Source organism: Brevibacillus sp. 7WMA2 (assembly GCF_010748895.1).
GTDB lineage: Bacteria > Bacillota > Bacilli > Brevibacillales > Brevibacillaceae > Brevibacillus_B > Brevibacillus_B halotolerans.
On sequence record NZ_CP048799.1, the window covers coordinates 3,512,844 to 3,628,186 of the forward strand.

Annotated in this window: 103 protein-coding genes (2 of these 103 cut by a window edge); 20 read left to right on the plus strand and 83 right to left on the minus strand. The window is 42.2% G+C overall.

The features are described 5' to 3' along the window. The 47 genes from atpA to speE form a co-directional block, all read right to left on the minus strand. Positions 1-627, minus strand: partial view of a F0F1 ATP synthase subunit alpha gene (gene atpA, locus GOP56_RS14740; protein ID WP_003334249.1) — the beginning only. It extends 885 nt beyond the left edge of the window; 627 of the gene's 1,512 nt are visible here — the first part of the coding sequence; it begins with the start codon at positions 625-627; its stop codon lies off the left edge, out of view. A 29-nt stretch (positions 628-656) separates the two neighbouring features. Next, complete coding sequence (locus GOP56_RS14745) at positions 657-1,184, minus strand: F0F1 ATP synthase subunit delta (protein ID WP_003334248.1); 528 nt, start codon at positions 1,182-1,184, stop codon at positions 657-659. Further along, positions 1,181-1,684: a F0F1 ATP synthase subunit B gene (gene atpF, locus GOP56_RS14750; RefSeq protein WP_003334247.1), complete on the minus strand. Its 504-nt coding sequence runs from the start codon at positions 1,682-1,684 to the stop codon at positions 1,181-1,183. Before atpF ends, GOP56_RS14745 begins: the two co-directional genes overlap by 4 nt. Before the next feature lie 117 nt (positions 1,685-1,801). Continuing rightward, positions 1,802-2,023, minus strand: coding sequence for a F0F1 ATP synthase subunit C (gene atpE / locus GOP56_RS14755; protein ID WP_003334246.1), 222 nt, complete (start codon positions 2,021-2,023; stop codon positions 1,802-1,804). 36 nt (positions 2,024-2,059) lie between these two features. Continuing rightward, positions 2,060-2,902, minus strand: a complete 843-nt coding sequence (gene atpB / locus GOP56_RS14760; protein WP_003334245.1) for a F0F1 ATP synthase subunit A — start codon at positions 2,900-2,902, stop codon at positions 2,060-2,062. Between the two features lie 88 nt (positions 2,903-2,990). Further along, entirely contained in the window at positions 2,991-3,353 is a 363-nt protein-coding gene (locus tag GOP56_RS14765) for an ATP synthase subunit I (protein WP_022586153.1), read from the minus strand. Positions 3,354-3,364: 11 nt separating this feature from the next. Continuing rightward, entirely contained in the window at positions 3,365-3,577 is a 213-nt protein-coding gene (locus GOP56_RS14770) for an AtpZ/AtpI family protein (RefSeq protein WP_022586152.1), read from the minus strand. A 120-nt stretch (positions 3,578-3,697) separates the two neighbouring features. Further along, complete coding sequence (locus tag GOP56_RS14775; RefSeq protein ID WP_163246860.1) at positions 3,698-4,888, minus strand: acetyl-CoA C-acetyltransferase; 1,191 nt, start codon at positions 4,886-4,888, stop codon at positions 3,698-3,700. Positions 4,889-5,174: 286 nt separating this feature from the next. Continuing rightward, positions 5,175-7,907, minus strand: a complete 2,733-nt coding sequence (locus GOP56_RS14780; protein ID WP_163245937.1) for a phosphodiester glycosidase family protein — start codon at positions 7,905-7,907, stop codon at positions 5,175-5,177. Between the two features lie 162 nt (positions 7,908-8,069). Then, complete coding sequence (gene wecB, locus GOP56_RS14785) at positions 8,070-9,236, minus strand: non-hydrolyzing UDP-N-acetylglucosamine 2-epimerase (RefSeq protein WP_022586149.1); 1,167 nt, start codon at positions 9,234-9,236, stop codon at positions 8,070-8,072. 14 nt (positions 9,237-9,250) lie between these two features. Further along, a complete protein-coding gene (upp, locus tag GOP56_RS14790; RefSeq protein ID WP_003334238.1) occupies positions 9,251-9,880 on the minus strand; it encodes a uracil phosphoribosyltransferase in 630 nt (209 codons plus the stop codon). A gap of 287 nt (positions 9,881-10,167) precedes the next feature. Further along, the gene (gene glyA, locus GOP56_RS14795; RefSeq protein WP_371807970.1) at positions 10,168-11,421 is read right to left on the minus strand and encodes a serine hydroxymethyltransferase; all 1,254 of its coding nucleotides are present in this window, start codon (positions 11,419-11,421) and stop codon (positions 10,168-10,170) included. Between the two features lie 69 nt (positions 11,422-11,490). Then, positions 11,491-12,057, minus strand: coding sequence for a TIGR01440 family protein (locus GOP56_RS14800; RefSeq protein ID WP_163245938.1), 567 nt, complete (start codon positions 12,055-12,057; stop codon positions 11,491-11,493). Position 12,058: 1 nt separating this feature from the next. After that, the gene (rpiB, locus tag GOP56_RS14805) at positions 12,059-12,514 is read right to left on the minus strand and encodes a ribose 5-phosphate isomerase B (protein ID WP_003334235.1); all 456 of its coding nucleotides are present in this window, start codon (positions 12,512-12,514) and stop codon (positions 12,059-12,061) included. A 183-nt stretch (positions 12,515-12,697) separates the two neighbouring features. Next, positions 12,698-13,177 (minus strand): low molecular weight protein arginine phosphatase, encoded by a 480-nt coding sequence (locus tag GOP56_RS14810; RefSeq protein ID WP_003334234.1) that lies wholly within the window; start codon positions 13,175-13,177, stop codon positions 12,698-12,700. 29 nt (positions 13,178-13,206) lie between these two features. Then, positions 13,207-13,767: a manganese efflux pump MntP gene (locus tag GOP56_RS14815; protein WP_003334233.1), complete on the minus strand. Its 561-nt coding sequence runs from the start codon at positions 13,765-13,767 to the stop codon at positions 13,207-13,209. Between the two features lie 82 nt (positions 13,768-13,849). Then, the gene (locus GOP56_RS14820; protein WP_068792172.1) at positions 13,850-14,929 is read right to left on the minus strand and encodes an L-threonylcarbamoyladenylate synthase; all 1,080 of its coding nucleotides are present in this window, start codon (positions 14,927-14,929) and stop codon (positions 13,850-13,852) included. A gap of 185 nt (positions 14,930-15,114) precedes the next feature. Then, complete coding sequence (spoIIR, locus tag GOP56_RS14825) at positions 15,115-15,882, minus strand: stage II sporulation protein R (RefSeq protein ID WP_163245939.1); 768 nt, start codon at positions 15,880-15,882, stop codon at positions 15,115-15,117. Between the two features lie 86 nt (positions 15,883-15,968). Further along, positions 15,969-16,868, minus strand: coding sequence for a peptide chain release factor N(5)-glutamine methyltransferase (gene prmC, locus GOP56_RS14830; protein ID WP_163245940.1), 900 nt, complete (start codon positions 16,866-16,868; stop codon positions 15,969-15,971). Then, positions 16,855-17,928 carry a peptide chain release factor 1 gene (gene prfA, locus GOP56_RS14835; RefSeq protein WP_003334228.1) on the minus strand — a complete coding sequence of 358 codons (1,074 nt, stop codon included), beginning with the start codon at positions 17,926-17,928 and terminating at the stop codon, positions 16,855-16,857. The genes prmC and prfA overlap by 14 nt, the downstream gene beginning before the upstream one ends. Positions 17,929-18,104: 176 nt before the next feature. Next, positions 18,105-18,551 (minus strand): ATP-binding cassette domain-containing protein, encoded by a 447-nt coding sequence (locus tag GOP56_RS14840; RefSeq protein ID WP_003342288.1) that lies wholly within the window; start codon positions 18,549-18,551, stop codon positions 18,105-18,107. Positions 18,552-18,638: 87 nt separating this feature from the next. Then, complete coding sequence (locus GOP56_RS14845; protein WP_163246862.1) at positions 18,639-19,247, minus strand: thymidine kinase; 609 nt, start codon at positions 19,245-19,247, stop codon at positions 18,639-18,641. Positions 19,248-19,463: 216 nt separating this feature from the next. Further along, on the minus strand, positions 19,464-19,664 hold the full coding sequence (gene rpmE, locus GOP56_RS14850; RefSeq protein WP_003334225.1) for a 50S ribosomal protein L31: 201 nt from the start codon (positions 19,662-19,664) through the stop codon (positions 19,464-19,466). A gap of 128 nt (positions 19,665-19,792) precedes the next feature. Next, positions 19,793-21,052 (minus strand): radical SAM family protein, encoded by a 1,260-nt coding sequence (locus GOP56_RS14855; protein WP_163245941.1) that lies wholly within the window; start codon positions 21,050-21,052, stop codon positions 19,793-19,795. Between the two features lie 71 nt (positions 21,053-21,123). Beyond that, positions 21,124-22,032 carry a M23 family metallopeptidase gene (locus GOP56_RS14860; RefSeq protein WP_003334222.1) on the minus strand — a complete coding sequence of 303 codons (909 nt, stop codon included), beginning with the start codon at positions 22,030-22,032 and terminating at the stop codon, positions 21,124-21,126. A gap of 66 nt (positions 22,033-22,098) precedes the next feature. Further along, on the minus strand, positions 22,099-23,391 hold the full coding sequence (rho, locus tag GOP56_RS14865) for a transcription termination factor Rho (RefSeq protein ID WP_163245942.1): 1,293 nt from the start codon (positions 23,389-23,391) through the stop codon (positions 22,099-22,101). 54 nt (positions 23,392-23,445) lie between these two features. Next, complete coding sequence (gene glpX, locus GOP56_RS14870; RefSeq protein ID WP_163245943.1) at positions 23,446-24,408, minus strand: class II fructose-bisphosphatase; 963 nt, start codon at positions 24,406-24,408, stop codon at positions 23,446-23,448. Between the two features lie 14 nt (positions 24,409-24,422). Next, positions 24,423-25,694, minus strand: coding sequence for a UDP-N-acetylglucosamine 1-carboxyvinyltransferase (locus GOP56_RS14875; RefSeq protein ID WP_163245944.1), 1,272 nt, complete (start codon positions 25,692-25,694; stop codon positions 24,423-24,425). A 202-nt stretch (positions 25,695-25,896) separates the two neighbouring features. Continuing rightward, positions 25,897-26,541, minus strand: a complete 645-nt coding sequence (gene fsa / locus GOP56_RS14880; protein ID WP_003334218.1) for a fructose-6-phosphate aldolase — start codon at positions 26,539-26,541, stop codon at positions 25,897-25,899. A 15-nt stretch (positions 26,542-26,556) separates the two neighbouring features. Continuing rightward, entirely contained in the window at positions 26,557-27,411 is an 855-nt protein-coding gene (gene fba / locus GOP56_RS14885) for a class II fructose-1,6-bisphosphate aldolase (protein WP_003334217.1), read from the minus strand. Between the two features lie 98 nt (positions 27,412-27,509). Continuing rightward, positions 27,510-27,875 (minus strand): response regulator, encoded by a 366-nt coding sequence (locus GOP56_RS14890; protein ID WP_003334216.1) that lies wholly within the window; start codon positions 27,873-27,875, stop codon positions 27,510-27,512. Positions 27,876-28,148: 273 nt separating this feature from the next. Beyond that, a complete protein-coding gene (locus GOP56_RS14895) occupies positions 28,149-29,753 on the minus strand; it encodes a CTP synthase (protein WP_022586140.1) in 1,605 nt (534 codons plus the stop codon). Between the two features lie 235 nt (positions 29,754-29,988). After that, positions 29,989-30,543 (minus strand): DNA-directed RNA polymerase subunit delta, encoded by a 555-nt coding sequence (rpoE, locus tag GOP56_RS14900; RefSeq protein WP_003334213.1) that lies wholly within the window; start codon positions 30,541-30,543, stop codon positions 29,989-29,991. Between the two features lie 305 nt (positions 30,544-30,848). After that, positions 30,849-34,094 (minus strand): fused isobutyryl-CoA mutase/GTPase IcmF, encoded by a 3,246-nt coding sequence (gene icmF / locus GOP56_RS14905; RefSeq protein ID WP_163245945.1) that lies wholly within the window; start codon positions 34,092-34,094, stop codon positions 30,849-30,851. Between the two features lie 32 nt (positions 34,095-34,126). After that, positions 34,127-34,759, minus strand: a complete 633-nt coding sequence (locus tag GOP56_RS14910) for a TetR/AcrR family transcriptional regulator (protein ID WP_003334210.1) — start codon at positions 34,757-34,759, stop codon at positions 34,127-34,129. Positions 34,760-34,891: 132 nt separating this feature from the next. Then, positions 34,892-35,833 carry a methylmalonyl Co-A mutase-associated GTPase MeaB gene (gene meaB, locus GOP56_RS14915; RefSeq protein WP_163245946.1) on the minus strand — a complete coding sequence of 314 codons (942 nt, stop codon included), beginning with the start codon at positions 35,831-35,833 and terminating at the stop codon, positions 34,892-34,894. Between the two features lie 12 nt (positions 35,834-35,845). Beyond that, positions 35,846-36,988: an acyl-CoA dehydrogenase gene (locus GOP56_RS14920; protein WP_003334208.1), complete on the minus strand. Its 1,143-nt coding sequence runs from the start codon at positions 36,986-36,988 to the stop codon at positions 35,846-35,848. Positions 36,989-37,017: 29 nt separating this feature from the next. After that, positions 37,018-38,160, minus strand: a complete 1,143-nt coding sequence (locus tag GOP56_RS14925) for an acyl-CoA dehydrogenase (protein ID WP_163245947.1) — start codon at positions 38,158-38,160, stop codon at positions 37,018-37,020. 68 nt (positions 38,161-38,228) lie between these two features. After that, complete coding sequence (locus GOP56_RS14930) at positions 38,229-39,080, minus strand: 3-hydroxybutyryl-CoA dehydrogenase (RefSeq protein ID WP_003334206.1); 852 nt, start codon at positions 39,078-39,080, stop codon at positions 38,229-38,231. 80 nt (positions 39,081-39,160) lie between these two features. Beyond that, positions 39,161-40,348 carry an acetyl-CoA C-acetyltransferase gene (locus tag GOP56_RS14935; protein ID WP_096886457.1) on the minus strand — a complete coding sequence of 396 codons (1,188 nt, stop codon included), beginning with the start codon at positions 40,346-40,348 and terminating at the stop codon, positions 39,161-39,163. 160 nt (positions 40,349-40,508) lie between these two features. After that, complete coding sequence (locus tag GOP56_RS14940) at positions 40,509-42,593, minus strand: (Fe-S)-binding protein (RefSeq protein ID WP_081476715.1); 2,085 nt, start codon at positions 42,591-42,593, stop codon at positions 40,509-40,511. A gap of 342 nt (positions 42,594-42,935) precedes the next feature. Then, positions 42,936-44,300, minus strand: coding sequence for a lysine 2,3-aminomutase (ablA, locus tag GOP56_RS14945; RefSeq protein ID WP_163245948.1), 1,365 nt, complete (start codon positions 44,298-44,300; stop codon positions 42,936-42,938). Between the two features lie 241 nt (positions 44,301-44,541). After that, a complete protein-coding gene (locus GOP56_RS14950) occupies positions 44,542-45,975 on the minus strand; it encodes a sigma-54 interaction domain-containing protein (RefSeq protein WP_163246863.1) in 1,434 nt (477 codons plus the stop codon). A 112-nt stretch (positions 45,976-46,087) separates the two neighbouring features. Then, the gene (locus tag GOP56_RS14955; RefSeq protein ID WP_121473090.1) at positions 46,088-46,477 is read right to left on the minus strand and encodes a hypothetical protein; all 390 of its coding nucleotides are present in this window, start codon (positions 46,475-46,477) and stop codon (positions 46,088-46,090) included. 15 nt (positions 46,478-46,492) lie between these two features. Next, a complete protein-coding gene (locus GOP56_RS14960; RefSeq protein WP_003334199.1) occupies positions 46,493-46,909 on the minus strand; it encodes a YwiB family protein in 417 nt (138 codons plus the stop codon). 197 nt (positions 46,910-47,106) lie between these two features. Continuing rightward, complete coding sequence (gene speB / locus GOP56_RS14965; protein ID WP_003342250.1) at positions 47,107-47,976, minus strand: agmatinase; 870 nt, start codon at positions 47,974-47,976, stop codon at positions 47,107-47,109. An 11-nt stretch (positions 47,977-47,987) separates the two neighbouring features. After that, positions 47,988-48,821, minus strand: coding sequence for a polyamine aminopropyltransferase (speE, locus tag GOP56_RS14970; protein WP_003342247.1), 834 nt, complete (start codon positions 48,819-48,821; stop codon positions 47,988-47,990). 331 nt (positions 48,822-49,152) lie between these two features. On the opposite strand from speE, the gene GOP56_RS14975 reads away from it, so the two are divergent. Then, positions 49,153-51,195 (plus strand): transglycosylase domain-containing protein, encoded by a 2,043-nt coding sequence (locus tag GOP56_RS14975; protein WP_163245949.1) that lies wholly within the window; start codon positions 49,153-49,155, stop codon positions 51,193-51,195. 149 nt (positions 51,196-51,344) lie between these two features. Here GOP56_RS14975 and GOP56_RS14980 read toward each other — a convergent pair whose 3' ends face one another. The 6 genes from GOP56_RS14980 to GOP56_RS15005 all read right to left on the minus strand — a co-directional run bounded on the left by GOP56_RS14980 (position 51,345) and on the right by GOP56_RS15005 (position 56,634). Next, positions 51,345-51,620, minus strand: coding sequence for a hypothetical protein (locus tag GOP56_RS14980; protein ID WP_003334194.1), 276 nt, complete (start codon positions 51,618-51,620; stop codon positions 51,345-51,347). 205 nt (positions 51,621-51,825) lie between these two features. Further along, on the minus strand, positions 51,826-52,341 hold the full coding sequence (locus GOP56_RS14985; RefSeq protein ID WP_096886452.1) for a YwhD family protein: 516 nt from the start codon (positions 52,339-52,341) through the stop codon (positions 51,826-51,828). Between the two features lie 180 nt (positions 52,342-52,521). Beyond that, positions 52,522-53,031: a YwgA family protein gene (locus tag GOP56_RS14990; RefSeq protein WP_022586129.1), complete on the minus strand. Its 510-nt coding sequence runs from the start codon at positions 53,029-53,031 to the stop codon at positions 52,522-52,524. Beyond that, on the minus strand, positions 53,024-54,322 hold the full coding sequence (locus tag GOP56_RS14995; protein ID WP_096886451.1) for an HD domain-containing protein: 1,299 nt from the start codon (positions 54,320-54,322) through the stop codon (positions 53,024-53,026). Before GOP56_RS14995 ends, GOP56_RS14990 begins: the two co-directional genes overlap by 8 nt. A gap of 52 nt (positions 54,323-54,374) precedes the next feature. Then, positions 54,375-55,313, minus strand: coding sequence for an RluA family pseudouridine synthase (locus GOP56_RS15000; protein WP_163245950.1), 939 nt, complete (start codon positions 55,311-55,313; stop codon positions 54,375-54,377). Positions 55,314-55,521: 208 nt separating this feature from the next. Next, positions 55,522-56,634 (minus strand): aminopeptidase, encoded by a 1,113-nt coding sequence (locus GOP56_RS15005; protein WP_022586127.1) that lies wholly within the window; start codon positions 56,632-56,634, stop codon positions 55,522-55,524. Between the two features lie 205 nt (positions 56,635-56,839). Between GOP56_RS15005 and GOP56_RS15010 the strand changes: the two genes are divergently transcribed. Both GOP56_RS15010 and GOP56_RS15015 read left to right on the plus strand, forming a co-directional pair. Beyond that, on the plus strand, positions 56,840-57,322 hold the full coding sequence (locus GOP56_RS15010; protein ID WP_163245951.1) for a TspO/MBR family protein: 483 nt from the start codon (positions 56,840-56,842) through the stop codon (positions 57,320-57,322). 400 nt (positions 57,323-57,722) lie between these two features. Further along, positions 57,723-58,973, plus strand: a complete 1,251-nt coding sequence (locus tag GOP56_RS15015) for an MDR family MFS transporter (RefSeq protein WP_163245952.1) — start codon at positions 57,723-57,725, stop codon at positions 58,971-58,973. 97 nt (positions 58,974-59,070) lie between these two features. Here GOP56_RS15015 and GOP56_RS15020 read toward each other — a convergent pair whose 3' ends face one another. Both GOP56_RS15020 and GOP56_RS15025 read right to left on the minus strand, forming a co-directional pair. After that, positions 59,071-62,004, minus strand: coding sequence for a DUF4855 domain-containing protein (locus GOP56_RS15020; protein WP_163245953.1), 2,934 nt, complete (start codon positions 62,002-62,004; stop codon positions 59,071-59,073). Positions 62,005-62,069: 65 nt separating this feature from the next. Then, complete coding sequence (locus tag GOP56_RS15025; protein ID WP_096886446.1) at positions 62,070-63,245, minus strand: THUMP domain-containing class I SAM-dependent RNA methyltransferase; 1,176 nt, start codon at positions 63,243-63,245, stop codon at positions 62,070-62,072. Positions 63,246-63,470: 225 nt separating this feature from the next. On the opposite strand from GOP56_RS15025, the gene mutM reads away from it, so the two are divergent. Further along, a complete protein-coding gene (gene mutM / locus GOP56_RS15030; protein WP_163245954.1) occupies positions 63,471-64,280 on the plus strand; it encodes a bifunctional DNA-formamidopyrimidine glycosylase/DNA-(apurinic or apyrimidinic site) lyase in 810 nt (269 codons plus the stop codon). A 62-nt stretch (positions 64,281-64,342) separates the two neighbouring features. On the opposite strand, the gene GOP56_RS15035 is transcribed toward mutM, so the two are convergent. Next, positions 64,343-65,347 carry an ABC transporter substrate-binding protein gene (locus tag GOP56_RS15035; protein WP_163245955.1) on the minus strand — a complete coding sequence of 335 codons (1,005 nt, stop codon included), beginning with the start codon at positions 65,345-65,347 and terminating at the stop codon, positions 64,343-64,345. A gap of 185 nt (positions 65,348-65,532) precedes the next feature. Here GOP56_RS15035 and GOP56_RS15040 point away from each other — a divergent pair, with 185 nt between their 5' ends. The 7 genes from GOP56_RS15040 to GOP56_RS15070 all read left to right on the plus strand — a co-directional run bounded on the left by GOP56_RS15040 (position 65,533) and on the right by GOP56_RS15070 (position 72,521). Further along, positions 65,533-66,543, plus strand: coding sequence for a FecCD family ABC transporter permease (locus tag GOP56_RS15040; protein WP_163245956.1), 1,011 nt, complete (start codon positions 65,533-65,535; stop codon positions 66,541-66,543). Beyond that, complete coding sequence (locus GOP56_RS15045; protein ID WP_101669317.1) at positions 66,543-67,580, plus strand: FecCD family ABC transporter permease; 1,038 nt, start codon at positions 66,543-66,545, stop codon at positions 67,578-67,580. The genes GOP56_RS15040 and GOP56_RS15045 overlap by 1 nt, the downstream gene beginning before the upstream one ends. Before the next feature lie 14 nt (positions 67,581-67,594). Continuing rightward, positions 67,595-68,434 (plus strand): ABC transporter ATP-binding protein, encoded by an 840-nt coding sequence (locus GOP56_RS15050; protein WP_003342215.1) that lies wholly within the window; start codon positions 67,595-67,597, stop codon positions 68,432-68,434. Positions 68,435-68,823: 389 nt separating this feature from the next. Then, on the plus strand, positions 68,824-69,798 hold the full coding sequence (locus tag GOP56_RS15055; RefSeq protein ID WP_003334177.1) for an ABC transporter ATP-binding protein: 975 nt from the start codon (positions 68,824-68,826) through the stop codon (positions 69,796-69,798). Beyond that, a complete protein-coding gene (locus GOP56_RS15060; RefSeq protein ID WP_003342211.1) occupies positions 69,795-70,643 on the plus strand; it encodes an ABC transporter permease in 849 nt (282 codons plus the stop codon). The genes GOP56_RS15055 and GOP56_RS15060 overlap by 4 nt, the downstream gene beginning before the upstream one ends. 10 nt (positions 70,644-70,653) lie before the next feature. Then, positions 70,654-71,442 (plus strand): ABC transporter permease, encoded by a 789-nt coding sequence (locus tag GOP56_RS15065; protein ID WP_371807996.1) that lies wholly within the window; start codon positions 70,654-70,656, stop codon positions 71,440-71,442. A gap of 29 nt (positions 71,443-71,471) precedes the next feature. Further along, complete coding sequence (locus GOP56_RS15070; protein WP_163245957.1) at positions 71,472-72,521, plus strand: ABC transporter substrate-binding protein; 1,050 nt, start codon at positions 71,472-71,474, stop codon at positions 72,519-72,521. A 117-nt stretch (positions 72,522-72,638) separates the two neighbouring features. On the opposite strand, the gene GOP56_RS15075 is transcribed toward GOP56_RS15070, so the two are convergent. The 4 genes from GOP56_RS15075 to cls all read right to left on the minus strand — a co-directional run bounded on the left by GOP56_RS15075 (position 72,639) and on the right by cls (position 77,177). Then, complete coding sequence (locus tag GOP56_RS15075) at positions 72,639-73,451, minus strand: class I SAM-dependent methyltransferase (RefSeq protein ID WP_163245958.1); 813 nt, start codon at positions 73,449-73,451, stop codon at positions 72,639-72,641. A gap of 108 nt (positions 73,452-73,559) precedes the next feature. Continuing rightward, on the minus strand, positions 73,560-73,832 hold the full coding sequence (locus GOP56_RS15080; RefSeq protein ID WP_003342206.1) for a hypothetical protein: 273 nt from the start codon (positions 73,830-73,832) through the stop codon (positions 73,560-73,562). 179 nt (positions 73,833-74,011) lie between these two features. Continuing rightward, positions 74,012-75,388: an aspartate kinase gene (locus GOP56_RS15085; protein WP_003334170.1), complete on the minus strand. Its 1,377-nt coding sequence runs from the start codon at positions 75,386-75,388 to the stop codon at positions 74,012-74,014. A gap of 277 nt (positions 75,389-75,665) precedes the next feature. Further along, positions 75,666-77,177 (minus strand): cardiolipin synthase, encoded by a 1,512-nt coding sequence (gene cls, locus GOP56_RS15090; protein ID WP_163245959.1) that lies wholly within the window; start codon positions 77,175-77,177, stop codon positions 75,666-75,668. A gap of 80 nt (positions 77,178-77,257) precedes the next feature. Between cls and GOP56_RS15095 the strand changes: the two genes are divergently transcribed. Together GOP56_RS15095 and GOP56_RS15100 are read left to right on the plus strand one after the other, a co-directional pair. Then, on the plus strand, positions 77,258-77,491 hold the full coding sequence (locus tag GOP56_RS15095; RefSeq protein ID WP_163245960.1) for a hypothetical protein: 234 nt from the start codon (positions 77,258-77,260) through the stop codon (positions 77,489-77,491). A gap of 104 nt (positions 77,492-77,595) precedes the next feature. Continuing rightward, on the plus strand, positions 77,596-79,050 hold the full coding sequence (locus GOP56_RS15100; RefSeq protein WP_163245961.1) for a catalase: 1,455 nt from the start codon (positions 77,596-77,598) through the stop codon (positions 79,048-79,050). Positions 79,051-79,107: 57 nt separating this feature from the next. Here GOP56_RS15100 and GOP56_RS15105 read toward each other — a convergent pair whose 3' ends face one another. From GOP56_RS15105 to GOP56_RS15120, 4 genes are read right to left on the minus strand one after another with little or no spacing between them, the layout of a single operon-like run. Then, positions 79,108-79,728, minus strand: a complete 621-nt coding sequence (locus GOP56_RS15105; RefSeq protein WP_163246864.1) for a sterol desaturase family protein — start codon at positions 79,726-79,728, stop codon at positions 79,108-79,110. Between the two features lie 50 nt (positions 79,729-79,778). Further along, complete coding sequence (locus GOP56_RS15110; RefSeq protein ID WP_163245962.1) at positions 79,779-80,801, minus strand: DUF2804 domain-containing protein; 1,023 nt, start codon at positions 80,799-80,801, stop codon at positions 79,779-79,781. 22 nt (positions 80,802-80,823) lie between these two features. Beyond that, on the minus strand, positions 80,824-82,845 hold the full coding sequence (locus tag GOP56_RS15115) for an ABC transporter ATP-binding protein (protein WP_163245963.1): 2,022 nt from the start codon (positions 82,843-82,845) through the stop codon (positions 80,824-80,826). 5 nt (positions 82,846-82,850) lie between these two features. Further along, a complete protein-coding gene (locus tag GOP56_RS15120; RefSeq protein ID WP_163245964.1) occupies positions 82,851-84,602 on the minus strand; it encodes an ABC transporter ATP-binding protein in 1,752 nt (583 codons plus the stop codon). A 429-nt stretch (positions 84,603-85,031) separates the two neighbouring features. Here GOP56_RS15120 and GOP56_RS15125 point away from each other — a divergent pair, with 429 nt between their 5' ends. Continuing rightward, the gene (locus GOP56_RS15125; protein ID WP_163245965.1) at positions 85,032-86,399 is read left to right on the plus strand and encodes an aldehyde dehydrogenase; all 1,368 of its coding nucleotides are present in this window, start codon (positions 85,032-85,034) and stop codon (positions 86,397-86,399) included. A 53-nt stretch (positions 86,400-86,452) separates the two neighbouring features. On the opposite strand, the gene GOP56_RS15130 is transcribed toward GOP56_RS15125, so the two are convergent. The 9 genes from GOP56_RS15130 to GOP56_RS15170 form a co-directional block, all read right to left on the minus strand. Then, complete coding sequence (locus GOP56_RS15130) at positions 86,453-86,812, minus strand: PqqD family protein (protein WP_003334160.1); 360 nt, start codon at positions 86,810-86,812, stop codon at positions 86,453-86,455. Between the two features lie 65 nt (positions 86,813-86,877). Further along, entirely contained in the window at positions 86,878-88,770 is a 1,893-nt protein-coding gene (locus GOP56_RS15135; protein ID WP_163245966.1) for an OPT family oligopeptide transporter, read from the minus strand. A 300-nt stretch (positions 88,771-89,070) separates the two neighbouring features. Continuing rightward, entirely contained in the window at positions 89,071-90,102 is a 1,032-nt protein-coding gene (gene moaA, locus GOP56_RS15140) for a GTP 3',8-cyclase MoaA (RefSeq protein WP_163245967.1), read from the minus strand. Between the two features lie 18 nt (positions 90,103-90,120). Next, positions 90,121-91,383 (minus strand): molybdopterin molybdotransferase MoeA, encoded by a 1,263-nt coding sequence (gene glp / locus GOP56_RS15145; RefSeq protein ID WP_163245968.1) that lies wholly within the window; start codon positions 91,381-91,383, stop codon positions 90,121-90,123. A gap of 70 nt (positions 91,384-91,453) precedes the next feature. Next, positions 91,454-92,275, minus strand: coding sequence for a formate dehydrogenase accessory sulfurtransferase FdhD (gene fdhD, locus GOP56_RS15150; protein WP_174250678.1), 822 nt, complete (start codon positions 92,273-92,275; stop codon positions 91,454-91,456). A 163-nt stretch (positions 92,276-92,438) separates the two neighbouring features. Then, complete coding sequence (locus GOP56_RS15155) at positions 92,439-92,804, minus strand: Na-translocating system protein MpsC family protein (RefSeq protein WP_003334154.1); 366 nt, start codon at positions 92,802-92,804, stop codon at positions 92,439-92,441. Between the two features lie 129 nt (positions 92,805-92,933). Beyond that, the gene (locus GOP56_RS15160) at positions 92,934-93,611 is read right to left on the minus strand and encodes a uracil-DNA glycosylase (RefSeq protein WP_003334153.1); all 678 of its coding nucleotides are present in this window, start codon (positions 93,609-93,611) and stop codon (positions 92,934-92,936) included. Positions 93,612-93,800: 189 nt separating this feature from the next. Continuing rightward, on the minus strand, positions 93,801-95,054 hold the full coding sequence (locus tag GOP56_RS15165) for a cation:dicarboxylate symporter family transporter (RefSeq protein WP_003334152.1): 1,254 nt from the start codon (positions 95,052-95,054) through the stop codon (positions 93,801-93,803). A gap of 457 nt (positions 95,055-95,511) precedes the next feature. After that, positions 95,512-96,840, minus strand: coding sequence for an exosporium glycoprotein BclB-related protein (locus tag GOP56_RS15170; protein ID WP_163245969.1), 1,329 nt, complete (start codon positions 96,838-96,840; stop codon positions 95,512-95,514). Between the two features lie 631 nt (positions 96,841-97,471). Between GOP56_RS15170 and GOP56_RS15175 the strand changes: the two genes are divergently transcribed. The 4 genes from GOP56_RS15175 to GOP56_RS15190 all read left to right on the plus strand — a co-directional run bounded on the left by GOP56_RS15175 (position 97,472) and on the right by GOP56_RS15190 (position 101,493). Next, entirely contained in the window at positions 97,472-98,425 is a 954-nt protein-coding gene (locus tag GOP56_RS15175) for an Ig-like domain-containing protein (RefSeq protein ID WP_163245970.1), read from the plus strand. A 239-nt stretch (positions 98,426-98,664) separates the two neighbouring features. After that, complete coding sequence (locus GOP56_RS15180; protein ID WP_003334149.1) at positions 98,665-99,273, plus strand: acetate uptake transporter; 609 nt, start codon at positions 98,665-98,667, stop codon at positions 99,271-99,273. Between the two features lie 523 nt (positions 99,274-99,796). Further along, positions 99,797-100,711, plus strand: coding sequence for an ABC transporter ATP-binding protein (locus GOP56_RS15185; protein ID WP_003342793.1), 915 nt, complete (start codon positions 99,797-99,799; stop codon positions 100,709-100,711). Between the two features lie 2 nt (positions 100,712-100,713). Further along, on the plus strand, positions 100,714-101,493 hold the full coding sequence (locus tag GOP56_RS15190) for a DUF2705 family protein (RefSeq protein WP_096886415.1): 780 nt from the start codon (positions 100,714-100,716) through the stop codon (positions 101,491-101,493). Between the two features lie 89 nt (positions 101,494-101,582). Here the strand turns inward: GOP56_RS15190 and GOP56_RS15195 are convergent, their stop codons facing one another. Further along, a complete protein-coding gene (locus tag GOP56_RS15195) occupies positions 101,583-103,253 on the minus strand; it encodes a glutamine--tRNA ligase/YqeY domain fusion protein (protein ID WP_101669330.1) in 1,671 nt (556 codons plus the stop codon). 176 nt (positions 103,254-103,429) lie between these two features. Continuing rightward, on the minus strand, positions 103,430-104,230 hold the full coding sequence (locus GOP56_RS15200; protein ID WP_163245971.1) for a TatD family hydrolase: 801 nt from the start codon (positions 104,228-104,230) through the stop codon (positions 103,430-103,432). 238 nt (positions 104,231-104,468) lie between these two features. Between GOP56_RS15200 and GOP56_RS15205 the strand changes: the two genes are divergently transcribed. Then, positions 104,469-105,899 (plus strand): alanine/glycine:cation symporter family protein, encoded by a 1,431-nt coding sequence (locus GOP56_RS15205; RefSeq protein ID WP_101669332.1) that lies wholly within the window; start codon positions 104,469-104,471, stop codon positions 105,897-105,899. Positions 105,900-105,985: 86 nt separating this feature from the next. On the opposite strand, the gene rihC is transcribed toward GOP56_RS15205, so the two are convergent. From rihC to GOP56_RS15215, 3 genes are all read right to left on the minus strand, one after another. Next, positions 105,986-106,912: a ribonucleoside hydrolase RihC gene (rihC, locus tag GOP56_RS15210; protein WP_163245972.1), complete on the minus strand. Its 927-nt coding sequence runs from the start codon at positions 106,910-106,912 to the stop codon at positions 105,986-105,988. Positions 106,913-107,246: 334 nt separating this feature from the next. After that, a complete protein-coding gene (locus GOP56_RS23600; protein ID WP_003334141.1) occupies positions 107,247-107,603 on the minus strand; it encodes an FMN-binding protein in 357 nt (118 codons plus the stop codon). Positions 107,604-107,636: 33 nt separating this feature from the next. Then, positions 107,637-109,103: a flavocytochrome c gene (locus GOP56_RS15215; protein ID WP_216842788.1), complete on the minus strand. Its 1,467-nt coding sequence runs from the start codon at positions 109,101-109,103 to the stop codon at positions 107,637-107,639. 478 nt (positions 109,104-109,581) lie between these two features. Between GOP56_RS15215 and GOP56_RS15220 the strand changes: the two genes are divergently transcribed. Then, positions 109,582-110,910, plus strand: a complete 1,329-nt coding sequence (locus tag GOP56_RS15220; RefSeq protein ID WP_096886408.1) for an FAD-dependent oxidoreductase — start codon at positions 109,582-109,584, stop codon at positions 110,908-110,910. Positions 110,911-111,017: 107 nt separating this feature from the next. Here the strand turns inward: GOP56_RS15220 and GOP56_RS15225 are convergent, their stop codons facing one another. The 5 genes from GOP56_RS15225 to GOP56_RS15245 all read right to left on the minus strand — a co-directional run. Continuing rightward, complete coding sequence (locus tag GOP56_RS15225; RefSeq protein WP_003342807.1) at positions 111,018-111,968, minus strand: aminopeptidase; 951 nt, start codon at positions 111,966-111,968, stop codon at positions 111,018-111,020. Positions 111,969-112,140: 172 nt separating this feature from the next. Next, complete coding sequence (locus GOP56_RS15230; RefSeq protein ID WP_163245973.1) at positions 112,141-112,680, minus strand: flavin reductase family protein; 540 nt, start codon at positions 112,678-112,680, stop codon at positions 112,141-112,143. Positions 112,681-112,828: 148 nt separating this feature from the next. Beyond that, a complete protein-coding gene (locus tag GOP56_RS15235; RefSeq protein ID WP_003342813.1) occupies positions 112,829-114,253 on the minus strand; it encodes an amino acid permease in 1,425 nt (474 codons plus the stop codon). Positions 114,254-114,525: 272 nt separating this feature from the next. Further along, the gene (locus GOP56_RS15240; RefSeq protein ID WP_163245974.1) at positions 114,526-115,269 is read right to left on the minus strand and encodes a glycerophosphodiester phosphodiesterase; all 744 of its coding nucleotides are present in this window, start codon (positions 115,267-115,269) and stop codon (positions 114,526-114,528) included. Positions 115,270-115,282: 13 nt separating this feature from the next. Next, positions 115,283-115,343, minus strand: partial view of an ABC transporter substrate-binding protein gene (locus tag GOP56_RS15245; RefSeq protein ID WP_163245975.1) — the final stretch only. The gene runs 1,256 nt beyond the window's last position; the window shows 61 of its 1,317 coding nt (coding positions 1,257-1,317); the start codon falls outside the window, past its right edge — the gene reads right to left on this strand; the stop codon is at positions 115,283-115,285.

The window sequence follows — 115,343 nt, forward strand, 5'->3', positions numbered from 1 at the left end:
TACGCCAGCAACTGTTGATTGCTTTTGACCAATGGCAACGTAGATACAAATCATGCCGTTACCCTTTTGATTGATGATGGTATCCAAAGCAACAGATGTTTTACCTGTTTGACGGTCACCGATGATCAACTCACGCTGACCACGACCGATCGGTACCATGGAGTCAATAGCTTTAATACCTGTTTGCAATGGCTCATGAACGGATTTACGTGCCATTACACCAGGAGCATTGTTTTCGATAGGACGGAATTCCGTAGTCGCAATTGGACCCAATCCGTCAATCGGTTGACCAAGTGGGTTAACTACGCGACCTAATAGCGCTTCCCCTACTGGTACTTCCATTACACGGCCAGTACGTTTAACCGTGTCACCTTCTTTAATGTCACGGAAAGCTCCAAGGATAATTACCCCTACGTTATCGCTTTCCAAGTTGAGTACCATACCCATAACGCCGTTTTGGAACTCAAGAAGCTCACCGGCCATTGCTTTTTCCAAACCATGTACGCGCGCAATACCGTCACCAACAGTGATAACCGTACCTACGTCAGCGATTTCGATCTCAGCTTTATAATTAGCGATGCGCTCTTTGATGAGCGAGCTAATTTCTTCAGGTCTGATTGCACTCACTTACGATTCACCCCATTCAACCCAGCGTCTTATATTTGATGCGCAAAATGCTCTAATTTCGTTTTCAAGCTACCGTCATATAAACGATCGCCAATCTTCACAACGACTCCACCAATAATAGTAGGGTCTATTACGCTTTCGAAGCGTAGCTTTTTATTCAGCATTTGACCAAACTGAATAGCAAGCTCTTCTAATTCTTCCTGGCTCAGTGGTTTAGCTGTAGTAACAACGGCATCCGCAAAGCCACGTTTATCGTTGGCCATTTCTACGTATGCTCTGGTTATTTCTGCGAATTCACTTTCACGTTTGTTGTCTACTAACGCAAAAAGAAAGTTGATTACTTCCTGCGAAGCTTTTCCTTTGAAAAGCTCCTCCAGCAACTCTTTCTTAGAAGCAACGGCAATACGAGGATGCGTAAATAATTTATGGAAGTCAGGTACCTGTTTTAATGCTTCAGCAAGGTCTTTTAACTCACCTTCAATTTGATCAATGAGTCCACGCTCTTCTGCAATCTCAAACAGAGCACGCGCGTAACGTTTTGCTAATGCTCCACTCATAAGCGATCCCCTACTTGTTTCAGGAACTGATCAATCGTGGATTTTTGTGTAGCTTCGTCCAATTCTTTTTCAATAATTTTAGAAGCCAACATAACAGATAGACTTGCCATTTGCGTACGTAGTTCTTCTTTAGCTTTCTCTGTCTCGCGAGCAATTTCTGCACTTGCTTCCGCTTTCAGACGAGCCGCCGTTTCTTCTGCCTCTTTCTTAATACGCGCTTCTTCTTCTTGTGCTTGACGAGTTGCACGCTCAATTAGAGCTTTTGTTTCTTGACGAGCTTCTTCTAACAAGCGGCGCTGTTCAGCTAGTAGTCCTTCCGCTTCTTTACGGTTACGTTCTGCTGCTTCAATTTCTGATGCAACGTATTGACGACGTTTTTCCATGATTTGTGTTATAGGGCCAACTGCAAATTTCCTAACAACTAAAAGAAGTATCAGGAATGCGAGTACTTGAAAGAGCATCGTGCCCCCTTCAAGGGTTACCGCTCCAAACTCTAGCATGCTATTCACTCCTTCCTGGTTCAGAAGAGTATTTTAAGTAAAGATAAAAAATCAATGATCTTTTACTGTTGCATAAACAAGGCGAAGGCCTAGCCTGCTAGCCTTCGCCCCGTAAAATTACATTTGGGAGTAAAGAATGAAACCAACCGCAACCGCGATGATAGGCACCGCTTCAACAAGACCTACCCCTAGAAGCATAAGACCCATCAAGCTACCACGAGCTTCTGGTTGACGTGCAACACCTTCAATTGTGCGAGAGATAACTAGTGAGTTACCGATTGCTCCACCTAATGCAGCTAAACCAAAGATAATACCGATTGCTAAAGCCAAAGTATTCATTAAAATAATCCTCCTCAAGTTTCTGTTGATTAAAAATTAGTGACCATCATTCGTTTTCTGCGAAATATATATGATTGTAAGGGTCGTGAAGATATAAGCTTGAACTGCCCCTACGAAGACGGAATAACCAAGCCACGCTAATAATGGGATACTACCAATAAAGACACCGGTGCTCATTAAGAAGGCAATCAAAACTTCCCCGGCAAAAATGTTACCAAATAAACGGAGTGGAAGTGTTAATGGCTTAATAACCAGTTCTTCAAGGATATGGAGTGGGTTAAGAAAATGCTTTAGGTACGTACCTAGCCCATGACGTCGAATATCCACGTATTGAGAGTAAAGAAGGATAGTAAGCGCCAGCGAGAAGGTCACACTTGCAGCAGCCGTTGGAGACTTCCACCATGCGATGTGTATGCCATGGCCACCTGGTTCAAGTGCATGTTCCACTTTTTCGATTTTCTTAGCCTGAGCCTCAGGAGTCCCAGAAATCGTCAACATCTCAACAACTTGTTCGTTAACTACCTTATTTTGAGCAGGGTCGTTGTGATGCAGCGTAACTACGTTAAGACCTAGCCCTAACCAGTTCCCTAGAATAATATAGAGAAAAACTGTTACAGCAAGTGTAATAAACCTTGCAGCCGTTTTTGCATCCATAACCGATCTTGCCAAGTTATTGATGAAATCGACAATCCACTCTAGAAGGTTTTGTCTTCCACCTGGAACACCTGTCGTTAATTGACGAGATAAAACAACCAGTAGGACAAAAACCAAAATAGCTGTCAACGTAATCATAAGCATGGTCGGAATATCGAATACGAGTCCACCGAGCTTAAATTTTAATGACCAATGATCCAAAATTTGTTCACCCCTTTCCCTCAAAAAATACTTCCTTAGTCAACCTTTTAAGAGCTTACTCTTTATTCTACCTCTTAACTTGTTGAAAAACAGTTAACAAATATTGAACTAATCATCTATTTTTAAGATTGTAATACACAAAAATAATCGAAAACACTTGAAATACTAGCAGTCCAATAATAACTCCCATAATTTGAAACAATTCTGGAAATCTTAGGGCTATAAAAACTGCTATAATTGTAACTGCAAACCTCTGCACCATTCCTATTCCCTTGGTTTTTCCTATATTACCAGTAATTTTCCATACCTTCAGATAAAGGAGAAGTCCATTGATAAGACTTGCAAAGCTACCCAACAGTAATGACTGAAAAAACAATCTATAATCAGGTAGGAGAAACCATAGAACCCCGATAAGGGCAATAGACCATAAAACACAGCGGATGATATTACGTACGGCAGTATAGAATGTTTGCATGTTACATCTCCCTACAGATAAGGACGTATCATTTGGTATACGCTTACAATACCTACGCCCAACCCTAGAAACAGCCCGACAATCATGAGCCAAGGAGCCGTATGTAACCATTCATCTAAATACTGTCCAAATAAGACTCCGGCTATGATACATATTGCTAGATCTGCTCCAATCATGCTTACTAATCCGATAGCTTTCCATGGGTTATTTACCTTTTTTGACAAGTTCGCTTCTCCCTTCAGACCAGAAATGGAAGAGCTTGGTTGACACCTTAACATATTAACGAAGATTTATCTACATTGTCAACTTGTCGAACTGTAGGACACAAACTTTTCACAATTTGTCTATATTATTTTGATTATTGTTGAAATTCCTTGACCGCCACCTATGCATAAGGTAGCTAGACCATAGCGAGAATCGCTTCGTTTCAACATTTCATGGACAAGACCAACCAGAACGCGAGCCCCGCTTGCTCCAATTGGATGACCAAGGGCAATCGCTCCACCGTTCACATTTAGCTTCTCTCGATCAAGGCCTAATTCCTTCCCAACCGCTATTGCTTGTGCCGCAAAAGCCTCATTGGCTTCAATCAGATCTATTTGATCTATAGAAAGCCCCGCCTTCTTTAGAGCCTTTTCTGTAGCCGGTACTGGGCCTAGTCCCATTACTTGCGGATTGACTCCAGCGCTTGCATTGGCAACTATTGCAGCTAAAGGCTTAATCCCCAGCTCTTCTGCCTTTGCATAAGACATTAAGACTAGTGCTGCAGCCCCATCATTAATTCCTGAGGCATTTCCTGCCGTGACGCTCCCGTCCTTTTTAAAAGCAGGTCGCAGTTTAGCTAATGCATCCACCGTTGCACCTGCTCGCGGGAACTCATCTTGCTCAAACAAAATAGCCTCTCCCTTTTTTTGCGGGATAGTGACAGGGACGATCTCATCTAAAAAACGTCCTTCTTGAATCGCTTTGTTTGCCTTTTGTTGGCTCCAAGCCGCAAATTCATCCTGTTCTTCTCGGCTTATCTGATAACGTTCGCAAAGATTTTCAGCTGTTATTCCCATATGATAGTCATTAAAGGCACACCAAAGCCCATCGCGGATCATGGAGTCTACGACCTTTTGATCACCCATGCGATACCCGTCTCTGGCCCCTTCTAATAAATAAGAAGCCTGACTCATATTTTCCATACCACCTGCAACTACCACATCTGCTTCTCCAGACACGATAGCCTGATAAGCTATATGTACAGCTTTTAATCCTGACCCGCAGACTTTATTAATAGTCAATGAGGGTTTCTCCTCACCAATGCCTGCTAGCATGGCCGCCTGACGCGTTGGGTTTTGCCCAAGTCCCGCCTGCAATACGTTCCCCATCACGACCTCGTCTACATGCTGTTTATCAAGACCTGCTTTGGCAAGTGCCGCTTCAATCACTACTGCTCCTAATCTGGTTGCGCTTACAGAAGATAACTTTCCTTGAAAACTACCGATGGCAGTGCGCACAGCACTGACAATAACTACATCGCTACCTTTCATCATATCCACTCCTTAAAAACATCAGATCGCAAGCTTTAGTTAGTTAATTTTGTCACTTGTGAATCTTCAGTCTTTTAATAACAATAATTAGTAACTAAGCTATATATTACCATATTTTTAAGGAGACAGATATCCCTTAGATTATTCTATTTATAAGTTTCCCATTATTACTATAGTAGAAATAACCAAAAAGTAAACAGGTAATTTTTAGAATGAAATCACATATTACAGTTTAATAGAAAAAAGCCGTCTTTGGCAGATAGCAAAAGACGGCTAAGTCCTTCCTTTATCGTTGAATCAAACGATACAAGGCGGCAACACAAACAGCGCGTGTGGTTGGGCTGTCAGGTTTAAAGCTTCCTTGGATTGGATCAATTAATCCTAGTCCTACTATATTTGAAACAGAGGCTGATGCCCATGAAGCAATTTGATTCTGATCCTTCAGCTTTACTTTTGGAGTAGCTTGCTGTTGCAGGATTCGATCCAGTATGATAGCTGCTTCTGCTCGTGTAACAGGCTGATCTGGACGGAAGGTATTATCCTTATACCCTTTCACCAATTCCATGGACACCGCTACCTGTACTGCACCTTGCGCATATGAAGGCACTTGATCTTTGAAGTTCAATTTAGGTTGGTTGGGTAGCTCCCAATTAAACACCCTAGCTAATAGCGCAACATATTGAGCGCGTGTTAATGGGACGTCTGGGCCAAATTTGTTAGCAGACAGCCCTTTTACAAACTCCTGCTCCGCCATATAAAGAATCTCTTTTTTATAAGGGTGGTTGGCAATATCGCTAAACTGTTGACCGTATGGTACCAACAGTGTCGCATCGTCCATATAGATGCTTCCCTTTTCCGGGCGCGATTCAGAGCCTTCAGGCAAATTAGCAATATAGATACTCTTCAGTTGTAGAGGATAAGCCGCATTTGATGGGAAGTAGCCTCTAAGCTGTTTCCAACCAGTCCAGTCTATCTCCTTGGCAAGATCAACATAATGTGTTTTGCCCTTGCTATCTATTACTTCAGCGCGAAGCCAGTGGTTACTGTTATCCCCATAAACCCACAAGCCCATACCAATAGGCTGTCCCGGAATCGCTATAGGAGCTACCCCCATTTTTCCATAGGCGAAACGGGTATTGGCAGATGATGCTCCGCTGAAATCATACGTTAATTTAGCAGATTTACCAGAACGATGCACTTGTTCACTTTGGAGCAAGAAGGAGCCCTTCGAAGTTAACCCTTCTGGATTTCCTGCAAACGAAATGCCGGCAATATTATCAAAATTGATCCATTGCTGCTCTGTAGCCCCTATTGTAATTGGTACCGTGGTCGATTTACCGTCATAAGATACAGTCAAGGTAGCTTGTCCTGTTTGTTCTCCAGCAACCAACTGCATTTGTTCATTAATATGTACAAGCTCATTGCTTACAGTGGTTGTAACAGATAATGGCGTTGCTGTGACCAACTGCCCTTTTTTCGTTTTGATTTTAATATCGAGTGGCAATGTTTGACCTGGCATTACGGTAAGTGGAGATGGCGATACCATCACCTGCTCTACCTCAGCACCACTAACGACATGAATATTTTTCTTCGTCTGAATTCCATTGACGCTAGCCGTAACAACAGATGTACCTGATTGACGAGCGATAAATGAGCTTCCTTCAAATGATCCAGAATCCCCATCTACTCCCCAAGAAATCTGGTTTGCGTCAATTTTATAAGGTAAATAGTGGTTGTCATATGCTTTGGTTCCAAATTGAATAGCCTGTCCAATTAGTGTTTCAGTAGGTCCTGTTAATTGGAATCCAGCCAAGTCCCCGGCAGGTGCCGTATTAAATACACCTAATCCCGTTGGAACACGACGTTCTACTCCCTGCATAGGGCGATTGGCCAATTTGGCTTCTGTTTCCCCTAGCATGCGAACGGCTAATGTTTGTGAACCACCGCCATCAAAATTGGCCGCCATATAAGAGCCAGCTTCAACCATGATCTGAGCAAATTCGACCAATGTTACCCCACGGCTGGCACTGCCTTGCTCTACACTTACAATGTAGAGTGTCTTTCCGTCTTTAGAGACGCCGACACCAGTCCGGGCTGTTTTCCCCATAACTGCTTTATCAGCGGAAATGTTAGCTACTTTTCCCTGATTAACTAGCAAAGCATGCCCCCCCACGGCTTGGGCCCACTCTTTTGAATTAGGAGTAGTTTGTGAATCTACAGTCACAGAAGAGCCTACAGGAAACTCTTGTTGCAAAAATTGAGCAGCTGTCCCGTGTCCCCATAAAACAAAGCCATCGGCAGGAATTGCCGCTCCAGGCTGATCCACTCGAACCTCAGTAGCTATGCCATTGCGAAAGACTACCTCAACCACACCTTTATAGCCTTTAATTGTCCCTAGACTGGTCTTCCCAAAGGCAGATGTATACATATTAAGCTGGTTCTCATGGCTTTTACCTGCTGAAGAAGAGTACTCTTCCTTATTAATTCCGCGCAGGCTCATGTTTTTACCGTTTTGCGAGGTAACCAGCCCCGTGAACCCAAATCGCTCAATAGCGGCTGTCTTATCCGCAGTTATCCCTAAGCTGTAGTAATACGGTAAATGTCCCATTGAAGAAATCGTTTGTCCATCTTTTACAACAATTCCGAATGGTGCACCACGTAGAGACATATTGAAAAAGTCGGCATTTACACCAACAACTGCTCCTGCTTCATTTGTCATTTTCGTAATGCTTTGTTTTTCTGTTACATGTCCATTTGTCCCGTAAATGGGCTTCACTTCTACGTATTCATTATTCAGATCGACTTTTGTTATGTAGATTTTGCTTTTCTGGTTTCCATAGACCTTTTCATAATGCGTTAAGATTGTACCTTCCCCAATTGGCGTTTGCCAAACCATTGTTAACGGTCCTACAGTCGCAGCTTCTACTACATAGGCAGGCAGCACAACAGGAATAATTGCCCCGCATGCTACAGTTGTAGCCAGCATTAACGACAGAAACCGAGCTGGCTTCTTTTTCATTATTGTTGAAACCCCTCTCCATTGGCTAAACTTTCTCTTTTTTCCTATCCATTACAATGTTTAGACGTAGCGAATCGCCCACAAGTTTCAGTTTTTTTTCGCGATTTTTATTTGCCACAAAAGGAAAAGAGACGTTCTGAAAAAACGCCTCTTTTATATGCTTTATTTAGATAATAACTTCTCTTGACTTGGTTGAAAAGAGACTGGGCGATCAGAAATGTAACCAAAATGGTACAGGATTGCTTTCACAATTCTTTCCGATGCCTTTCCGTCTCCATATGGATTTGCTGCTTGCGCCATTTGTTCATATGCCACTGAGTTGGTTAACAATTCATTTGCCATCTCATATACCTGTTGCTCATCTGTGCCTGCCAATTTCAACGTACCAGCCGCGATTCCTTCTGGACGCTCTGTGGTGTCACGCAAGACAAGTACCGGTACCCCAAGAGAAGGAGCTTCTTCCTGCACTCCACCTGAGTCAGTCAGAATCAAGTGAGCATGACGAGCAAAGTTGTGGAAGTCAAACGCATCTAACGGATCAATTAAATGGATACGATCATGGTTCCCCAAGAACTCTTGTGCCACTTCCTGCACCGCTGGGTTTAGATGCACAGGGTAAACCACAGCGATCTCTTCATGCTCATCTACCAATTTACGCACAGCTCGGAAGATACGGCGCATTGGATCACCTAGATTTTCACGACGATGGGCTGTCATCAACACCATCTTTTTGCCTGCTACCTTTTCCAAGACAGGATGCTGATAGTCAGACTTCACAGTTGTCTGTAATGCATCAATCGCAGTATTCCCCGTAATATAAATGGCTTGCTCTTGCTTGTTCTCGCGGCGTAAATTATCTGCCGATCCTTCTGTTGGTGAAAAATGAAGATCAGCCATAACTCCTGTCAGCTGGCGATTCATCTCTTCCGGGAATGGAGAATACTTGTCCCACGTACGAAGACCAGCTTCAACATGTCCGATCGCTACCTGATTGTAGAAGGAAGCCAAGCTTGCAACGAAGGTTGTCGTGGTGTCGCCATGTACGAGCACGATATCTGGTTGTGCCTCTTTGATCGCTTTATCCAAGCTTTCTAATGCACGGGTGGTGATGTCGATCAAAGTCTGACGATCCTTCATAATATTTAAATCCATGTCAGGCGTGATCTGGAAAATTTCCAGAACCTGATCCAACATTTGTCGATGTTGTGCTGTCACGCATACGATAGATTCAATCTGTTCTTTATGTTTTTTTAACTCGTGAACAAGCGGAGCCATCTTGATAGCCTCCGGTCTTGTCCCGAATACCGTCATTACTTTTATCTTTTTCATCAGCAAGACACCCCCTATTTCGTTCCGTATAAACGATCTCCGGCATCTCCTAGTCCAGGAATAATATAGCCATGATCGTCCAGATATTCGTCTACTTTCGCTACGAAGATATCTACATCTGGGTGTTCGTCTTGGATGACCTTAATTCCTTCGGGAGCAGCGATTAAACACATTAATTTGAGGTTCTTAGCACCACGTTTTTTCAGAGCTTCAATAGCAGCAACTGCCGAACCCCCTGTTGCTAGCATAGGGTCAATAACAATCAACTCACGCTCAGCAACATCGGATGGTAATTTTACATAGTATTCTACCGGTTGCAACGTTTCCGGATCACGATACAGCCCTACATGCCCTACTTTTGCGGCAGGAATTAATTTCAGTACACCGTCAACCATGCCTAATCCAGCACGCAAAATCGGTACGAGCCCTACTTTTTTACCTGCAATTACATTGGATTTACAAGTTGCTACTGGTGTTTGGATTTCTACCTCTTCTAAAGGCATATCTCTGGTAATTTCATACGCCATAAGAGTTGCTACTTCATCTACCAACTCGCGAAATTCTTTTGTTCCTGTATTTTTATCACGAATAAACGTCAACTTATGCTGAATCAAAGGATGGTCAAATACATATACACGGCTCATGTTAGTACCTCCGTTTCATTATTAGCAAATCCATTATGTACACGAAGCTCATGGCTCCTTGAAATAAGCTTTTCTTATCATAAAGGAGCAAAGCTATCACGTCAATTTGCCTGAAAATATTGACTTATATCTGATATCAATGTCGTGCGTTTGCTTCTCCCGCTAGTTTTCCCCCGCCTATATTGAAATATAAATAGGAAGAAACACACAGAAAAACAGGCCCTCTCCTCGTAAGGCAGGTGGACCTGTTTATTATTTATGGTTGTTTAAAAATAGTTTCTGAAAGATTAGATAGACAATCCTTCATACAGCGGGAACTTCTTGTTTAATGCGGCAACACGTTCACGAGCTTCTGCATGCTTAGCTTGATCCTCTGGATTCTTCAGGGTCAAAGCAATGATGCCAGCTACTTCCTTCATTGCCTCCTCATCAAATCCACGACTAGTAACCGCTGGCGTACCCATGCGTACACCGCTTGTTACAAACGGGCTAGCTGGATCAAATGGGATTGTATTTTTGTTTGTCGTAATACCTACTTCATCAAGAAGATGCTCTGCCACCTTACCTGTAAGCTCTAGATTTCGTACGTCTACTAATACTAGATGATTATCCGTACCACCAGACACTAGCTGTAATCCTTCCTCCTGTAGTGCCGCAGCAAAAGCACGAGCATTGTTGACTACACGCTGGGAGTATTCTTTAAATTCTGGTTGTAGCGCTTCACCGAAGGCTACCGCCTTTGCCGCAATGACATGCATCAATGGTCCACCCTGTATTCCTGGGAATACAGATTTGTCGATTGCTTTGGCAAACTCTTCCTTGCAAAGAATTAAGCCACCGCGCGGACCGCGTAATGTTTTATGTGTAGTGGATGTAACAAAATGAGCATGCGGTACTGGATTTTGATGTAAGCCTGCTGCGACAAGGCCAGCGATATGCGCCATATCAACCATGAGATAAGCTCCAACCTCATCCGCAATTTCACGGAACTTAGCAAAATCAATCTCACGCGGATACGCACTTGCACCAGCTACAATCAATTTTGGTTTGTGTTCTAATGCTTTTTCTCGAACGATCTCATAGTTAATCAGATGCGTCTCTTCATCCACACCATATTCAACAAAATTATAGAGAGTACCTGAGAAGTTAACGCTACTACCATGGGTTAAATGACCGCCATGGGATAAGTTCATGCCCAATACAGTATCTCCTGGCTGTAGAATGGTAAAGTAAACCGCCATGTTAGCTTGAGCGCCAGAATGCGGCTGTACGTTGGCATGTTCTGCACCGAAAATTTCCTTGACGCGATCACGTGCGATGTTTTCTGCAATATCCACATATTCACAACCACCGTAATAGCGGCGACCCGGATAACCTTCCGCATACTTGTTAGTAAGTACAGTCCCCATCGCTTCCATTACAGTACGACTAACAAAGTTTTCTGAGGCAATTAGCTCAATCTTGTCACGCTGGCGACCTAATTCCAAACGAATAGCTTCTGTAATTTGTGGATCTTTTTCTTTTAAGATATCGAACATCATCTTATCCCTCCCTGGTAATCTGCACTTCTATTTCGTTCACCATTGTATATCAACCCAAGTTGCTTTTCTTTAAGTACAAGTTAATTGATCAATACGTTCATAAACTGCTCGTGCTCCGCCAATCATTTTTGGTCGTGTATAGGCTGCTGTAAGATGAGCCTCTCCTATTTGTTTACGACTAAGTCTAACTGGAACTACCACGTGCTTCAGATGCATGCCGATAAAGGTATCTCCAATATCAAGGCCAGCATCTGCTTTTATATGCTCTACCACAGCCGGCATTTGCATATGCTGATAGGCATAGGCTGCCATAGCTCCTCCTGCCCGCGGTACCGGAATAACACTTACTTCTTCAAGTCCATATTGTCTTAAAATAGAACGTTCTACAACAAGGGCACGATTTAAATGCTCACAGCATTGAAAAGCAAGCTGAAAGCCTGTTTGTTGCCGAGCTTCTTCAATCCCCTTCCAGATAGCGCCAGCTACTTCTTCGCTACCTGCTTTACCAATATGCTGACCAATCACCTCGCTCGTACTGCAACCGATCACCAGAAGCTGGTCAGCACGCAACTTTGCTACCTTACCTAATTCCAGCACACAGTCCCTGATCTCTTGCTTGAGACGAGCAATTTCCACTTTACTTCACTCCCGAATATTTGGCCTCAATATCCATCACTTTCTTAACGCGATTCTCATGACGGCCACCTTCAAAATCAGTTCCTAGCCAAATTTTCACAATATCAAGAGCTAGGCCAGGTCCAATCACTCGCTCTCCCATCGCTAGCATATTCGTATCATTATGCTCACGAGTTGCTTTGGCAGAGAATGTATCATGAACTAATGCACAACGAATTCCACGTACCTTATTAGCCGCAATGGACATCCCAATACCTGTCCCACATACTAAAATACCTCTGTCAAACTCTCCAGAAGCTACTTTTTCCGCAACAGGCAAGGCATAGTCTGGGTAATCAACAGAGGTCTCGCAATTACAACCAAAATCTTCGAACGCAATCTGCATGGATGTTAAAAGCTTTTTGATCTCTTCTTTTAGATGTACTCCGCCGTGATCGGCTGCTAATGCTACTTTCATTGTGCAATCCCTCACTTTTGTCGTCATATGATGTATTATACATGATTATCCTAACGAAATACAGTATGGAAACTACGAAAAGCTTGTTTTACCAACAAAACACAAACATTAATCAATAAAATAAATTAATCGTTCGTGTTTTAAATAAATAAGGTCCTGGGAATGTTCCAGCACCTTTTTCACTCATTCCATATCCTGACGATACTCGTTATTCTTTTCGTTTACGATCTTTAGTAGTTTTTCGCGTACGGCTTGTAGATCCTTTTCTAATTCCTGAGCTGTAGCCCGATATATCTCTAAGCTTCCACCGTAAGGATCTGTAATATCACCTTGCTCTCCATACGCATACTCTTTTAATGAGTATACCTTTGCCGTCGCTTCAGGAAAATGACTCAAAATTGCTATTTTATGCCCTTGAGTCATCGTAATGATAAGGTCAGCCTGATTTATTTGGTCATTTGTTATCTGTTTCGAAGCATGCTCATGCGCTAGTCCCTTTTCCCCTAGCACCTGTTGGGCATGCAAGGAAGCAGGCTGCCCCTCAAACACAGCAACTCCCGCTGAGGCAATTTCCATTTGTAAATCCTTTACTTGTTCACGGAAAAGAACTTCTGCCATGGGACTTCTGCAAGTATTGCCCGTACAAACAAATAAAATTCGCATGTTCTGGTGCCCCTTTCTGTCCACACTACTTACAAAATAAATTTTAAACCAAAAATCAGCAGGATAACACCGCCAATAATTTCACTATATTCACCCATCCAGCCTCCGACGCTTCTCCCCAGCAGTAACCCAGCACAAGACATCATCCCTCCAACGATACCAAACATGCTAACTGCCAGCCATTTGTTCACTGTCATCAAACCAAGTGAGAAGCCAACTGATAGGGCATCCAAACTAACACTAATAGCAAATAAAATCAGTCCAAGACCTGATGTTTTCACTATACTCCCCTCATTTTCTCCAAAAAAGACGCTCCATAACATATGTACGCCAAGGAGAATCAAGATACTGCCTCCAATGAAAATAGCGATATCTCCTACTATATCAGAGAGATAGGAGCCGATTGCAATGCCTAATAGAGGCATAGCAACATGAAAACACCCAATCATAATGCTGATGTTCACAATTTTACGCAACCGTAGACCTACCATACCAAGCCCAATACCCAGTGAGAACGCATCCATCCCCAACGCAATCGCAATTAGTAGTAATGTTAGAAATTGTCCCCAAAGAAATACTGTAGCGTCCACACTCTTCCCCCCTGTCTTTTTCACCTTATGCGGACAGGGAGGTAAACATTCTTTTTCTATAACAGGTTGTTCCTTTAGATGTTTAGGCCTTTATAATTCGATGAGATGCTGCTTTTTCTAAACGATTCATTACAGCGAGCCCAAGACCCTCACGTGGATACGTTTCCGCTAAAATAAACTGAATCTGCTCCTCATCAAATCGGCGTAAGTCCGTATACAAATCCTGAGCTACTTCCTCCAATGATGCCAATGAACCACATTGAAGCGTTACATCTACTAGAGCATGATTATCCCAGTGCTTCAGATGTTCCCTAGGTACCATTACTCCTGTTGTTAATCCTTGTTCTTTTGCTTCTGTTAAAAGCTCCAGCATTTTTGCTCTTACTTTATCCTCTTGACCAGATACTAACCATAAATCTCCTTTAGGGGCATAATGCTTATATTTCATTCCAGGCGAGATTGGTTGTTCCTTTTCCTCCGTTAAGAAAGCCGGATCAATTGCCACCTCTCCGATTACACGCTCAATTTGCTCCACAGTAATACCACCTGGTCGATGAATCATCGGCGGTTCCACTGTCATGTCTATTGTCGTAGATTCCACACCTACACCTGTGCTTCCTCCGTCTACAATCCCTGAGATTCTTCCAGCTAAATCCTCTAGGACATGCTGAGCTGTAGTAGGGCTTGGACGTCCAGAGCGGTTTGCACTTGGTGCTGCTATTGGAACGTGTGCCTGTTTAATCAATTCCAACGCAACAGGATGATCAGGCATGCGTACTCCCACTGTAGATAATCCAGCCGTTACTTTGGAGGCGATTCCTGCTTTCTTGGGTAGAAACATTGTAAGTGGACCTGGCCAAAATGCCTCCATCAACTGTCTTGCTTTTACAGGGATGTCAGTGGCCACAGTGTCTAGTTGTGATTTTTCACCAATATGGACGATCAGTGGATTATCACTCGGTCTACCCTTAGCAACGAAGATTTTTTCCACAGCCTCATCAGATAAAGCGTTCGCCCCTAGCCCATAAACCGTTTCGGTAGGAAACGCAACAAGCTCTCCTGATTCGACAAGTTTTGCTGCATCCACAAGATGTGCACAACTTTTTTGTTCTTCCACATTCTTATCCACAACCCAAACCTTTGTCAGTATATTCTGTTCCATCCGATAAACCCTTTCTTATTCGTTATTCGTGCTCGCTTCGCTTCCATAGTATATGTTTTTCGAAAAAAGTTTTCAACAGGCTGTGGGTAACCTGTGGATAAAACTATAGATTTTTGTGACTTTTCTATTAAAAAAAGCCTATCCGCATAAGACAGGCTTGAGGGGGAGCAATGTTATTTCCCGGTTTAAAACCAGGAGCGAAGTTTATCCCATAGAAAGGAGCGCACTTCGACGTTAGAAGCTTGTTTATTAGGTGAAATAGCTGGTATATCAATATTCTCCGTCATTTCCTTCTGTCCAATACCTGCATCTTTTTTGTTGTAATAATCAGAATTTTCTTTATCAAATTGCAGTTGCAAGTCTTTATTTCCCACTGTATCGTGTTCAGATTCTTCCACTTGTACCGCTTCTTCCACAGCACCTGAAAAGTTATCCACAGTTTCTTCCCTTTTCGCAATTCCGTCCCCATTCGATAAATCAATAAAGCATAGCGGAGGAAATAAGACACACCACCAATTTTGTCCTTCTGCTTTCCCAATGCGTACACGCAGAGCTTCATAATCACCCGCAGGATAAATATAGGAACCGTATTGCTTAGTAGGAAATTCAACTCGGCCAAAATATACCTCTGCCGGATAGGAATAGCCTCGATCAGCAATTGTTTTATCCACAACTTTTTTAATCTCGTTCATATGATCAGCTACAAGTAGACGAGCTTGGTCATAGCTATGAATCTCTTTTATCCATTTGTTCATTTCAGCAATAATCGCATCACGCACTTCACGTTTTAGCCATTGATCCTCGACGGAATCGCTATTTGCCAATATACGCAGCCGAATAGATTCTTGTGGAATCGGACCATTGTTATGTATATTTGCCGATGCCAGTTGTCCTTCCCAGCTTATCAACGCGATCATTAAGCCAAATAAGATAAAAAAGAACCGTTTCATCATAACCAACTCTCCCCTCATGTACTGTTTCTCTAGTAAACAGTATGGACACAAAGAGCCTATGATAAACCCGGTTCTATAAACTATTTTTAATTGTGTAGTCGATAGCCGACAATTATCCGATCAATACCTGCTAAATCAGGATAAATGAATACTTCGTCAACGGCGCCTGATTCCTTCATCAGTTGAGCTACCGTATTCGCCTGATATATCCCTACTTCAAAAGCAACCAGTCCTGTCGGTGCCAGCAATTGCGGTAATGCTTCACATATTCTGCGATAGAAAATATAGCCGTCCGCTCCACCATCAAGAGCTAAACGCGGTTCATAGCCAAGAACTTCCCTGTCCAATTCGTCTACATCCGTACTTGGAATATAGGGCGGGTTAGATACGATGATATCCACACGCTCACCTGTTTCCAGGATTGGCTCAACTAAATCCCCTTGTATAAAACGAACTTTTTTTTCTACATCTAATCGCTCAGCATTTTGCTTGGCAATCGCAATCGCATCCAAAGAAATATCCACAGTCGTTAGTTGCCAATTCGGCTTCTCCGCTGCCAGCGTTAACGTAATTGCTCCACTGCCCGTCCCAAAATCTACAACAGATAAGGGCTGTTCTGCACTCCAAATTCGTTGGGAATGCAAGAGAACCTGTTCTATTAACAATTCTGTTTCTGGACGCGGAATCAATACACCTGGAGCTACAATAAAATCACGTCCATAAAAATTTTGTTCCCCCAAGATGTACTGAATCGGTTCATGAGCAGCTCTTCGCTTAAGTAACATTCGAATAGAAGCTATCTCTTCCTCTTTAATCGGATCAGGCATAGATGCTAAGAAGCTCGCCCGATTCATCTTGAGTACATGACGAATCATTAATTCAGCTTCAAACCGCGGGTCCTTTGTTCCGGCTTCTTCTAAAAAGGAAGAAGCCCAAAGCAGGGCTTCTCTTACATTATTTATCGAATCCATCTTATGCGCTGGCATCGTTTTTCATTAGCTCCGTTTGCTCGTGCATAATGAGATTATCAATAATTTCATCCATATCTCCATCGAGGATACCTTCCAGACGATGAAGCGTCAAACCAATACGGTGATCCGTTACGCGACTTTGCGGGAAGTTATAGGTACGAATACGCTCACTGCGGTCACCAGTACCTACTAAGGATTTACGGTTCGCATCAATTTCAGCGTTCGCTTGTTGACGGTAGAAATCAGACAAACGAGCACGGAGAATTTTTAATGCTTTATCCTTATTGGAATGCTGAGACTTCTCATCCTGACAAGATACCATGATACCAGTCGGTAAGTGAGTAACACGCACCGCTGATTTGGTAGTATTAACAGACTGTCCACCCGCTCCGCTAGAACAGAACGTGTCAATACGGATATCTTTATCACTAATTTCTACGTCTACTTCTTCAACCTCAGGTAATACCAGAACAGTAGCTGTGGACGTATGAATACGACCGCCAGACTCTGTAGACGGTATGCGTTGTACACGATGTGCGCCGCTCTCAAATTTAAGCTTGCTGTAAGCACCTCTACCGTTTACAGCAAACACGATTTCTTTAAAGCCACCAATATCAGTTTCATTCGCTTCCATCACGTCAATTTTAAAGCCATGACGCTCTGCAAAACGAGTGTACATTCGGTATAAGCTTGAAGCAAATAAAGCCGCTTCATCTCCACCTGCCGCACCACGAATTTCAACGATAACGTTTTTATCATCATTCGGGTCTTTTGGCAGTAGTAAGATTTTCAGACGATTCTCCAGCTCTTCCTTGCTTTTGGACAGCTCAGCGATTTCCATTTTAACCATTTCACGCATCTCATCGTCCAATTTCTCTTCAAACATAGCCTTGGAATCATCAAGTTGAGTAAGAACAGATTTATATTCACGGTACGCGGTGACCATATCTTCCAAAGAGGATTGTTCTTTGGAGAGTTCACGTAGCTTTTTTGTATCACTAATTACGTCGGGGTCACACAAAAGGTTTGTAACTTCTTCGTAACGCTCTTCAACAGCAGATAGGCGTTTAAACATAGCTTCTCACCCCATTTTTCCCAATTTCCTGTAAGCTTTTTGTATATAAGCTATAAATCAATGCATAACATCAAAAGTATAGTAGATTTCGCTTTGAAAGTCAAAGGATTTACCTATCCATTTATATGCATCACAGAAAGAAAAACTCGGCTTACATACCGAGTTTTTCCCCTTTCCTATGAATGATGCCCATCGTAGGAAGTTACATGAAAATCGTAGCGTTTGCTCTTTTTATGAAGGGCATCTATGACATGATGCTCAATCTTTCGAGCTTCTGCTGCTGTTACATTCGGCTTAAGATCAAGCGTGACATACACGTCTTTTTCACGGATCGAGACACGCGCATTTTCTACACCTTGAACCTTCTTCGCTTCTTGTTCCATTTCCTTAAGCAACTGAGGAGTTGCCTTTTGTTCGCCCATAGCCTTATAAGGCTTTTGCTCCTTGGGAACGCGCTGCAGTTTCTGCTGCTGTCGCATCGCTTGATGAATCGCTTGCTTTTGTTCCTGCTGCTGTACCTTAGGCTGAGTACTTGAAGCACACCCGCCTATTATCATCCCTAAAGTGACAGTAAGTAAGATTTTACTTAAGAATAGGCTCGTCCCATTATTGTTGTTTTGCATCAAAAAAGCCACCTCCCGCTTTGCCTAGTGTGTGCAAGCACTCTCACACCCATGCAAAAAAAGAGATAGCTCTCCTATCATTTATTGTTACTTACCATTATCGGAGTCAACAGACAAGGTTTTAGGAATTCCAGGCGGCTGATAGTAGTGTCTACGGCAGACGCTACTATAGGTTTCCTCTCCACCTATTTGAATGGTTTCCCCTGTGTATACTGGTTTACCTTGCTGGAATTTCAAAATATGTGTCGCCTTTTTATTACAGAAAACACAGACCGTTTTAATTTCCTCAATCTTATCGGCTTCACAGAGCAAAGCCTGACTACCAGCAAATAATTGATTTTTAAAGTCTTTTAGCAGTCCATACACGATTACAGGGATATTTAATTCATCCACAATTCTCGCAAGCTGTCTAACGTGTTCTTCCGCTAAAAACTGCCCCTCATCTACTAGCATACAGTGAGGCTTCTCTTGCTCGTCCTTCACAACCCGATACAGATCAGTGGTATTCTGAATCGGAAATGCCTCTCGTGAAATCCCGACTCTGGACGCTACCATCCCTATACCATAACGGTCATCAATTTCCGGTGTGAATACCATTACCTTCTTGCCGGATTGTTCATAGTTATGTGCTACTGTAAGCAATTGAATAGATTTGGATGCGTTCATTGCACCATATCGAAAATACAATTGAGCCACTCCGCATTCTCCCTCTTTCGCCATTCTTTTCTTTACTTCCGTTCCAAGCAACTGTAACATCATATCACTTTATGGGAGGAACGCCAATGGAGAGTCACCCAATATATTAAAATCAACCTCGAAAGTCACACAAGCTCCTCTCGTGAATAAAAGCTCGATAACAACAACAAGACCAGGTAGAATACTTTCCACCTGGTCTTTGCCTTTTTCCTATAATTAGGAAAGATTGTATTTGCGTTTGAAACGATCTACACGGCCGCCAGCATCGATAAACTTTTGTTTACCAGTGTAAAACGGATGGCAAGCGGAGCAAACTTCTACGCGAAGGACATCTTTTACAGAGCCGGATTCGAACTCATTGCCACATGCGCAAGTTACTTTAACCATTTTGTAGTTTGGATGAATACCTGGTTTCATCTCTATGCACCTCTTTCCGCCCTGAATCGTTTGCCGAATCAGAGTTATATAAACACATAAGTGAATAGTATCACGTCTATGTTTCTATTGCAACCATCCTAACTTGATTGGAAGGAAAAGTCTAATTCCTATTTTTTCTGCCTGCGCTGGTTCTCAGGCGGGACATGCGTAAATGATCCAATCACCACATCAGGTAATTCCTGTTGATAGATTTCAATCGCCTGCTTCATACCAAATATTTCCCCTTGGGCTTTTGGAATCATAGCTAAATAGCTTTCTGGATCAATATTTAGATTACGCAATTGAATTAACTTAATACCTGTTCGCTTGATAAATTCGATCATTGCTTCCATCTCTTCTTCCCTATCAAATACACCTGGGAAGCACAGATAGTTAATGGATGTGTATACACCTTGGCTTGCTGCGTACTCAGCAGAGCGTGCTACATTTTCAAGCGAGTAGCCACGCGGTCGGTAATAAGCGTTGTAATGCTCCTCAATTGCACTGATGGTACTAATTCGCATAAGATCAAGACCTGCATCAACAATTCCTCTAATATGATCGGTTAATCCAGCATTTGTATTAATATTGATGTAGCCCATGTTCGTACGCTCACGAACGCGTCGCATTGCCGGAATAATAATCGACGCCATAGTAGAGGGCTCCCCTTCGCACCCTTGTCCAAAACTAATGATGCTGTCTGAGGTTTGCAGGTGATGCAGCATTACCTCTACTAGCTCGTCCTCCGTTGGCCTGAAATTCATACGGGTCTGAGGAGAAGGGAAGCCACTGTCATCAGGTTGCTCCGAAATACAGCCGTAGCAACCAGCATTACAGGTTTTAGATACGGGTAAGCTGCCTTCCCAACGATGGAAAAAGTTGTTGGACGCAGTCAAACACTCATATTCTAGAGCACAGTGAGATAAGTGCTGTAAAATTCTATTTTCCGGAAATTGCTTCAGAGTAGCATCCACTTTACCGCGTAGCTCTTCCATCGGAAAATGATCTGGGTTCCAATTATGTGGTTCATCACTTTTTCGGGCAGCCACCCAAAAAGCATCATCTTTCCATACGACCGCCGTGTAACCAAATAGAGGAAACTTACTCTCTTTGTTCGTTTTGATGTAACCAGGAAGTAATAAGCGTGTAAAACCTTGCGGGATCAACGCTCCTACCGCAGTATAACCATCCAGCTTAATCATTTCACCCGTGTCCTCATCCATACCTACTGGAACCGTATCAGGCAAACTAACCAATGTTGAGCCCTCTGGCAGAGGAATCAATTCTTCCTCAAGGATCTCCGTCAGGATGTCACCGTTTCTGGCAATCGCCAGAACAGCTTGATGGTCATACACCTGGCCTTTTTTATCCGCATACACCAAATACATGAATTACATCCGCCTCTCTTTTCTGCTGGAGACAATTGTAGCGTATTGAGAGAGCATTGTAAACGTGGAGACTACTTCCGTAAATAGCGCATGGGATTAAGCGGAATGTCGTCCTGTCTTACTTCAAAATGCAGATGGTAGTCAGTAGAATCCCCTGTTTTGCCCATAAAACCAAGCACATCACCTTGATGCACATACTGCCCGGCTACAACATTAATCTTGCGCATATGTGCATAAAAGGTTTGCAGTCCATTCCCATGATCCAACACTACCATTCGTCCGTATCCGCTACGAATTGCCCCAGCCTCTGCTACGAATCCCTCTTTTGCTGCCATAATAGGTGTATTGCCTCGCCGTTCATTCCATAAATCAACACCTTTATGCATTTTGCCCCATCGTGATCCAAAATCGCTTGTTACAGTCGGTGCTGGAATTGGCCACTCCATTACACGGTTTAGATTTACGCTTCTACTAGCTACCTGTGCCATTTGTCTTCGCATATCAACAGTTCCTGCTAATGCAGATCCACTAGCTTCTACTGGGATCGTTAAGCGTTGTCCCTGATACAGACAATCTGGAATTGCCTTGAGCAAGCGATTGTGATTTATAATTTCATCTTTGGATACCTGATATCTGCGGGCAATGAGCTCTAACGACTCACCAGCCTCTACCGTGTGGGTCATCTCTTTGGTATTGATCACTAGCTTCATCCCAATTCCCACCATATTAGGATTCCTCAGTTTATTGTCCTGGATCAATTGTTGTAACGTAATTCCAAATTGTTCTGATATACGTGAGAGCGTGTCCCCTTTTTGAACGGTGTACGAAGCGATGGCACGCTTGCTTTTGGATACTTTATGATTGATATCAATTGACGAGTACGGATTAAACACCTCAAACAAAGCCTGCTCCACGACAGCCTGTTTTGCTTCTCCACTACTTTTCCACTCCGTCATAAGTGTTGGGTGATTGGCATCCATCCGGGTAACCTCCCCTCATGTGCATATGACTATCCTATGCGCCAATCTAAAAAAAATGACGGGGGATTAACCCGCCGTCGTCGATGTTGTATATGTTTTTCCCTTTGATGTCTTTGCAGGGTTAATGCTATCAAGACCTTGCAAGAATTCCTCGTTGGTTTTAGAATCACCTAATTTTTTCAAGAACGTTTCCACAAAATCATGACTTTCGTTCATGTTCTTACGAATTACCCACAACTTATCCAATTCTTCTTTGGACAAAAGCATTTCCTCTCGGCGTGTACCAGATCGTCTAATATCGATAGCTGGGAATATCCGGCGCTCTGCCAATTTACGATCCAAATGTAGCTCCATATTGCCTGTCCCTTTAAATTCTTCATAAATAACATCGTCCATACGAGATCCCGTCTCTACCAAAGCCGTAGCCAAAATAGTTAAGCTACCACCCTCTTCAACATTTCGAGCGGAACCAAAGAATCTTTTCGGACGATGGAAGGCAGCAGGATCAATACCCCCTGACAGCGTACGACCACTTGGTGGAATAACCAGATTATAAGCACGGGCCAAACGGGTAATGGAATCTAAAAGAATGACAACATCCTTCTTATGTTCTACTAAGCGTTTTGCTCGTTCCAAAACCAACTCTGCAACTTTAATGTGGTTCTCCGGCACCTCGTCAAAGGTAGAAGCAATAACCTCGCCTTTAACAGAGCGTTGCATATCTGTTACTTCCTCTGGACGCTCATCAATAAGCAAAACAAATAGATGAATATCTGGATTATTAGCAGAAATGCTATTGGCGATTTCTTTTAGTAGCATAGTTTTACCAGCCTTAGGAGGCGCTACAATCAATCCGCGCTGTCCAAGGCCAACAGGTGCTATCATATCCATCAACCGAACAGAAAGCCTAGTAGGTGACGTTTCCAACGCAAGTTTTTCTTGAGGATACAGCGGTGTTAAGGCGGGGAAATGTAGTCTTTCGGATGCCATCTCAGGGTCCTGACCGTTAACAGCTTCTACTTGCAATAATCCGAAGTAACGCTCTGTTTCCTTCGGCGCTCTCGCTTTTCCTGATACTAAATCTCCATTCCTTAGATCAAAACGTCGAATTTGGGACTGGGAGATATAAATATCTTCGGGGCTAGGTAAATAATTGATAGGGCGAAGGAAACCAAACCCTTCCGGTAAAATTTCCAACACGCCCTCCATAAACATAAGTCCATCTCGCTCAGCCTGAGCTCGTAATATGGCAAAAATTAATTCTTTCTTCTTAAGTTGTGAGTAATAAGGAATTTGAAAGTCTTTTGCCAACTTATACAAATCGGTTAATTTCTTTTCTTCTAATTCTGATAAAAGCACGTATTATTCCACCACTCTTTGCACTTTCTACTATTATTATTTCCTAAAAATTACCTATAATACTAACCCAGGTTTCTTTTCTAAGCGGTGGTTACCTTCAATGAAACGAATCGTTCCTGTTTTGGCTCTCATTACCACAGAATGTGTTGTCGCTCTCGTTCCCTGAAAACGAACGCCTTTCAGCAATTCTCCATCCGTAACACCCGTAGCTGCAAAAATGGCATCGTCTCCTTTAACCAACTGATCCATATGCAAAACCTGGTGTGGGTTGGTCAGACCCATCTTCAAACATCGTTTCAGTTCTTCATCATTTTGAGGCAATAATTTGCCCTGAATTTCTCCACCTAAACACTTTAGAGCTACGGCTGCTAAAACCCCTTCAGGAGCTCCACCTGATCCAAATAGAATATCCACACCTGTATCAGGAAAGGCAGTATTAATTGCTGCCGCTACGTCTCCATCTGGAATTAATTTTATACGGGCTCCGGCTGCACGAATCTCTTCAATAATGCGACTATGCCGATCCCTATCCAGCACACAGGCGACTAAATCGCTCATATCTTTTCCATTTGCTAGAGCAACAGCTTTTAAATTATCACGTATTGGCGCATCAATGTCTACTTTCCCTACCGCATTGGGGCCTACTGCAATTTTTTCCATGTACATGTCAGGCGCATGCAACAAATTCCCTCTATCGGCAATCGCAATGACAGAGATAGCATTCCATGTACCTTTAGCTACAATGTTCGTCCCCTCAAGCGGATCGACTGCAACATCTACGAAAGGCGCCACACCCTGCCCTAATCTCTCCCCAATGTAGAGCATAGGCGCTTCATCCATTTCGCCTTCCCCAATTACTACAACACCATCCATAGGTATATTCTCAAATTCAGATCGCATCGCTTGTGTTGCTGCCCCATCTGCTTCATCCTTTTTACCTGTCCCCATCCATCTTGCGGAAGCCAAGGCCGCCGCTTCCGTTACACGAACCAATTCAAGTGTGAGACTGCGCTCCATCTCGATTGTCCTCCTCATTTTTGTTCGGCTTTATACAGCTTTTCTCGCGTAACTCTGGCGCCAAGATTTTGAAGTTTCTGTACCAGATTTTCATAACCTCTATCAATATGTTCAAGTCCCTCAACTTCTGTCGTTCCTTGTGCAAGTAAGCCTGCTATCACTAAAGCGGCTCCTGCGCGCAAATCAGAAGCTACTACTTTTGCCCCCAGTAATGTAGAAGGTCCCTCCAGAACAGCGGATCGCCCTTCAATCTTTAGCGTTGCTCCCATACGTCTTAATTCATCGGCATGACGGAACCTAGCACTATATATATTATCAGTGACAATACTTGTTCCTTTTGATTGTGTTAACAGTGTGGTCATAGGTTGTTGTAAGTCAGTAGGAAATCCAGGATATGGACTAGTTTTAATGTCGACTGCACGATAGTTTTTATGTCCGATAACCCGGATTGTATCGTCACCTTCGATTATTTCCACTCCTATTTCACGAAGCTTGGCTGTAACGGGCTCCATATGCTTCGATATAACATTTTCTAACGTCACATCTCCACCGGTTGCAGCAGCAGCAATCATATATGTTCCTGCTTCGATACGGTCTGGTATTATAGTATGTCGGCAACCGCGCAATTTGTCTACACCTTGAATACGAATTACATCTGTTCCCGCGCCAGAAATCTTAGCACCCATATTGTTTAACAACGTGGCGACATCCACGATCTCTGGCTCATGTGCAGCGTTTTCAATTGTTGTGATTCCTTCCGCATAAACCGCTGCCAGCATGATGTTAATGGTAGCGCCTACACTTACTACATCCATATAAATACGTGCGCCCTTCAAACTCTCCGCACGAATAATCATAACACCTTTTCGATTTTCAACAACTGCACCAAGGGCTTCAAAGCCTTTTATATGCAAATCAACCGGTCTTGGTCCTAAATCACAGCCACCAGGCAATCCAATTTGGGCTTCCTTAAACTTGCCTAGTAGTGCGCCCCATAAGTAATAGGAAGCACGTAATTTTTTCACCTTACCATTAGGCATGAATGTTTCTCTAATAGGACGCCCATCAATTTCTATCCAATCGTCCTCAAACAAAACATCTGCGCCCATCTCCCGAAGGAGCTCTACATATACTTCCACATCCTCAATATGCGGTAAATTCTCAATGACAACTGGTCCATCAGCGAGAATCGCAGCCGGAATTAATGCCACAGCACTATTCTTCGCACCGCTAATCCCTACTTTTCCACACAGTGGGACTCCACCCTGTATTAGCAATTTATCCATACATTTAATCTCCCTAAATGATGTTCTTGCACCTATTCAGAATATACCCTCTATTGCAGTTAGTCTAGTCTTTCATGCTTTACAGTCTGTAATCACCTTATGATTATTAAAATTTAATGGGCAAAAAGAGAAAACGAGGATGAAAGAGGTCATTACGGTAAAGAAGCACCTTCTCCACTGGAAAAGGTGCTCTTCGGTTTAGTTACTTTTGCATACTTTCCCAATCGGCAAGGAATTTCTCAATTCCGCTGCTTGTTAAGGGATGCTGCAAGAGTTGTTTAAATACTTTATGAGGAATGGTGGCAATATCCGCCCCAAGCTTTGCAGCCTCCGTCACATGTAGAGGGTGACGAATACTTGCTGCAATAATTTCCGTTTCTATGTCATGGACAGCAAAGATTTCTGTGATGTCTGCGATGAGTTGCATGCCGTCGTAACCAATATCATCCAGTCTGCCAAGGAACGGAGACACATAAGTAGCTCCTGCTCTTGCAGCCATCAATGCTTGGTTCGCGTTAAAAACTAATGTTACATTGGTTTTAATTTTGCGTTTTGAGAAAATCTTTACAGCTTTAAGTCCTTCTTCTGTCATCGGCACCTTAATGACGATGTTTTTTGATAGACTAGCCAGCTTTTCCCCTTCTTCGATCATACCTTTTGCATCAATGCTAATAACCTCTGCACTGATAGGACCATCTACAATATCAAGAATCTCTTTTAATGTTTCGATGAAATCGCGGCCTTCTTTAGCTACTAGAGACGGATTGGTGGTTACGCCGGATACGACTCCCCACTCATGAATCTCTCGAATTTCATCAACATTCGCTGTGTCTATGAAGAAACGCATGGGTACCCTCCTGAATTAGACGCGGTTATTACTTCCGAACAAACGAATTTTCTCGATAACAGTTTGCTTGATTGCCTCACGAGCAGGACCCATGTATTTACGAGGATCGATTTCGTTAGGTTTCTCAGCTAGCACTTTACGAATTGCAGCTGTGCAAGCCACTTGGTTTTCAGTGTTTACGTTGATTTTACCAGCACCGCTCAAGATAGCTTGACGGATCGCTTCGTCTGGCACACCAGATCCACCGTGCAATACGATTGGAGCACCAATGTTTTTCACTACCTCTTCGATAATATCGAAATGGATTTTTGGTTCACCTTTGTACATACCATGAGCAGTACCTACAGCAATAGCTAGGTAGTCAACTTTAGTCTCTTCCCAGAAACGAATTGCTTCTTCTGGTTTTGCCAAGCTAGCATCTTCTTCAGCTACTTGTAGATCGTCTTCTACTCCGCCAATTGTACCTAGCTCACCCTCAACAGATACGCCTACAGCGTGGGCAGCTTCTACAACTTGTTTAGTCAAACGGATGTTATCTTCGAAGGAATGGTGGGAACCATCGAACATAACAGAAGAGAATCCAGCTTGGATACATTTCATAACAACATCAAAGTTGCTACCATGATCCAAGTGTAGCGCAATTGGTACGCCAGCAGTTTTAGCAGCGGCTTTAGCCATTGCTACTGTATACTCAATACCCATATAACGCATAGCACCTTCTGAAACTCCGAAAATTACAGGGGATTTCTCCTCTTTTGCTGCTTCGGTAATTGCTTGCGTAAATTCTAGGTTGTTCAAATTGAATTGTCCAACAGCATACTTATTTTTCTTTGCGTCCTCAATAAAGGCGGTCATAGGTACTAATTGCATTTCGGTATGTCCTCCTAATCCTAACTCTCTGTATTTCACTACTTGCAATACGGGGTTATTATACCACAACGACGCCTTTATTAACAGAGAACTTGTGACTAACTGACTAATTGTTGATTGACTACACAGCGTAACTCATCAATATCAAAAGGTTTGGTAAAATGAGTAAGCGCTCCCAGTTGTGTAGCTTCCTTGATCATATCTAATTCTCCATACGCGGTCATCATAATGACTTTAATATCTTTGTTTATCTTTTTAATGTGTTTTAAAATTTCTATACCGTCCATTCCGGGAATCTTCATATCTAAAATAACGAGATCTGGAGACTCATTTTCGACGATTTCGAGTGCTTGCTTGCCGTTAGCCGCCTGGAAAGTGCAGTATCCTTCCTTACCCAATACCTCATACAGTAGGATGCGGATGCCGTACTGGTCATCCACGACTAGTACCTTCTTGTCCTGCATATTACTTCCCCCTCGTTCCTTTGCTTGTAATTACTAAAATACGCCTTGCCGATCGGAAATCCTGCCACATTCCATCTTTATTTTTCCAGTAGCTTGTAGCAAGGTTTTAAATTACATAAATTCCCACAATTTCGTTACTTTTAACATTGCTCACGGTTTTGTCATGATGGAAGCTCTTCTCTTGCTACAGCAGGCTTTCTAGCTTCTAACAAAAAAAGACTGTCGAGAAACTCGACAGCCTTTGGCTATTTTTAAGCTATTGGTATTCTTTACTTATGATTGATGAGAGTGCAAAGCAGCTTTCACGAATTCACGGAATAACGGCTGAGGACGATTCGGACGAGAAGTAAATTCTGGATGGAACTGCGCAGCTAAGAACCATGGATGATCCTTTAACTCAACCATCTCTACTAATTTACCGTCTGGTGTCGTACCGGAAATCACCAAGCCTGCTTTTTCGAGTTGATCACGGTATTCATTATTTACTTCATAACGATGGCGGTGGCGCTCATAAATCAATGTGCTGCCATACGCTTGTGCTGCCATTGTACCTTCTTTTGCTTTAGTTGGTCCAAGGCCAAGACGCATAGTGCCGCCTTTATCCTCAATATCCTTCTGTTCAGGCAATAGATCAATAACAGGATAGCTAGTGGAAGGATCAATTTCTGAGCTGTTCGCACCAGCTAGGTTTAGCATATGACGAGCATATTCAATAACTGCCACTTGCATCCCTAAGCAAATTCCAAAGAATGGAACCTTGTTCTCACGTGCGAAGCGAGTTGCAGCAATCTTCCCTTCAATTCCACGATCCCCAAAACCACCTGGAACTAAGATACCATGAACATCACCTAAAACTTCAGCTACATTTTCATCTGTAACCTCTTCAGAATTAACCCATTTGATTTCAATATCGGTATCATTAGCAAACCCGGCATGGTAAAGTGCTTCAGCTACTGACAGGTAAGCGTCATGTAACTCAACATATTTACCTACAATCGCAATACGGGTTCTATGCTGTAAGCTCTTCACCTTATCAACAAGTACACTCCACTCTGTCATATCTGCCTGAGGGCAAGACAGTCCAAAGTGTTTGCATACATAATCATCTAAGCCTTGCTCTTGCAGCATTAGTGGCACTTCATACAACGTATCTGCATCGCGGCACTCAATTACAGCATTTTTATCAATATCGCAGAATAGAGCAAGCTTGTCCTTCATATCTTGAGACAGCGGCTGTTCTGTTCTTGTGACGATCACATTTGGCTGAATTCCCAAGCTACGTAATTCTTTTACGCTATGCTGCGTTGGCTTTGTTTTCATTTCACCGGCTGCACGAATGTACGGAATCAAGGTTACGTGGATATACATGACGTTAGAGACACCTACATCACTCTTGATTTGGCGAATTGCTTCAAGGAAAGGCAAGCTCTCGATGTCCCCTACTGTTCCACCAATTTCCGTGATAACAACATCTGCATTCGTTTCACGACCAGCACGGAATACTCGCTCTTTAATTTCATTTGTGATATGCGGAATAACTTGTACAGTTCCACCCAAGTAATCTCCACGACGTTCTTTACTAATAACACTAGAATAAATCTTACCGGTTGTTACATTGGAATTAGCGCTTAGGTTAATATCAATAAAGCGCTCATAGTGACCAAGATCCAAATCGGTTTCTGCACCATCATCCGTTACAAAAACCTCACCATGTTGAAATGGACTCATTGTTCCTGGGTCAACATTGATATATGGATCAAATTTTTGAATAGTAACCTTGCATCCTCTGTTTTTTAGCAACCGTCCTAGTGAAGCAGCTGTAATCCCTTTACCTAGCGAGGAAACGACCCCACCTGTAACAAATATATACTTCGCCATATCGCCTACGTCCCCTCTTTTCCCTTATTTCAACATTTTTGATGAACAGTTATTAAGTAGGGTGCTACAAAAAGAAAAAACAAAAGCGGGGTCCTATCCCAACATCTCTGCTGAATAGGGGCGCTTTTGTTTGTTATTCTTTCATATATGACAAATCTTCATGTGAAGCCCAAAAAGTATTTTATAATGGGCTGAAATGAAAGTCAAGGACAAAGTCGTTAAAGTCGATAGATCCTTACTTATCAAGATCAGGATCTTCTTCGTCTTCTTCCTCGGTTTCTTCGTCATCTTCAAAAAGATCCTCATCTTCTAGATCTTCTTCGTCTTCATCGATGTCTTCAATGTCTTCCTCTGAATCAACATCGTCCTCATCAACAAATTCTTCCTCTTCTTCTTCAAACAGGGCGATATCATCTTCCTCTTCAAATACTTCAGCAACATCATCGTCTTCCATATCGAAGTCTTCAAAGTCGTCAACAACAGCAGATTTTTTCTTTTTAACTCCGCCTTCTTGGCTCTCTTCAACTGCTTCCGTTGCATACCAACGTTTTAATCCCCATGTATTCTCACCAATACATACATAACGACCATCAATATTTACTTCTGTATACACTTGAGCAATGACAGCCATCAATTGCTCTTCTGTCAGCTTACGCAAGATAGCAATTTCATTCATAAGTTCACGGAAATTATAAGGGCGATTTGTTTCTCTTAGGATTTCATAAGCGATATCAACCATCGCCATCTCTTGCAACTTCTCTTCATTATATTGCTGAAGTAATTTACTCAAGCAAGGCACGTCCTTTCAAACAAAACTTGACTATCATACAGTATTCCCTATTTTATCCGAAAATGCAAGTGATTCAAACCCTATGGAAAGAAAAGCTTTTTTCGGCTCCATATCTTATCTGTAACCCATGTCTTGCTGTCATTATATTTCACACTACGATTCCTCACAAGCTGCCTTGCTGAGAGCTTACAAAAAGGTGGGGATTGCTTGGGCTTTTGTCACAAATAGACGTCTTTAAAATGGCAAACGAATGAAGCAAAAGAAATACCCCAGAGGAAATGTTACCAGCTGGGGTATAATCCATCTTACATATTGCGTCGATATTGTCCTCCCACTTCATACAATGCTGCTGTAATTTGACCAAGAGAAGCCACTTTAACCGACTCCATCAATTCAGCAAATATATTTCCGCCTGTTAATGCAACCTCCTGTAGCTTTTTCAATGCCTCAGGAATCTGTTGAGCATGTCTTTGCTGGAAGGCACGCACATTATCGATTTGTTGTTGCTTTTCTGCATCTGTAGCCCTTGCAAGCTCAATTTCATAATCATCCTCAGAAGCGTTTGGATTTAGGAAGGTATTAACTCCAATGATCGGCAAATCTCCAGAATGTTTCCGCATCTCATAATACATCGACTCATCCTGAATTTTCCCGCGTTGATATTGTGTTTCCATGGCTCCGAGGACCCCACCCCGTATACTTAACCGTTCAAATTCCTGCAATACAGCTTCTTCTACTAAGTCAGTCAGTTCTTCAATGATAAAAGCACCCTGCAACGGGTTTTCATTTTTGGCCAACCCTAATTCTTTATTAATAATCATTTGGATGGCCATTGCCCTGCGCACTGAATTTTCGGTAGGTGTGGTGATGGCTTCATCATAAGCATTGGTGTGCAAAGAATTGCAGTTATCGTAAATGGCAATCAGGGCTTGTAGCGTAGTACGTATATCATTAAAGTCCATTTCTTGGGCATGAAGAGAACGCCCAGATGTTTGGATGTGATACTTTAGCTTTTGGCTACGCTCATTAGCACCATAACGATTCTTCATAGTGATTGCCCAAATCCTGCGTGCTACCCGTCCTATTACCGTATATTCAGGATCAAGTCCATTAGAGAAGAAGAAGGACAAATTATGAGCAAATTCGTCAATTTTCATGCCACGGCTTAAATAATACTCTACATACGTAAATCCATTGGCAAGGGTAAAAGCTAATTGTGTAATCGGGTTCGCTCCTGCTTCAGCTATATGGTAGCCTGAGATAGAAACCGAATAGTAATTACGCACTTTATTTTCAATAAAATAGGCCTGGATATCTCCCATCATGCGAAGTGCGAACTCCGTAGAGAAAATGCAGGTGTTTTGCCCCTGATCTTCTTTTAAAATATCAGCTTGCACTGTTCCCCGTACGTTTGATAAGGTAAAGGCTTTAATTTGCAAATATTCTTCTTTAGAAGGTTGGCGCCCTTCTCTTTCTACGTAATTCTCTACCTGTTGTTCGATAGCCGTATTTAAAAACATAGCCAAAATCATTGGTGCAGGTCCGTTGATTGTCATGGAAACAGAAGTGGAAGGGGCACAAAGATCAAAGCCCGCATACAGCTTTTTCATATCATCCAACGTACATACACTCACCCCACTGGTTCCGATCTTCCCATAAATGTCAGGTCGCTCGTGAGGGTCTTGACCATATAAGGTCACACTATCAAATGCTGTACTTAACCGTTTTGCATCATCATTTTTAGATAGGAAATGGAATCGTTTGTTCGTGCGCTCTGGCGATCCTTCTCCTGCAAATTGTCTGCGCGGATCTTCTCCTTCCCTTTTAAAGGGAAAAACACCCGCCGTATAGGGAAATTCCCCTGGGACATTCTCTTTCATCGCCCAAGATAGTAAATCCCCCCACTCATGGAAGGTTGGGGTGCTAATCTTGGGAATCCGTGATCCCGAAAGTGATGTAGAAAATAGCTTTGTCACTATTTCCTTATCGCGAATCTTCGTGATGAACTGATCCTGTTTATACAATTCCTTTTGTTTGGGCCAGTTTTCCAACCATTTTTTTAATTCGGGATGCAATTTCTCTTCAAATTCTGCAATTTGAGAGGTTAATTGAGCAAGCACGGCTTCGTCTGCCCCCTGCTCTGCTAAAACTTTGTATGCTCCATCTAGCTGATACAGTTTACGCGCATAACCTGCCTGCTCTTCACTAAACTTGTGATAATTCCGCACCGTATTAGCTATGTCCTGAAGATAGGTAATTTTTTCAGACGGGATAAGCGGCGGCTTATGGGCTAAAATGGGCGTTGGGTCTAGATGCTCAACGTCCCAGTCAAGCCGCTTTTTCTGAACGACCGCTCGCATCAGAGCCGCAAAAAGAGCATTGGTTCCTGGATCGTTAAATTGACTTGCAATCGTGCCATAAATCGGTAGCTGTTCATCTTCTACGTCAAATAATTGATGATTGCGACGGTACTGCTTTCTCACTTCTCGTAAAGCATCCTCTGAGCCTTTACGCTCAAATTTATTAATGGACACCAATTCAGCAAAATCAAGCATATCAATTTTTTCTAGCTGAGAAGGCGCACCAAACTCACTCGTCATCACATACAGTGACAAATCACAAAGCTCACTAATGCGAGCATCTCCTTGTCCAATCCCGCTTGTTTCCACGATGACTAGATCAAAGCAGGCTGCCTTAGCTACCTGAATCGCATCTTGCAGGGCAAGAGACAGCTCTGATCCAGATTGTCTAGTCGCTAAACTACGCATATAAACACGGGATGTGTTATTTGCGTTCATCCGAATGCGGTCACCCAGAAGAGCTCCGCCTGTTTTCTGTTTAGACGGATCTATCGACAGAATAGCAATGGTTTTGTCAGGGTACGTATATAAAAAACGACGAACTAACTCATCTGTTAACGAGCTTTTCCCTGCTCCACCTGTGCCTGTAATACCCACGACCGGCACATTATTAGTGAAACCAGCTAGCGTATCTCTAACCTGCATGAACCATTTCTTATCAGTCACATCATACTCTGCCAGTGTAATCAGACGAGCAACCGCTTGAATATTCTTTTCCTGTAACAACTCCACTTCCGCTTGCAGGGAAGCTACTGTCGGAAAGTCACATTCTCGAATCATCAGGTTAATCATGCCTTGAAGCCCAAGTTCCCTGCCGTCATCTGGTGAAAACAGCTTAGCTACACCATATTCCTCCAATTCGCGAATTTCACGGGGGACGATAACGCCACCACCTCCGCCATACACGCGAATATGATCGGCACCACGCTCTTGTAGCAAATCAATGATATATTTAAAAAACTCGACATGCCCACCTTGATATGAGCTAATGGCGATTCCCTGAACATCCTCCTGAATGGCAGCATCGACAATCTCCATGACAGAGCGGTTGTGACCTAGATGAATCACTTCCGCTCCAGAGGATTGCAAAATTCGACGCATAATATTTATGGAAGCATCATGTCCGTCATAGAGACTCGCTGCTGTTACAAAACGTACTTTATTTGTCGGACGATAGACCTCTGTTATCACCTTGACAGCCTCCCCTTATCTATGGGATGGCTCTATTCGTGTCCGCTGATATCCCGCAGAAGCAATTCAGTCTGTTTCTCGATGTATTCGTCCAAGGTATAGCTTTTGCCAAGTGTCCAGCGTCGGAACACCCACATTTCCGCTAGTACCATGATGTTGTTAGCCATAAGCTTCACATAGCGCTCATCAGTCCGAATGGAACCATCTTCCATTCCCTTATGCAGAATCTCTTCAAAAATCCCTGTGATAGACTCTTCTCGACGTAACACATACGTCATCGCTTCATGTGGCAACGACTTGGTTTCTTGATAGATTAATAGCACACGATCGTTCACCTGATCCATAACGCGAATTAGGCTTTTCAACGCGAGCTTAAGGCTTTTGAGACCAGAACCATTGTAGGTAATCGCTTCACGCAGTCTTTCTTCCATTTCATTATGAATAGAGTCGCAAACCAAATATAAAATATCCTCTTTGGACTCAATGTACTCATATAGCGTTCCAATGCTAAAGCCAGAGGCACGAGCAATTTCCCGCGTAGTCGTTTTGTGGAAACCTTTGTGTATAAATAGGTCAACGGCCGCTTCAATGATTTGTTCACGCCGTTTTTCGATTAGTTTTGGGTCCTTCACCAAGGACGGGATTACTTTCTTACGTTCTTGCACGAAATAAGCCACCTTTCACCAATTTGACTAAACGTCTCTGGTTTCTCCCCATTATACTAATCCACAATTTATGCTACAATCCTCTTTTTGCGGCTAATCGTGCCAGACTTGTAACAAAAACGCCACCATAAGTTATCGTTGTAAAAAAATACGTACCATTTTTTCTGCTGCGTGATAAGGGTCTACCCTTCTGTTCGCTACCTCAACTAACTCGTCAGCAAATGCTCCCTGTTCCATTCTTTGTAGCATGACACGAGAAAGATTTTGGTTCACTAACTCTATTACCTCTTCATGTAAGTGATATGATCTGCGCTTCTCCCCTTCACCCGATTCCATCAGAAACCTCTTATGTGCAAGGATAGCTTGCCACAAATCAGGTATCCCCACTCGGTCAGTTGCAATTGTACGAATTAGAGGAGGTTGCCAGCTTACATCATGCTTTACAATCTCTATCATCTGTTCAATCTCTGTGAGTAATTTATCCAGACCAGGCAAATCTGCTTTGTTAATGACAAAAAGATCGGCAATTTCCATAATGCCAGCTTTAAATGCCTGAACAGTATCCCCACTTCCGGGATTTAGTACAACAGCGACTGTATCAACGATTTTCATAATGTCCAGCTCAGACTGTCCAACCCCGACTGTCTCAACAATAATGACTTCACAGCCATAGGCATCCAGCACACGTACTGCTTCTTTGGTATTGCGTGATAAACCACCTAAATTTCCCCGGGTTCCCATACTTCTGATAAAGACGCCTCGGTCAGGAGCATGATGCTGCATCCGAATGCGATCTCCTAGCAGGGCTCCACCGGTAAACGGACTAGTGGGGTCTACTGCAATGACCCCGACTGATATCTGCTGTGAACGTAAATAAGTAATCAATGCATCTACTAATGAACTCTTCCCTGCTCCTGGGGAACCAGTTAACCCAATCAGTCGTGCCTTACCAGTATGGGGGAAAATTTCCTGTAGCACCTGCCCCTTTTCAGGAAAGCCATCTTCAATCCAGGTAATTGCTCTGGCAGCCGCGCGAACATCTCCTGCCAGTATTCGCTTGGTTATCGGATGCAATTAGGTCAGCTCCTACTCTTTTAACAGCAGGTTGCTGATAACCACACGCTGTATTTCATTTGTTCCTTCATAAATCTGCGTAATTTTTGCATCACGCATAAATCTTTCTACTGGATATTCGCGCGTATAGCCATATCCTCCAAACACCTGCACCGCTTCTGTCGTTACTTGCATGGCAATGTCGCCGGCAAACACCTTGGACATAGCTGACGCTTTTCCATACGGCAGGCCTTTATCTTCTAACCAAGCCGCTTGATAGGTTAGCAATCGTGCCGCCTCAATCTGGGTAGCCATATCTGCCAATTTGAACTGAATGGCCTGCAGTGCAGCAATCGGTTTGCCAAATTGAATGCGTTCCTTCGCGTAGCTTAGGGCATGTTCAAACGCACCCTGAGCAATTCCTAGCGCCTGAGCGGCAATACCATTTCGTCCACCGTCTAGTGTCATCATCGCAATTTTAAAGCCTTGCCCTTCTTCGCCTAAACGATTAGCTACCGGTACACGTACATCCTCCATAATCACTTCTAATGTGAGGGAGGAACGAATTCCTAGCTTCTTCTCCTTTTTCCCCATTGAGAAGCCAGGCATATCTTTTTCTAAAAGGAAGGCTGTTACACCCTTATGTTTTAAATCAGGATTCGTTACCGCAAAAACAATATAAGTTTCAGCTTCGCCAGCATTTGTGATAAAAATTTTATTTCCATTAAGGATATAATGATCCCCATCCCGTACAGCGGTTGTACGCATTCCTGCCGAATCAGAGCCAGACCCCGCTTCAGTTAGACAGTATGCACCCATTTTCTTACCTTCTGCAAGCGGACGTAGGAAGGTTTGTTTTTGCTCTTCTGTGCCAAACTTATAGATCGGCCAGCTCGCTAAGGAGACGTGTGCAGAGAGGGTGACACCAATAGATGCATCTACTCTTGATAGCTCTTCAACAGCAAGGACATAGCTTAGGTAGTCAGCTCCAGCCCCGCCATATTTCTCATCCCACGGAATTCCCGTAAGCCCTAACTCTGCCATTTGTTCGAAGATAGAGCGGTCAAATCGCTCTTCTTCATCGCGTTCGGCCGCAGTTGGCGCTATGTGCTCCTCAGCGAATTCTCGAATCATTTTACGTAGCATTTCCTGTTCTTCATTTAGACGAAAGTCCATCTGTTCCACACTCCCTGTTTGTTGTTGTTCTATTTAGTAAGCAAATGCTTAGAAATGACTAGTTGTTGAATTTCTGATGTTCCTTCATAAATTTGCGTGATTTTTGCATCTCTGAACAAACGCTCTACTGGATATTCCCTTGTGTAGCCATATCCTCCATAAATCTGTACAGCCTCTATCGCTGCTTTCATAGCAACATCCGAGGCAAACTTTTTGGCAATGGATGCTTCCAGCCCGCATGGTTGACCTTCCTGGCGCAAAAAGGCTGCACGATATACAAGCAATCGAGCCGCCTCCACCTGCGTAGCCATATCTGCCAGCTTAAAAGCCACCGCTTGCTGATTCCCAATCGGAGAGCCAAATTGCTCACGTTCCTTCGCATATTGAATGGAATACTCTAAAGCCGCTTCAGCAATACCCAAAGCTTGGGCCGCTATACCGATTCGCCCCACGTCCAGATTAGACAAAGCTATGGCGAAGCCTCTTCCTTCCTCGCCTAGTAGATTTTCTATCGGAACAATTGCATTCTCAAAAATGAGCTCCGTTGTATTGGAGCCATGGAGTCCCATCTTCTTTTCCTTTTTTCCCACCGTAAAGCCTGGGGTATTTTTTTCTACAATAAAAGCAGAAATTCCGTGTGTTCCTTGAGTAGCATCTGTCACGGCAAATGTTATGTACGTATCTGCTTCGCCACCATTGGTTATAAAAATTTTGCTGCCATTTAATACGTAATGATCCCCTTGTCGTATAGCAGAGGTTCGAATACGTCCGGCATCAGAACCTGCTTGAGGCTCTGTCAGAGCAAATGCGCCCAGATATTCTCCACTTGCCAGCTTCGGAACATATTTTTTCTTTTGCTCCTCATTTCCGTAGTACAAAATAGGTGTCGTGCCTACAGAAGTGTGAACCGAGAGAATTACCCCTATAGTCGCACTTATTTTCGAAATCTCATGAATCGCAATTACATACGAAATAAAATCAGAATCAGAGCCGCCCCACTCTTCGGGTATTGGAATCCCCATTAAGCCTAGCTGTGCCATTTTTGTTAGTAATGGACGCGGAAATTCTTCCGTTTCTTCCATATGAGCAACAAATGGAGCAATTTCTTTTTTGGCAAAATCACTTACCATCTTTCGCATCATGAGCTGTTCTTCTGTAAAATGAAGCTCCATACACAAAATCCTTCCTTTTGTAAATTTCTCGTTGCCCCTACATATATGGCGCTCCATGCACGATCAGGTTAGGTGTACACATAGAATCCTCTTCCTGACTTGCGGCCTAACCAGCCAGCCTTTACATATTGGCGTAATAACGGACAAGGGCGATATTTGGAATCCCCGAATCCTTCATAGAGTACTTCCATAATGTAGAGACATGTATCCAATCCAATAAAATCAGCTAAGGTAATAGGTCCCATCGGATGATTCATGCCCAGCTTCATAATGTCATCCACTGCTTCCGGGGTAGCTACCCCTTCATACACACAGTAAATCGCTTCATTAATCATTGGCATTAATACACGATTTGAGATAAAACCAGGGAAGTCTTTGCAGCTAACTGGTATTTTATCCAGTCGTTTTGCCAGTTCTTCGATTGTTTGATAGACCTCGTCAGATGTTTGTAAGCCACGAATCATTTCCACTAGCTTCATCACAGGTACAGGATTCATAAAATGCATGCCGATAACCTGCTCAGGACGATTTGTAGCCGCTGCAATCTCTGTAATAGGCAAAGAGGAGGTATTGCTGGCTAGGATGGCATGCGGTTGACAAATCTCATCTAATTTTTTAAAAATTTCGGTTTTTACCTGCATATTTTCTACTACAGCTTCTATAACCACATCCGCATCCCTAGCGTTTGTAAGCTCTGTGGAAGTGGATATCTGGGAGAGAATTTTTCCCTTTGTTTCTTCAGTCAGCTTGCCCTTTTCCACTTGCCTATTTAAATTTTTCCCGATATTGCCTAAACCACGTTCTAGAAAAGACATAGATTGGTCATGTAAAATCACTTGAAATCCGGCATGTGCCGCCACCTGAGCAATTCCGCTCCCCATCTGCCCTGCGCCTATAACCATAATCGTTTGAATGCTCATGTCCCATGCTCCTTTTCTTTTGAAAAATGATGCAGCTTCGTTTAAAAACCTAAAATCCCCTATCAAATTGAAGTAGTTACTTATCTGGCTGGCTCAACACGTATTAAGATAGCATCTCCCTGAGCCGCTCCACTGCAAATCGCCGCTATGCCTAATCCACCGCCGCGTCGTTGTAATTCATGAATAAGCGTCATGATAATCCTTGCACCGCTCGCGCCGATAGGATGACCAAGTGCAATCGCACCGCCATTTACGTTCACCTTCTCTTCATCCCAGCCAACGATTTTTCCACTTGTAAGCGTGACCGCAGCGAATGCCTCGTTTACTTCAAATAAATCTATTTCCTCAAGGCTTTTTCCTGTCTTTTGCAGTAATTTTTGAATAGCAAGCCCAGGTGTAGTAGCAATATAAGGAGCCTCTGCCGCAACCTCCGCATGCCCTAGAATCGTAGCTAAAGGCTTAGCCCCTAGTTCCTTAGCTTTATGCTCTGACATAAGCACAAGCGCTCCCGCACCATCATTAAGTCCGGGTGCATTACCGGCTGTAATCGTCCCATCCTTTTTGTATACCGGTGCTAATTTAGCCAAGCCTTCTAAGGTTGTTTCCGCTCGGATCGCTTCATCCTCCATGACGAGCAGTGGGTCTCCTTTTCGTTGGGGAACTGGAACCGGAACAATTTCCTCAGCAAAATATCCTGCTTCCCTCGCTTTAGCCGCACGTTGCTGGCTGCGATAGGCCCATGCATCCTGTTCTGCTCGTGTAATGCCGTATTCTTCGGCCACATTACTCCCATGCACAGCCATAGGAACTTGATCAAATGCACATGTTAGCCCATCGTATAACACTAAATCCCTCACAAGATTATCGCCCATTCGAAAGCCATTTCTAGCTTGCGGCATTGCATAAGGAGCATTACTCATGCTCTCCATTCCGCCAGCTACTATAATCTCTGCATCCTGACAACGAATGATTTGATCCGCCATGGCAACGGAACGCATCCCGGACGCACATACCTTATTGATCGTCTCGCTTGTTACTTCCCATGGGAGACCAGCTTTTCTGGCAGCTTGCCTTGAGGGGATTTGTCCAGCACCCGCTTGCACGACCATCCCCATGATGACCTTATCAACTGATAAGGGATCAACCTTAGCTCTACTCAGCGCTTCTCTAATTGCCAATGCTCCCAGTTCTACAGCAGGCACTTCCTTTAATGCGCCATTGAACTTTCCAAAAGGTGTTCGAGCCGTTCCAACTATAACTGTGTTCAAAGCAATTCCTCCCTTTTCTTATGTATCTAATCAGTTAACATAAGTATTCATCGAGCGGTCGCTCACTTTATTATCTTTATTTTGCACATTCTATTCGCATTAGTCAATTTATTATGACAATAAGCGGCGGTCCTTTGACCACCGCTCATCCTGTTACTTCTTACAAAGCATCGGCTAAGATTTCAGCGATATCTCTCGCTTTCACTTGTTCTTCCGCCTCTTTCATTTTTAATCCATCATCCATCATCGTTAGACAGTATGGACAAGCACTTGCAATTTCTGTTGGATGAACCTCTAAGGCCTGCTCTGTGCGTGCGACATTAACACGGGTACCTTCATGTTCTTCCATCCACATCAATCCGCCACCAGCGCCACAGCACATGCTGTCACATTGGCTTCGTTTCATCTCTACAATCTCCACACCCGGAATTTGTTGCAAAATCTGGCGAGGCATATCATAGATATTGTTATATCGACCCAAATAGCATGAATCATGATACGTAATACGTTCCTTCACTTCTTTCTTCGGTGTAAGACGCCCCTCCTCGATCCATTGAACTAATAGCTCAGAATGATGATATACCTCTGCTTGCAAACCAAACTCAGGATATTCATTCTTAAAGGTATTAAACGCATGCGGATCACAGGTCACAATCTTCTTAACATCGTAGCCTTCAAATAAAGCAATGTTTTCCTGCGCTAATTGTTGAAACAGAAATTCGTTACCGATACGGCGAGCTGTGTCGCCTGAATTTTTTTCTTCATTGCCAAGAATGGCGAACTTAATGCCTGCTTCGTGCATCAGCTTAATAAAGGCATGCGTAATCTTCATACTGCGGTTATCAAAGGAACCCATAGCCCCTACCCAAAACAGATATTCAAACTCCTCTGCCGTTTTGACAGTAGGTACTGTATAGGCTTCATCCAGACCCTCCATCCATTTCATACGGTCTTTACGGTTAATTCCCCACGGGTTACCCTGGCGTTCGATATTATTTAATGCACGCTGAGCTTCTTGCGGCATGCTCCCTTCTGTCATCACGAGATAGCGGCGCATGTCAATGATTTTGTCAACATGCTCGTTCATCACGGGACACTGGTCTTCACAGTTACGACAGGTTGTACACGCCCACAGCTCCTGCTCGGTAATCACATCGCCTATCAATGCCTTATCATATACATTTTCTACAGCAGCGGCCCCTTCAGCAGTCGCTGCTACTTCACCAGCCTGCAGAGCGATTTGGTTAGCCTTTGTGTTAGGAAATGCAAAAGTAGGCATCCAAGGTGTGCGTGAAGTAACACTTGCCCCTTTCTCAGTCAAATGGTCGCGCATTTTCACGATAATATCCATAGGAGAGAGCATTTTGCCAGTTCCAGAGGCCGGACACATATTGGTACAACGTCCACACTCGACACAGGCATATAAGTCAATGAGTTGTGTTTGGGTAAAGTCCTCAATCTTCCCATTTCCGAAAACTTCCTGAGTCTCATCTTCAAAGTTAATGGTAGACAGCTTACCAGGCGGTTCTAGCTTTTTATACCAAACGTTAAAGGGAGCAAAGATCAAGTGAGCATGTTTGGATTGTGGTACATAGACAGCAAAGCTCAGCAAAACGAGCAAATGCGCCCACCAGAAAAAGAAGAATAAAGCGGCTGCCGCGGTTTCACCGATCCCTGAAAATACAAAGGCAATAGCTGACGAGAAGGGAGCAAAGATGGAGCCCTCATGGCCTAGCCATAGCTGTTCGAAAGCTAGTGAACCAAGAACGGTCACCATTAGCGAACTGATAAAGATAATAACTAAACCTGATTTCAAGCCTCGCTTTAAACGCTTTAGTTTCTCAATATACCGCCGATAATAAGCATAACCGATAGCTAAAAGGATCAGCATAGCAGTGATTTCCTGCATCAGGCTAAAGTACTTGTGGGCGCTACCAAACGGTAATTCATACCCAATAATAAGTCCCTTTAAAATAAGTTCAATGGCACCAAATTGCAAAATAATAAAGCCATAAAAGAGAACAATGTGCATAATACCGCTCTTTTTGTCTTTTAAGAGCTTCTTTTGCAAAAAAACGTTCTGAAGGATCAAGTTCAGGCGGGTCTTAAAGTCATCCTTGGTATCCGGCTTTTTTCCCAATTTGATAAACAGATACCTGCTGTACAACAAATGCGCTACAAGATATAGCCCATAAGCCAGCACAAGGAAGAAGGCAATTAAATTTAATAGTGGTAGGATTTCCATATCTTCCAGCTCCCTTTCTTTTACTTATTTTAGTTATATTTGATGGTAAATTTTTTCTTTTGTTTTATCTTATCAGAAGTATCAGAAAAAATGAATGACTATTCATTCAAAATTTACATTTCTACCCAAAAAATTTTATAAAAACAATCGCACTGCTTATCTGAGCGGTCGCTCATTTTTTCTTTTTGATCATATCATACTCATTTGTCTACCGTAAAGATCGAGTAATCAGTTAGCTACAAGCACAAAAAAGGGGCCTTCTCGCTCACTGTCATAAGTAACACTTCCATTCCTGAAGTCCTACTTAATCACCGAAAGGCGAAAGACCCTGCTCAGACATTCCTATGCCTCTTTTTCACTCATTCTAGCACGCTCTTTTTGCTTTTTCACCTCACTTTGTTCCTTACGCACATCTGCAAGTGACTTGACCTTGGTGGCCTCAATCCGTTTATTGCGCTGTAGCTCTGCTGGCTCCAAATTGTCTGCTAAATCTTCCATTAAGGCTGCAATACCTACTGCTTTTCCTCTCTCGGCCTGATAATATTCGTTGTTTGATAGATCGGGTGCCTTGTAATTTTGCGGTTCAGGGTAGGCAGTAATGACGCCTTCAAAATTACGTAGAATGACTTTGTCAGCCGATTGAGAAATGATATAGTTTGGCATTACCGGAATCTTGCCGCCACCATGCGGGGCATCTACCACAAAAGTAGGTACTGCATAGCCTGAGGTATGCCCGCGTAAGTATTCCATGATTTCTAAACCCTTAGATATTGGCGCTCGGAAATGACCGATGCCTTCTGACAGGTCACATTGATAGATATAATATGGACGTACACGGATTTTAACCAGATCTTGCATTAATTGCTTCATCGTATACGGATCGTCATTAACTCCAGCAAGAATAACCGACTGATTACCAAGCGGGACACCGGCATATGAAAGCATTTCACAAGCTCTTTTTGCTTCCTCGGTAATTTCTTTGGGATGATTAAAATGTGTATTGAGCCAAACAGGATGATATTTCTTCAGGATCTCGCACAAATTCTCCGTGATGCGTTGTGGGAAAACGACAGGTGCTCTCGTTCCAATCCGAATGATCTCCACATGAGGAATCTCCCGCAGACTTTTTATTACGTATTCCAATACTCGGTCATTAATTAGTAGAGCATCTCCACCGGACAAAAGCACATCGCGTACCTCTGGGGTGTTACGGATATAATCTAAACAGGCATCTAATTGTTTTTTAGGTACCCCCATGCCGATTTGTCCAGAAAAACGACGGCGCGTACAGTAACGACAATACATAGAGCATTGGTTTGTTACTAAAAATAAAACGCGATCGGGGTAGCGATGAGTCAGACCAGGAACAGGCGAATCCTCATCCTCATGCAACGGGTCTTCCATATCGTACTGCGTGCGAACCATTTCGTGAGATAAAGGGACAGATTGTAAACGAACTGGGTCCTTTGGATCGTTCTCATCCATTAGCAAAGCATAGTAAGGTGTGATATTTAACGGAATGGTCTGGTTGGAAATTCGTACTCCCTCTTCTTCCTCAGGAGTAAGATTAATTACCTTTTTTAAGTCATCTACGTTTTTAATCGTGTGGGTTAACTGCCACATCCAATCGTTCCATTGTTCCTCGGTTACGTCTTTCCATAATTCCACGTCCCGCCAATCACGCAATTTACGAACGGCTAATGTCATAATAATCCCCCCTGCATATTTACATGAACAAAACCTCTTGAAGCTTCATTATTTACATCATGCAAGGAGGATGCCAATTTCGGTAGAATATTTAATATTTTCAGAATTAGATGATATTTGCAGTGTATCTGCAGGCTTTTAAGCGTTTTGGGCACGCTTGGTTTGCCTACAGTCCACTTTACCGGATTATTTATTGTGCCAGCTTTTCGGCAAGGTCGGGTTGAATGATTGGTAATCCAAGTCAATCTGACTTCTTATCATCTGGTTTCTCTTTTTGTTGGGCCAATTTATACTGTAGGGTTTGTCGAGGGATTCCTAATTGTTTTGCGGCTTGCAGAATATTTCCTTTCGTTTGCTCCAATGCCATTTGAATGAAATGCTTTTCTGTTTGTCTTAGAACATCTCGTAAGGTCCCATCCATAGGAATTGAGGTTTTCATAGTGAATCCGCTTTCACTTTCCTGAGATACCACTCCCAGCTCACTCATTCTTTTCAAAAAGGATAAAGGAAGGTCTTCAACTGTAATCCATTCGCCTTCAGTAACATTCATGGCAGCTTCAATCATATGCTCTAGCTCCCGAATGTTACCCGGCCACGTACATCGCTTGAATAAAGTCCATACCTCTTGATCCAAGCCTTTCACCTGTAACTCAAACATATTGTTATACTTCTGCACAAAATGCTCTACTAAAAGGGGCAAATCCTCTGGGCGTTTGTGCAATGGTGGAAGCCAAAAGGAGACAACATTTAAGCGATAATATAGGTCAGCTCGCAATCCTTTGCTTTCCACCACTTTTTCTGGCACTTCATTGGTAGCCGCAATCACTCTCACATCTACCTGCAATGATCCCGTTCCGCCTACTCTTCGTATCTGACCATCCTGTAATACACGCAATAATTTAGCTTGTAGCTCAAGTGGCATACTGTTTATTTCATCTAGGAATAACGTACCCCCATTGGCTACTTCAAACAAACCTGGACGATCATCTGCTCCGGTAAAGCTCCCCTTAGTTGTACCGAAGAGAATTCCTTCTAATAGGGAGGCGGGTAGGGCAGCACAGTTTTGGGCAATAAACGGACGCTTCCTTCGCGGGGATGCTCGATGGATCGATTGTACCAGCAACTCTTTACCTGTCCCTGTTTCTCCATAAATCAGTATTGGTGAGGTGGTCCGCGCAGCTTTTAACGCTATCTGTTTCACCCGCTTCAGCTCGGGGTTATGCGTTAAGATATCCGAGAATTCATAAAACACCTGATCGGACACAAGTGGCTTCACTTGCTTTTTTCGTCCACTTTGGACTTGAACCTGTAGGTCCACTAGCTGCTCCGACAGCTCCCTTAGTTTCTTCATATCTTTAGCTACCTCAACTGCGCCAACGAGCCGATCGTCTACACGAACTGGTAACGTAGTGTTGATTGTTTCCACCTGTACGCCTCGCCAATTGGTATAGCGTTGCGTGCGATTATACATGGGCTTTCCGGTTTGGATGACATTTAACAAGGTGCTGGATTCGCTATCTAAGGAAGGAAAGACTTGCAACAACGGTTTACCCAGCACCTCCTCTTGCGTTAACCCATCCAGTCTGGCAGCGATGTGATTGTACATGATCGTAATACCCTGAGCGTCAACCACATGGATGCCTTCATCAATTGCTCCTAAAATTGCGCTTAACATCTCCACTGTCTCCGATTTTGGTAATGTACTCACAACATCCCTCCTAATCAGACTGCCAAAAACTAGTCACTGTGCTAAAAAACCGGCACTACGCATCTACAAAAGCTGCTCTCTATCGCTCAATTTGATACGTTAAAAATACCGTATACAACAAATGACCAAAAAACCACAACAAGATATTACTTGCTGAATAAACACCTTGGCTTAGATACGTAAAGGGAAAGAATAAAATCAGAAATGCCACATTCCACAGAGTTACATAGATGACAATCTTTTTCCCTTTTCCCTTTGGATAAAAGTAAATAAACGCAAAGGCAACGATAACCGAAATCACCAAATGAATGAGATAGGCTAGTAAGGGAGGGGTATTTTCCATCCCTGGAATATAAGTAATATCTAATAATACCTGAAATGTGTTTGTTTGAAACAATCCATCTCCAATTGCCAGAAAAGCTGATAACAACAAGCCAGAAAATAGCCCATTAATGAGGGAAAAAACCATACACACTGCCCCTTTCTACTCCCATGCAATTTTCATGTCCCATTCGAATTCTCCAACATATTGTCCACTTAGCCACAATTGATAGGCAATCAACACCTGAACAGGCTTCTCACTTTGATACGTGACTTTATATGTTCGAGTGTGGGTATGCATTTGCATATTTCCATAGGGACTGCTATATAGGCTATCTGTCCCTTTTCCCTTTTCAAATATTTGCTTCATTTGCAAGCTACCTTGACGCAGTAATTGTGTGCTATCGGGGTTAATCCGAACAATATTGGAGACCTCTCCCGCTCCCTCTATCTCTTCTTTATAATGCAGAAACCAAGAAGAATTACGCAGGGATGCTTTACCCGACATTTGTAAATCTGTCTTGTCGATTTGACCTTCTGCCTTTTGTATGATTGATAACGATAATTGAACCTCTTGCATTCCGAGACCTCACTTTTGTTTGTCACTGTAGTATTTGTTAGTTTACTTTCCCTTTATTATAGGATAGTTTACCTTCTCGCTTCCAATTTTTCTGACCAAGCGAGAGCGATTTCGTATACAAAATGAAAAAGGCAAGAAAGCACTCTGCCTCCTTGCCTTTTTCTACGTAATATCCAGTATCCAAATGATAATAGCGACTATTTTACAAAGCTTAATATCATTTCACGGAGTATTTTTGAAGCAACAATCTGTGTCATTTCACTATGATCGTACACGGGTGCTACTTCCACTAAATCAAATCCGACCACATTGGCTCCGTTGTTAGCCATAAAATGAATCGTATCTAGTAATTCACGAGATGTGATACCGCCAGCCTCTGTTGTACCTGTACCAGGAGCAGCAGAAGGGTCTAGCACGTCAATATCAATCGTTAAGTAGATAGGGCGATTTCCAATGGTAGGAAGCACCTGTTTAACAGGCTCCAATACATCGTATTTGTATAAATGCATATTTTCCTTTGCCCAATCAAACTCTTCCTTCATCCCGCTACGGATTCCGAACGAATAAACGTTTTTTCCTCCAAGCAAATTGCACGCCTTTTTAATTGGCGTTGAATGGGAGTACTCGTAGCCCTCATAGTTATCTCGAAGATCGGTATGGGCATCAAAGTGGAAGATAACCAAGTCCTTATACTTCTCGTGCATGGCTTGAATCACTGGCCATGTAACCAAGTGTTCACCGCCCATACCTACAGGGATTTTATTATCCGCTAATACTTTCGCAACGAACTCGCGAATAGCTTGGAGACTGCCTTCTACATTTCCAAAAGGTAATGGAATGTCCCCTGCATCAAAATACTTCACATCCTCTAATAGCCTGTCCAAATAAGGACTGTATTCTTCTAAGCCAATAGAGACCTCGCGAATACGTGAAGGGCCGAAACGGGAGCCTGGACGAAAGCTAACTGTCCAATCCATCGGCATGCCATAAATGACTGCTTGGCTCTCCTCATAGTTTTGATGACTACGAATAAACACGTTGCCAGAATAAGCTTCATCAAAACGCATCTCACTACCCCCTAGTCGCGAGTCAGTTCAGCTACAAAGTTAGGAAGCTGGAACACTGCTTTATGAATATCTTTGTTATAGTATTTGGTATCCATGTCTTTAATTGTAGATGGATCTACTTCTAATGGATCATATTTTTTGGAAGCAATGGTAAAGCTCCACAGACCTGATGGGTATGTTGGAATGCTTGCTGTATACAAACGAGTCACTGGGAAAATAGACGATAGGTCTTTAAATACTCGTTTGATCAATTCACGATTGAACCAAGGTGATTCCGTCTGAGCAACCATGATTCCGTCTGGTTTTAGCGCATCGGCGATTCCCTGATAAAAGCCTTTTTCAAACAGTCCCACTGCTGGACCAACCGGTTCGGTAGAGTCAACCATGATTACATCATATTCACCCTTGTGATCATGAATATGTTTAATTCCATCGATAACTTGCACATCGACACGCGGATTTCCCATTAAATCTTTCGCAATCTCTGGGAAATATTTTTTGGAGGCTTCAATAACTCCGCCGTCAATCTCAGCTAGTACAGCTTTTTCTACGGAAGCATGCTTAACGATTTCACGAATAGCTCCTCCGTCTCCTCCGCCCACAACTAATACTTTTTTAGGATTAGGGTGGGTGTTAAGAGCAATGTGAGTAATCATTTCATGGTAAACAAATTCATCAACATCGGTAGTCATAACCATACCGTCAAGTACAAGCATACGTCCAAATTGATTGGTATGGATAATATCCAATTGTTGAAAATCCGTTTTCTCACTATATAGAGTCTCGGAGATCTTTGTAGTAATTCCGTGATTTTCCGTTTGCTTCTCAGTGTACCATAGTTCCATGTTCATAATGTAATGAAGCCTCCTTTTTAACCGAATCATTTCATGTTGATGGGAGATGTAATGAAGATCACATAATGCATCAACAAAATGAATTATAGAGGGTACCCCCCAAAAAGCAAGTATTTTTTGTCTTTTTATCCGATATTTTTCTTACTTCACTGCTTTTTCAGAACAGATCGCCTATTTGTAAAAGGACTACCAGTGATGTGCAAAACCTTAACGGAACAGGTGATACCGGCTTCATATAGTATGAAAATATGCTGATTTACCTATACTATCTATTAGGATTTTTCCTAGTATTACCAAACTATGCAGAAAGGACGTGTCTTTCATGGAAGTCATCCGCGAGCATCCATTACTTCGTTGGCTTAGGCGGGTCAGGCTTTTTATAAAAATTCTAGGTCTGACTATGCTGGCGGCTGCATTATCCATCCTATTTCTGGTCTTATATTTACGTTCTCAGCCAATGCCCGCCACAGTTATTCATCAAACTTCAACCATCTACGCAGGCAACGGAGAAGTTATAGATAGTATTCACAGAGGAGAAAATCGTTATGTCGTCACACTCGACAATGTTTCCCCTTATTTAGTGCAAGCTACTCTTTCCATCGAGGATCGTTACTTTTATCAGCATATGGGCATTGATCTAAAACGGACTGCAAAAGCAGCTTACGTCAACATTGTCGAAATGAACAAAGCTCAAGGGGCCAGCACGATTACACAGCAGCTAGCTCGCAATCTGTATTTGAGTCATGAGAAAACCTGGACTCGCAAGGCAAAAGAAGCCTTACTCACCCTACAGCTAGAGCTTAATTACACAAAAGATGAAATTTTAGCAATGTACATGAATCAAATCTATTATGGACATTCTGCCTATGGTGCAGAGGCCGCCGCGGGAACCTATTTTGGCAAAAAAGCGAAGGATTTAACGCTTGCAGAAAGCTCTATGCTAGCAGGAATTCCAAAGGGGCCTACCTATTATTCCCCGATTACGAATTTTGATAATGCGAAAAAGCGTCAAAAATTAATCCTAGCGGCTATGCACCGTGACGGTTACATTTCCGAAAAACAAATGGGGGAGGCTTACGAGCAGAACTTAACATTTCATTCACCTAAGGAAGTACAAAAAGCTTCGATAGCCCCATATTTTCGGGACTATATTCTCACTTTAGCCAAGGATAAGTATGGAATCAGTGAAGAGGCTGTTCAGAACGGCGGATTAAAAATTTACACCACCTTAGACGTTGCAATCCAAAAGAAAGCGGAAGAAGCTATTCGTAAACACATGCCTAAAAATAATCAAGAATTACAGATAGCTCTAGTAGCCATTGATCCTAAAACGGGCTTCATTAAAGCAATGGTAGGTGGCCGCGATTATAAAAAAAGCCAATTTAATCGTGTATTGAGCAAACGACAGCCTGGTTCTACCTTTAAACCAATTATGTATTTATCAGCTTTAGATAATGGGTTTACTCCTTTAACGTTGATGAAAAGCGAGCCAACTGTCTTCACTTACGAAAATGGAAAGGAATACGTTCCTAGTAATTATGGTAATAAATTTACGAATACCTTTATTACGATGCAAGAAGCCATCGCTACATCAGATAATATTTATGCTGTTAAAACAATTAACCAATTAACACCACAAAAAATAGTAGATGAAGCCAAAAAATTAGGGATAACTAGCCCTCTACAGGCTGTACCTTCTCTAGCTTTGGGAACATCGCCTATCTCCCCTTTGGAATTAACAGCAGCTTACAGTACCATCGCAAATAATGGGTCGTACATTACACCAGTAGCGATTTTAAAAATCATGGATAATACAGGTGCCATTTTAGCTGAGGATTCCTCTGCCCATGTCCCTGTAGCAGATCCGAGTAGCTCATATGTGTTAAATCAGATGATGCAGACTGTTTTTAGCGATACGCGCGGCACAGCTCACCGTGTTGCAGGACAATTAAACCGTCCCGTTGCTGGGAAAACAGGCTCCACTGACTATGACTCTTGGATAGGCGGATTTACACCCCAGCTCGTAACCAGCGTTTGGACAGGCTATGATGAAGGGAAGAAGATTGACCCGATTAAGGATGCCCGTCTAGCGGCTCCGCTTTGGGCGGAATTCATGGAAAGTGCTCTCGATAATCAACCCCCTAGCCAATTTAATGCTCCTACCGGTGTCGTATCAGTTTACATCGACCCAGTCACCCAAAAATTGGCTACCCAGAACTGCCCGCATGCGCAAGTTATGTATTTTAAGGCAGGAACAGAGCCTCAGGATTACTGTTCCGAGCATATTCCTGAGCAAGCAATACCCGATCCCAAACCACCTGAAAAAGAAAAGAAATCGTTGTGGAACAAATTATGGGGCAGATAACATGTCAGCTTTATGAAAAAGGGCTACCGTAGATCACTATTGTGATTAGGTACCCCTTTTTTCTTGCGCTTTTTGTTCATTCATGCAGCTTGTTATTACGCTGGAAATCATATCTGCGCCTGGCTTTGACATATTTCTATTTCGTTATCTTATTGCTCCCCGCCGCCAATAACACCATTTCCATCAGTAAAAACGTGGTCGTTATAAACCGTAATAAGCCCGTTTTTTTCCAATTTATCCAGCACTTCAAAAAGACTTTCTCGCTTTCCTGCCGGTAGCCTATTAATAAATTTATTAATCTCTTGCGGTGGTACATTATTGCGGAAATGCACTCCACCATGTTTGACAAAATGATCATTCTGATGATCCAAGGCATTCTCCCCCTCTGAGAAGATAAAGTATTGATATGCCTTCTTAGTGTGCATCCCTAATGCTAATTCATAACCTGCAAATTAAGACAAACAGGGAGTGACATAATGTCGCTCCCTGTTTGCTGACCTAGTGCTTTTTATATACAAATCTAAGTTTACTCTTTTTTGGTTTCTTCGTACAATTCTTTTGCTAGTTGTTCACACAGCGTTCATTTTTTCCTAATAAAAACCAGATTTTCAACTAGCGCCCATGTACAAACTATGCTTGTGTTTCTAAGCCCTGCTTAAGTTCTTCAGCAGAGTTTGCCCACATGTCTGCATTGTGTTCCATCAGTAATTTGCGCAATGCTGCTTTTTCGACTTCTCCTAGCTCACTTACCATGATTTTGCGCTTCATAGCAGCATCCATACGGTTAACGTGATCTACCAATAGCTTGTATCCACGGCGGGCTTCACGGTCAATCTCCATATAACAAGCAGTTACACCTGCATAGTAAGGTCCCTCTTCTTTGCGGTCGATGGTAACCCAAACAAGCCAGTACGGCTTTCCGTTTGGAACATCTTCCTTATTCGTAGAAAATTTAATGCCTCGTTCAACAGCACTCTTGGCATGCAACGCTCCCATGTCAATGTAGGCATCATTTTCTTCAACATCAATAATGACAGAGGAAACATGACTTAAATCAAGCACTCCTTGACCAAATCCGCCATGAACATCTGTCTTTTTACTCACAATGGTAAAGCCGTTATTTTTTTTATTATCAAATAAATTCATGTTATCACCAACCCCTAAAAAGATCTTCTGTCTATTCTACCCTGAAAACTTATACTCGTGCAATTTTTGGGGCGCATAGATAACATCTAGTGAAATAGATGATGTGGAACAAAAAAATCTCGTTCACACATAAGCGTAAACGAGATGGTCATACTAGCAGACTCCAAAATGCTATACCCTTTAATGCTGCAAGCTAATTTGTCTGCATTCGTCGAGAAAAGCAAGTCCCTTTTGTACTTCCTCTTCTGTATAGCGCTGTTTGCTTTTTAATGTAAAGACTTTAACCAGCATTTCCTCATAGGATAAGTGCTCAAAATAAAGAATGGTGGACACCAATTCAAGAAAACGGGAATTTTCTTCATTTAAGCGTTTAATCAGACGCTCTCCTACCCCTAGGTCTACATCATGATAACGCAAAAAATCCTTTCCCAATTCGTTTAAGGAGTAACGATATACTTCGATCGCTCCCTTGCTTTCATGTTGTTCGTTCAACAGCCCAAAGCTACACAACTCATCTACGCGCAATGTCAGTTCTTCGGAATAAGGCCCGAACATATGAAACTCAAATCTTTCCTCAAAATCCACCTGCATTTTTTTAGAGATATACACCATTTTTTGCAGTTTCTTTCTTCCTGTTACTTCACCAAGGACCTCCACTAGCCGCATTATTTTGGCGTGCCCTCTATGCATCCGACATCACTACTCCTAGTCGTTCTTTAATCTTTTGGGCAAGTTCAGCAGGCAGCGATTCTATCAGATCAGCAGGATAATAAAGCTTATAATCAAATCTCCGCTTTCCACAAACCGCTTCTACAATCTCTGACATCGTTGATAATTCCGCTTGCTCACCGTTTGGTTTGACTAACATAATAGAAATCCGTTCTTGTTCTTTCCCAGGGCGATAATAATCATAGGGCAAATCGGATGTAGAATCAACTTCTACATAATAGTCGGGATCAATTCCCGCTTCTTGAAACAATTCCCTGATCTCATATTCCGTTCGGAAATTTCTAGGATTATATTCGACGTATTGCAGAAGATTCCTGTCTAAAAATCGTGAACACAAATCAGATAATATAGAATCTCGCTCATTTCGCCACTGATGCATGTAGAAATAAACAATAGATTCATCCAGCATCAGATAGTCCTTCAATTGGATACGATCACAGAAAAACGGTAGGAAATGTGTCGGCTCTAATTGAAAACGGTAATCGCGCTGGAATAATTCCTTCGCACGTTTGAAAATTTTATGTAGAACAACCTCTGCACTTCGCGTCACTGGGTGAAAATACACCTGCCAGTACATTTGATAGCGTGACATGATATAGTCTTCCACTGCATGCATCCCACTCGCTTTAATCACTACTCCATCCTCAGAGGGTCGCATTACACGCAGAATGCGCTCTATGTCAAAATTACCGTAATTAACTCCGGTATAATAAGCATCTCGCAACAAATAATCCATTCGGTCTGCATCTATCTGACTGGAAATAAGGGAGACAATCAGTTTATTCTCATACGTTTTTGCGATCACCTCCGCAACCTTTCTAGGAAAGGTATCGCTAACCGTACGTAAAATTTGATTAATGCCTGTCCTGCCCATAATGATCTTTCTCGTCCATTCCTCATGGTCAAACCGAAATACCTTTTCAAAGGAGTGTGAAAAAGGACCATGTCCAACATCGTGCAGTAAAGCCGCACAAAGGCACAGGAGCTTTTCTTCGTAAGGAAGATTAACTCTGCCCTCGAAGGTCTCTAGGATGCGTCTCATAATTTCATAGACGCCCAGCGAGTGATTGAATCGGCTATGCTCACCGCCATGGAAGGTAAAATAACTTGTCCCAAGCTGTCTGATACGTCTTAGTCGTTGGAATTCTGGTGAATCAATTAGCTCCCAAATGACCTTCTCCCTGACATGCACATAGCGATGAACAGGGTCTTTAAACACCTTTTCCTCATCTAATAGCCTCTGCACTACCATGCTCTACACCTCCACCCTTCCCCATCATATTTATTTTGCACATGCATCATCTTTATAGCATAAAATTTGGGAGAAAAAACCTATCCTCCACAAAGCGCTTCATCTTTGGTGGCATAGGTGCCTTAATCTCAAGGACCTCTTCTGTCACTGGATGCTTAAAACAAAGCTGATAGGCATGCAACGCTTGATTGGAAAAGCCCATTCGAGAACCTCGGTACAGGGTATCCCCAACCAATGGATGTCCCATGTATTCAAAATGCACACGGATTTGGTGGGTTCTTCCTGTGTCTAATGTAATATCGACTAAGCTAACCTCATCATTTGAAGCCAACACCTTGTAATGAGTAACCGCTTCTTCACCCTTTGGATGTACCTGACGCTTTACTTTATGCATAGGATCGCGTTTGATCGGTTCTGCTATTGTTCCCGATTCTGGTTGCATGCGACCAGTTACGAAAGCAACGTAATTCCGCTCTACACTTCCCTCCCTTATCAGCTTATCTGCTAGCTGATGAGCATAGGAACTCTTCGCGATTAAAATAGTGCCTGAAGTCTCGCGATCTAGGCGATGAACAGTATGGGGCATAATCGACTTGCCTTGTTTATGCCAATAAAGGACAAGTTGGTTTAGTAAAGTATCATGCTGACCCTCACGAATAGGATGCGTAGTCATACCTGTTGGTTTATTGACAACAATAAAATACTCGTCCTCATACAAAACTTCCAATTGAATTTCAAATGGCGCTGGCGGTAACATGACTAACGCTTCCTGCTCACGTTTATCATCAAAAATGCGCACAGAAATCACATCTCCAGCCTTGACCTGCCTTTTAAGAAAAGGGACCTTGCGATTTACCAGTATTCCTTTACTCCGTGTCAGACGTTGCAGCATACGTCCAGAGACCGACATTTTTTGTCGTACGATCTCCTCCACAGTCATTCCTTTTTCCTGATCGTCTACAGTGTGATCCAACCATCTTTTCATTGTCATAGCTAGTTTTTTCTCCGTTCTACAGTTTCTACGCTTCATTGTAACGAAAAGCGAGATCGGATGCCACTTTAGAGAGGAGAAGCTGGTTCTATCAAGGGAATATTGATATAGGTTATCTCCATTCATCTCAAGCAAAAAAGCCTGGCATCACCAGACTTTTTTTCGTGCTCTATCTTGAATATGGGTTTCTTTCGCTCTTTTGATTGGCTTAGGATTTTAAAGCATCTGGATTAAGACCTTGTAATGTATCCAGCACAAATAGTCCATCTTTACGGATTAACACATCATCAAACCAAATTTCACCGCCACCGTATTCCGGACGTTGAATGGTTACCATATCCCAATGCACGATGCTTCGATTGCCATTATCAGCATCTTCATAGGCCTGACCCGGAGTAAAGTGGAAGCTCCCTGCGATTTTCTCGTCAAATAAAATATCATTCATCGGATGCAGCACATACGGATTTACACCGATGGCAAATTCTCCAATATAGCGAGCTCCTTCGTCAGTATCAAGAATTTCATTGAGCTTCTTGGTATTATTTGAGGTCGCTTCTACAATCTTTCCATTCTCAAAACGCAAGGTAATATTCTCAAATTTAGTCCCCATATATTGTGTCGTCGCATTGTGAGTAAGTACACCGTTGACCGAATCACGCACAGGAGCAGTGAAAATCTCTCCATCTGGAATATTATTTTCTCCCGCACAAATCACGTTTGGAATTCCTTTGATGGAAAAGGTCAAGTCGGTTCCTGGCCCGACTAATCGTACTTTATCCGTCTTATTCATCAGTTGTTGCAGGGGCAGGAATGCATCATGCATCTTTCGGTAATCTGTTATACAGACATCAAAGAAGAAATCTTCAAATGCCTCAGTCGACATATTCGCATTTTGCGCCATAGAGGGGGTAGGATAATTAAGCAGAACCCAACGAGTATTAGCGATCATGTAATCACTAAGTGGCTTTAGCACCCTGTAATGCTCCTGACGCTTATCATTTGGCACATCAGACATTTCGCTGTCATTATCAACCCCGTTAATAATGATGGTTGCATGCTGATCCCTGATGCGTTCTTCAGACCATTTCCTTAGATATTCTGCCCGCTCGGCACTAGCATTCATCATTAACTCCCGTTGAATACGTGTATCCATTATCTCCACATAAGGATAGGCGCCGATAGCATATGCCTCTTTTATCAGCTCCCGAGCTAGATCATGCCCGTTTCCACGGACTTCAATATTTAAAACTTCCTTTTCCTTCAAACCCACAGAATAGTGCAATAAATTATAAGCCAATTTTTTTAATCGTGGATCTTGCACGATGAGACTCCTCCAGTCCGTTCCCATTGGGATTTATTACAAATTGTAGCATAGACACTTCTCTTTGTGTTTTTGATTAAAAATATTTTATCAAAACGCCTTAGTCCATCTATGATGTTCATCTTGCAATCAGAAATAATAAGCATGGACGACAAAATCAATAATAAACTAAGTACTAGCTTATAAGAAAAGGGGGTAGTTTTACATGACGCAGCAAAAGCCAAGTCTATTATCCTCCATCATATTATTCCTCGTCATAATAGCTCTTTTTTCGCTGTCAGGTATTCTTTTTCCAAGTGACCTAATCTGGTATAACACCCTTGAAGAGCCTGATTGGCTTCCCTCAAGCAACTTGATTGCTATCATATGGTTTGTATTATACGCACTGATTGCTCTTGCAGTCGTTGTATTACAAAAAACCATTGGGTTAGATAACCTAAACCACTCTTGGTATCTGTTATTTGCGATTAACTACGTGATCAATCAGGCTTATACCTTTGTCCTGTCTATTCAGAAGGATTTGTCGTTAGCCTTTTATGATTGTCTGGCTACCGCAATATCGACCCTACTCTTGCTATTGTACACAGGCAAATACTCTCGTTGGGCAGCACTGTTACTTATTCCGTATCTTGTTTGGTCCTGCCTTACTACGTATATGTCATGGGTTATTTATCAAATCAATCTCTAGAAACCTGTCTTGCACATCCTTATAAAACCTGTTAGAATTTCACTTATCAAAAAATACCGAAAATAAAGGGGCATGTAACCAATGAAATTCATCAGTAAAGAAAATTATAGCCATCTAATCTAATCCAGCAAAGACAAAAGGTAATCTATTCTTTTTGTCATGCTTGATTGAGGTCGGCTTTCTTCTTTACTGATGGAATTTATGGTTATCGGCCCCGTTTCTTTATGAAAGAAGCGGCATTTATGCGATAAGCTTGTATGTTCGGCAAGCTTTTCAGCATAAAGTCGCTTTTTTGATAAACAGTAACATTCTAACAGGACCATAAACCACTTCTTTTTCAGACGGGAAAGAAGAAAGCCAGCATGTATGTAAGTCAGAAAACACGTTGGAGGTGCAGCGCATGAGCTGGCTATCTTGGGATGTAAATTTAAAGGTTCGTCTGATTGGAGAAACCTTATTTTCTATCTTTTTATGGATGTTCTTACCCTTCATGGCTCTGTTTTTCAGTGAAACGTTTGGTAAGAGTACTGCTGGGGTATTATTAATCATTCCCCCGTTACTTAGTGTTGTCATAAGCTTAATTGGTGGTCGTATTTCTGATAAACTGGGGCGTCGTCCCGTTATGCTATTTTCTGTGGCGTTTGAGGTTCTCATGTTCCTGTTATTTTTTCTATCCTCTTCACCTTGGATGATGTACCTTGCTTTTGTCGGACTGAATCTGAGTGCCTCTTTATACCAACCAGCTAGCGAAGCTATGATCGCAGATTTGACCAACGAGGAAGATCGCAATTTTGTGTTTGCCATGTTTTACACAGCTATGAATTTAGGGGTTGTTATCGGCCCTTTGCTGGGAGCCTTTTTCTTTGTAAATTACCGTAACGAGCTTATGCTAGCCTGTATGATTGTGACTGCTATTCTATTTGTTGTCTACTTTTTCGTCTTAAAAGAGACTAAGCCGTCAGCACCTCAAACTAGCTCAGATGTAGTCGATTCAGCACCCAGTTGGAAAAAAGAATTGCAATCCTTTCAGGTTATTTTTCGTGACAAGGTTTTTTCTCTTTACTTGCTAGCGGGGGTCTTTGTGTTTATCGCTTTTTCCCAGATGGATCTTTACATGGCGATTTATATAAAGGAACATGTGTTACATCAACCGTTGATATGGTGGGGAGATTGGACCTATTCTCTAGGTGGAACATCCTTTTTTGGCTGGATGATGGCCTTGAATGGATTCATGGTAGTGACGCTAACGGCAGCGATGACACGCTGGATTAGTGCGTGGAGCGATCAAAAAGCATTTGTGATTGCATCTTTTCTGGGTGGGATCGGCTTTTTCATGATGGCTTTTAGTAAAAATATCTGGTTCTTGCTCTTCTGTATGGCTGTTCTCACAATTGGAGAGCTGATCCGTACTCCAATCGCTCTAGGCTTCGTTAGTAAACTAGCCCCTGAACACCAACGTGGGCAGTATATGGGTGCCTCCACGCTACAATTTACGATTGGGCGCATCCTAGCACCACTGCTCGTTACTTTATCTAATTGGTTTGGTCCGCTAGTCATTTTCGGAATTATTTTTGGTGTAACAATTCTTAGTATCCTTTGCTATCAAAAAATGTTCACCATAATGGAGCGTGCAAAATCGGTCCAGGCCTAAATGCTTTGTTATAACCTTGCTCAAAAAATCAGGCCCCTGCTTCTCAACTTACGTGAGCGGCAGGGGCCTGTCAGCGTCTACATTTCAACACATGTCGTTATTCTTTTGTTTCAGCCTCATCATGATTTTCCGTTGTTTTCTCATTGACTGGTTTCTCAGATTCAGCTTTCTGATCCTCAGCCTTTTGATCAGCTTTTTCCCCAGCTTCATCCTTAGTAGCAGGATTTGCATCCCCCGTTGTTTGCTTTTGATCCTCTGGCTTCGTAGTAGGAGTTGGCACTACCTCAGGAACAAGGAATTCTTTTATATCAAACTTGCCCTTCATCCACTTGTACGTATCATCATAAATCTTTCTGGCTTGCTGCTCCTTACTGCGGTAAGCCATCAACAGATTTTTAGAACCGAAATAATACGCATGGATTTTGTCCTTATCTATTCCGATTTTATGACCGGCAATGAGTTGATTGTAGTAGGTACGATAGAGACGCATATCGCGTAAGAATTTCTCGTCTCCCTCGATCTCTACACCCATTCCATATTTATTAGCTACATCTAAGGTAAGCTGAACCCGTTCTATAGGTACTTCATTTGCCTGATAATAGTTCGGCTGAAGGAAAGCATAATCAAACCCAAGATTTTTCCATTCCTCTAAACCTGGAGCGCCATAATACGGAATCCAGTAGAAACGGAATCCATGGTAATGAACCATGTCGGCAACGTTGCGAATCAACTCGCGTTCTTTCGGTGCCGCGTCATCTACAAGCTCTTGGAACCAGTAGATTCCTTCTAGCTTCAGATACTTATACTCTGATTGGTACCAGCGATTAATCAGCTTATCCTTGTACCAGGTAATGGCTGCTAAGCGGTTTTTATAGGCTTGCTCTTGCCCTACCTTAGCAGGGTCAAAGGATAGAGACGGCCCATTTTCCTCCAGCTTGCCCCAATCGCTCACCTTTGGAGAAGGATAAGGCAAGGTTAGTACCACTTTTTCCTTCTTCGTATTTAGTACAAGAGAATTACGTCGTTTATTCATTTCAAGCATAGCTGTGTTTAAGGCATCCAATTGGCGACCCGGTTCGAATAGATTGTCCATATACTTCTCCCAGTCAGCCTTTGTTTCCGTCATGTTCGGAAACGGAAGGAACAACATGGTATCAAACATTTGATCAGGAATGGAACCATCTGGCTCAATATAGCCCGCCATCGGTAAAAAGTCGTCTTTCGACCAGCTACCACGGTCGTCATATGCCCCATGGTATACCAATAGCATATCTTTTACCCGGTCATCTGCCTTATTATCTTCAATAGGTGTGCTTGTTTTGCTTAAAGGAAAGGAGATGAGCTTAGCCTGTGCAGGCTCTGCTTCATGTCCATATACTTTCAGTTGTTTAGCAAATGTGAACACTTTTACAGGAAAACGTACTCGAACATACTGTGCATCCAATTCCGGTAAGCTAATGCGCAGGGTACGATCCAGTTTTTGTAATTCCCCAGGGGAAATAGCATGTGTAGCTTTACCCGCATAACCCCAAATTTTACCGTCCCGCGATACTTCCACCTCTAGCTCGGAAGGCAATGTAATCCCGCTTGTTTTCTCTTGTCTAAAGGTAAGCTCTACCATATCCAGCGTCTGTACCTTATGTAGATCAAGCGTTACTTCACGTCCCATTTGACGAAGATAGCCTGTCCAAACATCTGCTGGATCGGTCAATCCGCCAGCTGGACCAGGGTATTTCTTCTCTGACTCATTAAATAAAGGGTCAGCAGGATCGAGTGATTTTACGGTTACCTGACTGTTACGGGCATAATTAATCCAGCCTTCTACTGGCTCTTCCTCTTTTTGTTCCTGTTTCTTTTCCTTAGCTGTATTGCTGTTGACAGTATCTGTATCAGTTGCTACAGACTGGCTTGGCGTTTTTTGTTCGGAAGAAGCTTGGTCCGTTGATGATTTTTGCTCAACGTTTTGTTTCTTTTCATCTGCTTGCTTCGTATCATCAGCTTTAGATTCAGCAGGATTTGTCTTGGCTTCGTCTGTCTTTGCTGGATCCTCCGCTTTTTTCTCATCCTCAGCTATACCATGAGCTGTTACCTCTACTGGTATTTGGATGCTTTGATAACCAACCGTTACCGTTATAACTCCTTTACCTGCTGCTGTACCCGCTACGAATGTACCGTCCGCAGAAATATGGCCTAGCGCTTTATCGTCAAAAGCAAAAATCGGCGTAAATGGCAGTGGCTGATCTCCCTCAGGCTTGACCTTGATTTGTTCAGTCATTCCAGTCATGATCTTGATGCTAGCGTGATTAACAGTAAAGCCTTTTCCATCAGCTTGTTTTTTTCGAAGCTCTACTAGGCGATCCACTAACACAACCGCATCGCCACGCGTTACCAATTTATCAGGCTGAAATGCTCCTTTATAAGCCGTCAGCCATCCTTGACGAACTGCTGCATAACTTGCCTCTTGTGCAAAGCCAGCTATCTTTTTTTCATCCAAAAAAGTAGCAGGATTCGCTTTTTTCTCGGTTGCCCCAATTGAAAGGTGCTGATTAACTCTCTCTAGCAGCACAGCTAGCTCCTGACGGGAAAGCGGTTCTTTGCCTCCCATACTACCGTCAGCTTTGCCTTTCATAATTCCATTATCAGCCAATGTAGAAGCATATGCCTGATACACACTATCTTTTGCAAGATCAGAGAATGTACTTTCTGCATGCTCGCTTGGCAGCACTCCTAATGCACGGGACAATAGCACAATAAAATCCTGGCGGGATATTTGAGCATTTGGCCGAAATTCGGTAGCCGTCACCCCATTAATAACCTGCATGCTGGCAAGATGCTTAATTGCTTTTTCTGCATAGTGACCTTTCGTATCAAGGAACTCACCATTCCCTAGATAAGCAGAAGAGGATGCCGGAATAGAAGCATTCCCCTCTTTTGCCGCAAAAGCTTGGGGTGTCATGAAGCCTGAGGTCAATAACAAGGCAGTAGCTGTTGCCACACTCATCAGCTTATGAGTAAAACCGTTTTTCCACATAAAAAAACAACCTCTCTCCTTACCTGAATCAATCTTTTCTATCTATTCAACCTTATATATGACGTTTATCTCTCTTGATCTGTTACATCCCCAGAATTAGCCCGTGGACGCGGTGGACGCGGCCCAAAAAATTGATAGTAATCCACACGCATGTTGCCATTAAATAGCTTGCGTTTTTTGCTGGCTTTCTTGCCAAAATATGACTCAAAATTTTCATCAGAGGTAATCACGTAAGAAGACCATGTATCTAACTTACTAAATACCTGCCCCATGTCACGATACAATCTTTCTACCGTGCGATAGTCGCTTAGACGCTCTCCGTATGGCGGATTGCAAATCAGGTAGCCATATTTCTTTTTGGAACTTAAATCTCTCATATCCATGCGTTGAAAGTGGATCGTGTCATCTATTCCAGCTTCCTCTGCATTCCGTCTCGCTATTTTAATAACCTCTTCATCAATATCGGTTCCTATAATTTCTAGTTGCCGATCGTATTGAGCCAAATCATGCGTCTCAGCACGCGCCTGACGCCATGTTGTCCGCGGAATAATCGGCCAGTTCTCCGAAACGAATTCTCTGTTCATACCAGGAGCAATATTTCTGCCAATCATAGCGGCTTCAATCGGAATCGTACCAGAGCCACAGAACGGATCAATCAATACACGATCTGGCTTCCAACGCGAAAGCATGATCAACGAAGCTGCCATCGTCTCCTTAATAGGAGCTGCCCCGATCCAATCACGATAGCCACGTTTATGTAAGCCTGCTCCACTGGTATCAATGGTTAGCGTCGCAATATCTTTTAATAACGCCACTTCAATTTTAAAAGTAGGACCATCTTCGTTAAACCAGCTTGTATGGTAGGTTCCCTTTAAGCTTTCTACAACTGCTTTCTTTACGATTGCCTGACAATCAGATACACTAAACAACTCCGACTTTACTGATTTCCCCTCCACAGGAAAGTGTCCATTCTCTGGAATAAAATCAGACCAAGGCAATGCCTTTGTTTTTTCAAATAATTCATCAAAGCTGGTCGCTTTGAATTCACCAATTTTCAATCGGATGCGATCTGCCGTACGCAGCCATAAATTTGTACGCGGAATATCCGAAATATCAGCACGAAACATAACCTTTCCGTTTTCTACCGTTACATTCTCATACCCCATCCCGCGTACTTCTTCCGCTACTACTGCTTCTAAGCCAAATGCAGCGGTTGCGATCAAATCTACTTGATGTTTCATGTTTAGTCTCCTGTCTTTATGTATCTATTCACGAACTCGATATTTTGAAGTCAACTCGTCTCATTATAGTATATTTTTCCCCGAAAAACGAAAGGTTCTCCCTATCTTCCTCATTTTTCTTATGAAATTGAAACAGACTATTACTGCTGAAGGCTTCACGATATGGAGAAGGTAAACAGAGATTATAGATCTAGTATTGCCACTCTTGTAAAAGGAGGAACTTCTATGCCAGAACTTCCAGAGATGGAGCATTATAGGGGCATGTTAAATCGCTACATCTTAGATAAACCGATTCGACATGTCGAGGTAACACGGGAGAAAACCATCAATTGTCCTGTCACTTACTTCCAGCAGGCACTGCTGAATCAAACGATCACAACTGTTCAGCGCCGTGGTAAGTATCTATTATTTCATCTAAGCAACAACCAGATTCTGTTGCTCCACCTCATGTTATCCGGATTTATGTACTGGGGTAGCGATGCTGATAAATTGGATCGGACGGCTCAGGTTACCCTGAGCTTTGATCAACATAAGCTTTTTTTCCATGGCCTGCGGCTCGGCTACTTACATATATACAAAGACGAAGGTATTTCTCAGCAGCTTGCTACACTTGGACCCGAACCGCTTATGCCGTTATTTACCGCAGCCACTCTGACCAAATTGTTGAAAAAGAAACGAACCGTGTTAAAAAAAGCCCTTACCGATCAGCATGTTATTGCAGGCATTGGTAATTGTTATTCTGATGAAATTTGCTTTCAAGCAAGGCAGTTGCCTCTTAAAAATTGTCAGGAATTATCGCAAGCAGATATTCAAGCATTATCCCAAGCACTTCATGAGGTATTGACACGCGCCTTACAGCTAGGGGGTTATATGGAGTACCGATTTTATAAGAATGATCGTCTCACCGGAGGATATAATCATCATTGCTTGGTCTATGACCGCCCCCAAGAGCCTTGTTTACTTTGTCAGACCCCTATCGTCATGACTCGGTTAGCTTCCCGCAAGGTATTTTACTGCCCAAACTGCCAGCATTAGAAAAAAGGACTGATCATAAGCCTCTCAGGCTACTAGATCAGTCCTCTTTCTTTTACAATATGTTATTGTTTACCTTCTACCAGATACTTATCAAATTCATCTAACAGCAGATTAGCTGCACGTACACCGCCTGCTATATTCCAGATGACATCATCTACTTTAAATACTTTGTTGTTCTTTGATACTTTAAGGTTTTTCCATAACGGATCATTTGTCCATTCTTGTTCTAGCTTGCTACCGCTGTCATCTTTTACACCTTTATTGTACGTATAGTAGAACAAGATATCGCCATCTAATTCAGGCATGCGTTCTTTGGTAATTTCGGCTGCAAAATCATCTTTTTGCTGTACTTTTGGTCGCGCAAAGCCTACTTCATTCAATAGCATTCCTGCAAAGGTTTGACTGTAGTAAATGCGAGTTTTGCCAGGCATAAAACGAACTAGAGATACTTCTGTTTTTAATTTATCCCCAGCTTTTGCACGCAGGTCTGCTACCTTTTTATCAAAATCGGCAATTACCTTATCGCCTTCTGCTTTCTTATGTAACGCTTCCGCATACAATTTAAAGTTGTTTTTCCATTCACCGCGCAATGTTTCTGCTAAAACAGTTGGGGCAACGGCACTTAGTTGATCATAAATCTTTTCATGACGCATTTTTACACCAAGAATGAGATCGGGTTTTAGAGCCGCAATTGCTTCAATATTAGGCTGTAGCTCATCACCGACATCTTTTACCCCCTCCATATCTGCTTTGATATGATCATAGAAGGGTTGGTCCTTTTTATCCCAAGATTGTACAGCACCAACTGGCTTAACCCCTAGTTCGATAACAGCTTCTGTACCTTCACGTGTCAAAACTACCACACGTTGGGGAGTTCCATTTACATTCGTTTCTCCCATTGCATGCTTCACCTTATAAGCTGTACCCTCTTGCTTTGTCTCACTAGGCTTAGCTTCTGTTGTAGCATTCTGCTGTTGACCGCATCCTACAACAAGCATCATAAGTAGCAAAACTGGCGCAGCAATCTTCATGAGACGTGAATGATGCACAATTTGTGAAATTTTCATCTGTTGTTCCCCCTAGAACTCTTGATAACGATTATCAATGTCGGATATAATCGTATATGCCAGAATACAATGTGTCAACAAGGGAAAACATTTCCTTGCACTGTTTTGAACTTTCAAAAAAATGATCATGTTGAACAGCTGTCATCTAATACTGAAAGAATGCAAAAAAATAGGAGAACACTGAAATGGGAAAGAGCATCTTAGAACAGCCTTTTGTAAAAGCAATAGGTCTACTACTCGGATTGTTAGTATTGCTAGCTTGTATGCTCGTCAGTGTTGTTTACGGTGTCATTAATACTGATATACACACTCTGATAGAAGCTTATACACATTTTAACGGAAGTAACGAACATATTGTCATTCTTGAAACGAGAGTTCCGCGCAGTATTATTGCAGCAGCCATAGGGATTAATTTAGGTATAGCAGGTTGTATTCTGCAAGCTTTGACACGTAATCCGATTGGGGACGTAGGCATCTTTGGAATAAATGGGGCCGCTTCATTTGCTATTGTTTGTTCTGTTGGTTTCTTAGGAGCAAACTCTATGCAAGCCTTAACCTGGGCTGGTTTTACGGGAGCCCTGCTAGGTGGGATCGCTGTTTATATCTTAGGCTCTATTGGTCGCGATGGGATGACTCCCTTAAAAATGACATTGGCAGGTGCGGCATTAACCGCTCTGTTCTCTTCCTTCACGAATGGAATTTTAGTTACAAATGAACAAGCCTTAGAGGAAGTATTATTTTGGTTAGCTGGCTCTGTAGCTGATCGTAAGCTCTCCTATTTAATGGAAGGGTTACCGTTCATGATCGCAGCATGGATAATAGCACTGCTGTTAGCCCCAGCAATTAATACGTTCATGCTAGGAGAAGACGTAGCAAAAGGCTTAGGACAGCGAACTCTTTTGTTAAAAATCGGAATGGGTGCAGTTGTGATTATTTTATCTGGCTGTTCGGTGGCTGTAGCAGGACCAATAGGCTTTGTAGGTTTGTTCACTCCTCATGTAGCTCGTTACCTTACTGGAAACGATATGAAGTGGACAATATTGTACAGCGGATTATTCGGAGGAATTTTACTGGTTACCTCTGATATCTTAGCTAGGGCGATAGCGATGCCTCAGGAATTACCAATTGGTGTAATGACAGCCTTATTTGGAGCTCCCTTCTTCATTTATGTCATTCGAAAGGGGATGCTTCGTTGATGAAAAAACTCCTTGTTTTTCGACTTAAAAAACCAAACATTTCCTATTTAATGGAAAAACGTGTGCTATGGATCGTGCTTGCTATTCTGTTCCTAACATTTATGGCAATGGTATGGAGCGTCGGAATAGGTGAATATCCGATTTCTCCCTGGAATGTTATGAAAGTGTTTCTTGGATTAGGAAGCGACCAGGAAAATCTGATTGTCATGAAATTTCGCATGCCTCGTCTTTTGACAGGTATGCTCGTTGGAATGGGGCTTGGTGTATCAGGGGCAATCCTTCAAAGCATCATTCGCAATCCACTCGCTTCTCCTGACATTATTGGCATCACCAGTGGAGCTAGTGTTGCAGCAGTCGTCTTCATTGTTTTGTTTGAAACAGCGAGTATTTTCTGGCTTCCGTTGTTTGCTATTGTAGGAGCTGGTATTGCAGGCTTACTCATTTATGTCTTAGCTTGGAAAAAAGGAGTAACTCCTGTACGACTAGTATTGATAGGCGTTGGTGTGAAAGAGATTTTAGCCGCTCTTACCACCTTAATCACCGTTGCAAGCCCGCTGTATTTGACGCCTAAAGCTAAAATTTGGCTAACAGGCAGTGTCTATGGAACATCATGGGATACCGTATCCATGTTAGCTCCTTGGATCGCTTGCTTTATGTTACTCGCCTTTATATACGGTCGTAGTGTCAACCTGCTGCAATTAGGAGATGATGTGGCCCAAGGAGCTGGCTCTGCTGTTGAATTGCATCGACTCATCCTATTGTCCTTCTCCGTGGCATTGGCAGGCGCTGCTGTGGCCATCGGTGGGGCAATCAGCTTTGTTGGACTGCTAGCTCCTCATATTGCAAAAAAGGTAGTAGGTCCTGTTTTTGGAGCTTTATTGCCCGCATCTGCACTGCTGGGTGCTCTTATCGTCTTAGTCTCTGATCTCGTAGCTCGCACTGTTTTTGCGCCACTTGATCTGCCTGTAGGAATTTTCACCTCCCTCATCGGAGCGCCATTCTTTATATTTCTATTGGTTAAAAATCGTAATAAGTAAGGAGATGAGATGCAATGTCTGCTCTAGAAACCAAAGGACTAACCCTGCAATACGGGGATTCCATTATAATTGAAAATCTTGGTCTGCGAATTCCTAAGGGTGAAATTACCGTTTTAATTGGAAGCAATGGTTGTGGGAAATCCACTCTTCTTCGCTCCTTGGCTCGATTATTAAAACCGGCATCAGGACATATATTATTAAATGGGAAAGGTATTGCAGAACAAACAACAAAAGAGATTGCCAAGCAAATGGCTATTCTGCCACAGGGACCGATTGCACCAGAAGGATTAACTGTCTTGCAGCTAGTGAAACAAGGGCGTTATCCACACCAAAACTGGCTCAAGCAATGGACTGATGAAGATGAGGAAAAGGTCGCCTTTGCCCTGGAAGTGACGCAATTAACAGAGCTAGCTCACCGTCCCATTGATTCGCTTTCCGGTGGTCAGCGCCAGCGTGCTTGGATTGCTCTTACACTGGCTCAAGATACGGATATTATTTTGCTGGATGAGCCTACTACCTATTTAGATATGACTCACCAAATTGAAGTGCTTGATATTTTATTTGAATTAAATCAGACACGTGCATCCACAATTGTCATGGTGCTGCATGATCTTAATTTAGCATGTCGATATGCACATCATTTAGTCGCTGTTCAAGATAAACAAATTTATGCTCAAGGTAGTCCAGAAACCGTACTGACCGAAAAAATGGTCGAACATGTTTTCCGTATGCAATCTAAAATTATTGCCGATCCTCTGTATGGAACACCAATGTGTATCCCTGTAGGAAACAGTCGCCGGTTACTATCATCTGCAAAAGATGAGATTTTGCCAGCACAACGACTTGCTACGTAAAACGATAACGGGATGTATTTGAAGCATAAATGATCTCCATAAAAGTCATCATGCAAATGTAGATTATTTTGTGGATATTTGGCTCTAGAACTCGACAAACGATCGTCTTTCACGTTACAATCCTCGTGTGATAGTTTTTGCCATTCATAATTACTTTGTGTCTGACAGACAATCTATCTAGAATACATATTGCTCTTATAACTGTTACGAGGCTACTTGCACGCTACTATGAACATGTCTCCGTCGCTAGTTGATGGAGATTTTTTCTTGCTTTTTTATTTGTGATTTCATTGAATTTATTGCCCCAATGATATATCTTAATATTTAGCGTTTTTTTAGAGTAAATTGGGTGAGAACTACTAAATTTATATAGAGATGGGAAATGATAAATGAAAACGATCATACACTTGGATTCAGTGGAAAAAAGCTTTAATGATCACGTGGTCATTCCCGCATTTTCACTGTCAATCCAGGAAGGTGAATTCATCACTTTGCTCGGTCCCAGCGGATGCGGAAAAACGACGCTGATGCGCATGATTTCTGGGTTTGAAGAGCCTACTTCTGGACATATCTACCTGGATGGAAAGGATGTAACCAAAATCCCTCCTTACCAACGAGATATGAACATGGTATTTCAACATTATGCTCTGTTCCCACACATGACCGTTGCTGAAAACATTCTTTTTGGTTTAAAAATGAAAAATGTGCCTCAGGCCGAACAAAAGACTCGTTTGGAAGAAGTGCTGCATTTTACACAACTGACCGAATATCAGAAACGTAAACCAAAACAGCTATCTGGTGGACAGCAGCAACGTGTTGCAATTGCCCGTGCGATCATTAACAATCCAAGGGTATTATTATTGGACGAGCCGCTTGGTGCGCTCGACTACCAACTGCGCAAAAACCTTCAGGTTGAACTAAAAAATATTCAGCGTAATCTCGGCATTACCTTTATCTATGTGACGCATGATCAGGATGAAGCTATGTCGATGTCAGACCGTATCGCGGTTGTAAACCAAGGTCGAATTGAGCAATTGGGCACACCAGAAGAAATTTATTACAAGCCAAACAGTCTGTTTGTTGCAACCTTTATTGGTGAAAACAATATCTTAAATACAAAAGCAGGTCTTTTAGGAGTACGTCCTGAAAAGATTCGTTTATATAAAGAAAATGAGGAAGTAGCTCGACACAAGAGCAAGGGAATCATTGAAGATATTATTTTCTTAGGTAATATCTTTAAGGTGTTTGTCCGCGCCGAGGACGACATTGTTATTACTGCACATCTTTACGAAAAAGGCTCTTGGCACAAAGGCGAGAGAGTTGGTGTATTCTGGGCAGAAGAAGATGAGGTGATTCTGCGTTGAAAAATAAAGGAAAGCTACTTGCTCTCCCAGGATTCCTCTGGTTAACGATCTTTTTCTTAGTGCCCATGCTTTTTGTGGTTATGCTTTCTTTTCTGAAGAGGGGAGTATACGGGCAAATCGTCTATGAATTTACATTAGCTAACTATGCTAGATTCTTTGAATCGCTATATGTACAAATCTTTATCGAAACCTTGCTTGTATCCGTGGGAACGACCATCATTTGTCTGTTGTTGGGTTATCCTTTAGCTTATATGATTACCCGACTAGATCGTAAGTGGCAAAACTTATGGCTCTTATTAGTGATGATTCCATTTTGGATTAATTTTCTGGTTCGCTCTTATGCTTGGGTCATCATTTTACGTACACAAGGTCTTGTAAATACTGTTTTGCAATCGCTTGGCCTTATCGACCAACCGCTCACGCTCTTGTATACACCAGGAGCTGTTTTGCTCGGGATGGTCTATGCGTTGTTGCCGTTTATTATCTTGCCGATCTATGTCTCCTTAGAACAATTAGATCGTAAAAAGCTGGAGGCTGCCTATGATTTAGGAGCTACACCAGCCAAAACATTTTGGCACATTACCCTGCCTCTAACTATGCCGGGAGTTGTAAGCGGCTGTATTTTAGTTTTCGTTTCTTCACTGGGCATGTTCGTTGTTCCAGATGTAATGGGTGGAGCTAAATCTTCACTATTTGGTAATGTCATTCAAAACCAATTCCTGTCTGCACGTGATTGGCCATTTGGTTCAGCATTATCCATGGTGATTGTACTCTTCTCGATCATAATGATTTATTTATACTATCGCGCAACAAAAATGCAAGAGAAACAAGAAGGGAGAGGATGAGGCGATGAAAATGCGTAAAAATCTCCTGTTTGCATACTCCTTGGCGATTATCGGGTTTTTATATTTACCGATCGCCGTACTCATCCTCTATTCTTTTAATGATTCGAGGATCAATGCCACTTGGTCAGGTTTCACCTTAAAGTGGTACACTTCTCTGTTTGAAAATGATCGTGTGCTAGATGCATTGACGAATAGCTTGATTATCGCTGTAGTTACAACGGTGGTCACTACCATTCTGGCAGCCTTTCTGTCACTGGCCCTCCATCGTTACAAATTTCGCTTTAAGCAAGCATTCAATGGATTAATTTATTTACCAATCCTAATTCCCGATATTCTGATGGGATTATCCTTGCTGGTCATGTTTAGCCAATTGTATATGCCGCTGGGTAAACTAACGATCATTATCGCTCATATCACCTTTAGCTTGTCTTTTGCGGTGGTCATCATTACCGCTCGTTTAGCTGGTATGGGGCAGGAATTGGAGGAAGCAGCCCAAGATTTAGGCGCCTCCTCGTTTAATACGTTCCGTTATATTACATTGCCCATTATTTCTCCAGGACTGATCGCGGCCGCTTTAATGACGTTCACGATGTCTCTGGATGATTTCGTCATCAGCTTCTTTGTAGCAGGACCAGATTCTACTACGTTGCCACTATATATTTATGGTATGGTCAAACGTGGTGTCTCTCCTGAACTAAATGCCCTATCGACAATAATGATTCTCGTGATTGTGGTATTAATTGTCCTTGCAGAATCACTTGCTTTTAAAGGTACCGGAAATAAAACCACTCAAGACTAAACTTTTTTCTCACAGGAGGAGGATATGCTATGCGTTTACTTAAGGCCATTGTGCCAATCGTTATGACTACTGTACTTGCCCTGACTGGGTGCTCATCTAATAGCGGAAAAGAAGAAAGAGTATTAAACATCTATAGCTGGGCAGATAACTTTAACATGGATGTTATTAAGGATTTCGAGCAAAAATTCGATGCTAAGGTCAATTATGCGATTTTCTCCAGCAATGAAGATATGCTAGCAAAGGTTCAGGCTGGCGGTGCCCAATTTGACCTTATTCAGCCTTCCGATTACATGGTTGATACGATGATCAAATTAAACCTGCTAGAGGAACTGGATAAATCAGCGATCCCTAATCTGCAAAATCTGGTGTCTACCTTTAAAACACCTCCGTATGATCCAGACAACAAATTCTCTGTCGTATACACATGGGGTGTAACTGGGATTGCCTATAATAAAAAATATGTAACAGAGCCACCAACAAGCTGGAGCGATCTATGGAATCCGAAATATAAAGGTCGTGTTGTAGTATTAAATGATTCTCGTGAAGCTTTGGGCATGTCCTTGAAAAAAAATGGCTTCTCCAACAGTACAATCAGTGAAAAAGAATTGGATATTGCCAATGCTGACTTGAAGAAACTGTTACCGAACCTATTAGCATTTGATACGGACACCATCAAACAAAAATTCATTGCCGAAGAGGCATGGATTGGTACTGTTTGGTCTGGTGATGCAGCCTTTATTTATCCCGAAAATAACGACATTGGCTATGTTGTTCCAAAAGAAGGCGGAACCATTTTTGCTGATACCTTTGCCATTCCAAAGGGTGCCAAGCACAAAAAACTAGCCGAAGAATTCATCAATTACATGATGGACCCAGCAGTATCTGTGAAAAACTATGAAACAATCGGCTATAGCAATCCGAATGAAAAAGCGCATCCGCTGCATAGCGAAAAGTATCGCAACAATAAGATGATTTTCCTGTCTCCTGAAGAGATGAGCCGTACAGAGTGGTTAAAAGATGTCGGCGAAACCTTGCAAGTATACGATCGTCTATGGACGGAGCTAAAAAGCGGTCGTTAAGATATTGAAACGAAAAAACCTGTTGTCTACAAAAAACGTTGACAACAGGTTTTTATTTTGCCTATGTACCATGCTAATCTAGGCTATATTTGTTCTGATTCATTACGTAATGCTATTTTAATCGGATTGAACCTCTAGCCAACAAGAGCATCCCTCACAAACCGGATTCGTACTAAGAACACCCAGCCTGGTATACAGTGACTCTAGCATACTAAATAATTCGCAATCCTCCGCTACATAAAAATTAGGCAATAACAGCTTCAATTTGGAACCGCCTAATAGATAAGACGCTAATAAATATTGCTCTGAATAGAAGAGGTTCATATATTCATGCGGATAATCATATGGTAAGAAAATGTCGTGAACTTGAACAATTACCCCTGGCTTTAAGATTGGTAGAATCTCTACAAAGGCAACTGTTACGTCAGAATTAGTAAATGAACGATGTGAGCTATCGATAAACAGGATATCTCCCGGTTCTAGCTGTTGGAAGAATTGCATCGGGATCGTTTCCAGCGTTTGTCGAATGACCTCATCACATAAAGAATCAATCTCTGCTCTCGGTTGTGGATCAATCGAAATGATCTTAGTTGGTAAATGAAGATCCCGAATAGCCCTACGTGCAAACTTCGTGGAATTACCTGACCCTACTTCTACATATCGAGCCGGCTTATGTTTTGCTAAGAAAGTGTATATGGCTGCACAATCTATTAAAGGAAGCCAATTATTGCGATAAAACGGCTCTTGATCATTCTGTGGATAATCTAACGATATCGTAGCTAACGCATCAACATGCTTCATGGTCTCCTCAAGATATTCCTTATACGTACTGCGTTGCAGATCCATTTTTTGTTGGAGTTTTTCATGCGGGGGTTTTCCATATCCATGCCGTGGCAGAGGACATACAGGATATTCAAGAAAAATATTCAAAACAAAGCCACCTCATTTCATACTGGATAGAAGTTCTTCTTCTTTTCCTAATGTATGAATGGGTGGCTCTTCTGTTGCTTATATTCGACTTAATCCAATGTAAATAAATTAAGCAGTAATTGCTTCATTCAACGGCATCAGAATTTCAAAAACTTCTCCATGCTGTAGAATTGTGATGTTCTGTTTTTTAATTCTCATAACAGCAACTTCTGGCTTTTGCTTCATCATTTCGATATATTCATCAGGTACTTCTCCTGCGTCACTGATGGTAACGCCTTCTACTTCTTTTTCCTCATCCTCAGCCAAAGGTGTGTTAAGCACAACCTGATAAATTTCAGAAAACACGCTGTAATTGTTTGTAAATACAGTGATACATCTCATTGTCGACATGTTTCCTCACCCTTTCTTTTACATGTTGAATATCCGTGCCTGTTTTGTTGTCTGTTCTACCTTTATAAGATATCCAAATCATGTACGATCTATCAACCTTGAAATAGGGGTATCTCTGTTACACGTAGGAAATCATGTCCAGACAACGGACAACCTTGCACTTATCTATTTTAGCATATTCCTAGAGAAAGCTCTTCTTCTTTGTAAAACTCCTGGTACAAAGCTATGACAGCATTATCTGCATCCCCTGCTCTTACACCAAACATTAAATTAACTTCTGATGAACCTTGGTTAATCATTTCGATATTAATATCGGCGATAGCCAGCGCTGTGGCTGCCCGAGCAGAAATACCTACAGAAGACCTCATTCCCTCTCCTACCAGCATAACAAGAGCCATATTATATTGTACATGTACATCGTCTACATGCAACTCATTTTTTATGCGAGATACAATTCTAGCCTCTTTTTCCTTTGTGAGCTGATGTTGACGAAGAATGACTGTAATATCGTCAATTCCAGACGGACTATGCTCGTAGGACAGGTGCTCCTCTTCAAGAATTTGCAAAAGCCTTCTGCCAAAGCCGATCTCTTTATTCATCAAGTATTTACTTACATATATGCGACAAAACCCTACATCACTGGCAATACCAGCTACAATGCGAGAAGAATTATCTCGTCTGGTCACAATTTTTGTCCCTGGTGCTGATGGATTATTCGTATTTTTAATGCAAACAGGAATTTCAGCACGAAAGGCGGGTATTAACGCTTCCTCATGAAAAACAGAAAAACCTGCGTATGATAATTCCCGCATTTCTCGATATGTTATTTCTTTTATCTTACAAGGATTAGGAACTAACTGTGGATTTACTGCGTACACCGAATCAACATCAGTAAAATTTTCATATAGCTCTGCTCTAACAGCAGCGGCCAAAATGGAGCCGGTCACATCAGAGCCTCCACGTGAAAAGGTTGTTAGCTTACCCTCCTGTGTATAACCAAAAAAGCCCGGAAAGATAAGCAACCCTTCTTTCTCTTTTAATAGAGCTAATTTTTCATAAGCCTCTGGAAGTACCTGAGCATTGCCATATTCACCACTAACTAGCAGACCTGCATCTCTTGGATTAATGTACGTCGCTGGGGCTCCTAGTGTTCTTAGATATTCTGCAACCACTCTGGCACAATTATCTTCTCCTGAGGCCTTTACTACATCCATAAAACCTTCTGAGTCTTCTTTATTCCATTGCAACAATTTTTGAAGATTAGCTATGATTTCCCCTATGCATGTTGGTGGTAATTGTAGCTCTGAACAAATTTCCTGATAACGATCGACAACCGCCTGCCATTCCGCTTGAGCTTGCCCTGATTCAATTAATTTCTCCCCAAATGTAATCAGTAAATCAGTGACCTTGATATCTTCCTTATAACGCTTTCCAGGAGCTGAGACCACAATAAGCCTACGAGTCCCATCATTCAGAATGATCTGACATACCTTGCGAATCTGTTCGGCGTTAGCCAAGGAAGTACCACCAAATTTACATACTTTCATGTCGTTCCCTCCACCATTCCGTATTGCTTCTCTTTAGGTTGTACACTATCCTACCTCTTGCTTTTTCATATGTCTATCACACAAACTCAAATTTCCTCATTTTTTACAGTTTTAACCTAAAATAAGGAGGAATGGTGATACTACCAATCTGCAAAAACAGATAGTATCACCTTATCCGACCTTCTACTGTTTACACTCTACCACATAATCCATTCCATGAAAACTATTGTCCTTTCCACATGTACATTTCATCCAAAAAATTTTTATTTAGCTATCGTTAGAGAAGAGGCGAGAATAGCCGCGCTACAGATTCTACATATTTACGGCTAATGGTTTTAGGCTCTTCGTTGCTTACTTTACTATTGCTAATATCCTGTTCAAATTGCGCTGTTAGCTCCTGAATGAAACGTGACCTTCCATAAAAAAGGGCGTTAACTTCAAAATTGAGATAAAAGCTTCGGAAATCCCAATTGCTCGTTCCTACTAGTGCTTGATTATCATCGACTAGTAACACCTTGGCATGTAGGAATCCCTTGTCGTACAAATAAATGCTAACCCCCGCTTTTCTTAACTCGTCGAGGAAGCTTTGAGAAGCATAGTAGACCAGCTTGCTGTCAGGAATGCCTGGCAGGATAAGCGTTACCTCTACTCCTGCCTGTGCAATGGTGCACAAGGCTACCAGCAGCACCTCATCAGGGATAAAATAAGGGGAGGTAATTTTCACCGATTTTTCTGCCCGCATGATCATTTGCAGGAAGGTTTGGCGAATGGGCTCCCAGCGTTCTCGTGGGTCAGTCTCAATCACCTGAATCAGATGCTTATTCTCATGCTCATCAGTCGGTTCAACAGTTGATTTGCCCATCTCTTCGTCATGCTGCTTCGTCTGGGCAGAACTAGTTGCTACCTCAGAATTCGACATATTTATGGTAAGACCAGACACCATCTTCCAGTCTTTTATAAAGATTTTTTGAAGCTCGCAGGCAGCTTCTCCAGTAATCTGTATATGAGTATCTCGCCAAAATCCCAGCTTAGGATCTTCCCCTACATATTCTTTTCCAATATTGCAGCCTCCAAAGAATCCAATAGCATTATCAATCACAACGATCTTGCGGTGATTGCGATAATTAAGTCGTATAAAAGTTCGTAAATGCTTACGCGGACTGAATCTGTAGAACTGCCCGCCAGCTTGGCGTAGTTCATCAGCCCAAGCATCAGGAAAGGTTTTGCTTCCTATGTCGTCCACAATAACGCGTACCTCACAGCCTTGCTCAGCCTTTTTCTTCAATAAATCAAGCAGAGATCGTCCCACATAATCTCCTTCAATTGTATAAAACAATACATGAATCTGATACATGGCTTTGTCTATTTTTTCCCATAAAGCAGTGAAAAAAGGAGCCGCTTTATGAAATAATTCCACTTGATTTTCCTGTGTTAGTTGCGCACCCGCATTAGATTGATTGAATCTGATCAGCTTTCTAATAGACGAACCCAAGCAACTCGCCTCTAATTGAGAGTCTTCATCTGTACATCGCAAGGCTAATCCTTGTGGAGTGTCGGTGATTTGATTTACCCTCTTCTGATACTTGTTATCCTGTCTATCCTTCTCCTCGTAACTCCAAAATCTCCCTATAAGAAAATAACAACAAATTCCAATCACTGGAAAACTATATACTGCAAAAATCCATGCTAATGTACGCTCTGGCATACGTTTTTCCTTAATAATAAAACTTGTAAAAAGGAGCGCAATGATAAGATGGATGATTGTTGAAACAAAAAAGTAATACAGCATAAAATCACCCTCGCTTTTCAACCGGTCATGTAGGGAAAATAATTCATTGGTATGTAGGTTTCCTACTTTCCTGCCAAATCATGATTAGTAATCACAGGGAATTAAAAAACCAGCAGGATCATTGCCTGCTGGCTTTATTAGAACTTCTATATTCACGTTGCAAACGTCCCTGCATTTCATCGGCTAGATTAGATAGTGCCTGCGAGGATGTTGCAGAACAATCTAATGTAAATATCGGAGTCATTGCTGAAAAGGATGAGTATGTTCCAACAGTTTTATCTAAATATTCCGGTCAAACAGAGGCCACTGCTTAACATTTCCCATTGACAAAAATGACTTTCATTTTATAATAATTATAAATTAGTAATTAATATATTTATTTTATGATAATAACTCTAATCAAGGGAGAGGTTCATATATGGATAAAAAACCACGTTTAACTACCAATCAAGGTGTTCCTGTAGGCGATAATCAAAATTCTCGCACTGCTGGGAAAAGAGGACCTGTGACATTAGATGATTATCATTTAATTGAAAAGCTAGCTCATTTTGATCGAGAAAGAATTCCTGAGCGTGTCGTGCATGCTAGAGGTTCAGGTGCGCATGGGGTTTTCGTAGTGACGAACAGTATGCGTTCATATACGAAAGCTGCCTTCCTACAGGAAGTAGGACAAAAAACGCCTGTCTTCGTTCGATTCTCAACTGTTATTCATGGGCAGGGTTCCCCAGAGACTTTGCGTGACCCACGTGGCTTTGCTACCAAATTTTATACAGAAGAAGGCAATTATGATCTTGTCGGTAACCATCTACCTGTGTTTTTTATTCGTGATGCCCTGAAATTCCCTGACATGGTTCACTCCCTAAAGCCATCTCCTGATACAAATCTCCAAAACCCAGACCGTTATTGGGATTTCATGACTCTAACTCCTGAATCAACGCATATGCTTACCTGGCTATTTTCTGACTATGGTACACCTGCTACCTATCGGCAAATGGAGGGTTTTGGTGTCCATGCATTTAAATGGGTCAATGCAGAAGGCCAAGTCGTATATGTAAAATATCATTGGAAACCAGCCCAAGGCGTTAAGAATTTAACTGCTCAGGAGGTTTCAGAGATTCAGGCAAAGGATTTTAACCACGCTACCCGAGACTTGTATGATCATATTGAAGCCGGTGATTTCCCTCAGTGGACGCTCTATGTTCAAATTATGCCTATCGATGAGCTGGATTCGCTGGATTACGATCCACTCGACCCTACAAAGATTTGGGATGAACAAAGCTATCCATTACAAGAAGTGGGTGTGATGACCCTGAATCGTAACCCACAAAACTTTTTCGCGGAAGTAGAGCAGGTTGCCTTCTCTCCAAGTGCAACCGTTCCAGGTATTGAGCCTTCAGAGGATAAGCTTTTGCAAGGACGCTTGTTCTCCTATCCCGATACACAGCGCTATCGGTTAGGCGCTAACTACTTGCAACTCCCGATCAATTGTCCGTATGCTCCTGTCCATAATCAGCAACGCGATGGTGCAATGCCATTCAAGCAGCAAAGCTCTCCTGTTAATTATGAACCGAGCCGGCATGCGGAAAATCCTGTAGAAGATTCTGCATACAAGGAGTCTGAAACACCTCTGGTTGGGTATGTTAGTCGTGAAAAAATTGATAAACCGAATGATTTTGCCCAAGCTGGCGAGCGCTATCGTAGCTATAGTCCAGAGGAACAAGCCAATTTAATTGCTAATCTGGCTAACGATTTGGCTACTGTACATGAGCGAACAAAAATGCTTGCTATTTGCAACTTCTTCCGTGCAGATCGAGATTTCGGCATACGCCTCGCTAGTGCTCTGAATATTGACATTAGCTCCTATGTCAAATAACCAAAGGAAAACACATAATAAGCCCATCTCAGACACTTTAGAGATGGGCTTCCTGCTTTATTTCATATCGTTTTGTTCCAAATTACGAGCTGTAGAGCTACGATTGACTTGTTTCTCATTCTTATAGGTACAAAATAATAGATCGAGGGCAGGATTGGTTACGCCATACCAATAGTTTTCGTTTTTATAGTGATGCCAAAGATGCATTCTCTTCATCCATCTCCCCCATGGAGTGATTGGCTGCACAGGCTGGTGTGCAATATAATGGGTCCATTCATAATAAAGTAGATAACCCATAATCCCTGTTACAAATGCAACCATAAGAGAAAAATCCTTTGTGATGAAAAAAGCGGCACCCCCTGCAAGCATGATCAGAGGCAGGCTATACCAGACTGGTAGGAACAACAGGTTCAATTGATTGGGTGATACATGATGATCGTAGTGTAATCGCTTTAGCATTGCTAAAAGCCAACGTATTTTAGGGGGGTTCATATGAAAGATAAATCGATGGATGAGGTATTCGCTGACCGCGTAGGAAAGCATCCCGATCGCCAATGCCATCCAAACATGAATTCGATGCATATCAGGAATTAACCATAAAAAGCCGAAAGCAAACAAAATGCTAATCACTAGCACATCAAATTGGCTAAAATATTGTTTAACATACTCCTTCAACAGATTAAACCCCCTGTTTTTTCTAATCATTCCAACTGATTGTTATCTACCTGTTACCACCTTGCCTGTTGATCTTCACAGATTCCCCAGACATCATCTATCCTGATTATTTCGCTGTTCTTTGTTTGAAGCGTCCCACTATACTTTCCAATATATTGTTGTAAATGAGTGGATAATGCCAAATAATCTTCGCGTTTCTCCTGATAATAAATAGGGGTAAATTTGAGTTGAACGTGGTCGCTGCCAATGGTCGAGATACACCATGGTTTCATAGGCGAGGTTTTATCATATTCAAATTGAATCGGTTCTGCTATTTTTTCAGCTCGCTGCTGAATCAACAGGCCATTTTCAGTCATTCCCGTTCCATCCGTCCAACCAGCCCCTAAGTTACACCCACACCAGCTCCCCCTCCATTGAAAGCTACAAGTCATCCAATTCCATTTGGTTACATAAGGCCAAACACCACGACCAAAATCGAGGCTCGCTGATGTCGTCTCCTGTGTAAGATTGTAATGTTTACTGCCTATGCGTACCTTACCTTCGACTGCTCTTCCCGGTTGTTTTTTTGTATATTGAAATCTTCTATTACTCCAAGGAATGACCATATGCAAGGCTTCCGCAGTCTCTGAGATACTAATTTCTATTGAAAAAGGCATCCCTTCTCTATTCATCCCATCAACCACGATCATTGTAGTCGTCTGCTGAGACGTAAAAGAAATCTGAAGATGCTTATGTTGAAAATGAACATCACCATGGACAGAATCAGGCAAATATATTTCTCTTGCAAAGGGCACCTTTACCGTTTGCTCCACCTTCTGACCCGATTGAAGATCGATCAAATGAAAAAATGCTACTCCGATATAATCCAAATGACAAACAGCTACCGTTATAATAACTTGATTATTTACAATAAACCAAAAATTCCACTTCTTTTTCCGCCCTAAATGCCCCGGTATCTGACAATCGTGCAAGGGATAACGCGACCAGCCAATGGCCTCTGGTCGCAAATTTCCCCGTCTGTCACAAAGAATGGTATGCTCTGTAATCTCTTTTTCAATATGAGCAGGAAACGCCATAGTGTCCTCCCTCTACTAAGTCCTATACTCCTATCTCCCGCGTTTCACCTTGCTGTAGCTGGTACATTTGATAATACTTGCCTTTGATTTGCATTAATTCATCATGGTTACCGCGTTCTACAATTTCCCCTCTATCAAGGACCAGAATACAATCTGCCTGACGAATCGTAGAAAGGCGATGTGCAATAATAAAGGTAGTACGTCCCCTCTTCACTACATCCAGCGCCTTTTGAATGACGGACTCCGTCTCTGTATCAATAGAAGCGGTTGCTTCATCCAAAATTAAAATAGCCGGGTCAAAGGCAAGGGCACGAGCAAATGACACGATTTGACGTTGTCCCGCTGATAACGTACTTCCTTTCTCCACAACAGGCTCATCATAACCTTTGCTTAGATGGGCAAACAACTGTCTGGCCCCTACATCATCTAGAGCTTTCTCAATCCTTTCCCGAGAAATATTGGGGTCGCCTAGACTGACATTGCTAGCAATCGTTCCCGTAAATAAGAACGGCTCCTGTAGTACGATTCCCATATGCTGACGTACATATTGTTTGGGCCATTCCTGAATCTCCTTGCCATCAATGGTTACTTTCCCTTTGTCAAAATCATAAAATCGAAATAGGATATTCATGATGGAGCTCTTGCCTGATCCTGTATGACCAACCAATGCAATGGTTTGACCTTCCTTCGCCTCAAAGGAGATATTTTTTAGCACGTATTCCTCATCCTTGTAAGCAAACCATACATTTTCGAATTTCACATTTCCCCTATATCGATCCATTTTACCATCAGTTACTGGAATACCCGATTCATCGATTAATTCAAATACGCGTTCGGCTGCCACCAATGCTTGTTCTAATTGTGGTAACTGGTTAACAATCCCACTAATTGGATTGAAGAGCCGAACGATATATTCCAAAAAGGCATACATCATTCCAAGGGACAATACGTTGCCCAATGTTAAAGACTGTGCTCCAAAATACCACAATAACAGGGCAAATCCCACAATTCGCAGGAAATTGGTTAGATTATGGGAAGTAAGTGAGTTGAGCAGCAGTAATTTGTTTTGGTATTTAAAATGATCATAATTTAATTCCTCGAACTCTTCCTTTGTCTCCCTTTGACGACGGAAGGCCTGAATGATAGCCATTCCTTGAATCGATTCATTAATCATCCCATTAATATCACTGATTCTTGCCCGAATGACATGGTTAAAACGGGAAGCAAAATATCGATAGACGTAAATCCACACGACCAAAATGGGAATGATCACAAGACAAAGGGCACCTAGCATAGGATCTAGCAAGAACATAGCGACCAGAATACCTGTGATATAGATAATCCCCGTAAAAAAGTTCGAGAGCACGGTTAGATAGAGATCTCGAATTGCCTCTGTATCATTGGTCACTCGTGCAACCACTTTTCCTGCTGGTAAATTGTCAAAATACCGAATCGGAAGTCGCTGTATATGGTCAAAGACGTCTACACGCATCTTTTGAATAATCTGGTTCGCGGAGATTTGTAACCAATACTTTTTAACATATAACAGGAGGGAGATCACAGCCAATAAGCCAAAGTAAATCAAACAAAGGGCAATAAGCGGCGGCACTTCCGGTTTATATAATGCAAACACCTCCGCTGACGTTAATTTTTCAGCAGGGTACACCGCTTTGTCCGAACCCTTTTGAATCAGAATAACTCCATTTTCAAAAGTTCGTTCCCCATCAAATGCAATCGGTTGATCAATGAAGTAATATTCTCGCCCGATCTGTAAGATGCGAACTTCTTTTCCTTTTTGCTCATCAGGCCCCCAATGATCACTTCGTTTTATATACTGGCCTCGGTAAGCAACAGCTTCACTCCCCTGTTCGCTCTGATACCAGCTATACTCGATTCCTCGTATATGCACATCAATCATCTGTTTGACTAAAATCGGCCCCATCAGGTCAGCTACAACCGCTAATGATAGCATGGTTAAAGCCAAGATGAGGGTTTTCTTAAACTGCAAGGCATATTGCCATAACCTTTTAGAAGGCCTACCCATGTCTCTCACTCTCCATCTGTTAAAGTTGCCTCGATTTGCTGACGTTCATATTGTTGTTTATACCAGCCATCCTGTTTCATAAGCTGATCATGAGTTCCACGTTCCACAATGGTTCCATCATCCATTACGATAATTAAATCGGCATGCTGAACTGCTGACAGGCGGTGCGTGGTAATCCACGTGGTCCTACCTGCTCGCTCCTGACGAATATGAGTGATAATTTCCGTCTCTGTTTTAGCATCTACCGCAGAAAGAGCATCGTCTAACAAAAGAATCTCTGGGTCAGCTATTAGCGCACGGGCTATCGAGACGCGTTGCTTCTGGCCCCCAGACAAGGAGACACCCTTCTCTCCAACCATCGTATCCAATCGTTCTGGTAAGTAGGCAATGTCCTTTTGAAAAGCCGACATCACCAACGCATGCTCGATTTCAGCCATCGAGCTGGTCGGTTTACCAAATCGAATGTTTTGTAAAATGGTTTTAGAAAATAAGATTTGCCCTTGCGGAACATATCCTAGCCAGCCCACTGCTTGCTCGTTCGCAATTTTTTGCATGGGAGTTCCTGAAATCAAGATTTCTCCTTTGCCTAACGGATACTCACGCAGAAGCTGACGTATCAAAGTTGTCTTGCCGCTGCCTGTACGTCCAACGATTCCCAAGGTTTGCCCTCGGCTCAGTTCAAACGTTATATTTTTTAAATTATCTACTTCAGATGAAGGGTAACGGAAGGTGACATCCTGAAATGAGATGGTAGCCGGTGTTGGCACATCCACTAGATCGGACCCATTCTGAACATCCGGTTCATAAGCAAGTGTTTCGTTCACACGATCCAAAGAAGCATTACCCCGCTGCATAATATTAACTAGCTCCCCAATCGCGTACATCGGCCAAGACAGCATAGCTAAATAAATGTTAAATGAAATCATATCGCCTATTGTAATTTCTTGATGGTAAACATAATACGCTCCAAACCCAATGCCTAATAAAAAACTTATACCATTTAGCAACTTCATCGTTGGCTCAAATAGTGAATCGATACGGGCAACGGACAGGTTTTTCTTATACGTTTCCTCAGAGATTTCTCGAAAGCTCTTCCTACTTGCCGCTTCCTGTACATAAGCACGAACCACCCGGACACCTGAAATATTCTCCAGCACCTGATCATTCATTTTTCCAAAAACATCCTGTGCATCTGTAAATCTTTTATGAAGCATCTCCCCATACTTACTTAGTATGTAAGCTGCCAGCGGCATTGGTAAAACACAAATGAGGGTAAGCTTCCAGCTAATTACGACCGTCATTGTAAGGAGAATAACCCCCAGATAGACAGTCGCATCCACTAAGGTAAGAATCCCAAACCCGGCGGTTAGCGATACTGCTTGAATATCGTTCGTCGCCCGAGCCATCAGATCTCCCGTCCGATTTTTTTCATAAAAGGTTGGGGTCATTGTTAAAAATTGTCCCATTAAATTGGAGCGCAATTTCCTACTGACCAAAAACGAGCCACCGAACAAATTTCTCATCCAAATATAAGTGACTCCATAATTACTTAAAGCGATTGCCAGCAATAAGCCAATCATGAGGAACAATCTTGTGGTTGTCATAGAGCCAGCAAAAATTTGGTCAATCGATGTCCCCATTAGCTTCGGAGGTAAAACTTCCAATACCCCATTTATCACCAAAAAAACGACTGCAATGGAGTATCTTTTCCACTCTTCACGAAAAAACCAGCCTAACTTTTGAAATACAGCTATCATGCATTCTCTCTCCCTTCTCGCATGAACCCAATATCTGACAGAACCAAAAAAGACACGTCACTATGTGCGACATGTCTTTACATCTGTTCTGTCATAAAAAGCGCACGTTACAAACTGCTGTAACCTACACTCTTAGTTTTTTACCTACGTTTAATCAAGACAGTGATGCCTTGGACATAAGAGATAGATTACAGGAGATATGAAATTGTATTTGCTTTGCATTGGGAACCAACATCATTCTCACGTTACTCATCTCCTTTTCCTTTTAGGCTACTTTCGTATTTACAGATTCTACCTCACAACCTCAGGTTCGTCAATCTATTTTTCAGAATATTTTATGTTTAATTATCTAAGTATTCATGCAATATTTGATTCGATATTTTGTCAATGATAAACTCAGGATACTTGGGAAAATGAACGGAGGCGCTTATGAACCCTATTCAAGAATTAGTAGCCAAGCAGCATCAATTCTTTCACACGCAACAAACAAAACACGTTGCATTCCGAATAGAAGCACTCCAAAACTTACGTAATGCCATCATCTTGCACGAACAACAAATCTACGAAGCTCTACAGGCCGATTTGCATAAATCACAATTTGAATCCTACTCAACTGAAATTGGAATCGTGCTGGAGGAAATTCGTTATATCTGTAAACATTTACAAAACTGGGTAAAGCCAAAACGAGTCAAAACAGCACTTACCCACTTTGGTTCCAAGGGTTACCTTTACCCTGAACCCTATGGTGTCACACTGATTATTGCCCCATGGAACTATCCATTTCAACTCGCCCTGTTACCGTTAATTGGTGCTATTGCTGCCGGGAATTGTGCTGTTGTCAAGCCGTCAGAGCTTACACCTAGAACCTCCAATCTTATTCGGCGGTTAATTGAACAGACCTTTCCTGCAGAATTTATTTGTGTAGTAGAGGGAGGGATTGAAGTCAGTAATCAGTTGCTAGCAGAGAAGTTTGACTATATCTTTTTTACAGGTAGTGTCCCTGTTGGCCGTGTGATAATGGAAGCGGCCTCCAAGCATCTAACTCCGATAACACTTGAATTGGGCGGAAAAAGTCCGTGCATTGTACATCGAGATGCTAACCTGCGTTTGGCTGCTAAGCGAATTGTTTGGGGCAAATTTCTAAATGCTGGCCAAACCTGTGTAGCACCCGATTATTTACTTGTGGACTCCTCAGTAAAACAGGAACTCATTAGACAGCTCAAGACCTTTATTCAAGAGCTTTATCCTGACGCCTTACATAATTCCGATTATACTCATATTGTAAATAAACGACATTTTGAGCGATTGCTTGGGTATCTGGATGAGAAAAAGGTCATCCATGGGGGAAATACAAGCCCTAGTACGTTAGCGATTGAGCCTACTCTCTTAGATAACGTAACCTGGCAGGACCCGGTCATGCAGAACGAGATTTTTGGACCTATTCTCCCAATCCTAACCTACGATGATCTGGCTGAAGCTATTTCTAAGGTAAATGCGCAGCCGAAGCCACTAGCTCTTTATCTTTTCACCGAAAATAAAGAGACGCAGAAGCAAGTCCTGTCCCACCTCTCCTTTGGCGGGGGTTGTATTAATGATACGGTCTTTCATATTGCTACTCCCTATTTACCATTTGGAGGGGTTGGTAATAGCGGTATCGGTAGCTATCATGGAAAAGGAAGCTTTGAAATTTTCTCCCATCAAAAAAGTGTGTTGAAGCAGACTACACTCTTTGATATTCCTGTTCGCTATCATACAACCAAGCAAGCTTTAAAAAAGATGAAATGGTTTTTTAAATAAATCATACAATGAGCCAATGATTGATCTCATCTGATCAGTCATTGGCTCTTCCTCTACTCGTGCTCTCTCCACGTTACCCATTGATTCGAGTCAATCATTTGCAAGAATTGGCTTAGTCGTGGTAGTACAGGCTCTGCTTGTTCACCAAATTCATGTCGAATTTCATCGGCAATTTCTGCTACGGTATGTGCACCTGTACATCTAGTAATCACATAACTCCCCAGTGTATCTAGCTTGATACGGAAAACGGCAGGCTGTCTCAAATAGCGTACAGACAATCGTTCCAACCAGCTATCGCGAGGGATAATCACGGTAGAAATGCCTTCTTCTGTGTTCTCCAGTGTAATCCGTTTTGTCAACATAGGTCTCATCGTCAATAGATTTCGATGCTGTTTCTTTGTAAAAATCCGCATGCTCCTCTCACCTACACTTTAGTAATAAGCAAGTTCCATAGGAATTGACACCTGATATGAGAGCATTAAAGGCTACTGCTCCGCTCTTTGGCACGCATGGACACCCAGAAAAGGACGGTCGCTACTATTGCGAAGATAACCGTGCTTACCAAGCCATTTTCAAACATAACATGCTCTGGCATCGTTATTTTTGCTGAAATGAGCATAGCAATCACTACCCCTAACAGCGACTCACCCGCAATTAGACCAGATGCAAACAGCGTTCCTCTTTCCAAACGTAGCTTTCTGCGGCTTTTATCCTTCGAGTAAAATTCCACTAGCCAACGAACCAAGCCACCTACCATAATCGGTGCACTGGTGTGGATCGGTAAATAAATCCCTACTGCTACAGTCAAGGAATGAAGGCCTAAGAATTCAACACAAATGGCGGTAGCCGCACCAATAAAAATTAAATCCCACGGCAGGTTATTATCCATAAGCCCTTCAATTACCATTTTCATTAGAACTGCCTTTGGTGCCGCTAAATCCCTGGTCCCCATTCCATATGTTTCATGTAAAATAACAAGGACATAACCGATGACCAGACCTGAGATCAACACCCCGAGCATCATTGCTATCTGTTGCTTCCACGGAGTAGCTCCGACCAAATAGCCTGTTTTTAAATCCTGTGAAATATCACCCGCGACAGCAAGTGCAGTACACACGATCGCTCCCACAATTAAAGCAGTGACCATTCCTGTTTGACCCGTTACACCCATTGATTTAAATACCACTGTAACAATGAGTAAGGTAGCAATCGTCATTCCTGAGACAGGTGAGGAGGAGCTACCTATCAGCCCAACGATACGAGAAGCCACTGTAACGAACAAAAATCCAAAAATAGCAATAGCTACAGCCCCTATCATCCCCACTTCTGTAAACGGTGAGAAGGCGATTAATAAGATGATTGCTATTATGCCGAGTAAGAGCCATGTCTTCGAAATATCACGATCGGTACGCTCCACTAGCGATTGATTATTGCCTTTGTCTAAACCTGCAAGTGTATCACGCAATGAATAATATAAGATTGGTAACGTTTTGATTAAGCTAATTAAACCACCTGTAGCTACAGCACCCGCACCAATATAGCGAATATAGTCTCCCCAGATAGCCCATGCGTCCATGGAAGCAATCATACCGGAAGCTGGCTGAATTGCCTCGGAATTATGCATACCAAAAAAGCTAATCATTGGTATCATTACAACCCACGCAAGTATTCCGCCTGCCATCATCTCTCCAGACACTTTGGGGCCAATAATATATCCCACGCCAAGCAGAGCCGGATATGTATCCAATCCAATCAATGCATTTTTAAAATTGGCAATGCCTGTCTCTACTTCGGTCTTAAATAGCTTAAATCCATCGCCTAATGCTTTTACTAAAGCCCCTAGTCCGAACCCCGTAAAGACCAGCTTAGCGCTATTGCCCCCTTTTTCACCAGAAATCAGAACTTCCGCGCAAGCAGTACCTTCCGGGTAAGGCAGCGTTTGATGCTCGTTTACAATCAACAGACGACGTAACGGTATCATCATTAATACGCCTAAAAAACCACCTGTTAGCACAATAAAGCTGATCGTTAATTGACTAGGTACAACATTCCATAGAAACAAAGCCGGCAACGTAAAAATAGCACCCGCCGCAACGGCTTCACCAGCAGTAGTCATTGTTTGCACAATATTGTTCTCTAAGATAGACTCTCGACGCAAAATACCACGTAAAATCGCCATCGAAATAACAGCAGCCGGGATAGATGCACTGACTGTTAAACCAATTTTAAGTCCTAAATAGGCATTGGCTGCTCCAAAAACAACAGCTAAGATTAATCCCAATACGACTGCAACCACAGTAAGCTCTGGCAAGGAACGTGATGCAGGAACATACGGGACGAATGAGGAAGAATTAGATTTTCCACCATTCATAAAGGGTCCCCCTAACTTTAAATGGATTCGCAGTTCTTAATTTTTTGATTTTTAAGAACAATAGTAGCGAAATAAAATAGAATATATCTTATTATTTACACCAAAACCATTTATTGGTCAAACTGTAAAGTGTTCCTTACTACTATTATTTCAAATCTACTAGTTTCTTATGCTTACATGATGACTTCTACACTTCTTTATTGAGGCCAAAAAACAGAAAGAGAATACTGATTTCCCCTATTAGGAAATCTTTGTATCCTCTCTCTGATTGTCGTATTTTTTTAGATAGCCTACGTTTATTTATCCACCTATATGAGACATTTCCACCTTTTTTCGTGGTAACCCCTGTGTAGCTGAAAGACGTTCTTCTGAATAACGATCCTTGCGATTTGACCATAGCTGTTGAACATAGCGGGTCAATTCTTTATCCGTGGTTCCATCGCGAAGGCGACTTCTTACATCTATTCCTTCTGTAGCAAATAAACACATATATATATAACCTTCGGCAGACAAGCGGGCTCTTGTACAGGAAGAGCAGAAGGCTTGTGTGACCGAAGAGATAAATCCAAGCTCTGTATCGGTCCCTAAATAACGGTAACGTTTCGCAACCTCTCCAAAATACTCAGCCTCTACTGGTTCTACCGGCATTTCCCGGTTAATCATCTCTAGAATATCTCGGCTCGGTACCACCTGTTTCAATTCCCAGCCATTTGCATTTCCGACATCCATAAACTCAATAAACCGCAGCGTAATCCCAGCTTCCTTAAAATAGCGGGCCATAGGAAGTATATCCGGATCTGTTGCTCCTTTTTGTACTACCATGTTTATCTTGATCCCGAGCCCTGCTTTTTGTGCGGCCTCGATACCTTTTAACACCGTACTTACTTTAATTCCCCGCCCATTCATATAGCCAAACCGATCATCATCAAGACTGTCCAAGCTTACCGATACTCGATCAAGTCCTGCTTCCTTTAACGGGAGGGCAAACTTTTCTAGCAGCGAACCGTTAGTTGTCAGTGCGATATCCTTTACGCCTTCAATCTGCCTGATTTTTTGGATCAAGATCGTTATATCCTTACGCAATAAGGGCTCTCCACCGGTTAATCGGATTTTTTCAACACCCATACCTACAAAAATGCGAGTAAGTCGTTCTATTTCCTCAAACGAGAGCAGCTTCTCTTTGGGTAGGAACTGAAAATCCTTGTGGAAAATTTCTTCTGGCATGCAATAACGGCACCTAAAATTGCACTTATCGGTAACAGAAATGCGCAGATCTCGCAATGGACGTTGCAATTGGTCCGTTACTTTTGTATGTGAAATCTTCTGGTCCATTGGCCACAGCTCCCTTCCTTAGGTGACATCGTACTGAAGTGGGATTACCTGAATTAAATCTCCTTTAACTGCTCCTAATTTACCTGAAGGGATCTTAAGGAGACAATCAGCATCCTGTATGGAAAGCATATGGCTTGATTTAGTCACACCAATCGACTTTACCTTGACTAGTCCCTTTTCAATCCATAATGTGCCCCGTTCGTAACGCACATGGGGAGAGCCTTTATCATAATCAGTAGCTAAAAAGGCTTCCATTACAGCAGGAAGGGCCTCTTTAGCACCCAACATGGCCCGAATAGCCGGCTTAACAAACAATTCAAAACCAACAAAACATGCCCCCGGATTCCCGGACAAGCCAAATAGTAATTTGTTATGAATGACTGCTGCTGAGGTAGGACTGCCAGGTCTCATGGATACCCGGTTAAACAACATCTCTTCCCCTTGCTCGCGAATGATTTCTGCCATAATATCATAATCACCAACTGATACGCCACCTGTGGTAATCACAATATCCATCTCTTGAAAAGCTTCTTCCAATAAAGCCTTTGCTTGTTCCTTGTTGTCTGGAATAATTCCGTATAGACAAGGGATTGCACCAGAGGCTTCCACCAATGCCTGGATCATATAGCTGTTGCTATTGCGAATTTTGCCAGGCTGGAGAGGCTCATCAATTGGCAGCAATTCCGTCCCTGTAGCAAAAATACCTACTTTAGGCTGAGTAAATACCTTTACACGGTGATAGCCAAACGTAGAGAGCAATGCCATTTGACCCGGCTGAATGATTCTCCCAGACTCTATTATGATCTGCCCCTCTTGGATTTCTTCTCCTACCTGTGCAATATTCTGACCCTGTCCCACATTATGTTTGACCTGTACAAAAGCTTGTTCATTTTGTTCGTATTCCTGTGTTTGTTCAAACATAACCACTGCATTAGCACCTTCAGGAACGCTAGCGCCGGTCATGATTCGAACAGCTTCTCCCTTGTTCAGCTTCATTGTGGGAGCACTCCCTGCTGCAATATCTCCCACAATTCGATAAGTAAGCGGCTCTGCTGGTGTTGCCTTCTCAATTCCTGCACACCTAATAGCATACCCATCCATACCTGCTCTTGGGAAAGCAGGGATATTATTAGTGGCATATATAGGCTCGGCTAATCTTCTTCCTATACTGTCAACTAATGAAATCACTTCCGTATTCATGATTGTTATGCGGGAAAGAATGCGCTTTTGTGCTTCTTCAACCGGAAGAGCTTTTCGTTTAAATCGGTGAGTTCTATTCATAATATGTCACACTTTCCTTTAGTGTACAGGTGCTTTATGAAACGCCCATTATGTTTGTCCCTACAACATATTATACATCATAAGAGCTTTCACATTTTACAGACTGTGTCTCTATTATTCGTTTTGGATGCGTATATACATTAAGCGTATTCCCCCGGATAAACCCAACTGTCGTAATACCCAGCTCTTCCGCAAGATCAAGTGCAAGATCTGTAGGTGCTGATTTGGAGAGAACGATTCCTACACCAATTTTCGCTACCTTTAACAATACCTCTGAGGATATCCTTCCACTAAAGGCAATAACCTTATCCGATAAACCAATCCGATTCTTCAAACAAAATCCATATATCTTGTCTAATGCATTGTGTCTCCCAATATCGGTTCTTGTCACCACGACTCCTTCTGTATTGCATAAGGCAGCATTATGAACACCGCCTGTTTGCTTAAAAAAAGAGGAATGTTCTTGCATATGCTTAATCATTGCCTGGCAATCTTGAACGCTAATTTGCTGCTTTGACATGATGGTTTTAGCGGTTCGGACATCATTTTGCAAATAAAACTGCCGACTTTTACCACAGCAGGAGCCGATAAAACGCTTGGAATGCTGCGGTGAAAGCTTGCCTTTATTTTTTACCTCTACATAAGCAAAACCCGTTTTCTGATTGATGGAAAATGACTCTACATCATCTGGAAGTCTAATAATCCCCTCTGATGCAAGGAACCCAAGAAGAAGCTCCTCCATATGCTCCGGCGTACATACCATGGTCGCAAATTCCATGCCATTTACCATAATGGTTAATGGATATTCACAGGCAATTTCATCGTCTATGTCTTGAAAAACCTCTCCATCGTATCTCATGACGGCACGTAAGGTTGATACTTTCTTGCTCATAGCCCTCTTCCTTCCATCCATGTAATAGTCCTTTACACCAAATAAAAAATGCCACAAGCTAAACCTACCTTGAAATACAAGGAGGCAACTTGCGGCGGTTAGTCTTTAGCAGGTACGCTACCAAGTTCCAACTGCTCTTATTGAAATATAAGTAAGCTTATGATTAGCGATCCGATCCAAATTTGCGCTCAATATCTTGGTCAAAAACAAAAATGGACATCCCAAAGTCACTTTCAATATCAATATCTACGAATAGGTCTATAAACTTAGCTCCAAGAAGCTCTTCCATCTCCACAGGACGCGTTTTCTGGTACATCTCCTTGACCATTTCAGTCCTAGCTGAACGAAGCATTTGCTTACCTGTATCTGCCGTTGCAATGAATTTTTCTACAGGAGAAAGATTCCCTTGCATTTCACAGATCGCCCAGTTTTTGCAAAATGTAGTTTTTATTTGACTAGGTCCCTTTCCCATATGACGCTTGCGAAATGTCCTGACCAAATTGCTAAATTCAGCTTCATAGTTCGTCATGTTATCCAACTCACTTATTCAAATATATACCTATTTTATAAATTCTAACAGTATCGATCTGATTAGGCAATTGCAAACATCTGTATAAAAACACCTAGCTAAATAGAAAACAATTCCTTCCGTTCGTATCTAGCTTAACGTGGGAATTTGCCAATCAATTGGTTCTTCTCCTATTTTTACAAGAAATTGATTCGCTTTTGAGAACGGTTTTGTACCGAAAAATCCCCTACTCGCAGATAACGGACTTGGATGAACTGATTCTAAAATATAATGTCTATTGGTATCAATCATACTTTTTTTATCTTGAGCATGTCTTCCCCATAAAATAAAGACCACTGGCTTATCCCGCTTGTTTATCTCTTCAATCACGCGATTAGTGAAAAGCTCCCAGCCTCTCCCCTTATGAGAATTGGCTTCTCCATCTCTAACTGTAAGTACTGTGTTTAACAAAAGAACACCTTGCTTCGCCCAGGAGACTAAATATCCATGATTCGGAATGAAACACCCTAGGTCGTCTCGCAATTCCTTATAAATATTTACGAGAGAAGGGGGTATTTTCGTGCCTGGATTAACTGAAAAGCTTAATCCATGTGCTTGATTCGGACCATGATAAGGGTCTTGTCCTAAAATAACTACCTTCGTCTGTTGATAAGGTGTATGGTGCAAAGCATTAAAAATATCATATTTATCTGGATATATCGTTTTCGTAGCATATTCGTTTCGCAAAAACTCTCGTAATTGTAAGTAATAAGGTTTCTGAAATTCATCCTCTAACAACGGAGCCCAGTCGTTTTTTAAAATAGCCATATATCTTACCTCCCCGCTTTTTTACTTCTTAAGCATAAAGTAAAAGTAAAAAATCGCCAAGTCTCTGCCCTTACCCTAGCAATCGTTGTGTAGCGCAATTGATTCCCCCTGCCATGCGAACCAATTCATACAACAAAAGGTTGCCGACCATCTGCCGACAACCTTTTTGCACTTATTCAATTCATCCCGTTAGAGAGTAGCAACATACTGCTTTCCTTTTTCGGGATCATATTCTTTTTCCCATTTCGAAATAACTACAACAGCTAAGGCATTCCCAATAACGTTAACAACAGTTCGTGCCATATCTAGCAAACGGTCAATCCCTGCAATAAACGCTAAGCCCTCCAACGGAATTCCTACCGTTCCCAGCGTAGCAAGCAATACAACAAAGGATACCCCTGGCACACCCGCAATCCCTTTAGATGTTACCATCAGAACCAGCATTAGTGTAATCTGTTGATAAAGAGATAGATCGATACCGTACATTTGGGCGATGAAAATAGCTGCAATTGCCTGATAGAGTGTGGAGCCATCTAGATTGAAGGAATATCCAGTCGGAACCACAAAGGAAGTAATTGCCTTTGGACAGCCGAATTTCTCCATCTTCTCCATAATCTTAGGCAATACAGTCTCTGAGCTAGCTGTTGTATAAGCTAGTAGCATTTCATCTTTTAGGATTTTCATTATCGTAAAGATGCGAATTCCACTAATTCTAGCTACAATACCTAGCACCACGATAATAAAGAAGAACATCGCTCCATATACCAAAATCATGAGCTTGGCCAATGGAACAAGAGATTGTAAGCCAAACTTAGATACTGTAATTCCAATTAAAGCGAACACACCAAACGGAGCAAATTTCATAATCTGATTCGTTACCCAGAACATGGCGTCTGCCACACCTTGGAAGAATTGTAATACTGGTTTGCCTTTTTCTCCAATTGCTGCCACACCTAGTCCAAACAATACAGAGAAGAAAATAATCGCCAGCATGTCCCCTTTACCAATAGCCTCAAACACATTTGTCGGTACAATATTGACAAAAGTATCTACAAAGCTATGATGAGTGGCTTGATCTGCCGTTTGAACATATTTGTTGATATCAGTCTTAGTCAACTCAGCCATGTTAACCCCAACACCAGGCTTGAAGACGTTAGCTGCAAGTAAACCTACGACAATAGCAATCGTAGTAATAATCTCGAAATACAAGATTGTCTTACCGCCAATTTTCCCCAGTTTCTTTATGTCGCCTACACCTGCTACGCCGACAATTAAGCTAGCAATTACAATTGGGACTACGATCATTTTAATCAAGTGAAGAAAAATATCCCCAATGGGCTTTAGATAACCTTCTATAACAGGATTATTATAAAAAATTGCACCAACTGTAATACCTAATACAAGACCAATAAGGATTTGCACTGCTAAACCATATTTTTTCATTCCAGCACCTCGCTAAAAAAACTTAAAATATTTACAAAAAAAATGTACGGTGATTGAGAAAAAGTAACCTACGATCATTGGGGAAAATATTCGATTACACTAAGTGAAAAAGCTATAAAAACAGGGGGTATATCATTATTCGTATAAATATAAATGTACTTGTTATTTAATTTTGTTGAAAGTGATCGCTTACTTATCTTATCAAGCCTCTAGCGAGTAGACAATATATTTTCACAACTGAGCGCATATTCAGTTCCAATATGTAACAAGTTTAATTGACAATAAATCGTTCACTATGCCGTATAGTAAAAGCGATGATTGGCGATTTATAGGGCTATATTACCTTTGGATTATTTATTCCCCATTCATTCCGGGTACATCCATTTAACAAAAAATTGCCTATTATGAAACAAAAAAATATCCCTCAAGCTTCGAGGGATATTTCATTCATATTGAATTATGCGATAGTCACACCTGCACTTGCATAACCTGTGACAGCAGTGACTGCTGTTAAACCAGTAGTAGTGATAGAAAACACCATTAATAGACGGGTTTGTGCTGTTACTGGTATCGCTAATCCTGTGGTAAGGCCATTACTTATCGTACCAATAGGGACAAGTCCTGTAAGAGAAGGCGTTAATGTCACAATTGCTCCTGGAATTGGGGTAAAGATGTTATTAGGAGTAGGCGAACTGTAGAGCTGAGCTGTGATAGTTGCTGAACCTGCAATAGATATAAACACTTCTACTGCCGTACTAAAGAACGCCGAGATGGACGTAATAATACCGTCACGTGGTACAGAATAGGCAAAGTTGAGAAGCGTACCTGCTGCTCCAGTCAAATCGATAGTGCTTCCTAGGGCAAATACTGTTGGGCCAGAGCTACCAAAACCAACTAATCCAATAGTTCCAGCAAGGCCACTGACAAGCGTAGATAATGCAAGAGGAATACCGGATGCGAATGGAATGATTGAACCTCCACCGGTTGGACCTGTTGGGCCGGTGGCTCCTGTCGCTCCCGTGGCTCCTGTTGCCCCCGTGGCTCCTGTTGCTCCTGTCGCTCCCGTCGCTCCTGTGGCTCCCGTGGCTCCTGTCGCTCCCGTGGCTCCTGTCGCTCCTGTCGCTCCTGTGGCTCCCGTTGCTCCTGTCGCTCCCGTCGCTCCTGTCGCTCCCGTGGCTCCCGTGGCTCCTGTCGCTCCCGTGGCTCCTGTCGCTCCTGTGGCCCCTGTGGCCCCTGTCGCTCCCGTTGCCCCTGTTGCTCCCGTGGCTCCTGTCGCTCCCGTGGCTCCTGTTGCCCCTGTTGCTCCCGTGGCTCCTGTCGCTCCCGTGGCTCCTGTCGCTCCCGTTGCCCCCGTTGCCCCTGTTGCTCCCGTGGCTCCCGTGGCTCCCGTGGCTCCCGTGGCTCCCGTGGCTCCCGTGGCTCCCGTGGCTCCCGTGGCTCCCGTGGCTCCCGTGGCTCCCGTGGCTCCCGTTGCCCCTGTCGCTCCCGTGGCTCCTGTCGCTCCCGTGGCTCCTGTCGCTCCCGTTGCCCCCGTTGCCCCCGTGGCTCCCGTTGCCCCCGTTGCCCCCGTGGCTCCCGTTGCCCCCGTGGCTCCCGTTGCCCCTGTTGGGCCTGTTATCGGACAAAAAGTGGTGAAATGTGTACATGAAGATCTAGAAAAGCTGGACGTACAATGTCCATGCATTTTATATTTATCTGTTGGATTTCGCCGCATAAAGTCAAATAATTCCGATTCAATCAATCCGTCTTTAATCTTTTGTAAATCATCATGATTATCGTATCGCAAAAAATCACACCTCCCTTAACAATATGTGATATCTTATGGAAAACCCAAAGACTCGGTTATCATTAATTTTAAAAACATTGATTTGCTTGTAAAAAATAGGCATTACAACATCTTTTTACGATATCACTAGACTAGTATCCCTATTACATATGACCATTTTTAACCCAAACCAAGTTTGATCGTGACCCTTCTACCATAACGACACATATACATAACTATCTTAGTTAAAGGAGGTACCATACTTGCGTTTACATCCCTACACCTTCCTCCTGTCTCCTATGTTCTCCCTTTAGCTATGGCTACGGAAAACTTCATCTGGCTAAAGAGGTGATCTGACACAGTATATTTTCTTTCTTTGAAAAATGTAGGGAAAGCAAGTTTGGTTTCATGTTCCTATCATGTAATTCCTAATACACCCGCACCAATTACCAGAATTACGCATGAGTAATTCTTAGCTTCACTCTGTATATATCATCCTTTTCCTCTTAAAAGATGATAGGCATTATGGGTAACCAGTTAATAAGAATACCAGGTTACCTCATGTGAGTAGCCCGGCTTTTTTACTCTACATTCGTCATTTAAAACTCGGGCTACCCCATTTTTTAATAATCCTGGAGGTGAACAAATTACCGTGAATATTTCATCACGCGATTGTGACCATCATCCCGACAAAAAAATTATTGTTAAACTCTCAGCTAATACCTCATTTGTCGCGGTTGGGAGCATCATTACATTCACAGCTCGAATACGTAATAGAAAAAGTAAGGGGATTTTAACTAACGCCTTTTTGTTTAATGAAACTCCTACAGGGACTGTGTTTGTACCAAATAGCGTCACTGTAAATGGATTTCCTCAGCCCGGTGCTTCACCCGTAACTGGCATCAGTCTTGGGACCATTCCTGAAAGAGTAAAATCCGTAAGTGTTACTTATCAATTCCGTGTAGTCACTGTTCCATCACCAGCCAAAATCAGTAGTCAAGCAAGATTGACTGGTACACTGGTCTTTTCAAAAGGGCGCCGAATTCCTATTACTGTCCTGTCCAATGTAGTAACGATACCTTTCCAAGGAGCCTGCCTCCCACTACAGGCGGCAAATAATGGAATCGTCGTTCGTCAAGGCGAAGGAATTAAATCGTTTATTAAAATTGCTAATCCAAGCCGAAACACTCTCTTATTTAAACTTCTGTCTTCTCCAAAACACGGTAGTCTTAAACTTTTAATCGATGGTCGATACGCTTATAAACCAAAACACAATTTTACTGGAAAAGATATCTTTACAGTCTTGGTAATAGATCCGATTTGCCATTCCACAGCAATTGTGCGAGTCATTGTTCTAGTGAGGGCAAAATGTTGTGACCACCATCACAAATCTAGTTCTTCGAGCTGCTCACATTCCCAATCGTCCTCCTCCAGCCATTCTAGCTTTTCTAGCTGTTCCAGTTCTTCTAGTCGTTCCAGTCGTTCCAGTCATTCTAGTCCTTCCAGTTCTTCCAGTCACTCCAGTCACTCCAGTCATTCTAGCGATTCCAGCTATTTCTGCAGTTGTTTTGAATCCAGCACTAGTAAAACATGCACGGAGGAGTAGTCCATCTTCTTTATCTAAAAAAGCAGGCCTGACAATCAACAGGACTGCTTTCTTTGTGTTTGATTCCTAATATGGAACATAGCTTTTCCAAATAAAAAAGCCGTTTGTTGTTTTTTGAATATAACAAATATAGCAATGTAACACATTTGTTAGAATTTACAATAGCAAATCCCCCTATCCTTGCCTTAGAATAAGTAAGTATTTTTTCGTAGCAAGATATAGGGAGGAAACACACTAGGATGAATACTCAATCCGTGAAGATTACCAACTGCGATCCATCGGCATTAGGTTTGTTTGGTTTAGCGATGGTAACATTGGTAGCTTCTATGCAAAAACTTGGCTTCACTGAAGGCCTATCCATGGTTATACCGTGGGCTATTTTCTTAGGAGCATTTGCACAGTTATTTGCTTGCATCAATGATTCGAAACGCAATAATATTTTTGGTACTACGGCTTTCGGTGCTTTTGCTTTTTTCTGGTTTGCTATGGCATTATCTTGGATGATTCAGATGGGGGTTTTCGGGGCGGAAATGGCTGCCAAGGTAGATGGAAAACATCTAGGGATTGCTTTCCTTGGATATCTCATCTTTAGCATATTCATGACAATTGGTGCCACTGAAACAAATAAAGTCCTGTTCATCATCTTTGTTTTCATTGATTTCTTATTTATTGGACTTACTTTCAGTAGTCTTGGCATCGCTAAAGGTCCAATGCATACTCTTGCTGGAGTATCAGAGCTACTTATTTCTATCTCATCATTCTATGGTTCTGCTGCTTGTGTACTTAATGCACATTTTGGTCGTGAATTCCTACCAATCGGCAAACCAATGGGCATCTTTAAAAAGTAAAGAACTGGTTACTTCGTTCTATATAGCCGCTTGCGCACCTGCGTAGGCGGCTTTTTACATGCAAGTCCCCTTTTAGATAGCGTTCAAAGGCGACTTGATTAAACATATCAACCGTTTCGTTACCATACGCCCATGCCCAATAAAAGAGAAATCCTACACGTGTTACACCTCCCCTTTACCTGGGAAAGGAGGGAACACGAAGCACCGTAATCCTCCCTTGCCGATAATAACTACTCCACCTGTTAATCTAGAGGGCATGTTCTGGTGGCCGTCTACACTCCACCTTACTTTTCTAATTTTGCGTCTAACCTTAATCTGGTTTTAACAATTCTTAGATAAAATCAAACATAATAAAAACGCCTTTGAAATGGTAACATTCACTTATTTAAGGTAAGTTTAAGAGTAGGTTAAGTCCAATGAAAGGTTTTTCAACTATAATAGTCTAGTAAAAGCAAAAAAAGGATGTTCTATGTCTATTTCTTTTGCTAATAGAAGATTATTAAAAAATGTGGGAGGAAACTGAATGTCTAACCAACCAGTGGTGAAATTAGAAAACGTGACAAAAAGAGTCGCGGGGAAAACACTTGTTAGAGACCTGACGTTCTCCGTACAACGTGGAGAGGTATATGGTTTTCTTGGTCCCAATGGTTCTGGTAAAACTACCACCATTCGCATGATTGTTGGCCTCTCTTCCATTACGGAAGGCGAAATATATGTGGAAGGTTACAATATAAAAAAGGATCGGTCAAAAGCAATGGCTCATGTCGGTGCTATTGTGGAGAACCCTGAACTATATGGCTATATGACCGGGATGCAGAACATGATCCACTTTGCCCGGATGGCTGTTCAACCAGTATCGAAGGAACGCATTCATCAAATTATTGACCTTGTAGAGCTGACAGGTGCTATCAATCAGAAGGTAAAAACCTATTCTCTAGGGATGCGCCAGCGCTTAGGAATTGCTCAAGCTCTGCTACACAATCCGTCCATTTTGATTCTAGATGAACCAACAAACGGCCTTGATCCAGCAGGGATTCGCCAGCTCCGCGACTATCTGCGGGAGTTAGCCAAACGTGAAAATATCGCCATTCTAGTCTCCAGTCACCTACTCTCTGAAGTAGAGCTTATGTGTGACCGGGCTCTTGTAATCCAAGAAGGTCGATTTATTGAAGAAATGATTGTTAACAATCAGGCAACAGAGGTTAAAGGACTATCTGTTGAATTTGAAGTAGAAAGCAGTCAGCAAGCAGTAGACGTTTTACACGATTGGACAGTTGAAGTAATGAGCGACAAGCTTCTTCTGCTTCAGATTGAAAAATCGGACATTCCGGTAATTGTACAACGCTTAGTAGAGAGCAATTGCCCTATTTATCAGATTAAAATTAGAACCAAGTCGCTAGAAGATCGCTTCTTAGCCCTGACAAAAGGAGGTAAATAGCGATGAAATTTTTCCATCTCATACAAAATGAAATCATGAAGCTCAATGCGAAAAGACAAACCGTGCTATTCTTCTCCTTACTGGCCGTTCTTGTTTTATTAGCAGGACTTATAGGTAAATTTTATGCAACCGACATGACATCTGGCATTGGCTATGCTGGATTCTCGGTCTTCATGCAAATTGGTCTTGGCTTTTTAATTACTCTATTTGGCCTAGTTATAGGTTCTCAAATCCTGACGGACGAATATAAAGAAGGCACTATTAAACAACTATTGATTCGTCCTAGCAGCCGTACAACCATTTTACTTTCTAAATATGTGACAGTTCTTATCATGTTAGTTGCTGCTACTTTATTTTTGATGCTATTTAGCAGTTTGGTAGGAGTAGTCTTTTTCGGAACAGAATCAATGGCCGGTTTGGACTTCATAACATTACTACAAGCCTATTTTTACAACATTCCAGCATTATTCTTTTTAGCTACACTATCTTTTTTCACTGCAACTATATTTAAGACAAATGCACTTGCGATTAGTGTAGCCATCATTGCATACTTTTCCGGTTCCATCGTTAGTATGTTTACCAAGAAATATGTATGGGGTAAGTTTGTGATTTTCAATCATCTGGACTTACAAGCGTATTCTGACAATCCGTTGGTCTCTCGCTTGTCTGTACCTGCCTATCCCGATTTAGGCATCTGGTTTTCCTTGATGATAATCGCTATTTATATTGCCCTGATGGTTTTTTTATCAATCCTGATCTTCAAAAAACGGGATGTGCAATAAGCCTCTCAAAAATAAATCGTACAAGATACAAAAAGCTGGCTCTTCGAACGGAAGAACCAGCTTTTTTTGATCATCTTGATCGGGCTTGCTTATTTTTTCGTTGGGTCAAATGAACTTTTCAGTGACACAATCAAGTTAAATACCAGCTTATCAGCGGTTGTGTGCTTCGGATCAACATTGAAGTACCCATGGCGGAAAAATTGGAATTTATCTTGAGGTTTTGCCTCTGCCATGTTCGGCTCTACAAATCCTTGTAGAATCTCTAAAGATGACGGATTGATATAATCAAGGAAGGTTTTGCCCTCTTCTTCCTCTTCATCTAAAATCAATGGTTCATAGAGACGGAACTCAGCAGGAATAGCATGCGTTGCATCTACCCAATGAAGTGTCCCTTTTACCTTGCGTCCTGTAAAACCAGAGCCACTCTTTGTTTCAGGATCATAGGTGCAGTGAAGCTCTATAACATTGCCGTTCTCATCCTTAATGACCTCGTTGCATTTAATGAAATAAGCATGCTTGAGTCGAACTTCATTTCCCGGGAATAGTCGGAAATACTTATTTGGTGGGTTTTCCATGAAATCATCTTGCTCTACATAAATTTCACGCGTAAACGGAATCAAGCGAGAGCCCATCTCTGGGTTTTCCGGATTAATTTCAGCTTCGAGCCACTCCACTTGTCCCTCTGGATAGTTAGTAATTACTACTTTAAGCGGTTTTACTACGCCCATTGTGCGTGGTGCTTTTAGCTTTAAATCTTCACGAATAAAATGATCCAGCATCTTAGAATCTACTACGCTGTAGCTGCGAGCAACACCAATCTCTCTAGCAAAGGTTCGGATAGATTCCGGAGTAAATCCTCTGCGGCGTAACCCTGAGATGGTTGGCATTCGCGGATCATCCCATCCATCCACAATGTTTTCATCCACGAGCTGTTTTAATTTACGCTTGCTCATTACTGTTTGCGTTAGATTCAAACGTGCAAATTCGTATTGGTGCGGTACATGCTTCATTTCTGTCTCAGCGACTACCCAGTCATACAAAGGGCGATGGTCTTCAAACTCAAGAGTACAGATAGAGTGCGTAACCCCTTCAATTGCATCCTCTAATGGATGAGCATAATCATACATCGGGTAAATGCACCAGGTATCACCTGTGTTATGGTGAGTAGCGTGCGAGATACGATAAAGAACCGGGTCACGCATGTTCATGTTCGGAGAAGTCATGTCAATCTTAGCGCGCAACACCTTTTCTCCATCCGCAAATTCACCCTTACGCATGCGCTCGAACAAATCCAGATTCTCCTCGATGCTGCGATTGCGATACGGGCTTTCCTTGCCTGGCTGTGTTAAGGTACCGCGATATTCTCTCATTTGCTCCGCGGACAGATCACAAACATACGCTTTCCCCTTTTTAATCAGCAATATCGCACGTTCATACATTTCCTCGAAATAATTAGATGCAAAATACAGCTCATTCCACTCAAAACCAAGCCACTTTACATCTTCCTTGATGGACTCTACATATTCCTGATCCTCTTTCGTAGGATTCGTGTCATCAAAACGTAAAAATGCTTTTCCGTTAAATTCTTTCGCCAACTCAAAGTTTAAGCAAATAGATTTGGCATGTCCTATATGCAAGTAGCCGTTTGGTTCTGGAGGAAACCTTGTCACGACCTCATCTACTTTTTTTGATTCAAGATCATCAATAATTATGTTACGAATGAAATTTGATGATGCCGAAGTGTTTTCCACTAAAATCAACCTTTCTCCACCAAGTTAACGTGTACCTTGTACCATTTTGTATAAGTAAAATAATACAGTTTACTACTTTTTAGTTCAACCTACCTTCGCTTATAAACCAATCTTTTTTAGTTTAGCCGTAAACAGGAAAAAACTACACCTGCTTCTGCCCAATTGATATGACAGAAACAAGAATCTTATAACTTGTAAAAACGCTTTGTATTTTGATACAGGATAGAAGCCGTCTCCTCGACTGCTAGACCTTTTAAACGGGCGATAGCTTGACAGCTCTCCTTCATCATAGCGGGATGGGTAAGCTGGCCCGTAAACAGCCCCTCAAACGGCCATGGGCCATCTGTCTCTATCATAATTTGTTCCAAGGGATATTGTAGAATCAGTTGCTGGATCTCGTCCTCATAGACAACATCTGGTGTAACAGAAATATAGTAGCCACTCCTACTCATTCTTAAAGTAGTAGCCTTACTGCCTTTAAACCAATGAAAGTGCGCTTTCGTCACATTATGTTTTTCGAGCAGCTCACAAGCTATTTCGGCATCCTCATAAACAGCGTGTAGGATAATCGGTTTATCATAGCGACTAGCTGTCATAATAAAACGCTCCAGTAAGTGAATATATGGCTCTTGGTTAAATGCCTGTTCATTCCTGCTGGCCTCTAATTGAGTATAGTAAGGCAAACCTACCTCCCCAATCGCTACCATCTCCGTTTGGTGCTGGTCAATCCAATCAAACAATTGCTGTATTTCTGCCTCCGCCGGCAATTTTTGTTCAGGATGAAAACCGTATGCTACGTTAATCTGGCCGGGATATCGCTGTAACCAGTCCCGATTTGTAAGACATGATGATAGATTCATAGAAACAGAAATCACCTTTTCAATCCCGTATGACTGACACTCAGCCATGATCCGCTGGGCATCAGCAGGATGATATGAATCTACATGTATATGCGCATCAATCATAGGATAGGAACCATTTGGCAAGAGAATTCCTCCTTTATCGGCTCTTGATCTTTTTCATTGTAGCAATTTTTTACACATTCCTGCTAAAACAAAAATATGTAGGAAAAACCCTATAACAACAGCGTTTTAAGTTTTTATATATAATTCATAATTTTTCACGAAAGTAAATAATCAGCTTTTACTAATTTTATTTACGTGTATATATGTTAAAATAGATAAAATATGTTAGGAAGGTTATGGAGAAAGGAGGCTCTTTCATTTGGTATCATTAGAAAGAGTATTATCTGTTAGCAATGATTTCCTATGGACTTACATTCTCATTTTCATTCTCATTGCAGTCGGAATTTATTTTACGATTCGTACCAGATTTGTGCAGATTCGCCTAATTGGTGAAATGTTTAGACTGCTCGGTGATGGTGCTAATCGTAATTCACAGGAGAAAAAAGGGGTTTCCTCTTTCCAAGCCTTTTGTATGAGTGCTGCCTCCCGTGTGGGAACGGGAAATTTAGCTGGGGTAGCTATTGCCATCGCAGTTGGTGGGCCTGGAGCAGTCTTCTGGATGTGGATGCTGGCTACAGTCGGAGCGGCTTCAAGCTTCGTAGAATGCACACTGGCGCAGATTTATAAAGTACATGATAAGCATGGATTTAGAGGCGGTCCTGCTTATTACATGGAGAAAGCTTTAAATCAGCGCTGGATGGGTATTACCTTCGCTGTTCTAATTACGCTTTGCTTCGGGTTTGTCTTTAATGCCGTACAGGCCAATACCATTACGGCAGCTATGCAAACGGCCTTCGGGGTAGATAAAGTAACGACGGGTATCATTTTATGTATCCTTACTGCTATTGTTGTATTTGGTGGAGTAAAACGCGTAGCGGCTATCTCAAAATGGATTGTACCGATCATGGCAACTCTTTATATTGGCATTGCCTTATTTGTAATGCTTATGAATTATCAGCAAATTCCTGCTGTCTTTATGAGCATAGTAAGTCATGCGTTTGGTCTGCAAGAAGCATTTGGTGGCGGTATTGGTATGGCTCTTAGCATGGGAATCAAGCGTGGACTATTCTCTAACGAAGCTGGGATGGGTAGTGCTCCTAATGCAGCAGCCACTGCTGATATTACACATCCTGTTAAACAAGGCTTGTTACAAACGCTGGGAGTATATGTAGATACTTTATTGGTATGTAGTGCAACTGCGTTTATTATTCTTACATCTGGCATTTATGTGGATAGTGGTATGGGTGGAATTGAATTGACACAAGCGGCGCTAAGCACTCAGCTCGGCTATTGGGCTGTTTACTTTGTTGCCATAATTGTTTTCTTTTTTGCGTATAGTTCCATTGTTGGTAACTACTATTATGGTGAGACTAACATCGATTTTATTCGCAGTGAATCTCGCACGTGGGTGCTTCTCTATCGACTTTGCGTTATCGGAATGGTCATGTTTGGATCCTTGGCACAAAACGATATCGTCTGGACATTAGCTGATTTATTTATGGGGATGATGGCACTCCTTAACCTGATTGCTATTTTCCTACTTGGAAAATATGCATTTGCTGCTCTGACCGATTATGTTCAACAGCGAAAAGCAGGCCAAGACCCAGTCTTTTATTCTGATTCTATCCCAGGACTAGTTAATACAGAATGCTGGGAACGTGATCCTAATAAAGTAAAAGAGGTCTCCTAGCAATAAGAATGGAAAAACATGAGAATATACACAAGAAGAGGATACTACAGGCAGTAGTGTCCTCTTCTTTTTACTTATTTATCTTCTTACAAAACACTCGGATTAGTAAATATTTCCATAAACCACTGACGGAATTCCTCTACTCGAATCTCCAAGCATACTTTTGCATTCGCTTGCTGTTGATAATAGCTCTTCAGATCAACGATAGTCGCTCCAGCCGTATAGCTCCCATTAACTTCTACATCTACAAAGCATCCCTTTGTGACAAAAAGCTCTGGCTTTACTATATACGCAATAGCGCAGAGATCATGCATATGTAAGCCAGTCGCTAAGCTACCGCCGCGATAATGCTGAAATAACCCATAGAGCATTTCACCTGTTCGATTCATCTCTTTTAAAGCTTCTACGTTTTCCTTCGTTAAAGTAGCTAGGCTTGTTACATCCAAACCACACATTGTAATATCAAGCCCCGACTGTAATACTATCTTCGTTGCTTCCGGGTCAACAAACATATTAAACTCTGCCGCAGGAGAATGATTGCCGCGTGAAGCTGAACCACCCATGAACACAATTCTTTTGATATTTTGCTTACATTCTGGATAAACAGATAATAGGAGAGCAATGTTGGTTAACGGACCAATAGGAACTAACGTAATAGGTTCCTTACTGCTCAAAATGGTTTCACGCATTGCCTCAATAGCGTGAATACCAAGGGTCTCCTTCTTTGGATGAGGAAAATCATATCCATCTAGCCCAGAGTTGCCATGGATATGACTAGAGTCCTCTAGTGTCCGTAATAGAGGCTTGATTGCCCCTTGTGCAACCGGTACATCACTGTGAAAGAATTCGAGGAGCTTTAAGGCATTATTGGTAGTCTTATCGCATGACACATTGCCAGCAACTGTGGTGATTAATTTCACATCTATCTGATCATGAAACAGAGCTGCTGCAATTGCTACTGCATCGTCTATTCCCGGATCGGTATCAATGATAATGTGGTGTATTGGTTCCATCTCGATCGTCCTTTCTTATCCATTATGTAACCGTTTACGCATCTTATTGTAAGGATGGGCTAGCTAGTTCGTCAATTACAAGAGAAAAAAGATACGACTAGACCAGCACTGCGAGAGTTATATTTTCATAAAGAAAAGCCGCTCCCTACAGGAACGGCCTTACATCCTTCTATATTCTTTGTAAGAGTTTTACTCCAAAAAAACTCTTATTTAAGTAACGAAATGTAATAATGCTCCGAACAGATAAGGTCAATCGTGCTGATCTGATAACTCACTAGTTCATACCGGCTACCGCTACTGGTCTAATCCTTCTCTTATCTTTTGTCTTTCTATGTTACTTTTTCGCTTTTTCCAAGGCTTGATTAACTGCCTCTTTTACAGCACTACTAGATTTAGATGCACCAGAGATAGCCTCTACACCCTCTGTGCCTTGTTTTTCGATGATCTCGGGGATCGTGTTCTCCATAACAGCTTCAATCAGATTTTGGGTTTCCTCATGCTCTAGGATCTTAATACCATCGATTTTGCCTGCCTTCACTTCTACAGACACTTTAATATCGCTACTAGCACCGCGGGCCACACCTTCATATGAACCGTCCTTAAATTTACCGGTATCAGCTGTCGCTCCACAGCCAACAAGCACCATCGCCGCCATCGCTAGCATAGCTACTAGATAAAATAGTTTTTTCATAATCATTCTCTCCTCAATTTCTTGCTTTCAAGATTACTTCGCGGCCTTTGCTGCATTTTGTCCTGCAATGCGACCAAATGTTACGATATCAGCCATAGCATTACCACCTAGGCGGTTACCACCATGTACGCCACCTGTAACTTCTCCAGCTGCATAAAGACCCTTAATGATTTGGCCTTCTTTATTCATGACTTCTGCATTGGTGTTGATTTGTAGGCCACCCATAGTGTGATGAACCGCAGGAGTTACTTGAATGGCATAAACCTTTCCTTGGTTTAATTGAAGAGGTAGGTCATCACGCTTAAACTCCTTATCTTGTTTCGCTGCTACCGCATCATTATATGTTTTTACGCTTTTCATCATAGCGTCTTTATCTACACCGATTTTACCAGCCAGCTCTTCGACAGAATCAGCTTCTGTTACTAGCTGCATGTTGAAGTACTCTTCTACCGCTTTTAGACCTTTTCTTAATCCGTCATCAAAGAACAGGTAAGCAACACCATCTTTTTGATCCAAAATACCTTTAGACACTACGTCACGAGTTAATAGCTCGTTGATGAAACGTTTCCCGTCTTTATTGATTAGAATAGCTCCATTTCCGCGAACAGCTTCTGTTACCATCACACCTTTTTCAGGAACAACTGTTGGGTGGGTTTGGATTTCAGCCATATCAACTAAATTGGCACCAACGCTTTCGCCCAACGTAATCCCTTCACCCAATGCTCCTGGATGGTTGGTTGTCGCAAAGCCTTTTAGCTCTGGTTTATAGGAAATAACCATCTCCTGATTAGCTGAAAAACCACCTGTAGCTAAAATGACCACCTTTGCATTAATCGTGTAAGCCTTACCATCTTTATTCTCGGCTTTTACACCAGTAACTTTGCCCTGTTGATCTTTGATAATTGCGACCGCTTTATTTTTGACACGGACATCAATATTTTGTTCTTTTACTTTATTCTTTAAAGTAGATATAACATTAGAGCCTACAGCCGCTCCGCCAGTCGGACGATGAATACGGCTTACACTTGCTCCACCCGCACGGCCAACGTCAGATAAATCAGCCCCCAATGATTCTAGCCAAACCACAGAATCTTTCGCTTGCGTAGTCAGAATTTTTACTAGCTCAGGGTTATTCTTATTGTATCCGCCCTTCATTGTATCTTGGTAAAACAGCTCTTGGCTGTCTTCAATTCCTTTTTTCTTTTGTGCTTCCGTTCCCGCTGCATTTAATCCTCCAGTAGCGCGAGTTGTGTTACCTCCGACCATCGGCATTTTTTCCAGTACGATTACCTTGGCACCAGCATTTGTGGCTTCTACCGCGGCTGATAGACCTGCACCGCCTGCACCAATTACTACGATATCCGTACTTTCATCCTGAGGAGTTGCTGTCTCGGTTGTAGCCTTGCCTTCCGTTGCACCCGGAGTCGTTGTACTACCGCATCCAGACAGCACGGGAACTGCCAAAAATGCAGCCATCATAAGAGACATCCATTTCTTCATGTTGAATCCTCCCTTTTTTCTACTACTTGATAAATGGATATTCAGTACCTTTTTCTTCTCTTTTTTATATGAAAGCAATAACGTTATCCTTCGATGGTAGTATAAACAGTAGATGTTCTAATGTATGTGAATAATTTCACACCATATTTTTCTAAGTCCATCCATGCACCCTTCTTATCTCGTTTTTTTCAAATGTAAGGTATTTTCTGTCATAATCAGACAAGTGCCTCATCTGGATTCAAAAGAACTTTATCTACTTTTATTCTTGTATGTATGCGGTTCTTACCCTATTTATAGCAGAACGTGCATAGTGAAAAAAGCAACGATTGTGAATGTGATAACATTCACAAAACGTTCACTGTCATCTTTACTAATACGCCCCTATAATAAACAGCATAAACACTATTACAACAGTGTTTATCGTAAAAAGAGGAATAACAGACTTGCACATAAATCCTAACTGCTTGGAGGACTAGCTATGAGAATTGCTGTTATTGGATGCACACATGCCGGAACTGCCGCTATTGTTACTGCTGCTAAGTTATATCCAGATGCTCACATTACCGTTTATGAACGAAATGATAATATCTCCTTTCTTTCTTGCGGTATTGCCTTGTATGTAGGTGGTGTAGTGAAAGACCCGCAAGGCTTGTTCTACTCTTCCCCAGAGAAATTAGCTGAGCTTGGCGTGGTTACCAATATGCGCCACGATGTGATCTCAATAGATACCGATCAAAAAACATTGGTCGTTCGCAATTTAAATACAAATGAAGAGATCATAGATTCCTATGATAAATTAATCGTTACTACTGGTTCTTGGCCAATCATGCCTAACTTAGCAGGAATTGAGCTAGACAATATCGTACTGTCCAAGAATTTTAACCACTCCAATACCATTATTGAAAAGGCAAAAACAGCTAAAAATGTAGTCGTCGTTGGGGCCGGATACATTGGGATTGAATTAGTCGAGGCCTTTGAAATGAATGGCAAGCAGGTGACTCTCATTGATAGTGCTGATCGGATTCTAAACCGTTATCTTGATGAAGAATTTACTCAAGTTACCGAAAAAGAACTACTGGATCATGGTGTCACACTTGCTCTAGGTCAAACTGTTACGAAATTTGAAGGCATGGACGGTAAAGTGACAAAGGTCATCACCACAAAAGGCGAATACGAGGCTGACTTGGTGATTCTATGCATTGGCTTTCGTCCCAATACAGGCTTGCTTGCAGGACAAGTCGATATGTTGAGTAACGGAGCCATTATCGTAAATGAATACATGCAAACTAGCAAAACGGATGTGTATGCTGCTGGAGACAGTTGTGCGATTCGCTACAATCCTACCGGGCAACACACCTATATTCCCCTAGCCACAAACGCTGTACGTATGGGTACACTCGTTGCTAAGAATCTAGTAGCCCCTACCATGGCTTATATGGGCACACAGGGAACATCCGGGATTAAAATCTATGATTATAACATCGCTTCTACTGGAGTAACAGAAGGGGCAGCTTCAGACTTGGCTATCAATGTGAAAACTGTCACAATCGAAGACAGCTATCGACCAGAATTCATGCCAGAGCATGAAAAGGTCTTACTAAAAGTAGTCTTTGAAGAGACTTCTCGCCGCATTCTCGGAGCCCAAATCATGTCCAAGGCTGATTTAACGCAATCCATGAATACCTTATCTGTCTGCATCCAAAATCATATGACAATCGACCAGCTTGCCTTTGTCGATTTCTTCTTCCAACCGCATTACAACAAGCCTTGGAACTTCTTAAATCAGGCTGGCTTGCAAGCCATGTAGAAACAATAGATTCAACAGCTTCGTACACCTATTTTGCAAATAACCAGGTGATCAGCAAAAAGAGCGTCAGCCTAGCTAACGCTCTTTTTCTCTCATGCTTTTTTAACCTACACGCCAAGCAAGGCTCCCTGTTCCATTACTTTCTGCTCATCTAAATAGAAGTCTGGCTCCATTACAACACAATCAATATGTACACCTGCTGAGATGACTCCCCCAAAGGTATTGTTGCTTCCAAACGCTACATGAATTGTGCTGTATACCTTTTCATCCTCTAAAACAACCCCAGTAATACGAGCTTTATCATTCGTCCCTACTCCAAACTCGGCTAATAATCGGCCATCTCCATCGCCCAGCAATTCCAAAAGCTGTTTTCCGCTTGGGCCTTCTGCAGAGACAATGCGTCCTTTATCAATGGTAAGCAAGACAGGTTCTGTTAATTTTCCAATCCCAGCAATGGAACCATCTACAAGGATTTGCCCGGTAGCTGTTCCCTCTAAAGGAGCGATATAAGCTTCTCCGGACGGCAGATTGCCCGATTCTCCGGGATTCACATACACACCGGTACTGGGAATCCCTTTTCTTTGCTCAATGGAAAAGCTTAGGGAATAACCCGCTTTGTCAATTCTTACTTGCTTAGCTTCTGTCAGCATGCTAGCTACTTCTTCAGTTAGTTCTTTTACTTTTGCATAATCGGCCGCAATAGCGCCTGCCATGAACATATCCTCTGTTATCCCTGGCATCGTAGCCACCCTAGCTCCTGCTGCTACCGCATTTTTTCGGGCATGCGTATGAGTGAGCGAATGCTTGGTAATCCCAATCACTACGTCAGCCTTCGTCATAGCGATCGCTACGGCTTCAGGAGGCTCCTCCCCCGATTTGGTACGCTCCTGCATAACCATAAGTAAGGCTTGGGCTCCTAGACCTCTGCCTGCCTCATAGAGAGCCTCCGCTAGGTTTTTCTTGGAGTCATCCGTTACAACTAAAAGAGTTTCACCAGCTTTTACGCCCAACGAGCTTTGTAGCACACTTTTACTAATTTCAATGATAGATTGTTGCATATGAACCACCTTTCTCCTAGCGTTTGAGAAATTTTATTTACTCATTCCGACATATACTTTACCATGATCACCTTGCATAGGCACAGCTTGGACCGACCTTCCCTACTGTCGATTCTGCGACAAATACAGGATCTCTTTAACCACCTGTCGTGTAATTTGCCTCTCCGTGTCCCTAGCAATGAACGATCTCACCGATATAACAATAATAAGGATCATCTGCTATCACATGCTCCTGCCTAATCTCTTCGGACAGGACAGGTGCCGTAATTTCTTGAGCCACGATCACCTTACATTCATAATAACGCTCACAGTCGCCGATCACAGGTGTATCAATGACCTGAGAGTCTACAAGGGTTAATTGGCATGTAGAGATTTTATCCACCGTACGACCGGATTGTGTTCCACAGGCAAAGAGCTTTTCCCCCATATCTTCTGAAAAAGGAACACTAACCGTAAACTCCTTGGAAGCCTGTAAAAGCTGGGTGGTATGCCTACTTTTACGCACCATCACTGTCAGCGTGGGTTTTCCAAATAGAAAACCAATGCTACCCCAAGCAATTGTCATCGTGTTGATTTCTTCTTTGTCCTTGGTTGTTAGAAAAGCCCCTCTTCGATGCAGCCAGTCTGTTGCAAGCTCCATTTGCTCTAAAAAAGCCACGGGCATTTGATTTTTCGGCTCATGATCTTCTGTATTCCTTAGCTGTTGCTCCATCAAAAACACCCTTTCGATGTTTATCCTCCCTTTCATTGTACTGAGGATTTTCCCCTTGTCCCTTCTCTCTTTTTGACAAAAGCATGACGCACTTTTACAGCAAAAAATCCACCCCATGTATTAACACAGGATGGATTCGTTCTTACGCTTATTTATTATTTGTCAGTTTAGCAATCGACGGCAGGATCAGACCCAAACCTAACAGCACGAGCGGTGTTGCGATATTAAGAGTAATCTGGAAGTACCATTGTGGTGTAAAAGCAGGTACTTTCGGGAACATCCCCATCAAGCAAGCAAACGCAGTGAAGAAAAAGCACCATCCACCAATCAGCAGACCAAACTTATTATTTTTCACGAATTGATATTCAGACGTAAATTTATCAGCCATTTTCATTACAGCAATATAGGCTGCAAATACCCATAGGTAACGAAGCGGCATTACTACAGAATTTAAGTCTAGCAACCAGTCAAACAATGTATTCATATTACGGATACCTAGAGCTGGTACGATGATGAGAATACCTACTAACACCGTAGTTAGGATATAACCATTAGTAGGGACGCCCTTGTCATTGCTTTTCAAAAGCTTTCTTGGAATGTATCTTTCATCAGCATCTAATAATAATACCTTCAATGGTGCATCAATCGAGAATGCCAATGCTGAAATTTGAGCCAAGGTATTAGAAATCGCATACAAAATTAAGAACGTGTTACCTATTCCATAGTAATTACCTAGCATTTGGAACGCATAATATTGACCATTCATTTTTAAGTCAGCAGGAATGTTATTCGCATCAAACATAATCCCCATAGCATACGAGCCTAAGAGCGCACAGACAGCAACCATGATCGCTAGAATCAACATCCCTCTTGGGAACTCACGAGTTGGGTTATTCGTGAAGTTGACATACGGTGCGATCTTCTCTGCCCCGCCTACCGCAAAGACCAGCATGGATAAGGTAGTAAAATAAGCAAAATTAAATTCAGGAATGAATGTGCTGACCGTCATATTGGTTGTTGCAACACTTACACCTGTGAGTGCTGGTGCCGTAACAGCTAGCAAAATGTACAACAAGGACATCACAAATACAGAAATACCGGCAACGGTCCCAATTCGCTTTAAGGACGAAATACCTTTAGAAGCAATCCATACAAAGAGTAAAAAGATAACTAAACAAGCTAATTGAATGACCAACGTAGAATATTGGTCGAGTACCTTACCACTGCCTGTAAATGTCCAGCCTAGTGCAATCAAGATAGCCTGAGGCTTTTGTGCTAGATATGGAATGTGAACAGCCCAGTAGGTCCATGCTGCCAAATAGGCAATATTAGGCCCCATCGTTTCTTTAATCCAGGTACTAACACCACCCTTACCATCTTTAAAGGTAGAACCTAATTGACCCACCATTAAGGCATAAGGAATAAAATATAAGGCAATTATCAAAACCCAAGAGGTAATGACTTGTAATCCTTGGTTGGCATAGTTATTAACAACGTTGCCAAAGCCCCAAACTGCTACAAACGCCATTAACGCAATATTATACCATCGGAGTTTTTTCTCATCCGCTCCCATAATCAAGAATTTCTCCTTCCTAAAATGAAAAAATATACAGGGAACTACCATTTCCCCTTGTAAATTATATAGGAGGATTTGAGTCATTCCTATAACGAAATCAAAATATTTTTGTCTTTTTATTAATAGTTAAAAAATCTAAAACATAATCATGAAGCATAAAAATTATCATTACCAAATAAAGCGCTTTTATAAATATCTATCAAAAAAATAAAAAGAACAGTTACATCGGTTACATGTAACTGCTCTTCTTGGTTCAACCTTCTATTTTTTTACTCCGACTCTTTTCGTTCAGCGTGCCAAGAAAGCATTCGGTCAGGATGATTGGTGCAAATATATAGATGGGGATGCCATTCGCTTATTCGCCTTATCTCATGTTCATCATCAATCGTCCAAGCAAATATCTCGTAGTTTTGCTCCAGCATTATGTGTACAAAATCTTTTGTCAGATAAGGATAGGCCATGGACAGAATGGTTGCTCCTGTTTCCTCTAGCTGTTCACGTAACAGAACTGGTTTGCCCGCTATAATTAACCCCGTTTTCATCGAGGGTTGTAGTTCTTTGACCTTTTTTATAATTTCGTGATCAAAAGAGGTGAGACAAACCTGTGAATGAAGCTCATATGCTTCTACCAGCTCCACGACCTTTTCCGCTAGACGCGGATATAGATTGCCCGCTGTCTTTAGCTCTACATTAAGGCGACACGTATGCTGTGAAACAGCTTGAAACAATTCCTCTAAGGCAGGGATGGTTTCATCAGAAAATTCCTTTGCAAACCAGCTTCCTGCACTCCACTGACGCAATTGCTCAAATGTATGATCTTTAACTAGCCCTGATCCGTTTGTGGTGCGTTCTAGCGTAAAATCATGAATGAGCACAGGAATCTCATCCTTGGATAGCTGTACATCTACCTCAATCGCCTGAATACCCGGTTCTGCTAAGGCAAGCTTAATAGCTGCCATCGTATTTTCAGGTGCTCTCCCTGACCAGCCTCGGTGTGCCATGCAATAGCTCATATGAGATTCCCCCCTATTTCTTCAACAATTTTTGCCCCTTTTCCACAGCTTTGGATAGTGCCTCGTCAATACTA

What these genes read in the sequence shown, in the direction of transcription:
- GOP56_RS14745 (WP_003334248.1), bottom strand. Translation starts at nt 1,184, where the DNA reads ATGAGTGGAGCATTAGCAAAACGTTACGCGCGTGCTCTGTTTGAGATT.
- atpF (WP_003334247.1), bottom strand. Translation starts at nt 1,684, where the DNA reads ATGCTAGAGTTTGGAGCGGTAACCCTTGAAGGGGGCACGATGCTCTTT.
- atpE (WP_003334246.1), bottom strand. Translation starts at nt 2,023, where the DNA reads ATGAATACTTTGGCTTTAGCAATCGGTATTATCTTTGGTTTAGCTGCA.
- GOP56_RS14765 (WP_022586153.1), bottom strand. Translation starts at nt 3,353, where the DNA reads ATGCAAACATTCTATACTGCCGTACGTAATATCATCCGCTGTGTTTTA.
- GOP56_RS14775 (WP_163246860.1), bottom strand. Translation starts at nt 4,888, where the DNA reads ATGAAAGGTAGCGATGTAGTTATTGTCAGTGCTGTGCGCACTGCCATC.
- GOP56_RS14780 (WP_163245937.1), bottom strand. Translation starts at nt 7,907, where the DNA reads ATGAAAAAGAAGCCAGCTCGGTTTCTGTCGTTAATGCTGGCTACAACT.
- wecB (WP_022586149.1), bottom strand. Translation starts at nt 9,236, where the DNA reads ATGAAAAAGATAAAAGTAATGACGGTATTCGGGACAAGACCGGAGGCT.
- upp (WP_003334238.1), bottom strand. Translation starts at nt 9,880, where the DNA reads ATGAGCCGTGTATATGTATTTGACCATCCTTTGATTCAGCATAAGTTG.
- glyA (WP_371807970.1), bottom strand. Translation starts at nt 11,421, where the DNA reads ATGATGTTCGATATCTTAAAAGAAAAAGATCCACAAATTACAGAAGCT.
- rpiB (WP_003334235.1), bottom strand. Translation starts at nt 12,514, where the DNA reads ATGAAAGTAGCATTAGCAGCCGATCACGGCGGAGTACATCTAAAAGAA.
- GOP56_RS14810 (WP_003334234.1), bottom strand. Translation starts at nt 13,177, where the DNA reads ATGCGAATTTTATTTGTTTGTACGGGCAATACTTGCAGAAGTCCCATG.
- GOP56_RS14820 (WP_068792172.1), bottom strand. Translation starts at nt 14,929, where the DNA reads ATGGAACAGAATATACTGACAAAGGTTTGGGTTGTGGATAAGAATGTG.
- spoIIR (WP_163245939.1), bottom strand. Translation starts at nt 15,882, where the DNA reads ATGATGAAACGGTTCTTTTTTATCTTATTTGGCTTAATGATCGCGTTG.
- prmC (WP_163245940.1), bottom strand. Translation starts at nt 16,868, where the DNA reads ATGCCAGCGCATAAGATGGATTCGATAAATAATGTAAGAGAAGCCCTG.
- prfA (WP_003334228.1), bottom strand. Translation starts at nt 17,928, where the DNA reads ATGTTTAAACGCCTATCTGCTGTTGAAGAGCGTTACGAAGAAGTTACA.
- GOP56_RS14840 (WP_003342288.1), bottom strand. Translation starts at nt 18,551, where the DNA reads ATGCAAAACAACAATAATGGGACGAGCCTATTCTTAAGTAAAATCTTA.
- rpmE (WP_003334225.1), bottom strand. Translation starts at nt 19,664, where the DNA reads ATGAAACCAGGTATTCATCCAAACTACAAAATGGTTAAAGTAACTTGC.
- GOP56_RS14855 (WP_163245941.1), bottom strand. Translation starts at nt 21,052, where the DNA reads ATGTATTTGGTGTATGCGGATAAAAAAGGCCAGGTGTATGACCATCAA.
- GOP56_RS14860 (WP_003334222.1), bottom strand. Translation starts at nt 22,032, where the DNA reads ATGGATGCCAATCACCCAACACTTATGACGGAGTGGAAAAGTAGTGGA.
- glpX (WP_163245943.1), bottom strand. Translation starts at nt 24,408, where the DNA reads ATGGAGCGCAGTCTCACACTTGAATTGGTTCGTGTAACGGAAGCGGCG.
- GOP56_RS14875 (WP_163245944.1), bottom strand. Translation starts at nt 25,694, where the DNA reads ATGGATAAATTGCTAATACAGGGTGGAGTCCCACTGTGTGGAAAAGTA.
- fsa (WP_003334218.1), bottom strand. Translation starts at nt 26,541, where the DNA reads ATGCGTTTCTTCATAGACACAGCGAATGTTGATGAAATTCGAGAGATT.
- fba (WP_003334217.1), bottom strand. Translation starts at nt 27,411, where the DNA reads ATGCAATTAGTACCTATGACCGCCTTTATTGAGGACGCAAAGAAAAAT.
- GOP56_RS14890 (WP_003334216.1), bottom strand. Translation starts at nt 27,875, where the DNA reads ATGCAGGACAAGAAGGTACTAGTCGTGGATGACCAGTACGGCATCCGC.
- GOP56_RS14895 (WP_022586140.1), bottom strand. Translation starts at nt 29,753, where the DNA reads ATGGCGAAGTATATATTTGTTACAGGTGGGGTCGTTTCCTCGCTAGGT.
- GOP56_RS14920 (WP_003334208.1), bottom strand. Translation starts at nt 36,988, where the DNA reads ATGGACTTTCGTCTAAATGAAGAACAGGAAATGCTACGTAAAATGATT.
- GOP56_RS14925 (WP_163245947.1), bottom strand. Translation starts at nt 38,160, where the DNA reads ATGGAGCTTCATTTTACAGAAGAACAGCTCATGATGCGAAAGATGGTA.
- GOP56_RS14930 (WP_003334206.1), bottom strand. Translation starts at nt 39,080, where the DNA reads ATGAGCATTCAAACGATTATGGTTATAGGCGCAGGGCAGATGGGGAGC.
- GOP56_RS14940 (WP_081476715.1), bottom strand. Translation starts at nt 42,593, where the DNA reads ATGGAAATCCTACCACTATTAAATTTAATTGCCTTCTTCCTTGTGCTG.
- ablA (WP_163245948.1), bottom strand. Translation starts at nt 44,300, where the DNA reads ATGACATTAGCCGTTCGTAAATTGCGTGATTGGCGGGACGTGGAATTA.
- GOP56_RS14950 (WP_163246863.1), bottom strand. Translation starts at nt 45,975, where the DNA reads ATGTTAAGCGCAATTTTAGGAGCAATTGATGAAGGCATCCATGTGGTT.
- GOP56_RS14955 (WP_121473090.1), bottom strand. Translation starts at nt 46,477, where the DNA reads ATGGTTTTTTCCCTCATTAATGGGCTATTTTCTGGCTTGTTGTTATCA.
- GOP56_RS14960 (WP_003334199.1), bottom strand. Translation starts at nt 46,909, where the DNA reads ATGCAAGAGGTTCAATTATCGTTATCAATCATACAAAAGGCAGAAGGT.
- speB (WP_003342250.1), bottom strand. Translation starts at nt 47,976, where the DNA reads ATGCGTTTTGATGAAGCTTATTCTGGCAACGTGTTTATTCGTAGTCAT.
- speE (WP_003342247.1), bottom strand. Translation starts at nt 48,821, where the DNA reads ATGGAACTATGGTACACTGAGAAGCAAACGGAAAATCACGGAATTACT.
- GOP56_RS14975 (WP_163245949.1), top strand. Translation starts at nt 49,153, where the DNA reads ATGGAAGTCATCCGCGAGCATCCATTACTTCGTTGGCTTAGGCGGGTC.
- GOP56_RS14980 (WP_003334194.1), bottom strand. Translation starts at nt 51,620, where the DNA reads ATGCACACTAAGAAGGCATATCAATACTTTATCTTCTCAGAGGGGGAG.
- GOP56_RS14985 (WP_096886452.1), bottom strand. Translation starts at nt 52,341, where the DNA reads ATGAATTTATTTGATAATAAAAAAAATAACGGCTTTACCATTGTGAGT.
- GOP56_RS14990 (WP_022586129.1), bottom strand. Translation starts at nt 53,031, where the DNA reads ATGCATAGAGGGCACGCCAAAATAATGCGGCTAGTGGAGGTCCTTGGT.
- GOP56_RS14995 (WP_096886451.1), bottom strand. Translation starts at nt 54,322, where the DNA reads ATGGTAGTGCAGAGGCTATTAGATGAGGAAAAGGTGTTTAAAGACCCT.
- GOP56_RS15000 (WP_163245950.1), bottom strand. Translation starts at nt 55,313, where the DNA reads ATGACAATGAAAAGATGGTTGGATCACACTGTAGACGATCAGGAAAAA.
- GOP56_RS15010 (WP_163245951.1), top strand. Translation starts at nt 56,840, where the DNA reads ATGACGCAGCAAAAGCCAAGTCTATTATCCTCCATCATATTATTCCTC.
- GOP56_RS15015 (WP_163245952.1), top strand. Translation starts at nt 57,723, where the DNA reads ATGAGCTGGCTATCTTGGGATGTAAATTTAAAGGTTCGTCTGATTGGA.
- GOP56_RS15020 (WP_163245953.1), bottom strand. Translation starts at nt 62,004, where the DNA reads ATGTGGAAAAACGGTTTTACTCATAAGCTGATGAGTGTGGCAACAGCT.
- GOP56_RS15025 (WP_096886446.1), bottom strand. Translation starts at nt 63,245, where the DNA reads ATGAAACATCAAGTAGATTTGATCGCAACCGCTGCATTTGGCTTAGAA.
- mutM (WP_163245954.1), top strand. Translation starts at nt 63,471, where the DNA reads ATGCCAGAACTTCCAGAGATGGAGCATTATAGGGGCATGTTAAATCGC.
- GOP56_RS15035 (WP_163245955.1), bottom strand. Translation starts at nt 65,347, where the DNA reads ATGAAAATTTCACAAATTGTGCATCATTCACGTCTCATGAAGATTGCT.
- GOP56_RS15040 (WP_163245956.1), top strand. Translation starts at nt 65,533, where the DNA reads ATGGGAAAGAGCATCTTAGAACAGCCTTTTGTAAAAGCAATAGGTCTA.
- GOP56_RS15045 (WP_101669317.1), top strand. Translation starts at nt 66,543, where the DNA reads ATGAAAAAACTCCTTGTTTTTCGACTTAAAAAACCAAACATTTCCTAT.
- GOP56_RS15050 (WP_003342215.1), top strand. Translation starts at nt 67,595, where the DNA reads ATGTCTGCTCTAGAAACCAAAGGACTAACCCTGCAATACGGGGATTCC.
- GOP56_RS15055 (WP_003334177.1), top strand. Translation starts at nt 68,824, where the DNA reads ATGAAAACGATCATACACTTGGATTCAGTGGAAAAAAGCTTTAATGAT.
- GOP56_RS15065 (WP_371807996.1), top strand. Translation starts at nt 70,654, where the DNA reads ATGCGTAAAAATCTCCTGTTTGCATACTCCTTGGCGATTATCGGGTTT.
- GOP56_RS15070 (WP_163245957.1), top strand. Translation starts at nt 71,472, where the DNA reads ATGCGTTTACTTAAGGCCATTGTGCCAATCGTTATGACTACTGTACTT.
- GOP56_RS15080 (WP_003342206.1), bottom strand. Translation starts at nt 73,832, where the DNA reads ATGAGATGTATCACTGTATTTACAAACAATTACAGCGTGTTTTCTGAA.
- GOP56_RS15085 (WP_003334170.1), bottom strand. Translation starts at nt 75,388, where the DNA reads ATGAAAGTATGTAAATTTGGTGGTACTTCCTTGGCTAACGCCGAACAG.
- cls (WP_163245959.1), bottom strand. Translation starts at nt 77,177, where the DNA reads ATGCTGTATTACTTTTTTGTTTCAACAATCATCCATCTTATCATTGCG.
- GOP56_RS15095 (WP_163245960.1), top strand. Translation starts at nt 77,258, where the DNA reads ATGATTAGTAATCACAGGGAATTAAAAAACCAGCAGGATCATTGCCTG.
- GOP56_RS15100 (WP_163245961.1), top strand. Translation starts at nt 77,596, where the DNA reads ATGGATAAAAAACCACGTTTAACTACCAATCAAGGTGTTCCTGTAGGC.
- GOP56_RS15110 (WP_163245962.1), bottom strand. Translation starts at nt 80,801, where the DNA reads ATGGCGTTTCCTGCTCATATTGAAAAAGAGATTACAGAGCATACCATT.
- GOP56_RS15115 (WP_163245963.1), bottom strand. Translation starts at nt 82,845, where the DNA reads ATGGGTAGGCCTTCTAAAAGGTTATGGCAATATGCCTTGCAGTTTAAG.
- GOP56_RS15120 (WP_163245964.1), bottom strand. Translation starts at nt 84,602, where the DNA reads ATGATAGCTGTATTTCAAAAGTTAGGCTGGTTTTTTCGTGAAGAGTGG.
- GOP56_RS15125 (WP_163245965.1), top strand. Translation starts at nt 85,032, where the DNA reads ATGAACCCTATTCAAGAATTAGTAGCCAAGCAGCATCAATTCTTTCAC.
- GOP56_RS15130 (WP_003334160.1), bottom strand. Translation starts at nt 86,812, where the DNA reads ATGCGGATTTTTACAAAGAAACAGCATCGAAATCTATTGACGATGAGA.
- GOP56_RS15135 (WP_163245966.1), bottom strand. Translation starts at nt 88,770, where the DNA reads ATGAATGGTGGAAAATCTAATTCTTCCTCATTCGTCCCGTATGTTCCT.
- moaA (WP_163245967.1), bottom strand. Translation starts at nt 90,102, where the DNA reads ATGGACCAGAAGATTTCACATACAAAAGTAACGGACCAATTGCAACGT.
- glp (WP_163245968.1), bottom strand. Translation starts at nt 91,383, where the DNA reads ATGAATAGAACTCACCGATTTAAACGAAAAGCTCTTCCGGTTGAAGAA.
- fdhD (WP_174250678.1), bottom strand. Translation starts at nt 92,275, where the DNA reads ATGAGCAAGAAAGTATCAACCTTACGTGCCGTCATGAGATACGATGGA.
- GOP56_RS15155 (WP_003334154.1), bottom strand. Translation starts at nt 92,804, where the DNA reads ATGACGAACTATGAAGCTGAATTTAGCAATTTGGTCAGGACATTTCGC.
- GOP56_RS15160 (WP_003334153.1), bottom strand. Translation starts at nt 93,611, where the DNA reads ATGGCTATTTTAAAAAACGACTGGGCTCCGTTGTTAGAGGATGAATTT.
- GOP56_RS15165 (WP_003334152.1), bottom strand. Translation starts at nt 95,054, where the DNA reads ATGAAAAAATATGGTTTAGCAGTGCAAATCCTTATTGGTCTTGTATTA.
- GOP56_RS15180 (WP_003334149.1), top strand. Translation starts at nt 98,665, where the DNA reads ATGAATACTCAATCCGTGAAGATTACCAACTGCGATCCATCGGCATTA.
- GOP56_RS15185 (WP_003342793.1), top strand. Translation starts at nt 99,797, where the DNA reads ATGTCTAACCAACCAGTGGTGAAATTAGAAAACGTGACAAAAAGAGTC.
- GOP56_RS15190 (WP_096886415.1), top strand. Translation starts at nt 100,714, where the DNA reads ATGAAATTTTTCCATCTCATACAAAATGAAATCATGAAGCTCAATGCG.
- rihC (WP_163245972.1), bottom strand. Translation starts at nt 106,912, where the DNA reads ATGGAACCAATACACCACATTATCATTGATACCGATCCGGGAATAGAC.
- GOP56_RS23600 (WP_003334141.1), bottom strand. Translation starts at nt 107,603, where the DNA reads ATGAAAAAACTATTTTATCTAGTAGCTATGCTAGCGATGGCGGCGATG.
- GOP56_RS15215 (WP_216842788.1), bottom strand. Translation starts at nt 109,103, where the DNA reads ATGAAGAAATGGATGTCTCTTATGATGGCTGCATTTTTGGCAGTTCCC.
- GOP56_RS15220 (WP_096886408.1), top strand. Translation starts at nt 109,582, where the DNA reads ATGAGAATTGCTGTTATTGGATGCACACATGCCGGAACTGCCGCTATT.
- GOP56_RS15225 (WP_003342807.1), bottom strand. Translation starts at nt 111,968, where the DNA reads ATGCAACAATCTATCATTGAAATTAGTAAAAGTGTGCTACAAAGCTCG.
- GOP56_RS15230 (WP_163245973.1), bottom strand. Translation starts at nt 112,680, where the DNA reads ATGGAGCAACAGCTAAGGAATACAGAAGATCATGAGCCGAAAAATCAA.
- GOP56_RS15235 (WP_003342813.1), bottom strand. Translation starts at nt 114,253, where the DNA reads ATGGGAGCGGATGAGAAAAAACTCCGATGGTATAATATTGCGTTAATG.
- GOP56_RS15240 (WP_163245974.1), bottom strand. Translation starts at nt 115,269, where the DNA reads ATGAGCTATTGCATGGCACACCGAGGCTGGTCAGGGAGAGCACCTGAA.